The sequence below is a fragment of the Bradyrhizobium sp. UFLA05-125 genome, assembly GCF_059803515.1.
Genome location: NZ_JBANBJ010000027.1, coordinates 1 through 103721, shown reverse-complemented (window position 1 = coordinate 103721; position 103721 = coordinate 1). Strand labels below are relative to the sequence as shown.

85 protein-coding genes, 3 pseudogenes and 1 riboswitch are annotated in these 103721 nt (G+C 57.8%); of the genes and pseudogenes, 52 read left to right on the top strand and 36 right to left on the bottom strand.

Annotated elements, in window-relative coordinates; genetic code table 11:
* Positions 1 to 93: 93 nt before the first annotated feature.
* Positions 94 to 1254: a phosphonopyruvate decarboxylase gene (gene aepY, locus SO156_RS23415; RefSeq protein WP_498536400.1), complete on the bottom strand. Its 1161-nt coding sequence runs from the start codon at positions 1252 to 1254 to the stop codon at positions 94 to 96.
* A 52-nt stretch (positions 1255 to 1306) separates the two neighbouring features.
* Positions 1307 to 2383 (bottom strand): methyltransferase, encoded by a 1077-nt coding sequence (locus tag SO156_RS23410; protein ID WP_498536399.1) that lies wholly within the window; start codon positions 2381 to 2383, stop codon positions 1307 to 1309.
* 351 nt (positions 2384 to 2734) lie between these two features.
* On the opposite strand from SO156_RS23410, the gene SO156_RS23405 reads away from it, so the two are divergent.
* Both SO156_RS23405 and SO156_RS23400 read left to right on the top strand, forming a co-directional pair.
* On the top strand, positions 2735 to 4375 hold the full coding sequence (locus tag SO156_RS23405) for a flavin-containing monooxygenase (RefSeq protein ID WP_498536398.1): 1641 nt from the start codon (positions 2735 to 2737) through the stop codon (positions 4373 to 4375).
* Between the two features lie 82 nt (positions 4376 to 4457).
* Complete coding sequence (locus tag SO156_RS23400) at positions 4458 to 6875, top strand: CaiB/BaiF CoA-transferase family protein (RefSeq protein ID WP_498536397.1); 2418 nt, start codon at positions 4458 to 4460, stop codon at positions 6873 to 6875.
* Between the two features lie 564 nt (positions 6876 to 7439).
* Here the strand turns inward: SO156_RS23400 and SO156_RS23395 are convergent.
* Positions 7440 to 7904, bottom strand: a complete 465-nt coding sequence (locus SO156_RS23395; protein WP_498536396.1) for a hypothetical protein — start codon at positions 7902 to 7904, stop codon at positions 7440 to 7442.
* Between the two features lie 687 nt (positions 7905 to 8591).
* On the opposite strand from SO156_RS23395, the gene SO156_RS23390 reads away from it, so the two are divergent.
* From SO156_RS23390 to SO156_RS23375, 4 genes are all read left to right on the top strand, one after another.
* Positions 8592 to 9374: an outer membrane protein gene (locus tag SO156_RS23390; RefSeq protein WP_498536395.1), complete on the top strand. Its 783-nt coding sequence runs from the start codon at positions 8592 to 8594 to the stop codon at positions 9372 to 9374.
* Positions 9375 to 9686: 312 nt separating this feature from the next.
* Positions 9687 to 10628, top strand: a complete 942-nt coding sequence (locus SO156_RS23385; RefSeq protein ID WP_498536394.1) for a 3-hydroxyacyl-CoA dehydrogenase — start codon at positions 9687 to 9689, stop codon at positions 10626 to 10628.
* Between the two features lie 105 nt (positions 10629 to 10733).
* A complete protein-coding gene (locus tag SO156_RS23380; protein ID WP_498536393.1) occupies positions 10734 to 11627 on the top strand; it encodes a beta-keto acid cleavage family enzyme in 894 nt (297 codons plus the stop codon).
* Between the two features lie 66 nt (positions 11628 to 11693).
* On the top strand, positions 11694 to 13076 hold the full coding sequence (locus SO156_RS23375; protein WP_498536392.1) for an MFS transporter: 1383 nt from the start codon (positions 11694 to 11696) through the stop codon (positions 13074 to 13076).
* 1336 nt (positions 13077 to 14412) lie between these two features.
* Here SO156_RS23375 and SO156_RS23370 read toward each other — a convergent pair.
* On the bottom strand, positions 14413 to 14601 hold the full coding sequence (locus SO156_RS23370; protein WP_498536391.1) for a hypothetical protein: 189 nt from the start codon (positions 14599 to 14601) through the stop codon (positions 14413 to 14415).
* A gap of 450 nt (positions 14602 to 15051) precedes the next feature.
* On the opposite strand from SO156_RS23370, the gene SO156_RS23365 reads away from it, so the two are divergent.
* From SO156_RS23365 to SO156_RS23355, 3 genes are all read left to right on the top strand, one after another.
* Positions 15052 to 16776: an outer membrane beta-barrel protein gene (locus tag SO156_RS23365; protein WP_498536390.1), complete on the top strand. Its 1725-nt coding sequence runs from the start codon at positions 15052 to 15054 to the stop codon at positions 16774 to 16776.
* Between the two features lie 1058 nt (positions 16777 to 17834).
* A complete protein-coding gene (locus SO156_RS23360; RefSeq protein ID WP_498536389.1) occupies positions 17835 to 19127 on the top strand; it encodes a M16 family metallopeptidase in 1293 nt (430 codons plus the stop codon).
* The gene (locus SO156_RS23355; protein ID WP_498536388.1) at positions 19124 to 20497 is read left to right on the top strand and encodes a M16 family metallopeptidase; all 1374 of its coding nucleotides are present in this window, start codon (positions 19124 to 19126) and stop codon (positions 20495 to 20497) included. Before SO156_RS23360 ends, SO156_RS23355 begins: the two co-directional genes overlap by 4 nt.
* 370 nt (positions 20498 to 20867) lie before the next feature.
* Here SO156_RS23355 and SO156_RS23350 read toward each other — a convergent pair whose 3' ends face one another.
* The gene (locus SO156_RS23350; RefSeq protein WP_498536387.1) at positions 20868 to 21374 is read right to left on the bottom strand and encodes an avidin/streptavidin family protein; all 507 of its coding nucleotides are present in this window, start codon (positions 21372 to 21374) and stop codon (positions 20868 to 20870) included.
* Positions 21375 to 21747: 373 nt separating this feature from the next.
* On the opposite strand from SO156_RS23350, the gene SO156_RS23345 reads away from it, so the two are divergent.
* A complete protein-coding gene (locus tag SO156_RS23345) occupies positions 21748 to 22044 on the top strand; it encodes a hypothetical protein (RefSeq protein WP_498536386.1) in 297 nt (98 codons plus the stop codon).
* Positions 22045 to 22328: 284 nt separating this feature from the next.
* On the opposite strand, the gene metE is transcribed toward SO156_RS23345, so the two are convergent.
* Positions 22329 to 24662 carry a 5-methyltetrahydropteroyltriglutamate--homocysteine S-methyltransferase gene (metE, locus tag SO156_RS23340; protein ID WP_498536403.1) on the bottom strand — a complete coding sequence of 778 codons (2334 nt, stop codon included), beginning with the start codon at positions 24660 to 24662 and terminating at the stop codon, positions 22329 to 22331.
* A 106-nt stretch (positions 24663 to 24768) separates the two neighbouring features.
* A riboswitch (cobalamin riboswitch) is annotated at positions 24769 to 24992 on the bottom strand.
* Between the two features lie 601 nt (positions 24993 to 25593).
* Here metE and SO156_RS23335 point away from each other — a divergent pair.
* From SO156_RS23335 to SO156_RS23315, 5 genes are all read left to right on the top strand, one after another.
* Positions 25594 to 26517 carry a TauD/TfdA dioxygenase family protein gene (locus SO156_RS23335; protein ID WP_498536385.1) on the top strand — a complete coding sequence of 308 codons (924 nt, stop codon included), beginning with the start codon at positions 25594 to 25596 and terminating at the stop codon, positions 26515 to 26517.
* Between the two features lie 31 nt (positions 26518 to 26548).
* Positions 26549 to 26737 (top strand): hypothetical protein, encoded by a 189-nt coding sequence (locus tag SO156_RS23330; RefSeq protein WP_498536384.1) that lies wholly within the window; start codon positions 26549 to 26551, stop codon positions 26735 to 26737.
* Positions 26738 to 27247: 510 nt separating this feature from the next.
* Positions 27248 to 28831 (top strand): carbohydrate porin, encoded by a 1584-nt coding sequence (locus SO156_RS23325; RefSeq protein WP_498536383.1) that lies wholly within the window; start codon positions 27248 to 27250, stop codon positions 28829 to 28831.
* Between the two features lie 64 nt (positions 28832 to 28895).
* On the top strand, positions 28896 to 29639 hold the full coding sequence (locus SO156_RS23320; protein WP_498536382.1) for a lyase family protein: 744 nt from the start codon (positions 28896 to 28898) through the stop codon (positions 29637 to 29639).
* A gap of 2 nt (positions 29640 to 29641) precedes the next feature.
* A complete protein-coding gene (locus SO156_RS23315) occupies positions 29642 to 29977 on the top strand; it encodes a hypothetical protein (RefSeq protein WP_498536402.1) in 336 nt (111 codons plus the stop codon).
* On the opposite strand, the pseudogene SO156_RS23310 reads toward SO156_RS23315, so the two are convergent.
* Positions 29940 to 30099 (bottom strand): annotated as a pseudogene (locus SO156_RS23310) (IS5/IS1182 family transposase); the annotation flags it as partial. The gene SO156_RS23315 and the pseudogene SO156_RS23310 sit on opposite strands and share 38 nt — an antisense overlap.
* 362 nt (positions 30100 to 30461) lie before the next feature.
* Here SO156_RS23310 and SO156_RS23305 point away from each other — a divergent pair.
* The 12 genes from SO156_RS23305 to SO156_RS23250 all read left to right on the top strand — a co-directional run bounded on the left by SO156_RS23305 (position 30462) and on the right by SO156_RS23250 (position 43561).
* Positions 30462 to 31433, top strand: coding sequence for an ABC transporter substrate-binding protein (locus SO156_RS23305; protein WP_498536381.1), 972 nt, complete (start codon positions 30462 to 30464; stop codon positions 31431 to 31433).
* Between the two features lie 300 nt (positions 31434 to 31733).
* A complete protein-coding gene (locus tag SO156_RS23300; protein ID WP_498536380.1) occupies positions 31734 to 31961 on the top strand; it encodes a hypothetical protein in 228 nt (75 codons plus the stop codon).
* A 126-nt stretch (positions 31962 to 32087) separates the two neighbouring features.
* Complete coding sequence (locus tag SO156_RS23295) at positions 32088 to 33677, top strand: amidophosphoribosyltransferase (protein ID WP_498536379.1); 1590 nt, start codon at positions 32088 to 32090, stop codon at positions 33675 to 33677.
* 9 nt (positions 33678 to 33686) lie between these two features.
* On the top strand, positions 33687 to 34391 hold the full coding sequence (locus SO156_RS23290) for an HAD family hydrolase (protein ID WP_498536378.1): 705 nt from the start codon (positions 33687 to 33689) through the stop codon (positions 34389 to 34391).
* Between the two features lie 446 nt (positions 34392 to 34837).
* Entirely contained in the window at positions 34838 to 36223 is a 1386-nt protein-coding gene (locus SO156_RS23285) for an ABC transporter substrate-binding protein (protein WP_498536377.1), read from the top strand.
* A 60-nt stretch (positions 36224 to 36283) separates the two neighbouring features.
* Positions 36284 to 37246, top strand: a complete 963-nt coding sequence (locus SO156_RS23280; RefSeq protein ID WP_498536376.1) for a carbohydrate ABC transporter permease — start codon at positions 36284 to 36286, stop codon at positions 37244 to 37246.
* Between the two features lie 11 nt (positions 37247 to 37257).
* Positions 37258 to 38118, top strand: coding sequence for a carbohydrate ABC transporter permease (locus tag SO156_RS23275; protein ID WP_498536375.1), 861 nt, complete (start codon positions 37258 to 37260; stop codon positions 38116 to 38118).
* On the top strand, positions 38115 to 39056 hold the full coding sequence (locus SO156_RS23270) for a ribokinase (RefSeq protein ID WP_498536374.1): 942 nt from the start codon (positions 38115 to 38117) through the stop codon (positions 39054 to 39056). The genes SO156_RS23275 and SO156_RS23270 overlap by 4 nt, the downstream gene beginning before the upstream one ends.
* Positions 39053 to 39823 (top strand): SDR family NAD(P)-dependent oxidoreductase, encoded by a 771-nt coding sequence (locus tag SO156_RS23265; RefSeq protein WP_449379864.1) that lies wholly within the window; start codon positions 39053 to 39055, stop codon positions 39821 to 39823. Before SO156_RS23270 ends, SO156_RS23265 begins: the two co-directional genes overlap by 4 nt.
* A complete protein-coding gene (locus SO156_RS23260) occupies positions 39816 to 40637 on the top strand; it encodes an HAD-IIA family hydrolase (RefSeq protein ID WP_498536373.1) in 822 nt (273 codons plus the stop codon). Before SO156_RS23265 ends, SO156_RS23260 begins: the two co-directional genes overlap by 8 nt.
* Positions 40637 to 41749 carry an ABC transporter ATP-binding protein gene (locus tag SO156_RS23255; protein ID WP_498536372.1) on the top strand — a complete coding sequence of 371 codons (1113 nt, stop codon included), beginning with the start codon at positions 40637 to 40639 and terminating at the stop codon, positions 41747 to 41749. Before SO156_RS23260 ends, SO156_RS23255 begins: the two co-directional genes overlap by 1 nt.
* A gap of 36 nt (positions 41750 to 41785) precedes the next feature.
* Positions 41786 to 43561: a phosphoenolpyruvate hydrolase family protein gene (locus SO156_RS23250; RefSeq protein WP_498536371.1), complete on the top strand. Its 1776-nt coding sequence runs from the start codon at positions 41786 to 41788 to the stop codon at positions 43559 to 43561.
* A gap of 11 nt (positions 43562 to 43572) precedes the next feature.
* Here the strand turns inward: SO156_RS23250 and SO156_RS23245 are convergent, their stop codons facing one another.
* The 5 genes from SO156_RS23245 to araD1 form a co-directional block, all read right to left on the bottom strand.
* Positions 43573 to 44184: a hypothetical protein gene (locus SO156_RS23245; RefSeq protein WP_498536370.1), complete on the bottom strand. Its 612-nt coding sequence runs from the start codon at positions 44182 to 44184 to the stop codon at positions 43573 to 43575.
* An 809-nt stretch (positions 44185 to 44993) separates the two neighbouring features.
* A complete protein-coding gene (locus SO156_RS23240) occupies positions 44994 to 45776 on the bottom strand; it encodes an enoyl-CoA hydratase-related protein (protein WP_498536369.1) in 783 nt (260 codons plus the stop codon).
* 213 nt (positions 45777 to 45989) lie between these two features.
* The gene (locus tag SO156_RS23235; protein ID WP_498536368.1) at positions 45990 to 47192 is read right to left on the bottom strand and encodes a CaiB/BaiF CoA transferase family protein; all 1203 of its coding nucleotides are present in this window, start codon (positions 47190 to 47192) and stop codon (positions 45990 to 45992) included.
* Positions 47193 to 47998: 806 nt separating this feature from the next.
* Positions 47999 to 49354 (bottom strand): aminotransferase-like domain-containing protein, encoded by a 1356-nt coding sequence (locus SO156_RS23230; protein ID WP_498536367.1) that lies wholly within the window; start codon positions 49352 to 49354, stop codon positions 47999 to 48001.
* Between the two features lie 65 nt (positions 49355 to 49419).
* Positions 49420 to 50427: an AraD1 family protein gene (gene araD1, locus SO156_RS23225; protein WP_498536366.1), complete on the bottom strand. Its 1008-nt coding sequence runs from the start codon at positions 50425 to 50427 to the stop codon at positions 49420 to 49422.
* Positions 50428 to 50712: 285 nt separating this feature from the next.
* On the opposite strand from araD1, the gene SO156_RS23220 reads away from it, so the two are divergent.
* The gene (locus SO156_RS23220) at positions 50713 to 51186 is read left to right on the top strand and encodes a hypothetical protein (RefSeq protein WP_498536365.1); all 474 of its coding nucleotides are present in this window, start codon (positions 50713 to 50715) and stop codon (positions 51184 to 51186) included.
* Positions 51187 to 51240: 54 nt separating this feature from the next.
* On the top strand, positions 51241 to 52566 hold the full coding sequence (locus tag SO156_RS23215; RefSeq protein WP_498536364.1) for an MFS transporter: 1326 nt from the start codon (positions 51241 to 51243) through the stop codon (positions 52564 to 52566).
* Positions 52567 to 52730: 164 nt separating this feature from the next.
* Here the strand turns inward: SO156_RS23215 and SO156_RS23210 are convergent, their stop codons facing one another.
* From SO156_RS23210 to SO156_RS23195, 4 genes and pseudogenes are all read right to left on the bottom strand, one after another.
* On the bottom strand, positions 52731 to 52970 hold the full coding sequence (locus SO156_RS23210) for a hypothetical protein (RefSeq protein ID WP_498536363.1): 240 nt from the start codon (positions 52968 to 52970) through the stop codon (positions 52731 to 52733).
* A 132-nt stretch (positions 52971 to 53102) separates the two neighbouring features.
* Positions 53103 to 54305, bottom strand: a complete 1203-nt coding sequence (locus tag SO156_RS23205; RefSeq protein WP_498536362.1) for a hypothetical protein — start codon at positions 54303 to 54305, stop codon at positions 53103 to 53105.
* 139 nt (positions 54306 to 54444) lie between these two features.
* On the bottom strand, positions 54445 to 54846 hold the full coding sequence (locus SO156_RS23200) for a hypothetical protein (RefSeq protein ID WP_498536361.1): 402 nt from the start codon (positions 54844 to 54846) through the stop codon (positions 54445 to 54447).
* A 177-nt stretch (positions 54847 to 55023) separates the two neighbouring features.
* Positions 55024 to 55204: pseudogene (locus SO156_RS23195) on the bottom strand (IS110 family transposase); the annotation flags it as partial.
* 154 nt (positions 55205 to 55358) lie between these two features.
* On the opposite strand from SO156_RS23195, the gene SO156_RS23190 reads away from it, so the two are divergent.
* The gene (locus tag SO156_RS23190) at positions 55359 to 56135 is read left to right on the top strand and encodes a bestrophin-like domain (RefSeq protein WP_498536360.1); all 777 of its coding nucleotides are present in this window, start codon (positions 55359 to 55361) and stop codon (positions 56133 to 56135) included.
* Positions 56136 to 56416: 281 nt separating this feature from the next.
* Here SO156_RS23190 and SO156_RS23185 read toward each other — a convergent pair whose 3' ends face one another.
* The 6 genes from SO156_RS23185 to SO156_RS23160 form a co-directional block, all read right to left on the bottom strand.
* Complete coding sequence (locus tag SO156_RS23185; RefSeq protein ID WP_498536359.1) at positions 56417 to 57652, bottom strand: NAD(P)/FAD-dependent oxidoreductase; 1236 nt, start codon at positions 57650 to 57652, stop codon at positions 56417 to 56419.
* Positions 57649 to 58524, bottom strand: coding sequence for a sugar phosphate isomerase/epimerase family protein (locus SO156_RS23180; protein ID WP_498536401.1), 876 nt, complete (start codon positions 58522 to 58524; stop codon positions 57649 to 57651). The genes SO156_RS23185 and SO156_RS23180 overlap by 4 nt, the downstream gene beginning before the upstream one ends.
* Positions 58525 to 58540: 16 nt before the next feature.
* The gene (locus tag SO156_RS23175) at positions 58541 to 58861 is read right to left on the bottom strand and encodes a MocE family 2Fe-2S type ferredoxin (protein ID WP_498536358.1); all 321 of its coding nucleotides are present in this window, start codon (positions 58859 to 58861) and stop codon (positions 58541 to 58543) included.
* Between the two features lie 168 nt (positions 58862 to 59029).
* The gene (locus SO156_RS23170; protein ID WP_498536357.1) at positions 59030 to 60025 is read right to left on the bottom strand and encodes a sterol desaturase family protein; all 996 of its coding nucleotides are present in this window, start codon (positions 60023 to 60025) and stop codon (positions 59030 to 59032) included.
* 120 nt (positions 60026 to 60145) lie between these two features.
* The gene (locus SO156_RS23165) at positions 60146 to 60931 is read right to left on the bottom strand and encodes a 3-methyl-2-oxobutanoate hydroxymethyltransferase (protein ID WP_498536356.1); all 786 of its coding nucleotides are present in this window, start codon (positions 60929 to 60931) and stop codon (positions 60146 to 60148) included.
* A gap of 379 nt (positions 60932 to 61310) precedes the next feature.
* Complete coding sequence (locus tag SO156_RS23160; protein ID WP_498536355.1) at positions 61311 to 62246, bottom strand: ribokinase; 936 nt, start codon at positions 62244 to 62246, stop codon at positions 61311 to 61313.
* 246 nt (positions 62247 to 62492) lie between these two features.
* On the opposite strand from SO156_RS23160, the gene SO156_RS23155 reads away from it, so the two are divergent.
* The 11 genes from SO156_RS23155 to SO156_RS23105 all read left to right on the top strand — a co-directional run bounded on the left by SO156_RS23155 (position 62493) and on the right by SO156_RS23105 (position 78856).
* Positions 62493 to 63380: a helix-turn-helix domain-containing protein gene (locus tag SO156_RS23155; protein WP_498536354.1), complete on the top strand. Its 888-nt coding sequence runs from the start codon at positions 62493 to 62495 to the stop codon at positions 63378 to 63380.
* A gap of 434 nt (positions 63381 to 63814) precedes the next feature.
* A complete protein-coding gene (locus SO156_RS23150; protein WP_498536353.1) occupies positions 63815 to 64513 on the top strand; it encodes a hypothetical protein in 699 nt (232 codons plus the stop codon).
* Between the two features lie 382 nt (positions 64514 to 64895).
* On the top strand, positions 64896 to 66140 hold the full coding sequence (locus tag SO156_RS23145; RefSeq protein ID WP_498536352.1) for a Tm-1-like ATP-binding domain-containing protein: 1245 nt from the start codon (positions 64896 to 64898) through the stop codon (positions 66138 to 66140).
* Positions 66127 to 66957 carry a phosphoenolpyruvate hydrolase family protein gene (locus SO156_RS23140; protein ID WP_498536351.1) on the top strand — a complete coding sequence of 277 codons (831 nt, stop codon included), beginning with the start codon at positions 66127 to 66129 and terminating at the stop codon, positions 66955 to 66957. Before SO156_RS23145 ends, SO156_RS23140 begins: the two co-directional genes overlap by 14 nt.
* Positions 66958 to 66989: 32 nt before the next feature.
* On the top strand, positions 66990 to 68768 hold the full coding sequence (locus tag SO156_RS23135; protein WP_498536350.1) for an FAD-dependent oxidoreductase: 1779 nt from the start codon (positions 66990 to 66992) through the stop codon (positions 68766 to 68768).
* A 1063-nt stretch (positions 68769 to 69831) separates the two neighbouring features.
* Entirely contained in the window at positions 69832 to 71184 is a 1353-nt protein-coding gene (locus tag SO156_RS23130) for a coproporphyrinogen-III oxidase family protein (protein WP_498536349.1), read from the top strand.
* A gap of 8 nt (positions 71185 to 71192) precedes the next feature.
* Complete coding sequence (locus tag SO156_RS23125; protein WP_498536348.1) at positions 71193 to 72137, top strand: class I SAM-dependent methyltransferase; 945 nt, start codon at positions 71193 to 71195, stop codon at positions 72135 to 72137.
* A 742-nt stretch (positions 72138 to 72879) separates the two neighbouring features.
* Positions 72880 to 73728: a xanthine dehydrogenase gene (locus SO156_RS23120; protein WP_498536347.1), complete on the top strand. Its 849-nt coding sequence runs from the start codon at positions 72880 to 72882 to the stop codon at positions 73726 to 73728.
* Positions 73729 to 73913: 185 nt separating this feature from the next.
* Positions 73914 to 74639, top strand: a complete 726-nt coding sequence (locus tag SO156_RS23115; RefSeq protein WP_498536346.1) for a sulfite exporter TauE/SafE family protein — start codon at positions 73914 to 73916, stop codon at positions 74637 to 74639.
* A 1021-nt stretch (positions 74640 to 75660) separates the two neighbouring features.
* Positions 75661 to 77502 (top strand): di-heme-cytochrome C peroxidase, encoded by a 1842-nt coding sequence (locus tag SO156_RS23110; RefSeq protein ID WP_498536345.1) that lies wholly within the window; start codon positions 75661 to 75663, stop codon positions 77500 to 77502.
* Between the two features lie 121 nt (positions 77503 to 77623).
* Complete coding sequence (locus SO156_RS23105) at positions 77624 to 78856, top strand: cytochrome P450 (RefSeq protein WP_498536344.1); 1233 nt, start codon at positions 77624 to 77626, stop codon at positions 78854 to 78856.
* A 112-nt stretch (positions 78857 to 78968) separates the two neighbouring features.
* On the opposite strand, the gene SO156_RS23100 is transcribed toward SO156_RS23105, so the two are convergent.
* On the bottom strand, positions 78969 to 79523 hold the full coding sequence (locus SO156_RS23100) for a peroxiredoxin (protein WP_498536343.1): 555 nt from the start codon (positions 79521 to 79523) through the stop codon (positions 78969 to 78971).
* A 1037-nt stretch (positions 79524 to 80560) separates the two neighbouring features.
* On the opposite strand from SO156_RS23100, the gene SO156_RS23095 reads away from it, so the two are divergent.
* From SO156_RS23095 to SO156_RS23080, 4 genes and pseudogenes are all read left to right on the top strand, one after another.
* Positions 80561 to 81163 carry a DJ-1/PfpI family protein gene (locus SO156_RS23095; protein WP_498536342.1) on the top strand — a complete coding sequence of 201 codons (603 nt, stop codon included), beginning with the start codon at positions 80561 to 80563 and terminating at the stop codon, positions 81161 to 81163.
* A gap of 106 nt (positions 81164 to 81269) precedes the next feature.
* The gene (locus tag SO156_RS23090) at positions 81270 to 81668 is read left to right on the top strand and encodes a ribbon-helix-helix domain-containing protein (RefSeq protein WP_498536341.1); all 399 of its coding nucleotides are present in this window, start codon (positions 81270 to 81272) and stop codon (positions 81666 to 81668) included.
* 238 nt (positions 81669 to 81906) lie between these two features.
* Positions 81907 to 82437 (top strand): annotated as a pseudogene (locus SO156_RS23085) (IS21 family transposase); the annotation flags it as partial.
* A gap of 718 nt (positions 82438 to 83155) precedes the next feature.
* Complete coding sequence (locus SO156_RS23080; RefSeq protein WP_498536340.1) at positions 83156 to 83437, top strand: hypothetical protein; 282 nt, start codon at positions 83156 to 83158, stop codon at positions 83435 to 83437.
* A 325-nt stretch (positions 83438 to 83762) separates the two neighbouring features.
* Here SO156_RS23080 and SO156_RS23075 read toward each other — a convergent pair whose 3' ends face one another.
* Together SO156_RS23075 and SO156_RS23070 are read right to left on the bottom strand one after the other, a co-directional pair.
* Complete coding sequence (locus tag SO156_RS23075) at positions 83763 to 83930, bottom strand: hypothetical protein (protein ID WP_498536339.1); 168 nt, start codon at positions 83928 to 83930, stop codon at positions 83763 to 83765.
* Between the two features lie 338 nt (positions 83931 to 84268).
* Entirely contained in the window at positions 84269 to 84481 is a 213-nt protein-coding gene (locus SO156_RS23070) for a hypothetical protein (RefSeq protein ID WP_498536338.1), read from the bottom strand.
* 688 nt (positions 84482 to 85169) lie between these two features.
* Here SO156_RS23070 and SO156_RS23065 point away from each other — a divergent pair.
* On the top strand, positions 85170 to 85616 hold the full coding sequence (locus tag SO156_RS23065; RefSeq protein ID WP_498536337.1) for a hypothetical protein: 447 nt from the start codon (positions 85170 to 85172) through the stop codon (positions 85614 to 85616).
* 271 nt (positions 85617 to 85887) lie between these two features.
* Positions 85888 to 86367, top strand: a complete 480-nt coding sequence (locus tag SO156_RS23060; RefSeq protein WP_498536336.1) for a GNAT family N-acetyltransferase — start codon at positions 85888 to 85890, stop codon at positions 86365 to 86367.
* A 90-nt stretch (positions 86368 to 86457) separates the two neighbouring features.
* Here the strand turns inward: SO156_RS23060 and SO156_RS23055 are convergent, their stop codons facing one another.
* Positions 86458 to 86838, bottom strand: coding sequence for a hypothetical protein (locus SO156_RS23055; protein ID WP_498536335.1), 381 nt, complete (start codon positions 86836 to 86838; stop codon positions 86458 to 86460).
* Between the two features lie 896 nt (positions 86839 to 87734).
* On the opposite strand from SO156_RS23055, the gene SO156_RS23050 reads away from it, so the two are divergent.
* On the top strand, positions 87735 to 87857 hold the full coding sequence (locus tag SO156_RS23050) for a hypothetical protein (RefSeq protein WP_498536334.1): 123 nt from the start codon (positions 87735 to 87737) through the stop codon (positions 87855 to 87857).
* A gap of 677 nt (positions 87858 to 88534) precedes the next feature.
* Here the strand turns inward: SO156_RS23050 and SO156_RS23045 are convergent.
* Positions 88535 to 89308: a LuxR family transcriptional regulator gene (locus tag SO156_RS23045; RefSeq protein ID WP_498536333.1), complete on the bottom strand. Its 774-nt coding sequence runs from the start codon at positions 89306 to 89308 to the stop codon at positions 88535 to 88537.
* Between the two features lie 90 nt (positions 89309 to 89398).
* Between SO156_RS23045 and SO156_RS23040 the strand changes: the two genes are divergently transcribed.
* Both SO156_RS23040 and SO156_RS23035 read left to right on the top strand, forming a co-directional pair.
* Positions 89399 to 90046: an acyl-homoserine-lactone synthase gene (locus SO156_RS23040; RefSeq protein ID WP_498536332.1), complete on the top strand. Its 648-nt coding sequence runs from the start codon at positions 89399 to 89401 to the stop codon at positions 90044 to 90046.
* A complete protein-coding gene (locus SO156_RS23035) occupies positions 90006 to 91295 on the top strand; it encodes a cytochrome P450 (RefSeq protein ID WP_498536331.1) in 1290 nt (429 codons plus the stop codon). The genes SO156_RS23040 and SO156_RS23035 overlap by 41 nt, the downstream gene beginning before the upstream one ends.
* A gap of 42 nt (positions 91296 to 91337) precedes the next feature.
* Here SO156_RS23035 and SO156_RS23030 read toward each other — a convergent pair whose 3' ends face one another.
* From SO156_RS23030 to SO156_RS23015, 4 genes are all read right to left on the bottom strand, one after another.
* On the bottom strand, positions 91338 to 91652 hold the full coding sequence (locus SO156_RS23030) for a hypothetical protein (RefSeq protein WP_498536330.1): 315 nt from the start codon (positions 91650 to 91652) through the stop codon (positions 91338 to 91340).
* A gap of 253 nt (positions 91653 to 91905) precedes the next feature.
* On the bottom strand, positions 91906 to 92538 hold the full coding sequence (locus tag SO156_RS23025; RefSeq protein WP_498536329.1) for an acyl-homoserine-lactone synthase: 633 nt from the start codon (positions 92536 to 92538) through the stop codon (positions 91906 to 91908).
* 86 nt (positions 92539 to 92624) lie between these two features.
* Positions 92625 to 93350 carry a LuxR family transcriptional regulator gene (locus SO156_RS23020; RefSeq protein ID WP_498536328.1) on the bottom strand — a complete coding sequence of 242 codons (726 nt, stop codon included), beginning with the start codon at positions 93348 to 93350 and terminating at the stop codon, positions 92625 to 92627.
* Between the two features lie 869 nt (positions 93351 to 94219).
* Entirely contained in the window at positions 94220 to 94363 is a 144-nt protein-coding gene (locus tag SO156_RS23015) for a LuxR C-terminal-related transcriptional regulator (protein ID WP_498536327.1), read from the bottom strand.
* A 541-nt stretch (positions 94364 to 94904) separates the two neighbouring features.
* Between SO156_RS23015 and SO156_RS23010 the strand changes: the two genes are divergently transcribed.
* Positions 94905 to 95639: a hypothetical protein gene (locus SO156_RS23010; protein WP_498536326.1), complete on the top strand. Its 735-nt coding sequence runs from the start codon at positions 94905 to 94907 to the stop codon at positions 95637 to 95639.
* 412 nt (positions 95640 to 96051) lie between these two features.
* Entirely contained in the window at positions 96052 to 96681 is a 630-nt protein-coding gene (locus tag SO156_RS23005) for an FMN-binding negative transcriptional regulator (RefSeq protein WP_498536325.1), read from the top strand.
* 227 nt (positions 96682 to 96908) lie between these two features.
* Here the strand turns inward: SO156_RS23005 and SO156_RS23000 are convergent, their stop codons facing one another.
* The 5 genes from SO156_RS23000 to SO156_RS22980 form a co-directional block, all read right to left on the bottom strand.
* On the bottom strand, positions 96909 to 98612 hold the full coding sequence (locus SO156_RS23000; protein WP_498536324.1) for a carbon-nitrogen hydrolase family protein: 1704 nt from the start codon (positions 98610 to 98612) through the stop codon (positions 96909 to 96911).
* Between the two features lie 541 nt (positions 98613 to 99153).
* A complete protein-coding gene (gene hemN / locus SO156_RS22995; RefSeq protein WP_498536323.1) occupies positions 99154 to 100488 on the bottom strand; it encodes an oxygen-independent coproporphyrinogen III oxidase in 1335 nt (444 codons plus the stop codon).
* Between the two features lie 1111 nt (positions 100489 to 101599).
* Entirely contained in the window at positions 101600 to 101809 is a 210-nt protein-coding gene (locus SO156_RS22990; protein WP_498536322.1) for a helix-turn-helix domain-containing protein, read from the bottom strand.
* Positions 101810 to 101812: 3 nt separating this feature from the next.
* Complete coding sequence (locus SO156_RS22985) at positions 101813 to 102268, bottom strand: AAA-type ATPase lid domain-containing protein (protein ID WP_498536321.1); 456 nt, start codon at positions 102266 to 102268, stop codon at positions 101813 to 101815.
* Entirely contained in the window at positions 102237 to 103313 is a 1077-nt protein-coding gene (locus SO156_RS22980) for a sigma 54-interacting transcriptional regulator (RefSeq protein ID WP_498536320.1), read from the bottom strand. Before SO156_RS22980 ends, SO156_RS22985 begins: the two co-directional genes overlap by 32 nt.
* Positions 103314 to 103721 lie beyond the last annotated feature (408 nt).

Here is a 103721-nt window from a genome sequence, read left to right as displayed (position 1 = left end):
CGTTCCTTCGAAGCGGACTGTCGATCCGAAAGGGCCAGGCGGCCGCCTCTCTGATGACAACCCGATTCATCCTATGCAGTGAAAATCGGGCGTCTATGACGCCAGTCCCCGTTTTCCGGCTATTGCGGGCTCGTCACCGCGAATGCCGACGCATCGCTGAAACATGGTCTTGTTCTGTAGCGGAGAATATCGACTCGTGACGCGAGGAAGCTGACAGGGATGCAGGCGGTTGACCTTGCAAACCACGAAGTGAGGGCCGCTACGCTGGGAGCATTGCCGTATGGCGATCGTGATATGCTCGGCCCGCTCACAGCGGGTAGCCGTTCGATACCCGCAGGCGGACGCGACAGCTTCGAGCGATGTCGTTCGTGACGTTGAGAGCTGACCGCCCGTAGAAACGTATCCTTCGTTGTCCAACACCACGTGGATGAGATTTTCGGGGCTGGCATAGCCAATTGTTGATAGGATCCCCATGTGCATCAGCGCGCCGCCGTCTCCATCCAATGCCAGAACCGGCCGGTTAGGCGAGGCCAGCGCAAGCCCTGCCGCAACCGCGCTGCAATGCCCTAGGGAGCCCTGCATGTAGAAATTCAGAGGACGATCTTGGACACGGAACAGCTCACGAGAGATGAATCCGGTCGTAGAGACAATGAGAGTGTCAGTCTTGAGCTGGTCGCAAACCAGCTCAATGGCGTGCCCGACACTGACCCCGTAATGGATTGCATCAGCCTGTCTCTTGGCCGCGCCACAGACGGATAGCTGGCCTTGCCGAAAGAGCAACGCAAATGGCGCGGCGCGATGAAACGCATCGTTACCGCGCTCGAGCGCGCGATCCAAGCCTGACTCGGTCCCATCGAAGTCACACCATTCAACAGAGAGCTCGTTCAGAAGAACTTTCGTCTTAGCACCCATGATCGCGTGTTGTGGCTCGTCGGCAGATTCTTCGGGGTGGCCGCGAACGGATAAGAGAAGCAGGAGCGGAATTTTGTTGACCATCAATAGAGATGTCAGCGGATTGATGATATTGCCGAGCCCTGAATTTTGAAGCGCAACGACTCCTCGGCGACCTGAGAGCACCGCGCCGGCAGCTAGCGCAACTGCGCTACCTTCATTGGCGGCAGGAAAGGTCAGGAATTCAGAAGCTTCAGCCACTTGATCAAATAAATCGCCAAAGTTGGAACAAGGCACGCCAGCAAAAACACTGTATCCCGCCGCGCGCATCTTCGACAACAGAACGCGGGTTGGAATAGACATCTCGTGCTCACGCGATTCATGACCGGTGGAATAGGTCGTTTCCCCAAAGCGGTCAGGCGTTCTTTTTCGCGACGATGAGACTGCGGTTGCAGATGGATTTGTGGTAGTCGATCTCTTGGAAGCCGGCGTTCTCGAGCATGGTCCGCATGTCCTCAAAGGTGTAACAGCAGCCCTCGTAGCCTGTCGTAAGCAGCACGGAGTATTCTGCTTCGGCAGCGGGGGACGGGCGCCCCCCGCGATCGTCAGGGTGACAGCTGTAAATTGCGATGCGACCACCGGAGGCAATACTGTCAAAAGATTTAGTCAGGAGCAGATGGACCTTGTCTGGTCCCCAATTGTGAAGGACATGCGAATAGAGGTGGAGGCTAGCATCCCGGGGCAGTGGATCGACGAACATGTCGCCAGCTATGACATGGGCCCGACCCGGGTATAAATTGCGGTCTGTGAGACATGTCCTTGCAAGCTGATCAACGGGCGGACGCTCAAAGATCGTTGCCGAGAGTGAAGAATAGCGCATCAACAAGTGCGCGGAATAGATGCCAGATCCTCCAGCTATATCGAGTACATTAGTATCATTCGTACAATCGAGCAGCTTCGCGAGGTGCGGAGCAAAGATCCGTCCGCGCTCCTCCATCCCGCGCGTGTTCAGATCGGCAAACTCGTCGGTCTGCATTAGCGCGTCCCAGGTCTTGGTTTCGCCGCACTCGACGTGCCAGGTGTCAGAACCATCCTGTCGTAAGATCTCATAAAGTTCCCGAACGGAAGGCTTATACTTCATGGTTGCAATATACGAGGCGACGTTGTCCGCGGAATTGCCGCTCAGATACTGAACGGCTGTGGCCGTTGCGTGCAGCCGGCCGGATTCGTTGGAGATGAGGCCCCACGATTCGAAGAGTCGAACCATGGTGCGCGTTGGCCGCTCGCGGAGAGAGAAATGAAGTCGTAGTTCCTCCTCCGTTACCGGATGACCATCCAGATAAGTAAAGAGATCAAGCCATGAGACTGCGGCGATATAGAGATCAGCGGCATAGGAGCTGTCGCGCCACTTGATGATTTGTGCAATATCGGGAAAATAGACAGGGGCGGCTTCAGCGATATCGCCGCGTGACGTCAGTGCAGACGATTGCATTGCCGCAAGTCCTTCTCAGAACGATTTGTATCAATGGATGAGCTATTGCTGAAGCTCGGCGAGCTCTGGTGCGATGTTCAGCCAGCAATCAGTGACACATGCCTGTCATCTAGATCAATTGCTAGTGTTGGTAGTTGACCGGTTCCAAATGTTGCATGCCGCACGATGTTGTAGGAGTGGCGGCCCCGACAATCCCATGCCGTGCGATTATTCGTGAGAGGCGTTGCCCAAGACGCGGCAATGCGGAGCACTTCTTCACATGCTTAGCGCTGATACGAGCGCGACGCTTACTCTCTGGTACGATACTTGCTGTTCTCCTCGCTGGGGCCTCAACGGCACGCAGGAGGAGAAATGACCCAGCCCACGATCAGGCCCAATGGTGGTAAGGGCGCGCCTGCGACAGCGAAATTCGACGCTGTTGTCATCGGAGCAGGCATTGCCGGCCTTTATCAACTCTACCGTCTGCGAGAGCTCGGGCTGAGCGTCAGGGCGATCGACGCGGCCTCCGGTGTCGGCGGCACCTGGTATTGGAACCGATATCCTGGTGCGCGCGTCGATTCAGAAGGCTACATCTATCAATACCTTTTCTCGGAAAATCTCTATCAAGGATGGAGCTGGAGCGAAAGGTTTCCGAGCCAACCGGAAATCGAACGCTGGCTGAATTACGTAGCGGACGAGCTTGATCTGCGCCGAGACATTCAGTTCAACACGACGGTCAAGAGCGCTCATTTCAATGAAACGGCGGAACGATGGGTGGTCACGACCGACAAAGGTGATGTGATAGACGCCCAGTTTCTCATCACTTGTTGTGGCATGCTCTCGGCGCCCCATGTATCCTTCCCGGGGCAGGAGACCTTCAAGGGCCAGGTGTTTCATACGGCGCGATGGCCGCATCAGCTGGTCGACCTCGCTGGCAAGTGTGTGGGCGTGGTTGGTATCGGAGCGACGGGGATCCAAGTCATTCCGACGATCGCGGAACAGGTTGGCCATCTCAAGGTGTTCGTCCGCACGCCGCAATACATCATCCCTATGAAGAACCCCAAGTACGCGGCCGCGGACGTCGATGCCTACAAGTCAAAGTTCAAAGTCCTTGCCGAGCGGCTGCCGCGTACCTTCACGGGCTTCGAGTATGACTTTGAATACGCCTGGGCGGATCTACCGCCTCAACAGCGCCGCAAGGTGATGGAGGATTGCTGGAACGATGGTTCTGTAAAGTTGTGGATTTCATCCTTCGTTGAGCTGTTCTTCGATGAAACGATCAACGGGGAGATCTCCGAATTCGTGCGCGCGAAAATGCGCGAGCGCCTTAGGGATCCTAAGCTGTGCGACCTACTGATCCCAAGCGAATACGGATTCGGCACCCATCGGGTACCTTTGGAGCAGAATTTCCTCGAGGCGTTCCATCGACCCAATGTGGAGATTGTCAGTGTCAAGACTAACGCAATCGAGCGCATGACGGCCGAAGGCATCCAGACGGCGGACGGCACGCTTCACCCGCTTGACGTTATCATCCTGGCGACCGGATTCGACGCGGGAACGGGCGCTTTGACCCGTATCGACATCCGCGGTCGCGACGGACGTTCACTGAAGGAAGAATGGGGCAGAGACATTCGGACCACTATGGGGTTGCAGGTGCACGGCTATCCCAATCTCTTCACGACCGCGGTGCCGCTTGCTCCCTCGGCAGCGCTTTGCAACATGACCACCTGCCTGCAGCAGCAGGTCGAGTGGATAACCGGATGCATCAGCTATCTCCGTGGCAAGAACCTGAACGTAATCGAGCCCACCAAAGAGGTGGAAGAAAAGTGGGTGGCGCATCATGATGAGACTGCCAATGAGATGTTACTCGCCAAGACCAATTCTTGGTACTTGGGATCGAACGTCGAAGGGAAACCGCGCCGGGTGCTCTCCTACACCGGCGGGGTAGGCAGCTATCGACAAAAATGCGACGAGGTCGCCGCAAGCGGCTATCAGGGCTTTGCTATGCACTAGCTCCATACTTAAGACGAATCGGATGCGAGCAACTGCGAGAGTTCCCGATTGATGGCCTCTTATCTGGGAAAATGGAGCCGTGATGGGAGTGCTGTCAGATCTTCGGGTCGTCGAGATTGGCAGTTCGGCGGCAACTAGCTATTGCGCGCGATTGTTGGCCGACTTCGGCGCGGATGTTCAGAAGGTCGAACCGCCGGCGGGCGATCCACTTCGCGACTGTGCGCCGCTCACTCCGATGGGGCAGAGCGCTTGGTTCGCGTTCCTGAACTTCAACAAGTCAAGCACGATCATCGACCCCGCTGCCCCGAATGCGATCGCCCGGCTGACAGCGATGACCGAAAACTGCGATATACTCATTGACGGCAGGGACGTTGATGCAGCGGATTGCCCACCCATTGACATCGCCGCGATCCGCCAGCGGCGATCCAGATTGATCTGCCTCGAAGCGAGCTGGTTCGGCAGCGAGGGTCCTTATGCAGGATTTGCCGCAACCGATGCCACGATCCGCGCGCTCGCCGGCCTCGTCAAGCTGGTCGGACCGGTCGAGGGCCCGCCGTTGCACGCACCGGATTTCCAGACCGGTATCCTCGGCGGTTTGTGGGGGTTCATCGCCGCGGCTTCTTCGGCGGTTGCGCGAACGAAGGGTGAAGCAGGGGCGTCGTGGTCGGTCAGTATCTTCGAATCGAGCCTGGCTCTTAGCGAATATCTCATGTTCGAGGCATCGGCGCGCGGCGAGGTCATGCGCCGGATTGGCGTTAATCGCTTCTGGCCGGTTTTTCCGGGCGGCATTTACGAGACCAGGAAAGGATGGCTCGGTGTGACGACGTTCACACCGGCACAATGGCGCGCATTCTGCGATATGCTTGGGCTGTCCGAACTGCGCGACAATCCGGCTCTGGTCCTCGGCGAAGAGCGCTTGAAGCACATTGAGAGGATCGAACAACAGTTCGTGCCGAGGCTGAAAGCGCGGACAGCGCAGGAGTGGTTTGCGGAGGGACGCAAGCGGAAGATCCCGATCGTGCCAGTACCCGATATGTCCGATCTGCTGCGCGATACCGAAAAAAAGGTGCGCGGCGCAATCGTGCCCGTCGTCCTTGGCCAAGAAGAAGGCATGACCGCTGGATCGATGCAGCGGCTGACCATGACGCCGCCGCGACGAGGCGGCAAGGTTCCGGAACCGGGCGAGCAGCAAACTTTTGCGGACATCCAAAAGCAGCGATCCTTGGCTATGTCGCAGACGTCCAGGTGCGTTGATGCCGGACGGCAGCCCTTGCGTGGGATCCGCGTCATTGACTTCACGATGGGCTGGGCAGGTCCCTTGTGCACGCGCACTCTGGCTGATCTTGGTGCTGACGTCATCAAGATCGAGTCCACCAAGTACCCCGATTGGTGGCGCGGTGTTGACCGACGGCCTGCTTATGTCGACGCTCACATGTACGAAAAGACGGCAGCCTTCTGCGTTATGAACCGCAACAAGCGAGGCATCACGCTCGATCTCACGCAGCCCCAAGGTCTCGCTCTTGCCAAGCGCCTTCTGGCGGGAGCCGACGTCGTCGTAGACAATTATTCGGTTGACGTGCTGCCAAAGCTCGGGCTTGGCTACGAGGTGCTTCGAACGCTCAATCCTCGGCTTGTCATGTTGTCGATGTCAGCTTTTGGAGCAAACAGCCTCAATCGCGATTGTCGGGCCTACGGCTCGACCCTCGAGCAGGGCTCTGGGCTGCCGATCGTAGTCGGAAATCCGGACGGCCCCCCCGTGATGAGCCACGTTGCCTTTGGGGATGCCGTCGGTGGGTTAAACGGCTGCGCAGCGGTTCTGGTCGCGCTGGTTCACGCCCGCAATACCGGGCTAGGACAGTTCATTGACCTTGCGCAAATTGAATGCATGATGCCGTTTGCGGCGCCTTGGATCACCGTTCAATCGATCGGCGGCGTGCCGCCACCTAGGTATGGTACTCGACATCCGCAGTTCGTGCCGCATGGCTGCTTCCGGTGCGCAGGTGAGGACAGCTGGGTCATGGTAGCGGTGAGCGACCAGACCATGTGGCAGAGGCTTGCCATTATCATTGGACGGGCAGACTGGGCGAAAGACGCATCGCTGCAATCTGGGGAAGCTCGCCGCGGCATCGAGGATGAGATAGAGAAGGTCATCGAGGCCTGGACGCTCACCCGCGATGCCGAGCAGGCGATGTCGATGTTGCAGGCGGAGGGAATTGCGGCTGGCGTCGCCCGGCAGCCAACTGACCTGCTTACGGACCCGCACCTCGGGTCGCGTCCATTTCTGCAGAAGGTGGAACGTGCGTTCACCGGCGTGCATCTACAGCCGTCAATGCCGATTCGGGCTGGTTCTCGGCCTCTTGCGATCCGCATGGCAGCGCCAACTCTCGGAGAGCACAACAGCGAGATCCTAACAGGACTTCTAGGGCTCTCCGGCACCGAGATCGCGCAATTGGCGTCGAAGGGCATCATCGGGACGTCGATGGTCGCCGTGCGGAGCTAGCAAAAAAGCTAACAAGCGTCCTGAACATAACAGTCGACCGCAACGACGCACATTGCCAACGTCCGCTTTTTTCGTTCGAGGTGGAGGTGCCGATCGGTGAGGGTTACCCGCCGGCCTTCTCTAGCTCGCGGAGGACGAGTCGTCCGGTGTCAGATCCGCGACAATTTCGACATTGAGCTCTTCCTAGCGTCGAAGGTCTTGGTCTTCGGCCTTGGAGTTCTTGGTCATTTGCAACTCCCCGTTCGATGTGCCGCAAGCGGCAGGACCGGCCAGGAGACAAGATAGTTGGATTTCGGTCGTTGCCGACATGCGATTGGTCCGAAGAATATCAGCGCAGAGAGCGCCCGGAATGCGACCACGGGGCTTTGGCTTACCCGGTAATGCGCACTCGCCCCGTTTGTCGGACGGTTATAGCCGAGCCGAACGGATGCTGATGGCCTTTCTTGCGTTGGAGGAAGGAAAAATCGGCACGCACAATATCTGCCAACGTCACGGCCAGCCGTACGCTGCTTCGAGCGAAGAAGCTCTCCATCCCCATGGCCTATTGGTAGGGAAATCCAATCTTCATCGTTCCGGTCGAGCTCCTTCAATCCGCAAGGTGGGCAGCTGCCAGGAACCACAATGAAAGTTAATGCCAGCGCCCGCTGGCAAGTTGAGCGTCGTCAAGAGAGGGAAGAGGACGGCCGGCTTGAACAGCTCAGAGCCGACGAAGAGTGGAAGTTCAATATTCGCGAGAAGTTTTGCGGTTTCAATGGAATAGATCACGTCCTGCGAGGCCCGCTGCGTGGCGCCTTTCATCCAGACCTGAAGAAAACGGATCTGATCGGTTGCGGAGTTCGTGGAAGTGACTTTCCCGAAGAGCTCCATCGCCTGTGTTGATTCGGTTTGAATTCGTTCCTGCCAATGACAATAGATATCGAAAGCTCTTTTCGAGAACTCCGTCTGCGTCTCGATGGCTCGCTTGGCAAAGTCCTGAAATGCGCCTGTAGCAATGCCTATGTCATCGTTGAGTCCACCTTCCTTCGTCATCACCATCTCCTGTTGTTGTGATTGCTAGCGCCGGCGCTCGAATCGTCCAGGATGAGAAAGGGCCACGCCGCGCGGTGCGCTCTCAGGCGCGCGGCAACATGGCGGGAGAACTGGACGTGCCGCCTCGTTCAGCTTGGCGTCGCGCCAAGCACTGCTGCCGATATGACAGAGGACGGCACCAGCATGGCTTTCGTTGATCAATTGGGCTGGCCTCATCTGGACACTTGGGAAGACTGTAGGAGCGCTCGGCGCCATCAACTCTAATCCATCGCAGCAATCGCTGTGCCACTAGCGAGGTTGCGCGCGACCCTCTGTGAAGAAAAAACCACCTGTTTTGGAGCCAGCGCTGCTGGAGACCCTCGTCAGGCTGGACATCCGTGTCTTCAACCGGACAGAGGTGACGATCCTAAATGACGCGACCTCCTGGACCGTGATATTCGTACCGATGGGGTACTGCCCAGCTCCCGTCCTTTCGGTTCTGCGAACGCCCTTGTGCGGGCGCCTGTCTAGGGCAGAACGTCACCCCGGGCTTATCGACCTACTCATGAAGTTGCGGGGCCGTTGCGGCAGACTGATATTGCTCGCGATGCAGTCAACTACCAATCTTGTCGATTGATGGAGAGGACGAACACATGGCTATCGTGACCGATAGACGATCAAGCGAATCACGGAACGGAGCCAAAAAGAATGAAAGAAATGCTGCTGGGCATAGTTGCCCTGATCGCGATGGCCGCTTCAGTCTCCGCCGCTGATCTGACGGTGCGGCCCCACGTCAAGGCGCTCGCAACGGTCACTCGGATCTACGATTGGACCGGCTTCTACACCGGCATTGATGGAGGTGGAGGCTCCGCGCATCAGTGCTGGGACGTCGTCAATGCTGGCGGCTTGGTCGTCGCTCCGCCGCTCATCATGGGATGCCATAGTGCAACAGGAGGCAGCGCCGGCGGTCAAATCGGCTATCGATGGCAGGCGGCGAACTGGGTGTTCGGCCTTGAGGCGCAGGGCAACTGGGCCGATTTCAAGGGCTCCAACGCCAACCTCGCCTTCGCAGGTGTCAAAGATGAATCAAAAATTAATGCATTTGGCCTGTTCACGGGTCAGGTCGGCTATGCCTGGAATAACGTGCTGCTCTATATGAAGGGTGGCGCTGCAGCCGTCCGCGACAAATACCGGGTCTTCGATCTTGCGACCGAGCTGACAATCGATAGTGGCAGCGAAACTCGTTGGGGTGGTGCGGTTGGCGCGGGCGTTGAATTCGGCTTCGCTCCGAATTGGTCCATCGGCGTTGAGTACGACCACTTGTTCATGGGCCGTCGGGATGTGGACTTCTTTTTCTCAAGCGGTTTCACAGGCGCTCCAGTGGGCGCTCGTGCAGGGTCCGCCCGTATCGGTCAAGACGTTGACATCGGGTTGGTTCGCGTGAACTACCGCTGGAGTGACGGGGCCCGCAATTTTGACCTTCGCAAGTAAGGACGCCTCCATCGCGCAGCAGCGCCAATGCCACGTGGCGTGTCGTGGGAGCAGTCAAACGACCATCTGCCGCAAGAATGGTTTGGTGGTTGCTCGACCCTTGCTCCACTGCTTACCGTGCAGATCTGCCTGATTTGTCCGCAGTAGAGTGCGTGCACGCGAGATGCTTCGGCGTATCCACACTAATTATCGAGAGCGCGTACCCTATCCGTTGCCAGCACAAGTCAGATTCGGATCGGCAATCGCTGTTGCGGCTTGGAAGGCGATCATAAGCCAAGCATATGCGACACCTCAGCCGTGAGGGAGAATACCATGACCGACGCTAATGCGGTCAAATCGCAACTCTCGTCCGACCGGCCGATCGCAGGTCGTCGGATATTCTTTCTCGAGGTGAGCACCAACCGTATTCAAGCCATGAATCCAGATGGTTCCGATCGAAAAGTTATTGTTACGGATTGTCAGCTTCCTGACGGAATCGCCATCGATGTCGGCGCGGGTCACATCTATTGGACCAATATGGGCTCCGGTGTTGCCGTGAACGATGGCTCCATCGAGCGCGCCGATATCGATGGAAGTGCTCGCAAAGTCGTCGTTCCGCGCGGCGCCACATTCACGCCGAAGCAGATTCAGCTCGATCAAAGAGGTGGCAAGCTGTACTGGTCTGACCGCGAAGGGATGCGGGTTATGCGGTGCAATCTCGATGGCTCTGCAATAGAGACGCTCATCGAGGCGGGCCGCGGTGACGTGGACCGGCGCGATCCGACCAGATGGTGCATTGGCGTCACCATCGACACCGAGCGTCGCCAGATTTACTGGACGCAAAAGGGTCCGGACAATGGCGGCCTGGGCCGAATCTTCCGCGCCAACATCGACATACCGGAGGGTGAGAGCCCAGCAAACCGCTCCGATATCGAGCTATTGTTCGATGGCTTGCCGGAACCAATTCACCTCGAATTCGATCTCGCGCACCGCGTCCTCTACTGGACGGACCGCGGCGACCCTCCGCGTGGCAACACAGCCAATCGCGCAAGTGTCGACACGAAGACGGAGCCGGAAATTCTGATCACTCATCTGATGGAGGGTATAGGCATCGCACTCGACGTTCCCGGCAACGAGATGTTCATCACCGACCTCGCCGGCTCGATCTATTCCGCCGATCTTGATGGAGGGAATAAACGCAATGTCCTTTGGTCCCAGGGCAATTTCACGGGCATCGCGTATGCCGAAATCGAACCCAATAGGGAAACGGATTGACCGGAACAATGCCGATTTCGGCAAAACGCCGTGGTTGCCGCTCACCTATCGACGCGAGCTGGACGGCACCCACCTATGACTTAAGCCCTCGAAAGGAGACGCAGTATGATATTTGAGAGCAAGGTCATCGTCACGATCGCCCCGACGGGAGGTGTGGTGAAAAAATCGCAAAACCCACACCTGCCGACGCAGCCTAACGAAATCGTCGAGGATGTGTACCGGTGCTACGATGCGGGTGCATCTATCGTGGCGCTGCATGCGCGCAGGCCGGACGATGGCGCGACCTGTAATCCGGAAATATACCAGGACATCAACTCCCGGATCATCGCAAAGTGCGGCATCATCATCAACAACAGCACGGGCGGGGGCATTGATGGAGACATGGTGCGATCCATAGAGCCCGGTCTCGATGAGGTTATATTCGAACAGCGTCTAAAAGGCCTCGAGGCCGGTGCTGACATGGCGACATTTGACGCCCACACCGTTCTAGCCTGCTTTGGCGACCGCGAGATTGTCGTTAACACCTCGCCGAGGCGCTGCGACATCATGGCAAAACGATTCCAAAAGAAGGGCATCAAACCTGAATGGGAATGTTTCTCGCTTTCCCATCTTCTCCAAGATCCGATACGCCTGATCAATAAGGGCTTCGACAAACCTCCCTATTGGATCAACTTCGTTCTTGGTGCCGATCGCGGAATTCAGGGCGGATTGCCGTACACGCCGCAGATCCTCAATATGCTCATCGGGAATCTTCCCAAAGGAGCTATGTTTTGCGTTAGCGGCGTCGGTCGAGCACAGGTGCACGCAACAACTCACGCGGTGCTCGCAGGCGGCCACGTTCGTGTCGGCCTAGAGGACAATCTTTATCTCGAACAAGGCATACTTGCCACGAACGTGCGGCTGGTCGAGAAGACGGTTAGGATTATCCGAGAACTTGGCTACGAGCCCGCCACCGCAGTGGAAGCTCGGGCAATGCTTGGGCTGGCGCCACGCAAATAGCGCGGATAGCTAATCCGATGCTCTCGCTTACGGCATTGATTCCCAAAGTTTCGGGCTGATTTCGCGGTGCAGCTCAAGCACCTGAGCAAAAATCGGCGTCTGGTCCGTGACCAATTGCAGGAGCAGAACGAATTGTTGGAGGCCGCTGCCCCCCAGTGTCATGACGAGGTGAGGTCTGGTTTGGTCGCGAGCGCTGTCAGCAAGAACACGCGGCGGCTCGTACCACTTTTGGGCCTGGGTTATTTTGTCAACGACCTCGACCGGACCAGCGTCGGCATCGCTGCGCTGCAGATGAACGAAGCCATCGGCTTAAGTGCCGCCCAGTTCGGTTGGGGCGCCGGGGTGCTCTTCGTTAGTTACTGCCTGCTGGAAGTTCCCAGCAACATGATGATGTACCGCTTCGGTGCGCGCCGTTGGCTCGCCCGCATCATGATGACCTGGGGTCTTGCGGCCGCGGCGACGGCATTCGCCGTCGGACCATACAGCTTCTACGGGATCCGCTTCCTTCTAGGGGTTTTCGAGTCAGGCTTTTTCCCCGGTGTCATCTGGTACATTTCCATCTGGTTTCCAGCGCGATCGCGGACAGGCGTCCTCGCCTGGTTCATGGCAGCAACACCGCTGTCTTCGTTGATCGGCAATCCACTATCGGCTTCGCTATTGGGAATGGATGGAGTGTGGGGATTGGCCGGCTGGCAGTGGATGTTCCTGATCGAAGGTCTTCCGGCCTGTCTACTCGGAGTCCTATGTCTCGTTCTGCTAGCCGACACGCCTGACAGGGCCTCGTGGCTGACGCCCCGAGAGCGGGACGCGCTGCTGGATGAACTCGCTAGGGAGAAGTACGATAAGGTCAAAAAGGATCTGTTGGCGGCGATGAAGGACGTCCGCGTGCTGATGTTGACGGGCATTACCTTCGCTTTCACGATCGGCACTTATGGGATCGGTATGTGGCTCCCTCTGATCCTAAAGAGCCGCAACTTGACCAATATGCAGGTCGGTTGGCTCTCGGCAGTGCCCTATTTATTTGTGACAATAGGCATGTTGTTCTGGGCGCGCCTTGTCGATCGCAAGGGGCAAAAAATCTATAATCTGATCGCCGCATTAATGCTTGGCGCCACCGGACTCGTCTTTTCGGTCGTGCTCACCTCGCTCGTGCCGGCGCTCATATGCATGACGCTCGCTCTGATCGGAACGATCTCGGCACGGACAATCCTCTACACGATCCCGCAGAGTTTCCTTACTGGCGCCGCTGCCGCCGGAGGCATCGCATTCATCAATTCCATTGGTGCTTTTGGCGCCTTCGTTGGCCCATACATGGTCGGCTTCCTTAAGGATAGGACGGGATCCTTTGACATTGGCTTGGTCGCAATGGCAATCGTACTAATTGTTGCAACGGGCATCGCCGGCAGCCTTAGACTGGTGGTCCGGTACCATAATGACGTTGCTCGCTGAGCCGAGCGCCTAAGTAGAGAAAAACGTGCATCGAAATGCGGTGTCTGCGGTGAATGACCCGTTGAATGAGATCGCACGCGAATCCTGGATCGCCCACGTTGATGGGAGTGGCAAACTGATCGAGGACATATCGGTGGCAAGGAATGGCGTGCCGGCAACGAGCCACTAGTCACATGAAATCACTCTATTTGGTGGAGCGCTCTTGCTATGACCGTCTTGGCGTGACCGGTTTTTGGACTGAGCGTCCTCTGATGCAACTCGATCCTGGCGACTCGCGAATTTGAAGGCGATCTCGATGCCCGCTCTCGATGCAAGCGAACGTACTGCAATCGCGAAACTTTAGATTGGGACGGAAATTCAGAATGCGGGCAGCTCCTGCGTCTTGCTAATTGGCGGCCGTTTGAGCTGCAACAAGTGATCCATTTCTCACAGACTAATGCTCGTTCTACGCAACTTGCGATAATACGCCAGCTTGCTTCCGCAATTCGACAATATTTTTGAGTTGTGCATTGGAAAATGAATAACTTGCGCGCCCCTGCCCAAATTCGAGCGCCGCGGGAGCGCTACAGCACACCAGCGAGCACGACGATGTTGCGGATTGCTTTTCGAATGTTTCGAGGCGAACCGTGGAAACGCGCCTAGCGTGATCTAACTGATGCTTCGGCGGCAAGCTCGCTTTGTTTAATCAGGGGCATCGCGTGTCTCCGTCGCCATCCCCGACCGTTTGGTTCTCCGGCCAACTTGGCCCGCTTATGTGGAGAGGGCTCTCACTCTATTTGGGCTCGGCGCTCCGAAAGCAAATACGAGCGCGCGCAGCGCCAAATTGATCAGGCGGCGCGGGGAATCTAGGCAGGCAGTCCCATCGCGCCGCGGCTCCATCCGGCGAGCATTTGATCAGGGCCGGCAAGCAAACTGATCAGACGACGCGCGCTCCGCGTACAAGTCTCTCAGCTCTTACAGTCGAGCTCTGCGTCGTCGAGGTCGCGAACTTTCCTTTGCGCTGTCCTTCGAGCTTACGAACTTCATATTTATGATCACAGCCGCCTCGTCGAGTTCGATCTCGTCGACAAGCCCGACGTCGTTCGCCATCGCTACGCTCTCCATAAAATCTCGGCGAGAGTATGCACACGGTTCTTCGCGATGAAATACCTCTGTCGGTGGTGTCGACGCCGTTTTTGGTCACCATCCATTGTGACCCAGTCCAAAGTGCCGTCATGGAAATCGCTCTGCCGTCAGGGGAGGGCTGGACCGTCGAACGGATTGTAGCGGCCCATATCCCACACAAGCGGCGGGCGCGTACGGAATGGTGCGAGTATGGCTCGTGGTGGTTGTCGGCTTATATGTTGATGACGGTGGCTAGACTGTACGTGCTGGGATGCTCGGACCAATCGACGTAGAGATTGCCCTTGTGATCGTGAAGCGCGAGAACGTTCCTCAATCCCTTCTCGAGCAAGCGATCGCGCACTTCCTCGAGGCGCCAGCCTTCTTCGTCGGATCGATTAGTGGTAATTTTCACCTCAGCCATATGCCCTCGCAGCTCAGCGGGAAAGAGCGGGGAGTTTCTATCTCTCAGGGCGCAGGTTCAAGTCCTCGCCTCGGCATGCTGATCTTCATAATTGACGTAACGCGCTTAAAAAGGACCGTGCCACACGCACGCTGCGAGTAGTCGGCGGATCTCGGTTATCTACGCCGTGAATCATCGCCCGTGTCGAGGAGCGCGCCGGAAATTCGGCTCCAGCACTGGATGCCGAGCGTGAAGCGTGCGCGTTATGACCGACATCAGACGCGGACTTGTTTCAAAGTTCATCGGTCTTGTTGCGAAGGCGACATCACTGACGAGCAACTGCAGGGAATGCGCGCCGCCTCCGATGGCCTAGATCCTGCACACATACGCCCCGTGGAAGCAGCGCGACAACGTCGGTCATTCGGCCTTCGTTGCAAGATGGCGCGCGCGTTGTGTTGTTCGTGAGGTGATATGAGATCTGAACTTTTGTTTTGGGGGACGGCAACAGCTGCGCTCGTTGCAAATGGGGTTGTCAATTCCGCAGATTTTAAGCCGGCAGTAAAAGTCCCGCCTGCAGTATGGAGCTGGACCGGAGGATATTTTGGTGGGCACGTCGGCGGGGGTTACGGCCGGACATCATTTAGTGATCCCTACGGTCGCTCGATCTATGGCGACGTGGTCGATACCCCAGTATTCCTGGCAGGAGCGCAGATCGGCTTCAATTGGCAGAGGGATCGCTGGGTTTTTGGCCTTGAATTGAATGCCAGCGGCGCCATCGCGGACGGTGCAAACACCTGTCTTGCCGCTTCCGGTGCTGTCGTGAGCGCAAACTGCAACGCAGGTCCGAACGTCTTCGTCACCGGGACCGGCAGGCTTGGTTATACGTTCGGCCCTCAGGGCCACACGCTTGCCTATCTCAAAGCAGGTGTGGCTTGGCAACACAACGAAGGCGATGTAGCCAACGGCAACGAATTTCGTAGCGTGACCTACCCCTCTGGATGGGCGCCACAGAATGCCACCCATTTTGACTATGCTCGTGTCGGGGGCATCATCGGCGCAGGTGTCGAGCACGCGCTCACGCCGACGTGGTCGGTCAATATCGGATATGATTATCTGAGGTTCGGGGGACCAAGTGTGGCAACCCCTCCGACGCTGCGGTATCCGCCCTTGGCGATGGTCCCAGCTAACGGAACTAACCTGTCCAGCGGCTATCACATCGGCAAGGTCGCTGTGAACTACCATTTTAACGCCGACCCAGGGACGACGGGATGGTCCGATACGCAGCTCTACGCGATAGAGCCGGCCTTTAGCGCACCTGCCATTCCCTCCACTGCAGGCTGGTCGCTAGAAAGCGGCACACGGCTCTGGCTGGGCCGAGGAAGATTTCAATGGGAAAATGGTTCGCCCGATCTTTTGGTGTCGAGGTTGACCTATCGCAAGCTGGACGGGATTTCCGGTGAGTTGTTCGAACGACTTGACAGCCCCTGGGGAATCTTCCTGAAGGGAAATATCGGTTTGGGGCGCTTTAGTAGCGGGAATATGAATGATGAGGATTGGGGCTTAGGCGGCGACTCCGGCAATCCCATGGCCTATACCAACACTATATCGGGTCAGGCGAACGGAAGGTTCATGTACTACACGGCCGATGCCGGTTATGATTTTCTGCGGGGCAGCACGTACAAGATCGGTGGATTCGCCGGCTGGACCTATTACGGCCAAAAGTCTGACTCGACAGGATGCGTTCGGATCGCTTCGCTTCAATGTCTCGCGCCGGGCGATAAAAGGACGATTGGCAGCCAAGACACCAACTGGAATGCAGTGCGTATCGGCCTTAGCGCTGAGACCATGTTGCCCGATCGTTGGCGCTTGAGCGCCGATGTCGCATACCTGCCCTGGACGGAGTTCCAAGGGCGCGATAACCATCTGCTGCGCGACTTCACGACCTTCATCGATCAACGCGGGCGCGGCGGCCATGGGGTACAAATAGAAGGCGTTCTGTCGTACCTCATCACCAGCAATTTCAGCGTCGGTGTCGGCGGCCGTTACTGGGCGATGTGGAGTCCGAGAGATAGTGAGCTATTCGCCACCCTAGCCGAGCAGGCGCGCAGCAATCCTGTGACCTCTGGGCCTATTCCTGCAAGCTTTCACATGGAACGATGGGGCACGTTCCTGCAGGTCTCCTACAAGTTTCATTAAAACTCGCTCGCTCGTCGCGCGAAGCTTCGGAAGGCGCCGGCTACAGGGCGACCATCAAAGGCGAAAGCTCAAGTTCCGTGCCTCGAGTCGGCCGGACGCCGCAAACTGTAAGCTTTTAGGCCTTCAAAGCTCAAAAGCTTGCATCGTTATGGCGGGAGGCCGGCGCTGAAAAGATGTGCTTTGGCCGATAGTTCCGCCATTACGCTCCGCCACATCCTAAATACGTTATTGACGAAGATGGCATTCGCTCACGGTCAGCTGCGGCAACTGCAAATCGCGCAACGATGTCTCTACTGCAAGCTCAGATCGTTCTGCACTCGCGCGACAGCTGCCATTTCTACGCTCGCGCAAGTTTAACCGAAACTCCGATCACAGCTTTCTGCAGCCTTAATCGCTGAGCTGACCACGAGCCGAACAGCGGCATGGGTGCGGGGACCTTGCACAAGTTCTAGAACTGGCGCTGATCGCGACCACCCATGCACTTGCTCATGTCATTTCGGAGGACACGTATGGGCAGTGCCAGCAACGCGCCGGGCGGGTCCAACTGTGCTTCGCAAGAAGGAGTCTCTCGATAGCCGCACCTGTTCCAACGCGCGCACCGTGTCCGATGTATGACGATATGTGAAGAGTCTGACAGGCTGCTTAGGGGGCTACGTTGTAGTTCAAAGGGTTTCTCCTTTGGCACGACTAATGCTTTGGGTTTCGTCAGCGACGCGCCTGACCGACGATATCCCCTGCAGCAAGGCGATCTGTCGATTGGTTAGCCAAAAGGATAGAGCATCCGACAGATGACTTCGATCATGACCACATTCCTCGTCCAGAACCAATCGCAATGGAGCTCGCAAAAAGCCGTGCCGATCCAGCAGTTGACGAACCATTTTGCAAACAATGCCGCGCCCCATCGACGGCGCGATCGGGCTTTCGTTACGAAAGCTCTACTCCGACTGCTGTCAAGGCTTCCGACGTCCTCATCTAGGTCCGTCATTTGCCTCCTAGCGCGGGTCCTGACCTGCGCCTTCGTAATAATTGGCGTATCAGACGAGAGTCTTGCGAGCTCCATGCCACTCACCAGCTTTGCACTTGGTAACGGCCTGCAAGTGGTCGTGATCCCGGACCATCGCGCACCGGTGGTGACGCAGATGATCTGGTACAAAGTGGGCTCCGCAGATGAGGCGCCGGGCAAATCCGGACTTGCCCATTTTCTCGAACATCTCATGTTCAAAGGCACGGAGGAGCACGCGATCGGTGATCTTTTGCAGATCGTGCATCGCGTTGGTGGAAACCAAAACGCCTTCACGTCCACCGATTTCACTGCCTATTTTCAGCACGTCCCGCGCGAACAACTGTCGACCATGATGGACCTCGAGGCCGACCGGATGACCGGCCTGGTTTTGAAGGACGAGAACGTGCGAGCCGAGCGTGACGTCGTGCTCGAAGAGCACAACATGCGGGTTGCCAACAGCCCCGATGCGCGGCTTTACGAGCAGATGGAGGGAGCGCTCTACCTCAATCACCCCTATGGACGGCCGATCATCGGTTGGCGACAAGAGATCGAAAAGTTGGATCGCGAGGACGCGCTCGCCTTCTATCGCCGCTTTTATGCACCGAACAATGCGATTCTGGTGATCGCTGGCGACGTCGAAGCCGCCGACGTCCGCCAGTTGGTCGAGCACAATTTCGGCTCGATCCCGGCACGGCCCGCGATTCCTTCACAACGCATCCGTCCCCAGGAGCCGGAGCCCGTCGGCCCGCGCACCGTCACGCTGTCCGATCCGCGCGTCGAGCAGCCGAGCGTGCACCGCATCTATCTCGTGCCCTCAGCCGCGACCGCGGCGCCCGGCGAGAGCGCGGCACTCGAGGTGCTCGCGCAATTGATGGGCGGCGGCAACAACTCCTATCTTTACCGCGCGCTGGTCGTTGACAAGCCGCTCGCAGTCTCGGCCAGTGCCAGCTATTCAACGACCTCGCTCGACCCGAGCCAGTTCTCAATTTCGGCCTCGCCCAAGCAGGGTGTCAGCTTCGCGGAGGTCGAGCAGGTCATCGACAACATTATCGCCGACATCGCGCGGAACCCGATTGCTGCCGAGGATCTCGAACGAGTTAAGAGCGGGCTCATCGCGAGAGTGATCTACGCCCAGGACGATCAGGCGGTGCTCGCGCAATGGTATGGTGGCGGGTTGACCACGGGCCTGTCCATCGAGGACATCCGCAGCTGGCCCGATCGCATCCGCGCCGTGACCGCTGAACAGGTGCGCGCCGCCGCACAAAAATGGCTCGAAAAGAAGCGTTCCGTCACCGGCTATCTGATCAAGGACACCACCACGGCGAAGCGCGAGGAGAAGCGTTCGTGACCCATTCCTTTCTTTGCACACGACGCGCTGCGCTCTCCCTTGCAGGCGGGCTCGTAATCTCGCTCGCGGCGCCGGCGCCGTCGTATGCCGCTGCCAAGATTGAGCATTTGGTCTCGCCCGGCGGCATCGAAGCCTGGTTCGTGCAGGATGCGACCGTACCGCTGATCGCGATTGAGTGTTCCTTTGCCGGCGGCGCATCGCAGGATCCCAAGGACAAGCCGGGCGTCGCCAACCTCGTCGGCGCCCTCCTCGACGAAGGCTCCGGCGAACTCGACTCCAAGACCTTCCACGAGCGGCTCGAGCGCCGAGCCATCGAGCTCTCTTTCAACGCCAGCCGCGACACCTTCCACGGCACCCTGCGGACGCTGCGCGATAACAAGGAAGAAGCGTTCGACCTGTTACGGATGGCGTTGACCTCGCCGCATTTCGACACTGCCGACGTCGAGCGTATCCGATCACAAGTCATCTCCGGGCTGCGCGAGCGCACCACAAATCCGACGGCACTCGCCAGCCGCAAGTTTCTGGAGATCGCCTTCGGTGACCATCCTTACGGACGTCAGGCCAGCGGCACGCTGGACAGCGTGCCCACGATAACGGTTGCCGACCTGAAGGACTATGCCGGCCGCGTGATGGCTAAGGACACGCTGAAGGTCGCTGTCGTCGGCGATGTCGATCCGGACACGCTCGGCAAGCTGCTCGACAAGACCTTTGGCAGCCTGCCGGCCAAGGCGAACCTCACGCCGGTCCCCGACGTCGAGCCAGCCTCGCCACCGCAGCGCGCTTTCGTGCCGCTCGATGTGCCACAGACGGTGATCTTCTTCGGAGGGCCGGGGGTGAAGCGCAGCGATCCGCACTTCATGGCCGCCTACGTCGTCAACCACATCTTGGGCGACGCCGGACTGTCCTCCCGGCTCTATCGCGAGGTGCGCGAGAAGCGCGGACTCGCCTATTCGGTGTCTGAATCGCTATTGTGGATGGAGCACTCGGCCGTCTTCATCGGGAGCACCGGTACGCGCGCCGACCGCGCCAGCGACACCATCGATGCGATCGAGAAGGAGGTGCGCCGCATCGCCGAGGAGGGACCGACGCAGAAGGAGCTCGACGAGGCGAAGTCCTACCTCAAGGGCTCACAGATGCTGGCGCTCGACACCTCCTCCAAGCTCGCTCAGGCGCTGCTGCAATATCAGCAGGACAAGCTGCCGATCAATTATATCGAGAAGCACAATGCCATCGTCGATGCCGTGACACTGGAGGACGCGAGGCAAGCCGCAAAGCGACTCTGGAGGCAGGGCTTGTTGACCGTCGCGGTCGGCCGCGCCCCGCAAGCCGCGGCGCAGCCGGTTGCCGCCCCCCCGACGAACCCGGATTGAACTGCCTTATGGCTAGTCGCGCTGCAAAAATCGAACTCGCCACGCAGGCAATGGCGCCTGGTCCATCGCTAAAGAGGCGACCTGCGACTATGTTGGTTTCGGGCAGCAGGTTCCGAAGGAAGACCAAGCTCTCCGCCTGGTCTGGTGGTCTAGTTAGGTGTTCGCACATTGGATCTACGATACGCTCAGTCGGCGCGTATCTCCAATGAATCAAGCCGAGCCTAAACAGTTCAGGCATTCAGGCCCGGCAAGACTTCGATCTCGAGATCCATACCAAATGTGTGGTTGAGCCAGAGCGAGCGTCGGCGCAGAGGAGGGCGGGAAAGATCAGGGTTGTGGCATTCCTTCCTTCGCCACGTGGCAGATCAGGTTATTTGTGATTCTTTGTATTCGAGAGCTTCTCGCCTGAACCGCTCTTGGCCGCCTCTCCGACGGCGGACAGCAATTTCGATTTGTCGCCGCTTGCGAAGGTGAAAGTGTCCGCGCCGGCGCTGATGCCATTCCAGATCACCGGTTCGGCGAGTGAAAGTAGCCAGAGCCCCTGAAATCCCGATGCAGTGTTCAGCTGTCCCGTCCATACGGTTGTCGACCCGCAGCCTGCAAAATTCACCGAAAAGCTGATCGCCGTGCCACTATTAGACCGCGCAAGCCAGCCCGTCATCGCCTGAGGGGCACCTTCATCGCAGCTATTGCTCGCATTGTTGGTGTAAGTGCCGGAAATCGCACCTGTGTTGGCATTATAATTGTCAACCGCCAGAGTCGAGCCGTATTGGTTGGTCCAGGTCCAGATCGGCTGCGCCGCTGCAGGCGTGGCCAGGAACAGGCCTAGGCAGGCCGCGCCCATCCAGTTCGTCAATTTCCACTTTGCTTGAGACATTTCCGACTCCATATCGCTCCATTAGCGGAGCGGCTCAATTATAAAACTTTACCTAGGCAATTTAAACGGGTAATAGATTGTGATAGCGCTAGCAGGTTGAATTGTGATCAACGTCTGAACTTTAGTTCTGTGAGGCAGAATGGTGGTTGCGAGCGGCTGACGCGTGACCGGCCGGCTTTGGTTGGGCTGTCTGCAGCTCTGGGCCATAATGTACGGCAACGAGGCGGGTCGGCTCACTCTCAGTCGCCCACTAACAATCCCTAGCGCAGGCCCTTTGGGCGGGCGTTGTGGCCACAGCGGGAGTGGGAGCTCGTCCAAGCGCGGCTCGATGGGCTTTGATGCGTGAGGTGGAACTGAAAGTCGAGGCGCTTCGATGTACATGGTCATTCGCAAGTACCTCAAAGTTCGTTCGGTTGCGGATGCTGCTCGCCGCGCCAAAAGCGGCATCGGTCAGATCCTAAGGGAAGCGCATGGTTTCAGATCGTACTACGTGTTGGATGCAGGCGAAGGTATCTGTGTCGCTGTTATGATCTTCGAGGATCGCGAAAGCGCCATTGCAGCCAATCACAACGTGTTGGAGTTTGTTCAAGCGAGCCTGCATGACCTTGAGCTTGGAGACCCCGAAATCGTGGCAGGCGACGTTTTAGTGAATATACAATCTGATCTTTGATTGTTTATGCTAGCCGAGTGGCCACTAACCTCAATTGAGCGCCTAGCAAGAAAAGGCCCGCCTTCGCCGATGTCCATGGAAGTATTCAGCCTTACCCGTCGAGACAGTAAGAGCTAGGCGAGGGCAACGTGATCATCCGCTGCGAGCAACCCGGACGATGGTGAACGAGGCGCGTTCGGCGCTTGAGCGCGAGTGTGTCGCGCTCTATTCGGTCGATTGGACGGCCGTAAATCCACCGGAGAAGCTGCTGCAGCAGCTGTTGCGGGCGCAAGATCACGCTCGCGTCAGCCGGCCTTGCGTAGTTCGCGGGCCGCTGCAACCATGTTGATGAGCGCCGGACGGACTTCCTCCCATTGACGAGTCTTCAGACCGCAATCCGGATTGATCCAGAGCTGTGAGTCCGACAGCCGTTGGCGGGCCAGCGCGATGAGATCCTTCATCTCAGTGGCTTCGGGCACGCGCGGCGAGTGGATGTCATAGACGCCGGGGCCGATGTCGTTCGGGTATTTGAAGGCTGTGAATGCATCGAGCAGTTCCATCTTAGAACGGGAGGTTTCGATCGAGATGACATCAGCGTCCATCGCGGCGATTCCATCAATGATGGCATTGAACTCCGAATAGCACATATGGGTATGGATCTGCGTTGCGTCGGCAACACCAGAGGAGCAGATGCGGAAGCTCTCCACGGCCCAGTCGAGATAGGCCTTCCAGTCGGATCGACGGAGCGGCAAACCTTCGCGTAGCGCTGCCTCATCGATTTGGATCATGGTCGCGCCCGCCTTTTCGAGGTCGGCGACCTCGTCCCGGATCGCGAGCGCGATCTGACGGCAGGCCTCGCTGCGTGGAATGTCGTCACGGACGAACGACCAAGTCAGGATCGTCACCGGCCCCGTAAGCATGGCCTTCATAGGCTTCCTGGTCAGCGATTGCGCGTAGCTCCACCATCCGACGGTCATCGCCTTCGGCCGGGAGACATCGCCGAATAAGATCGGAGGGCGAACGTAACGGGAGCCATAAGATTGCACCCAGCCGTGCTTAGTAAATAGGAACCCGGAGAGCTGCTCAGCGAAATACTGGACCATATCGTTGCGCTCGAACTCGCCGTGTACGAGCACGTCGAGCCCGATGTCTTCCTGCCATCGGACGGCGCGAGCCGTTTCATCCTTCAGGAATTGCTCATATTGCGCGTCTGTTAACTTTCCCTTGGCACGTGCGGCGCGAGCAGTGCGGACTTCTGCCGTCTGCGGGAACGACCCGATCGTGGTCGTGGGGAAAAGCGGCAGGCCGAAACGCTTGCGCTGAACCTCGGCACGGCTCTCAAAAGCGCTATTGCGGCGGCGCATAACCGCGTCAATCGTCGCCGTACGCTGGGCAACGGCCGTGTCATGGATCTTTGGCGAAGCTCGGCGGGCCGTCGCCGCAAAGTCCGATTCGGCAAACGCGGCGGCAACGACCTTTCCGTCGAGCGCGAGCGCTTTTGCCAAGGTCGCGAGCTCGCCAATCTTCTGAACCGAGAAGGCAAGCCAGCTCTTTACGTCAGAATCGAGATCGGTCTCTAGCTCAAGATCAATTGGGACATGCAGGAGTGAGCAGGAAGGCGCCAGCTGCACGCGATCCTTGCCGAACGTTGCAATGACGGGCTTGAACCGCTCCACGAGTGCCGACAGATCGGAACGCCACACGTTGCGGCCATCGATGATACCGAGCGAAATCACGAGGTCCGTGCGGGCGCCGAGTTCAATCTGGCTCAATTGTTGGGGAGCGCGGACAAGATCGACGTGCAATCCGGCGACTGGCAGCCCCAGAGCAGTCGCTAGATTGTCGCCAACTGCACCGAAATAAGTGGCAAGCATGATCTTGATGCCGGGCACCTCCTTGGCGAAACGCCGATAGACACGCTGCAGCGCGCTTCGTGTGGTCTCGTCCAGATCGAGCACCAAGCAGGGCTCGTCAAGCTGGACCCACTCGGCTCCACGTTTCGCCAGTTCTTGGAGGACCTCGACATAGACCGGAACGAGGCTATCGAGCAGCGAAATTGGATCAAACGCCAAGTCGGCGCTCTTGCCAAGCTTAAGGAAGGTGACTGGTCCGATCAGGACAGGCCGTGTTTGATAGCCAAGGGCTTTCGCCTCCTCGTATTCCTCGATCGGCTTGCGGGAGGAAAGCCTGAAGGTCTGACCTTTATGGAATTCGGGCACCATGTAGTGGTAATTGGTATCGAACCACTTGGTCATTTCCTGCGCAGCGGCGCCATGGCCATGACGGGCTTGACCGTAGCTCGCGTCGGGCTCCTGGTCTTGCGAGCCCCGTGCCATGGCGAAATAGGTCTTCAGCGAGACCGGACCGCCCTCCCAGCCGTGCGCTTTAGGAATCGCGCCAACCATGGCGCTCGTGTCGAGAACCTGGTCATAGAGTGAGAAGTCATTCGATGGGATGACGGTAACGCCAAGCGAATTCTGCCGTGCCCAGTTAGCGACACGAAGACCGGCCGCAGCTTCAAGAAGCTGCCGGTCGCTGATCTTGCCTTCCCAGTAGCCTTCGAGCGCCAGTTTGAGTTCGCGGCGTGGCCCGATACGCGGCATGCCGAGGGTTGCAACAGGAAGTGAGGGAAGAGACATAGCTTTAACCCCATTGTGGCTGGAGCAAAGGCTATGGCGGAGACGCAGGCAGGAGGGCCGCGAAAGCGCCCTGCTGCTTGGCGTACCACCGGACACCCCGCCCGTGGTCGATTATGTTGTCGGGGCAGGTCTCCTGGCTCGCGAGTCATCGCCTGCATCCGGCCTTCCCGAAGCGCCTGCTTCAGTGACACGTGTGGATGCGGCTCGCCGCTTACAGTTGCGGGGGCAGCGCCGGCATTGATTCAATCCTGAACGGATCGAGGACGCACCGGCTTCCCTCTTAGCTCCAGATCAAGAGAGATCTGGAGAACCTCGACAACTTCGATTATCTGCACAAGAGGGGTAACGTCAACCTCTGCGGATTACCTTTGCTGCGGCATCTGGCCGGGCGGGTCTGTCTAAATGAAGAAAGTATCGAGCCCTTCGCATCTGTCCGGAGCAATCGTCGTGCAAAGCTCCACGCGGCAGGATCTGCTCGACGAGCTCGGGCCTAACAGGAGCGATTGCGCCGTAAAGTGCGTCATATACCTTCATGGCGCCGACCTCCGCCGCCGTCAAGATCGCCACAATCGATCGAACATACGAAGGAATCAAAATTGATCTCGGCCAACAAGACCTTGAGGAGGGGCGTTGTCGACTCCAACGCTGACGCCTTTCTTGTTCGTCGGCGCCGAACTGCAACATCTGCATCAATGTCCCAGCGAAGTGCAAGGCATTTTGGATCGGTCAACTACCAATACTAGGAATTGATCGAACTGACAGACCCGGTCAATTTTACGAGGTCGCCTCAAGAGCGCAAGAAGAGCTCGTCGCTGTTGTCACGCATTGTGGCGGATTTCCGCTATGCGGTCCGCAATTTAGCGTTCGTCGACTCCTGTCGCAGTTGAATAGCTTGGTCTGGCGGACAACCTGCAAATTGGAGAGTGTCACCATGGATGCAGCCGTATCGTCGGATAGCATCATTCCTCGTTCCGACATCGTCAAACGCGCAGCGCGCATCGGCGCAGAGATCCGAAACGTCAAGCTGTCGGGAGACTTGCCAGACCAGACGATCGCCGCGATCAATGAGCTGCTGCTGGAGCACAAGGTTATTTTCTTCCGCGACCAGGGTCATCTCGACGATGCCGAGCAGGAGCGCTTTGCACTTCGTTTTGGAAGTCTGGCGCCTCATCCAACGCTCGGTGCCATAAAGGGAACGACGTCGATCATCGAGCTTGATTCTGCCCGCGCCGGTAGCCGGGCCGACTTGTGGCACACCGATGGAACCTTCGTCGATGCCTACCCCAAGATTGCGGTGCTAAGAGGCGTTGTAATACCAGCCTTCGGTGGCGATACAGTCTGGTCGAACACCGTTGCGGCCTACCTCGACCTAGCACCGCCGTTGCAGCGGCTTGCAGACAAGCTTTGGGCCGTTCACAGCAACTCCTTTGACTACGCTATACTGGACCGTGTCAGCGAGCTCGACAAAAAACACTTGGACGAAGTCTTTACTAGAACGATCTATCAGACTGACCATCCTGTGGTGCGCGTGCACCCCGAGACCGGCGAACGCACGCTGGTGCTCGGCGCTCTGGTACAAAATTTCGTTGGTATCCCAAAATACGACGGCCAGAAGCTGTTTGATGTCTTTCAGTCTCATATCACGGCTCTCGAAAATACCGTCCGCTGGAGCTGGAGGGAAGGCGATATAGCGATCTGGGACAATCGGGCTACGCAGCATTACGCGGTGAACGATTACGGCGACCAGCATCGCCTCGTTCGTCGCGCCACCGTCGCCGGTGAAGTACCCGTCAGCATCGATGGTGAGAGCAGCGTAACACGCATCAAGGCAGCCAAGGAACCGAAGGTTGCCTAGCGCCTTCACAAGGTTGGCCGCGATCCGGTCGATGCACACCCTACCTTTGTTCGCCAATTTGCTGCATGCAGCATTCGGCTTGCTCCGATATGGCATTTCAACGATGTCTTCGAGCGGCGCGCGCTTTCAAATCAAAAGCAGCGCCGGTTCTTATGAGGCCATATCGGCTTTGTCGCAAGATGCCGTCGTTCCCATCAGCAATGGCGGCTTGCCGCTTTGAAAGTGCCGCCCGGCAATCGCTCTGACCTTGAGAAGCGTGGGCGAGCGCGGTCGTTATACCCGTCCAGCAGTTGGTCCGCTCCAGTCTTTTTGACCTCGTGGCGACGGTGTCGAGACGGGCTTTGCGCGTGTCTTTGTCGGTAGACGAACCCACGCCCTAAATTAGCTCTTTATCCATCGTGCGGCGCGCGAGATCTCAGGCGAAACGATTAACGATTGATCGCGGCGACGGCTTCAAGCGTTGAGGAGCCGAATCGCGAAGCAATGCCTGCCGGTGTCACCTACCAACCTTAGCAATTGATGCAAACGTCGGACACATGGCAATCGTGGCTCAGCAACAAGTCGTTCTTCACGCGTTAAGGAAGTCGGGATGCAATATAGATCTGGCTGCGCCGTCGGGCCTGAGGGATCTACTATCTCGTCATCTGCATCTAGAAGGTCTACTCCCAATGCGATCTCCGCCGTCTCGTGTATTCAGGCTCCAAAGATCTCAAGGCTTCGGGCCGGTCAATTGCGTCGTCTTGCGGCTAGCGCGCTACAAACGACGCTTCATGAAGCCAATGCGCAGAGATGTCTTGCTGTCGCGCTGTCCCTCGCGGCGAGTCCCTTCGGCGGCTTGGCGCCGGCGCACGCTGCCGACGTGCCTAACCCCAAAAGCGGCACTTCGAATCAGATTGCTCAGGGAGGACTTCAAAAGAAGGACTATCGTGCTATCAAGCCCCGAGGCTACCGGTCCGAAGGAGTGGTGCATCCCGTCGGTAGCTCTGCACGCGTACAGAAAGTGATCGCTCTTGCGTCAAAGTCTGACAGCGCGGTTGTCCTTACAAAGAACGCAACAACTCAATTGAGAGCCGATCCATTTGCAAGGTTCGAGAACCTGCGCGAAAAAGGCATGTGGCTCAACATTCCTGGCCCTGCCGATACGATCGACCAGGACTACGGCGGCGTCAGATCTGCGTTGGCAGACGTCGGGATCGGTTATGTCGGCGGGACGGTAAACACATTCGTGGCCAATCACCTGCCGAATGCGGCCAGGAGCACCATCCGCGATCAGCTATATATTGGCCAGAATCCGACATTTAATACCCTAAACTTCATGATCGTGACCTATGATCTCAGCCGCTTTGGGATTCCCGATGGTCAGATCATCGTGGGCGCCCAGCAGCAATATTGGACATGGAAGCCTGGGGGGCCAGACAGATTTGGGATTAATACGCTTGCTTACTATCAGACGTTTTTCGACGGCAAGTTTGAACTCAAAATGGGTTATCTCCGAAACATAAATGAGTTCGTGGGAACTGTGGTCGGAGGAAACGCAGCAGTAAATGTTTTTGGGGCCTCATCGAATATCTTATACCAAGCAGGCATAAGCAACAATGCCGCGCCAACGCCAGCTGTCAATCTGAAGTACAATTTTGGTGATCGCTTCTACAATAAGATCTCGTTGCAGCGTTCACTCAGTCCAGACGGCCAATCTGCCCAGATTGCCGAAAATCCGACCGGCCTAAATTGGGACACGACCAACGCGGGCGTTCTTCTGCTTGACGAAGCCGGCTACAAGAACCGAGCCGCACCGGGTTCGCCCGAGACTTGGTTGCGGGCAGGTGCCGGTTTCAACAATAGCAGCTACAAAGACTTGCAGTATCCGACGCAACCGAGAGCTAACGCAAATAGCGTTTATTACGTCGCAGCCGACAGGCAGCTCTGGCAGTCTGATGCCCAAGGCTCAGCGGCTCGTGGCATCTATGGCGGATTTTCTGTGATGTACGCGCCGCCTGACTTAAACAGGGTCAGTCAGTACTACGAGCTCCGTCTTTATGCGAAGGGAGTGTTTGACAGCCGGCCACACGATCAGATTGCTGTGGTTGCCACAAACACCGCGTGGAGCAACTTTGCAGTGGATGCAGCCTTGGCCAAGGGGCACCTTGTGCATCGCGACAGTACGGCGATTTCCGGAACATATACAGCGCATTTGGCGCCCGGCATATATTCAAGCATAGGACTGACCTATATCAATAACCCGACAAGCATCACATACACCCCCCGAACGGGACATGCGTTGAATCTGTTGGTCTCCACGTCGATATTCTTCTAACCGCGAAGAGGGCGTCAACCTATGAAGAACCATCGCAAATTTGCGGAGTCCGCTTTTCGCAAACGTGGCCGCGCGGCTGAGCGGAAAACCGCCTGGCAACTACGCCTTCATCCATCCAAATGATCACGTCAATCTCGGTCAATCCACCAACGACGTGCTTCCGACGGCCATAAGGCTCGCGATCTTTCGTGTGTCGCAAGGTGCTTCGCTTGCCTTGATGAAAGTGGCCGCTGCCTTCTCGGAAAAGAAGAAGGAGCATTCCGAAACCTTGCGCCTTGGCCGCACATGTTTGCAGGATGCTGTTCCGATGTTGTTCGGTCAGACATTCGGGGCATATGAGGCGGTCCTACAGCGTCATGCGAAGCAAGTGGAGGAGTTGCGGCGCCAACTCCTGGTCCTTCCACTCGGTGGTACCGCAGTTGGTACCGGACTTAACTCTAAACCTGGCTACAAACAGGCGGTGTTCCGACACTTGTCGACCTTGATTGGTGACGAAATCAAGCCAGCTGCCGATACATTCGATGCGATGCAGAATTTAGTCGCGTGTGCGCGGTTATCGGCCGAACTTCGAAATTCAGCGAATTCCCTCTGGAAGATTGCCAATGACCTCATTGTGCTCTCGTCGGGTCCCGGCGGCGCTATCGGAGAAATTGCCTTGCCTGCGATTCAGGCTGGATCTTCGGTTATGCCCGGCAAGGTAAACCCAGTTATTCCTATAGCGGTTTGCCAAGCAGCATTTGCGATCTTGGGGAACGATGCTGCCATCGCGATGGCCTGCCAGCACGGCCTGCTGGAGATCAATTGCTAGACATGCTAGTTTGCGATCGCCTGATCGAGTCCATCATCCTCCTTCAACGTTCGGCGACGATCTTCCTCGAGCGGTGTGTGTGCTCGCTTACGGTTAATGAAGAGCGGTCCCGACAGAATTTGCTGGCGTCCAGTGCGCTAGCGACAGCACTGGTACCTGAGTTCGGGTACGCCAGTGTCGCCGCGGCTGTAAGAGCGGCGCTCAATGAACATCGACCTTTTCTCGAGATCGCCATCGAACGTGGACTAGTGAGGCGCGAAGACGTGGAGTCGCTCATGTACTGCGCTGCGATTGAAGCGACTAAGACGATGACGCATGAAGGCGCAGCCATAGCCTGATCGACGCGAGTTGAACGAAGGCAACGTAGTTGGCGGCAAGTCTGTCGTAGCGCGTCGCGACCCGCCGATATTGTTTGATCCTGTTGTAGAACCACTCGACCTGGTTGCGAAGCTCGGTAGAGATAAGGGCTGAAGCAGATCGGGTTGCTGCGATTGATTTTCGGCGGGATTTTAGCCCATGCTCCCTTCTTCATGGCGAGTTCTCTGATCCAGTCAGCGTCATAGCCACGGTCGGCAGGCAAAAGTGAGACGGAGTTTAGACCACAGAAGCAGTTTGGGAGTCTGAATCACGGGAGGCTTGCCGAAAGCAACGTTCGTGGCCCGTCCTGATGCGACGCCTACGGGCAAAAGCAGACATCTACCCACCGACAATCCTCCAGGAGCCATCAAAAATGACCCAAGGCGGTCCTTCAAGGCACCTCACAGCCCCACGACAAAGTGCTAGGCTCCTCTTCCCACAAGCGGTGTCCTTACGGGGGAGCACATGCGACGCCGGGATTTCATCGCCAGGACGGTGGCCGCCGCACTGCTGAAACTACTTTCGCCCAGATGCGCGGAAGCCGGGGAACGGATTTGGCGCTTGGGTGTACTCACGCTTGTGGATGTCAGCCTTATCCGTACCGTCATACTGCCCTACTTAGCGTCACGCGGCTTCGTCGAAGGCCGCAACCTTGTCGTTGACATACGCGTTGGCGCGGCGGAGCAAATGCCGGAGCTGGCACAAGCGCTGGTTGGCAACAAGCCCGACGCCATCATCGCCGCATCCGATTGGGCAATTCATGCAGCCCGCGCGACGACGAGTACAATTCCGATTGTCGCCGCGCCAATGGGTGCGGACCCGGTCCGCGCGGGCGTCGCCGAGAGTTGGGCGCATCCGGGCGGCAACGTCACGGGCGTTTCTCTGATCGCCCCGGAACTCGAAATCAAGCGTCTCTCGCTGTTGCATGAAATCGTGCCTTCGGTGCATCGGATCGCCGTCCTGTCCAATCATCGCACCGTCGTCGAAGCGGGCTTGTTGCCCTTGCGCAAGGCTGCTGCCGAGGTCGGACTTGAGCTGGTGGAAATCTGGATCGAGAGCGCGAACGAGTATGAAACCGCGTTTTCTGACTTGCGCGGGTCCGGCGCGGAAGCCCTGGTGATCGCGCCGACGCCAGAACTATCTCGCGATACCGCACAGCTCGGCGCACTTGCCGCGAAAAACCGATTACCCACAGTTGGTGGCTTCCGCGAGAGTGCCCAGGCAGGCTTGCTAATTGGCTATGGTCCCAGTCTCAGAGAACTTGACCGGCAGGTAGCAAGTTATGTGGAGCGCATCTTCAACGGCGCGCAAGCAGGCGAGTTGCCGTTTCAGGGCCCCACGCGGCTCGATTTCGCCATCAACATGAGGACCGCCAAAGCGCTTGGTCTCACGATCCCGCCGTCTTTCCAGGTGGCCGCCGACGAGGTGATCGAATGAGCTTGCGGATGTCGGCTCGTGGCCCATCGCGACATATTGCGCTGCGCACGACTTGGTCGCTACAGAGGCAAAGCAGACATAACCTTCGTCGCGTCATCGGCCGGTTTATCGGTACACGGCCTAGCATAGGGAAGTAAGGCAGATCGTTTGAGGTAACGAGCCGCGAACTCTTCGTGGATGTCGAAGAGCAAGCGTTGAGGAGTTCATTGTTATCGGTACTTACAAGGTCTACTGTTCACTAATATTTGCGCCGCAAAGCCGATGGTATTCCACCGCATGATGCCGTGAGAATATCCGTTCTTGATCTTCGTGTCTTTCACTGAGCAATATTTCTTCGCGGTCGAACCTGATGTGCGCGCAGATCGTTTGGCCATCGGCGCCCCGGCACGAGATGCACTGACCTCCAATGCTTGGCGGCTTTCGAACGAACGCGTCGCTCTCCAGACACTCGTGCCGCGATTCCGACGAGCCGAGATCATCGCCGCTAGTCAGATTGACGATGTTTATCGATCTTATCTGATCGGATAGCCCGAACAGAGCCTGTTAAGCGCTGGTACGAGGCTTGCTTAAAGAAGTCAAAACCATGTCCCCATATGGCGTTGGCGCAATACTCACGCTTCCCGAGGACATGGAGTGTTTAGCAAGAGTGTTCGTATGTCCGGTGTTGCTGCCGCTTTTCTCCCGCCTTTAAGCAGTTCACAGGTCACGGTTTACGATCGTCTCAAGGATATGGTTCCGAAGCTTGCACTTCGCGGACAAGCGGGTTTCGGTGTTGCAGCTTTCATGCACGAGAAAGGTCTTCGATTTGCAAGATCCTTTCAATCAACCGCCAAATTGGCGCCGACTGAGTGCAATGAGCGGGATCAGAATTTTAGACCCCATGTTGCAATCGCGCATATTCGTAGTCTCCGCCGCAGCGGCAACGGTGATGGCGACTTTCAGCCTGTTCACAAGGATGGCCCCAGCGCCCGTCACCTGACGATTTCTTTGGACGGTGCGTTGGTCAATGCCCGTGAACTTAGGAAAGAGTTGCTTGCGGAGGGGCATACCTCAGGCATCACCACAGATGCTGAGCTCTTGCTCAAATTGATAGAACGATCCTGCGAGCGCAACTATTGGCGGCACGATCTGCCGGTCGACTACGAAAACATCTTTCGTGAGATTGATGAGCGCGTTGATGGCGCCATCAGTGCGCTATGTCTGGACGGAGGGGGCAATCTCATTGCCTTCCGTAACCGATGTGGTGTGCGACCTTTGGAGACTATGCAAACGGATGACGGGTTCTTGCTCTTTGCGTCTGAAAATTGCGCCTTTGCCGGGCTGCAAGGCAAGGCGGATGAAGTGTTGCCAGGCCACATCAAGTATGTGGATGGGAAGATGGGGCGTTGTTTTGATCGGTTAGTGAGCACTAGGCGGCATAATGCCAAGCTCTGCGCTTACGAAACGTTGTACTTGGGAAATCCGAACACGTCGATCGAGGGCCGATCTCATTTCGAAACTCGTTACAATATCGGGGGCGCCCTCGGTGGACTTATTGCGGAGCGTGTCTCAACAGGACCAGGCTCCGCGCCAATCATCGTGTCCTCCATGCCAAATACCGGGGGGCCATACGCTGATGGTCTGTTTGCAGCTCTCGCCGCGCGAGGTGTCGTCGCCCAGCGTCGGGAGGTCATCGAAACTCAGTTTTCTCAGCGAACTCTGATCGGCGTGCTTAGCGAGCGGAAGTCTAGTATTGCCCGAAAGTACCGCGCTTCGGCAAAGGACCTGGCCGAAAGCACGGTAATAATTGCCGATGAAGCCCTCATTCGCGGTGACACTAGTCGGACTGTCACGAATTTGCTCCTTGCCGCTGGCGCGAGACGTGTGCATTGGGCGATCGGCTCGCCGCCGATAGTGGCTCCAAATTACTACGGCATGGGCATCGAGACTCTAGATGAATTGGCATTCTGGCAGATATGGAAGGGATTATCGCCCGAACAGAAGAAGAAAAGCCTTAAGTTTCACAACATCGAGCCGCAAGTTCTCAAAGCCATCGAGAGCAAAATTGCGGTATCGATCAACGCAACGGATATAACCTATCTGCCCTTCTCACTTCTCGTATCCTTGTTACCGTGCGGGCATGACGGCATCGATCTGTCACCTTTTACGTTCGAGATGCCAACGCCAGCTGGGCAGAAGCGCGCAAATAGAAACTTGCGCAATTTGATAGCCGATCTCCCCTATTCGGAATCAATCCCTGCTTGAGGTCAGATCATGAAACCGGCTCTCGTCTTTGACTGGAATGGCACCCTGCTCGACGATGCCGACGCGTTATTGCAGACGACTAATGCCATATTAAGACGCTTTGGTCGTGCAAAGATCGATATGAACACATTTCGCGAGCATTGCGACGTTCCGCTTTCGATTTTTTATCGAAATCTGGGAATGTCGGAATCAGAGGTTGCTGCCACGGATCGCGACGGGAGTGCTTTTTTTCACGACGCCTACGAACCGCTTGCTGGTAACGCCAATTTGCGCGAGGGCGCGCGCAGAATGTTGGAAATAGCTCGCGAGCAAGCGGCTTCGTCTATCATAGTGAGCAACCATATCGTCGACCCGCTTCGTGCGCAGTTGCAAAGGCTTGGTATCAATGACTACTTTGACGAGGTGCTCGCCTTTGAAAACCGCGACACGCAGTACAAATCGATGAGCAAAGGGGAGCGACTGCGTCTGTACATGCAGGCGAACGACCTGAAACCGCCGGCAACCTTCATCATTGGCGATATGCCCGTCGAAGCGAATATTGCACGTGATCTTGGGCTCATAAGCATAGCCATTACCGGCGGATTTGTTTCCGAGTCGCGCTTGCGGGCAGCGGAGCCGGACTACATCGTTCACAACCATCACGAGCTGTTGCCGATCTTGCAGGGGCATGGGTTTTTTCAGGATGTACCAATCAAGGCCGCCGAAGACCAATGACGAGCCAATCCCTAGAGTGGAGCGAGGGAAAGGCTGCCTCTCGAAGCTGGACGCCTATGGATCGGTGTCGCTATCAAGCTCCGGAGCCTCCGGTTTATTGATAGCGGCCACGAATGGGTAACGATTTGGCCGGTCAAACTCTGCCGGCCGAACGGCGGAGGGAGTTAAGTTCGCCTCCTTAGTCCATTCGGGCCGAAGACAATCCCTCTGCTCTAGCGCAGGCCTTTCGCTACGGACACGGTTCGACATCGAGTCCGCTTCGGCTTCCCAACCGGGTTGGGAAGGCGTAATTCGCCAGCCGCTCCCAGATTACCCAACCTTACCCAACCTCCGTTTTGAAAACCCGCTTGCGGCGAAAGAATGGTGGCTAGCTTTCGCGATGCTGCGGCCTTTCGGAAGAGGAGGGGCGCGTGGTTTGCGGGCCAAAGAGTCCATCGGAGGGAAACATGCCAAGGAAGCTTGCCGCTTTGCGCGGCCGTTCGGCCAATTTTGTCAAGAAAGCGCTCATCTGCACCACGCTCTTGGCCGGAGCGGCCATTGCGTCGACCCAAGCCAAGGCAGACGACATCAACTGGCGCCAGTTCGAAGGTACGTCGATCGTCTGGGCGTACGACATCCATCCGTATGCCGACGCGGTCGCAGCCCAGTTGCCGGAATTCGAGAAGCTCACGGGCATCAAAGTGACGCCGGAGCTTTATCCGGACGATGCCTATTGGAATAAGCTGACGATCCAACTCAGCACAAAATCGCCAAGCTGGGACGTCGTGGGTACCGGGATTCAACCCGCCTGGGATCTCGCGCCGGGCCAGTTGCTCGAGCCGCTCGATCGTTATCTGAACGATCCGAAACTCACCGCGGCAACCTATGACTACAATGATTTCTTCCCTGCGCTGCGGGATGCGCTGACCTGGACAGTGAAGGAAGGTCAGATCGAGCCGGGAAGCGGCCAGGTGTGGGCCATCCCGCACGGCTTTGAGAATATTCAGCTGTTCTACCGTAAGGACATCCTCGACAAGTACGGCATCAAGATTCCGACGACTCCGCCACAGATGTCCGCCGCTTGCGAGAAGCTGAAGGCTGCGGACCCCGCGATTATACCTTTAGGCGTTCGTGGTGTGCGGTTTTGGAGCAGTATCCATACGGCGGCCATCTCGATTGCCAGGTCCTACGGCGTTCATGATTTCACGGTCAAGGACGGCAAGCTGGACACCGGCCTAGACTCGCCCGAGTCGGTCGCGTTCCACAAGGACTACGTGGACATGATCAAGAAGTGCGCTGCTCCGTCCTTTGCCAACGACAACTGGTACCAGGTGGTTGATGGGATCAATTCCGGACGAACGGCGATGGCGATCGATTCCAATATGTTCGGCTTCTGGAACGACGTGGCCGGCAAACCCGCCTCGGGCAAAATCGCATTCGCGCCCCCGTTGTATGCTCCGAACAGCAAGAACTTCGAATCCAACATCTGGATCTGGTCTCTTGCAATGAACGCCGCTTCCCAGAAGAAGGGTGCAGCCTGGCTGTTCATCCAGTGGGCAACGTCAAAACAGGTCGAGCTGAACGGCGCTGTTGCCGGCAAGCTCGTCAACTCTCCGCGCGCTTCCACCTGGACCGATAAGGCCTGGCTCGAATATGCGGCAAAGCCTGAGTTCAACAACTTCGTCGACACGTTCAAGAGCGTGCAAGACAGGGCGCAACTCGCCTTTACAGCCCGCGTCGGCTTTGCCGAAGCAATGAATGCTTGGGCTGTGGCCATGCAGAAAATGGTCAACGGAGCTGACGTGAAGGCAACGCTGGCCGACCTTGCTTCCGAGATCCGTTCGTCCATGTGAAGGCGCCAAAGCGGGCGGCAGGCGCAATTGCCGCCCCTTTACATCTTAGAGATTCGTGAAATGGACCTTCGAGGATTCGACGGAATCGTGACGTTGCAGTCTTCGGCCAGTCAACTTGCCTCGCCAAAGGACAAGCAGGTCAAGAGTGCCGAGGAGCCGCGTGTTGATTGGTGGAGCATTGCCGCAATTGCTCCAGCCATCATTATACTTCTCGGCTTTTTGTTCCTGTTCTTCTACGGGGTCTTTCAGTCGCTAACGGACCTTAAGTTCGGTCGGCCGCTGGTCCACTTCGTCGGGCTCAGCAACTACGCAGCGTTGATCAAGACGGAGGATTTCTGGAACAGTGTTCGTACGACACTTGTTTACGCCGGATCGGCGGTACTTATGGAGGCGGCTTTCGGTCTCGCACTTGCCAAGCTGTTCGCAACTGAAGTCGTCCTTGCGCGAGTCATGCGGCCCGTCATCCTACTTCCGCTTGTCCTGCCGCCGATGAGCGTAGCGCTCATGTGGACGACAATGATGGACCCGCAAAACGGGATCATGAACTATTTGCTGTCGCTTGTCGGCATTGGCCGGTTTGCATGGATTTCAGATCCCGGCACAGCGATGTCCTCCCTGGTCCTGATCGACGTATGGACTTATACGCCGTTCTTCGCGTTGATCATCTTCGCTGGCCTTCAAGGGATCAACGAGGAGGTGAGGGAGGCTGCTCGCGTCAATGGTGCGAAGGGTTGGGCAACCTTCCTGCATATCGAGCTGCCGCTGATTGCTCCATACATGCTGATTGCGGCAGTGTTTCGGCTGATCGAGTCCCTCAATCAGTTCGACATCATCTTCGGGACAACCCAAGGCGGGCCCGGCAACAGCACCTCCGTACTTTCGGTGCGCGCCTACATTACCGCATTCCAAAATCTCGCCTTTGGACGTGGTGCCGCCCTTATGGTCGTTAACTGGATGATCGTTCTGTTCGGAACTTTCGCCATGGTCAAGCTGTGGCGCTTTGTCCGGCAGCGCGTAAGCTGAGGAAGCAGCGCATGCGGTTCAATCGCTCGACGCCCACAAACCTGGTCTTGAACATCCTCGTCGGCATTTGCGCATTGATCCTAGCCTTTCCACTTATTTGGATCGTAATGATGTCGTTGAAGCAGCAGGCCGAGGTCATGACCTGGCCGCCAAGCTTCCTGTTCTCGCCGACATTGGAAAACTTTCGCGTCCTATTTGATGTCGCGCAGGCAGGAGCGACCAGCTACGGCACTATCAAGGTCGATTTCCTCACGCCGATTACCAACAGCGTCATCATTGCGCTTGGCTCCGTCTTCATCTCGCTGCTCGTGGGAGTGCCTGCCGGCTACGTCCTGGCGAGGCGGGACATACCGCTCAAGGAAGACATTGCGTTCTTCATTCTCGGATTCCGCTTCGCCCCTGTCCTCCTGGTCGTCATCCCTCTCTTCAGCGTCTTCCAGACGATCGGATTGTATGACACCTATATCGGTATGATCTGGGTCTATCAGGTCGTCACATTACCAATGATCGTGTGGCTGAGCCGCTCCTATATCGAAGACATCCCAAAGGACATCGAGGAAGCGGCTGCGATGGATGGTGCCAAGCCCTTCCGGATCGTGCTGCACATCGTGCTGCCGCTCTTAAAACCGGGCCTGATCGGTGCCTCGCTGCTCATTTTCCTACTCGCCTGGCACAACTTTGCCCTTGGTCTGATCCTCTCCTCGTCGAAGGCGCCGGTGACGGTGGCTCTTCTCAAACTGCTCAATCCGGGCGTGCAATTCTACCCAGTTATGGCGGCAGGCCTGGTCGTGACGATGATCATTCCCGTCATTCTGATCGTGATCGGCCAACGCCACCTCGAACGTGGCCTTACCTTCGGTGCTGTAAAATGAGTGCCAGGCCATTGATGTTCTTCGGAACGACCAATCTGGATCTCAGCTTCAACGTCGAGCGCCTTCCAACGCCGGGCGAAAGCCTGATGGGTACGCTCACCCGCAACCCCGGAGGGAAAGGCGCCAACCAGGCTGTCGCTGCCGCTCGACTTGGCCTTCGGCCACATTTCTACACACGTCTCGGTGATGATGATGCCGGTCATTCCCTCTTGCAGTCATTGAGTGAGGCTGGCGTTCGCCCAGACGCAATCAAGATCTGTCCTGGAGAAGTCTCCGGTTCGGCCCTCGTTCTGGTCGGTGACGATGGCTCCAACATGATCGTCATAGATCCTGGCGCCAATCTGAACGTGGGGCCGGAGATGGTGGAGAGCGCGGCCGAATTAATCGAGCGCGATGCGATCGTTGTTGCCGAAATGGGTATGCCGATCGCGGCGCTCAACCGGCTCTTCGAGCTGAAGCGCGATAAAGGCTTCGAGCTCATCTTTAACCCGGCGCCAGTGAGGCCAGGGCTTGCATCGGCGGCGTGGAGAAGCGTCGATTTCGTCACACCGAACCAGACGGAGGCTTTTGAACTGACGGGCATCGAGGTCGACGACTTCGACAGTGCAGCATACGCGGCTTTGCGGCTTCTTGATCTCGGGCCAAGTGCCGCGCTGATCACTCTGGGGGCGCAGGGCGCCTATTATGCCGACGCAACGCGCTCTTTTGCTCTGCAGGCTTTTCCCGTCAAGGTCGTCGACACCACGGCGGCCGGAGACGCCTTTAACGGAGCATTCGCCGCATCACTGGCCCAGCGGTTGCCTCTAAGGGAAGCCGTAAGGAAGGCGCTGGCTGTCGCCGCCCTGTGTGTGACACGGCGCGGCGCTCAAAACTCCATGCCCAATGCAGAGGCGGTTGACGAGTTTCTGAAATCCCAAACGATCTTGGAGTTGGAATGACCACACGGTTCTCAGTTTCCGATAGAACGGTCCTCGTCACCGGGGCCGGGGGCGGCATCGGCTCGGCCATTGTGAATGCATTTAGGGCAGGAGGGGCGAACGTCCTTGCCGCCGATGCTAACCTGGACAATCTCGAAGACATTTTGGCAAGCTTGCCCTATGGCAACGGCGCATTGCCGATGGCCATGGATGTTTCGCGTGAGGACGATATCGCCAGGGTTCTGGATGAGGTTGCCAGACGCTTTGGCCGACTCGATGTGCTGGTGAACAATGCCGGTATCAAATCTGCCCAGCCGCTCCTGAACGGAAATGCAGAGAAAATTGAGCGGACTATCCAGGTCAACTCGGTCGCTGTTTTGCGCTGCTCAAAACTGGCGATCGACCGCTTCATGAAAGCCAGGGGCGGCCGCATCATCAACGTCGGCTCCTCACTGTCCTCGCAGGGTGCAGTATTCAACTACCAGGCCGGCGGCGCAGATTATTGCTTGTCGAAGGCGATCGTCCACGACGTCACCAAACTACTCGCCTATGAATGCGCGCCCCTTAAAATCAATGTGAACGCAATTGCGCCGGGAATTATCGATACGCCAATGCATGGGCGTCCGCGAGAGGAAACCGAAGCGCGCCACAGTGGCCGGATCCCCTTGGGACGGCTGGGGGTCCCGGAGGATATTGCTGGACTTGCCGTCTTCCTTGCGAGTCCGGCGGCCTCCTACATGACCGGGCAGATCGTTCACGTGAACGGCGGGATGCTGATGAATGGCTAGCAGTAGCTCTAAGATCGACTGGCCGCCAGTCGAAGGCATCATTTCGGATCTCGATGGGGTCGTTTATCGCGGGAACGCTGCGATATCCGATGCTATCCAGGCATTTGGAAGATGGCAGGCGGCCGGATTGCCATTCTGTTTCGTGACAAACAATTCGACGCACACGCCCGAAGATGTCGTCCGCAAATTGGAGAACTTCGGACTCCAGATGGCGCCGAAAGACGTTGTCACGAGCGCCATCACCGCCGCCGAGCTCGTCCGCGCGAAATATCCTCAAACCACACGTGTCTTTGTCATCGGCGCGCCATCCCTGGTGAAGGCTATCACGGAGGTGGGGCTCGAGGTGACAGACCGAAAGCCCGAAGCTGTGGTCATGGGGCTCGATCGCCAGATTACGCATGAGAAGCTGCGGATTGCGGTCGAGGCGATCTTGAACGGCGCAGTGTTCATCGGAACCAACCCCGATCTCCTCTTGCCGACTGCCGGCGGATTCGAGCCTGGGGCAGGAGCAACGATCACCGCTGTGGCTGCTGCTACGAAAGTTGAGCCTCTCATTATTGGTAAGCCCGAGCCCCATATGATCGAAACCGCACTTTTGCGTCTTGGGACGGCGCGTAGCGCCACACTGATGATCGGTGACCAGATTCCGACCGATATTCAGGCAGGCAGGCGCGCGGGCCTTCCGACCGTGCTGGTCACGACCGGGGTGCCGCCCCGGGAGGATCCGACCCTGGCCCCGCCAGATTTCATCGTATCCAACCTGACGGAGATCGGGGTCGCGAGAGCGCTGGCTGCGGAACAGAGGAGAACGTGATGGCCGATGTCCGTTTGGAAGGCGTCAATAAGGCTTATGGGACTATCCAGATCCTGCGCAATATAGACTTGACCATCGATCATGGCGAATTCGTCGTGTTCGTCGGACCATCGGGGTCGGGCAAGTCGACGCTGCTGCGAATGATCGGAGGGCTGGAGCGCATCAGTGGCGGGCGGCTCTTGATTGACAACGAGGTTGTCAACGACGTTGATGCGGCCGACCGTAACCTCGGCATGGTGTTTCAGAGCTATGCGCTTTATCCGCACATGACCGTGCGTGAGAATCTGGCCTTCCCTCTGCGTATGGCCAAAGTGGCGAGAGCCGGGATCAATAGCAGGGTCGCTGAGACGGCATCGCTGCTGCAAATCGATCATCTGTTGGATCGCAAGCCTCGGCAGCTCTCTGGCGGACAGCGGCAGCGCGTGGCGATTGGGCGCGCCATTGTGCGCGAACCCAAAGTGTTCCTGTTCGATGAACCTCTTTCAAACCTGGATACGGAATTGCGAGTGCAGATGCGGGTCCAGATCGCCAAGCTCCACAAGCAGCTTGGAAACACCATGATCTATGTGACGCACGACCAGGTCGAGGCCATGACCATGGCTGACAAGATCGTGGTGCTCAAGGATGGCAATATCGAGCAAGTAGGCACCCCGCACGATGTTTATCACAACCCGGCATCCCGGTTTGTGGCCGGATTTATTGGCTCGCCCAAGATGAATTTTCTCGACGGCCACATCGAGGCCGCTCACGAGGCAGGCATGGACGTCAAGCTCGATGCAGGCGCCACGGTCTCCGTCCCCGTCCAACCGGATCAGTTGCTCGTCGGAAAGCCGATCACGCTCGGAATTCGGCCGGACGATTTCTCTCCATTCGCGGCGGAGAAGAGGGAAGTCGCGATAGAGCTCGACGTCGATCTCGTAGAGCATCTTGGAAGCGTCACCTACATCTACGGAAGTGCTGGCAAGGCAGCTGTCGTTGCAAAGGCGCCGAAGCCCGAGCCGCCGAATGGGGTTGGCAAGGTTCGTCTTGCGGCTTCGCCAGCGGACTGCCATCTCTTCATGACGAACGGAAAAGCACTCCGACGCTTGCATGCGCCGGCAAATTGGAGCTAGTTTTCGAAAGCCTGCCGTGCAGGAGGCGAGGCCGGTATGCACATGCGGGCGGACCACGTAAAGGGCGGCGGGATCAGGCGGTTCTTCCGGAACTCCCGTTCGTTTGTGCTTGGAGCGGGAATCGGATCGGGCATGACTGCACGAGCTGCCGAACGCGCGGGCGCCGATTTCGTGCTTGCTCTTAATGCCGGCCGTTTTCGCGCTATGGGTGGCTCTTCGCCTGCATCAATTCTTCCAATCCGCGATACCAACGAATTCGTGGCTGGCTTCGGCCGTACCGAAATCCTGCCCTCGACGAAATTGCCGGTCTTTTTCGGGGCCTGTACCTTCAACCCGCAGCTCGATATCGACCGCTTTCTCGATCGCATCATCAGGTGGGGCTTTTCCGGAGTCACCAACTTCCCTTCCATCATCCACATTGATGACTACAGAAGGTCACTGCTTGAAATGTCCGGTCTTGGCTATGCGCGAGAAATCGCGTTCCTGGCGAAGGCCGCAAAACGCGGGCTGATGACGATTGGCTATACGCGGACCCAATCCGAAGTAAAACGCATGGTTGACGCGGGCACTGGAGCTATCTGCATCAACTTCAATCTCAACCGCGGCGTGGAAAGCGGGTCCGAGCCCCTGATCAGTCTGTCGGAGCTTGCCGCACGAACGAGCGCGGTTGCGCGTGCGGCTCAGTCCATCGACAGAAACGTGATTTGCCTGCTTGGCGGTGGGCCAATAACCAAGCCCGACGAACTTTTGGATATCTGCCGCGAAACGGGCGTCCAAGGCTTCATCGGCGGCTCGTCGCTCGACCGCGTCCCGCTTGAAATGTCGGTCCTTGAGGTGACGTCGGGCTTTAAGACCATTCACCTACTACGGGAGAAGGTCGATCTCCTTGAGCGCCAGCTTCAATTGAGCGGATTCAGGCACGGCGTCATCGCGCACTCCTCAATCATGAAACGCGTGCTCGAGACTGCAAGGCGCTTGGCCAGCAATCCCAATCCCGTGCTCGTTTGGGGCGAGGCGGGGTCAGGTAAACGACGAATAGCCAGCCTCGTTCATGCCTTTAGCGATCGCAAACACACGAAGCCGGCGCTGTTTCATTGCCGCCCCGGTCTAGCCATCGATATGGTCGGCACGCTCTTCGGCGCCGAGGGCGATGAGAACAGGAGACGCCAACTATCGCTCCTGGAAGCCGCAAGCGATTCTTCGCTCTTGCTGATGCATATCGATCAGCTGTCGAGGGATGGCCAAGAGCGGCTCGCCGACTATCTCGAGACGGGGAGCTTCACGCCGCTGAACGGCGTATCCGCTGCAAGGTCAAACGCCCGGATCATCGCAACCGCCACAGTGGCTCGGGCAGCAGGTTTGGAAAGTGTTCTATGTCCCCGCCTCCTTGCCTTCTTTGTTGGGCTCGATATCGAGCTACCCACTTTGCCAAACCGGCTGGAGGACCTTCCGCAACTCATTCAGCATTTTACGGTCGAGGCCAAGGGAGACTCGAACGCGCAAACGCTGGCGATAGAAAAATCTGCATTTCTGGCGCTGGCGGCTCATCACTGGCCCGGAAATTTGAGGGAATTGCGCCAGATCGTCAACCAACTTGTCGCTCTGAAAGACACGCATATAAGCGCCGAAGTGCTCAAACCCTTATTGAACGCAGCGTTACCTGCTAAGCCCACATCGGCATTCTCTGAGCGCGAATGGATCATCGAAGGGTTGAAACGAAACAAGCTTCACCGCGGAAAGACAGCCAGGTCTCTCGGGCTTTCAAGAAAAACCCTGTACAATAAGATGAAGAAGCTGCGGATCCTGGAATAACCTCGTGGCGCTTAGGTTTTTTGCACTTTGCGCTTCGAGCTCGGTCTGTCGACGAGCGCGAACGTCGGGACTGTCGATTTCCGCGGCCTAAGGCTTGCCAGCTCCATCTCTTCGTCAATCGTCAGGTTGAGAGCTTCCTCCGGTAAATAGATGATGCCGTCGAGATGCGAGCCAAGTCGCCTCTCTGCCGTTGTGATCTGAGGATCGTTGCCGGCGGCGAACAAGATCTTGAACCCCAGGCTCGCAAACCATTCCATTCGCCGAAGTTCGAGCTCCTGTCCGGTGTCAACCGGCACGCCGTCGGTCGACCGCTCAAGAAGGGATGCAGGTGGGAAGTTTATCACCCCCGTCATCCCGGCTTCGTTCAACAACTCGGCAACATCCTCCCAGCACGCGAAGGGATCGATCATGACCATGGCCGCATAGACAGGAGCGCATGTCCTCCGCAGTGCGCGCAAGTCTCGAAAAAGGCAGTCGTTCCAGTCAATGACGGGCAAGGTGGCCATGACTAGCATGGAGCCTTGCGGAAGACTTCGCAAAGACGGTGCATAGATTTCCACGGCCGCGCCTTTTGGTGCGGCCGACAGGCGGGTCGCAACTTTGCCAATAAGGGGCGCTTTCACGGCTTCTACCCAATATTAGCCGTTTGGACATTGTACCAATCTTATACGCGGTTTCAGCCCGGTCTAGATCACCTGGTATTCAGAGCGTTCTGCGGAGGAGGATTCTATTGACCGGGTGCACTGGGGCAGAGGTCCAGGATAAGAAGCTTGTTGAAGCCATATAACTTTGAACTAGCTCAATTCTGTATTGCGAAGCCACTGAGCGCTCGGGACTAAGCATGTTTCAGTCCGACAGCTCGTGACAGGCAAGCCGCCAGGACGAAGCTTTTTTCACTCATGTGCCCCGGGCCGAGATACCGCATTCCGGCGCTGTTCTGGGAAGAGCCCAACGTAGACAAAACGGGTCAAAAGCCTCCCGCGCGCTTCGCAGCGCCAAACGCACCCGCTGGCAGACCGGTTGTCTGCCTCCTCCCTTAACTTGAGCCGCTGTTGGAGAAGCTCCGGCAGCGGCATCTTTTTAGCCGTCCGGGAGCCTCGTTGGCAGCGCGACCGCGCGCGAGCATTACAAGGACGTCGTAGGCATCTTAGGCCGTGCGCTTGTGACTTTCGCCGTGCATCCCTCCTCAGACGCCCGCAGTCGATCGCCGGGGACGCTCAAGGTTTCTTAAGCGGGCAGGGCGCGATTATATGGCTGGCAATTGCCCGGAAGACTCGGACTTGGAGCGGTCGCCGCGGCACGAGGGAGCAACGACGACCCAGTCTAATCTATCGCAGCTTGTCGAAACTCGGCACCCACAAGGAACGAGGTACTCTCCGCGCGGCTCGCTTCTGGTCCTGTTCGTCGCAAGGCCGCAATCACGCAAAGGATCTTATCTGCCTTGGTACTTTGGTGGCCGCTTCTCAAAGAAGGCGTTCATTCCCTCCTGCTGATCAGAGGTGGTGAAAGCGACCCGGATCGCCTGACGTTCAAATTCCACGCCGGCATCGAGGGGCATTTGATAGGCGGCTAAAACTGCAGCCTTGGCAAGCTCCGCCGAACGAGGCGGCTTGTGAGCGATCATGTCCGCGATTTCGAGGGCTCGCGCCTGTGCATGACCGGTTTCGACGACTTCGGCGATTAACCCCGCCTGCAACGCTGTACGAGCCGAAATAGACTGACCGCTAAGGATCATCAGCATCGCCAGGGACTTGCCCGCCACGCGCGTCAACCGTTGGGTCCCCCCGTCACCGGGCAGAACTCCGATGTTGATTTCAGGTTGCCCAAAGAGCGCGCCTTCGCCTGCGACGACGATATCGGCGAGCATCGCAAGTTCGTGACCACCTCCAAAGCACACCCCTTCTACGGCAGCAACAATCGGCTTCGGACAGTTCGTGATGTCGCGCCAATCGTTGCGCCGGACTGGATTGTTAATGGCCTCGAAGCCGCGCAGCTGCATTTCCTTGATATCCGCGCCGGCAGAAAAGAACGCCTCGGTCCCGCAAAGGACGATGCAGCGGACGTCCTCATCTGAAATGGCATCCCGCAAGGCCGACGCAAGCGCCGCAATAAGCTCATTGCTCAGTGCGTTTCGCTTCGCCGGCCTGTTCATGGCCAAGAGACGGACGTGCGGGAGCGGGGAGGTGCACAGTATAAGTTCGGATTTTGGAATCACGAAAGAAATCTCCAGAATAGCTGGGAGAAAACCCAGAACTTGACCTTAGCTTGGATAGCGTGACTTGCCCCCAGCCCCGGGGACCCAGAGCGTCGTATAAATCAAAGTCGCCTCTCGATTTCATCCATCCTTCCGAGCAATCAGGATGAGGCCGGGCGTATCCTCTCGACAACGGACGACGTAGGTGGGCATCAATCGAAGTTTTTGGCCGACCTACCCGAAAGCCTTTCTGCTTCTTGCCTCCTGGATCGCGTGCTCCGAGAAGCCGAAGGACGACAGAACCTCGTTAGTGGCCGCGCCAATGGTCGCCGGATGAATGCGCACGCCCGGAGGGGTTCGGGAGAGTCGGACCGGCAGTCCGGCGAGCGGCACCGGTCCGCGCCCGGGCACTTCGACCTGCCACATGATCCCGTTCTGACTTGCCTGAGGATGGCTGATCGCCTCCGGAATTTCATTCACAGGTGAGCAAAGCAGGTCCACGGCCGCCAAGCGAGCGAGCACTTCCTCAGTCGTCAAGTGCGCAAAGGCGGGCTCACAATGATGTTGGATCGTGGCCAGATTTTCGATCTGCTTTTCGCGCGTGGCGAGTTCGGGTCGCGCACTTATGTCCGGTAGGTTGAGCGCCTGGCATAGCAAACCAAGTGGATTGTCGCGAAATAGCATCACGACGGCAACCCAGCCGTCAGCAGTCCTGACGAGCATCGCCTGGCGTATCCAGTTGGTTTTCACGCCATAGATGCTCTCACTGGCGATCTCGCACAGCTGCATCGCAAGTGAAACGTCGAACAAAGACGTCGACACCATTTGTCCGCGGCCTGATTTCTGCCGCTCGATCACGGCCGCGAGGATGCCTTGGACGAGCGACATGGCCGCGCCATAATCGACAATAGGAGAGTTGGTCAGCTGCGGAGGCTGGCGCTCTTGAAGTCCGCCCCGTGCCAGGCCGCTAAACGCCTGCGCTAGCATGTCCTGACCTGGCCGATCTGCAAGAGGACCAGCTTCTCCGAAACCGAAGCCCGCGGCATAGATAAGACGAGGATTGCGCGCGCTGAGATCGCCATAACCAAGACCCAGCCGTTCCATGACGCCGGGCCTGAAATTATGCATCAACACATCGGCCCGACCGACCAGCGTCAGGAGGATCTCCAACGCGGCGGGGTTCTTCAAATCCAGGGCGAGGGTTCTCTTGTTCCTGCCCATCGCCGCGTAATAGGCACTCATCCCGCCGAGGCGGGTGGCTTCAAAATCAAGGCCGCGTGTGATGTCACCCTGCGGTCGCTCGATCTTGATGACGTCTGCGCCGAGATCTCCCAATACCTGTCCGGCAAGCGGCACCTGCATGACCATGCCGACTTCCAGGACTACCAGGCCGCGAAGGGCGCCCCCGCTGTCGGAGGCAGTAGATTCATCGATCACGTCAGGCCTTTCTCAATCTCAAGGAGCGCCTCGCTACCATTTGACTTGGCCCAAACGCTATCTCGGCCCTTAGCTTGCGTCAACATTATACTATCTCAATGCTAGATTGATATATCCCAATAGCGACCGAGAGGCGGAGGCGGCTTGATCATTGAGGTTTGGAGCGGCGATATGCGGCATGTGAGCAGCTAAGCGGAAGTTAGCTGTGGCAGCCGCAGAGGGCCGGGGGCGTGTAACTGATCAGAGCGGGACGGCGCTCAGTCGTTGGGCGAAACATTTTCGAGAGCCAGTTGAGCAGGATCTGAACCACATCCGCCTGGCTCGGAGGAGGGGCTAGGCTCTTGGCCGGGGAAATATCGCATTCACCGTCGCCATTGGTCGTTGTGAATCCTCTGAGACCCTTTTCGGCTTCACGGGTCTGCGGCTTTCACATAAGCGAGGAGGCGAGGAAACGAAGTCGACTAGCTGGTGACCTTCAGGGTATGCGCGCGTGGTGACGTTGAGTCTGCTCTTCGCCGCCTTTCCGATGCCGCTGACCAAGCGCTACGATGCCGCGCCTTGCTTCGCGTTCCGCTCAATCATCTTTGTCCAGGTCCACCGGCAATTATCCTGATCGAAATTTGAGGATTGATGTCGAGGCCGTGCCATTCGAACAAGGTTCGATTGACCGACGTAGCGAACATTGAATTGAGCGGCATGCGTTTAGACGTGATCCAGAGACTCTTCGGATCTGGATCGAAAAAGCGGTGCACCCGCCCTCAGTGGCATCTCGTTGAGAGCGCGCGAGGTAAGTCCCTTCGCACAACTCAGATGATTGACATACTTGCTTCGTTCCCGACCTCTAATGCGGCCGCGACCTGACGGAGCGCCCATTCGAGATCTTCGATGTTTTCGGGAACGCCGATCGAGATCCTCAGCCCGGAGATTAAGGAGGGCTCAACCAGGAGAGCCGAAGGAGGCGTTGTAATAACGCCGCGCTGCAATGAACGGGCTGCCACCTGCTGTGCAGTGTCGCTTGGCAGGTCCAGCCAGACATGAAAGCTTGCCGGGTGATCTGGACGTATGTGCGGCCTGAGTATTTGGGAGGCGAGCTTCACGCGCTTCTTCGCCTCCTGGACCAGAGACTGCTTCACACGGGCGGCCGTTCCGGACCGGATCCATTCCGACACAATGAAGGACGAGATTGGCGATGCCATCCAGCAGGTTGCGCGCATCGCTTGATGAATCTGCGCCAGGTACGGCTCGGGTACGACGAGCATTCCGATACGCAATCCTGGGGCCAAGCACTTCGATAGGGTGTTGACATAGAAGGTTCGCTCCGGCGCCAACGAAGCGAGTGGCTCGCTCGCCTCGTCAAGAAACCCATAGGCGTCATCTTCGATGATCAGGATGTCGCGCTTCCGGGCGATCCGCACGATCTCGCGACGGCGCGCCGCACTCATGATCCTCGCCGTCGGGCTCTGTATGGTGGGAATGGCGAAAAGCACCCGCGCTGTCCCGCTAGCGGCCGCTTTGTCGAAAGGCCCGGGAAGCAATCCTTCACCGTCCATCGGCAGTCCAATAAGCTCGAGCTTGGCGAAATGCGCGAACGACTTCATACCATGATAGGTGCCGGCTTCGACAAAGACTTTGTCCCCAGGCTGGCAGATCGAACTGAGTGTCAGCGATATCCCGTGCTGCGCTCCGTTGGTAATGACAAGGTTGTTCGGATTGGCATCGAACCCTGTTTCGCGAAATAGGTTGGCGAGTTGCTCCCGGTGTTCTGAAACACCTGAGTGGGACAGGTATCCCACGTAATCGGAAATATCGGCCGTCGGGAACGTTGATGAGCTCTCGGCGAGCACCTTGGGCAGTAATGATGGGCCCGGAATGTTGAGGCTTAGATCGACGACCTTCCCCCCAGCCGCAGAGCTTTGGCGCTGTGATGCGACAAACGTCCCCCGACCAACGTGTCCGACAAGCAGCCCTCGCCGCTGACCCTCCGCATAGGCCTTGATCACCGTGCCGACACTGAGGCCAATATCTTCAGCCAAATCACGCTGGGTCGGTAGCCTCGTTCCGGCGGCAAGAACTCCTGCCGCGATGTCCCGCTCGACAGCTTCGAGTAGCCGGAGAAAGAGGGGAGCGTTGCCTGCCCGCAGGTGAGGGTGCCATTTTTGCATTTCAATTGCTTATCTCAAAATGCCCCTAGATCGCTATGCCAATCTTTGACGTAGCTGATTCCAACTTACAATGGCAGCACCCTGACGATTTCCTGTTGCGCATCCGCAGCGAGGGGGTTGCGCAGCGGCCGCCCGAAGGTCGGAGACTCGATTTCGAACGTGTCGCCGCCCTGTAGCCGGACGCCGGCCGAAAAGCTTAAATTGCTTGCTCCGAAAAAATAGATGTGGATGTCCCCGGGACGCCGAAAAGCGCGGTACTTGAAGTGATGGTGCTCGAGGTTGGCGATGGAGTGAGACATGTTGCTCTCGCCGGAAATAAAATTCCCGGACCAAATAGGCGAGCTGGCCCTCAGCACGCGGATCGTTCCAAAGACTTCGTCCGGAAGATCGCCCATGAGCAGCTCAGGGCCGTAGGAGCACTGCCGCAGCTTTGAATGAGCGAGGTACAAGTAATTCCTCTGCTCCATCACGTGATCTGAATACTCATTGCCAAGGCTGAAGCCCACCCGTAGGACCTCACCTTGTTCGCCGATCACATAGAGTCCGACAACTTCGGCTTCGTCGCCGCCATCTTCAGCGTAGGAAGGTAATGTGAGCGGTTGTTCGGGGGCGACCGCCCAGGAGCCGTCGCCTTTATAGGCCCATTCCGGCTGTACACCGAGCGCTCCGGGCGGCGGCTTTCCGCCGTCGACACCGAGCTTGAACATCCGCATCGAATCCGACAGGTCGGCTGCGGCCAACTTCGCATGCATGGCGTCTCGCGACTCGGCGCTACCGAGATGCGTAAGGCCCGTGACGGCGATCATGCACCGGGAGGGGTCCGGGTGATCGAGAGGCAGCAGCAGCCGCTTCTCGCTGACGATCGCATCGTAGTCGACCTGCTCCCCGAAACCATGGGTCTCGATGCACTCGGCGAGCGAAAGTCGCAGGCGTGCGGCCTCTAACGCCAAGTCGCGCACGCTAGCAGCGTTCTTCACTAAAACGGGGTCCGAATTGCCGGCTGCGAGAGCTGCAACATGGCGGCAACCGTCGGCAGATACAAATTGGATCAGTCGCACGGGGTTCAATTCCATTTCAGAGCGAGCCGCCAATTGCGGCAAGTCAGATTGTCATCCCAAATGGGATAGGTCAATCTGTGGCCAGATGCAGGTCAATTCGCTAAAAATCTCCAGACTGTGTAAGGGTTTAGAGCTATGGCTCCGCTGAGCTTGCTTTCACATTAGACAATGTTAGCGAACATTGAGATAGCCTAATATACAAATGAAATGCGTCATTATTGACATTGCGGCAGCGCTATGTTGATCTTCGTAGATAATTGAGATGCTGCGCAAAGATGCAGCCCATGTTCCGGGGGTGAAATGGATCGCCGCAAGGTTCTTGCTGGATTCGCCACTGAGGTTGGCGCCCTCGTGGCGCCTGCAGTACGCGTCAGCGCTCCCGTCGTGACGTGCCGTCTCCAATCAAATTTCCCGCGCTCGCTCGGCTCGCCTTGGTCTGTCGTGAAGACCCTCGCGGCCTACAAGATGACGCTGAGTGCCAGCAAATTTCGCATTCAATCCCTCTATCCGGTCGACTCGACGGTCGCAGCGATGGTATCGGCGCCCGCGATTGCGCAACGGAGCAGAGGGATTCGATCGAACGGGCTTCGACGTCAGCTCGCATGCGAGAACCGCCACTTGAAATATCTTGATGAAGAAAGGCGGAGCTGCCGCCTGCGGTCGCTTAGGCATCCGTTCGCACCGGTGCCGCCCGAAATCTCCCTGGGCTTGCTCAACATCGCGGGTCTTCTGAATTCACACGTATTGCTCTGGGCTCGCTACGGCCAAGAGTGACTCTCGCGCGCCCCGGAATCCTAAACAATTTGCAGCAACGAGCGGAAGCAGCACATGCAAACAACTGCACAACCCTCCATCGCACTCGTTCACCCCGACAAGCAAGTTACATCGAGGTCAATGACAATTGGCCTCGGCGGAGGCGTCGCCCTGGAGTGGTACGACTGGCAAGTCTACGGTTTCATGGCGGCGTTTCTTTCGCCGCACTTCTTCCCCTCCAATGACCCAATCGTCTCTCTGCTCGGTGGACTGGCGGTGTTCGGAGCGGGTTTTGTGGCGCGGCCCTTGGGAGCGGCTTTGCTCGGTCCAATTGCAGATCGCATCAGCCACAAGCGCGTCATGATGATCGCGGTTACGGTAATGGCGTTGTCCTCGCTGCTGATCTCGGTCTTGCCGGCTCACAAGGACGTCGGAACCCTGGCCACCGTCGTGCTGGTTCTTCTTCGGCTCGCGCAAGGTCTTGCTACGGGCGCTGAGGCGGGGGTCGCTAACGCGATCGCGATCGAGTTGGCACCGCCAGGACAGCAGGGCCGGTACCTTGGTTTGATCAATGGTACATTCGTCATGTTGGGCTCAATCGGAGCCAGTCTGGTCGCATTTTTGGTGAGTGCCTCCGTTGCTCCTGAGGTCATGCGCGAGTGGGCCTGGCGTGTGCCGTTTGCAGTTGGTGGCGTGCTTGGTTTGCTTATCATCTTTCTTCGCCAAGCCATCCCGGAAACCTTGATCGCTCGCGCGATGCACCGCGCGGACGAGATGTCGCGCATTCAGGAAACGACAGGCGGCGTGTGGAAGACGCTCTGGAGCGTTCGATTGTCGCTTCTCGCTGCTATTTTGGTGGTCGGTTCCGTGCAACTTGCGAACTACACGTATAATTTCGGTCTGCCCAACATCGCCAATGGGGTGTTTAAGGAGAATAGCACCTGGGTGTACGGCATCCTGACCCTTATGGGTTTTTCCTGGATGGTGTTCTCACCGTCCATAGGCGCCTTTGCAGACAAGGTGCGGCCATCGCGCGCATTCATAATGATACGTCTGCTACTCATCCCATCTTTTTTCCTGACATTGCTCTATTCGCAACAGAGCCTTTTGACCTACTCCATTGTTATGCTGCTCGGGGGAGCCATGGTGGGCTGCAACATGGCGCTGTACAACTTCATAGCCACAACATTAATGCCGCGCACCGTGCGAACTACCGGCGTCGCGCTCGGCTATGCAATCGGAGCCACGTTGTTCGGCGGTACCACTCCGTATCTCCTCGTATGGTTGCAGCGCGAGAATCTGACTTGGATGTTCCCTATCTACGGATCGTTCATCGCGCTCTTGAGTGTGGTCGTCTATCAGATCGCCAAGAAGAGAGGCTGCGTCTACATAGGCGAATAGCTCAGTCTGCCCGCTGAACTCCCAGGGATGCCTGCCGTGTCAGTGCCGCCCACTCCGTTCTGGGGAGGGCGGCGCACCGCGCCGTTGAGACATCCGCAACGAATCCAATGGTTCGGAATCGTCCTCACTCCAGGTTCTGGCGCCTTGCATAACGACATCTAATGTTAATACGCCGAAATAGATCCTCCTCCTTTTTGTTCGCGATGATTCGAGCCAAACCAGCCAAGCTCGATGCCTGCTCGTCGAATCCCGTCAAAATAGACCGCGACAACTCGACTTTTGGCGGCAATACCGGTTGCCAGACCGAGGACCGCGATCATTACGGCCGACGATCTGAAAGCGCTGAGACTCTCCGATTTGTCGCAGCCGCGCGGGTCGCCGCCGCATATTTCCACCGCCGACATCTATCCGGCGGTGTAAAATGGCACCATCGCCACGGTCGATGAGTCCATACGATGACAGAGCTTTGCCTCTATAGCGTCGCGCTCACGCCGCACTCAATAAATTGCGATCTCCGGCCCGCGGCGAGTGCTATTCTAGATGTCCGGAGGCGGCAATCTGCCACTAAGCAAATGGAGCGCCTCGAATAAATAGTAGCTACCGAAAATGAGTTCCGCATTGCTGACGTAGTCCGCGGCTCGAGAATCCTTGCGCTTGTTGAAACATCCTTCGACCAGCATGCCAGGCAAACGTCTATCGTTCTTGTCGACCGGAGTGAGATAACGTTCGACGAGCGCCAAAGCGGTCCGTTCTCCGGCTTGCCGATATAGTTGCCGCTTGCTTTCAGACGGCGCAATCGAACTCAACTTTAGAAAAGCCGAGGCCATGAAGGCGGTAGCGGCAGTGTCTCGCTCAACGTTGGGGGCTTGCGGATCGTCAAAATCCCAGTATGACACGCGGTCAGCTGGCACATGGGCGATCCACCAGTCGGCCCCCTTCATGGCGGCCTGAAGCCACCGCTCTTCTGGGCCGCCGGACAAGTAACTAATCGTCGAGCAAACGACCCCCCACGCCTGTGCTCTCGCCCAGACGCTGCTCTCGCTGTAGCCTTTGTGCGTGTAGCGCCGTAAGATTTCTCCAGTCGCGGGATCAAGCGATGAGGACTGGACGAATGAGCCGTCCTCGCGCTGATGAAGTCCCAGCACCTTGTCGGTATGATTGGCGGCCACCTCACGCATTTCTCGGTCATTGGCGGTTCGAGCCGCCCAAAACAGCAACAGTGAGACGACCAAGCTGTCGACACTGCTTGCAGTCGCTCCTACGTCCGAGCCCTCTTCTGCATTCGCGCCGAGGGGCACCAGACCTAGCTTCGGATTATACCGCTGCTTGAGGTCTCGCGCCGCTGCGAGGCCGAGCGCCCGGGCGTGCTCGCTGCCGGCGAGCAGCGAGCCGAGTCCAGCCCCATAATAGAAGGTTGCGGCCTTGAACGCGGTGTCGGCCGTGACGCGCGGCTCAAGGCGCGTGCAACCCTGCTCCGCGAGAATCCTGAAGCGCTCGCCGCCATTCCCGCGAGAGGCAAGCCAAAGCATCCCCAACCAATACCCGCCGGTCCAATCCCCGTTCGCAGTTGTAGTCCAAGTGCCGCTTTCCGGGTTCGCCCAATGTGGATAGGCGTCCCCTACCTGCCGAGCCGTATCTTCGATACGCCCTACCATACGTGCGATCGGTTCTTCCCAGTCAGTCCTCATCAATACTCCCCATGAAAATTCAGAATCCAGCTGCTCGAAGCTGGCGCTCAAGACAGAGTTTCATGAAGATTGATATATAGCAATAGAAATTGAGCTAGTGCATTGGTTAGAGCAATCTCGTATTTGGTCCATTCTCCGCTAAAGGTGACCAAAGGCCTCAAGTCTGGACTTTGTCATCCATGGGAAGAAGTTATCGAGAATCCTCGCTCGTGATCTCGAAGAGCCGCAAACACACAGTCGTCATCGTGGATTTACGAGATTGAAGGCCTCGATCCACGGCTTCAGGCCTTCGCCGAAGGAGGATCGAGAAACCCACATCCTTGATCATGGACTTCACAGGAAGCCATTTGCTTGCCGATCGAAACAGGCAAGTGGCATCACTGCCGGCGAGGGATGGAGTTCGCTGCGGACCGTATCGAGTCACGACCGAGCTCGATCGGCGCTTCTCAAAGAGCGTGTTGAGGATGAGCAGGCGAGCACTTGGATCTGCGCGGTTTGACCGCAGGCCTTCGTCGTCGACGTCGCGGACCCGGTCGGTCGGCACCACGTCGAGATCGTAGCGTCCGCCGCCGTCAGGGAACTGGATCAGCACAAAGCGGGCGGCACCCAGCGATCGTCGTCTTGGTCCTGAAGAGACAGCAGCAACTCGGCTGTGCTCGCCAAGCCGGCGTTCGCCACCATTCCCAATTCGGCCGTGCGCACGCGCGCGGCATTGGCAGGCTGCTACGCTGCCTCATCAACATTTCCCGCGTCCGCAAATCATGCCGGCGGCTTGTTGTTCGGCAGATTTCGCCGGCAGGAACCGCATTGTAGGCCGGGTGACGGATCCACAAATCGCTTCTGCATCCGCGGCATCCGATTTGTTCAGCTGACATAAGGCTTCACGCAGCTGGCATCATGCGGACCAGGTGCCCAGCGAGGTGATGCCCAGAGCCGGCCGTGCAAAAGCCATGGAAAACATTCCGCCAGAATCAACGAATCCGTCCCTGAACCATTCTGCCGTGGCTAGCGTTGTGCTTCCGCTAGCAATACATTATTTGGGGACTCAATGCTCATATGTTCTAGTCGGGTTCGCCGCCTTGTAACAGGGGGTCGGCTAACCCAATGATCAAAGCTTGGCTAGACTTTCCAATATTTGAATTGTTCGCAGTCCTCTTCGCTCTTTACGCGACGACTGGCGCTGTCATCGTGATCGCGAGCTTCAGCCCTGTAATGATCCTGCCGGTGCGCCGCATAGAAGGCGTGGTCGCTCCGTTTTTCGGAACGGTCGGAGTTTTGTTTGCGTTCCTGACCGGATTTCTGGCCAACGATATAACCGATCGCAACCGCCAGGCGACCCGCGCGGTACAGTCAGAGGCGGCGGAACTGCGCAACATCTATACTGTCAGTATCGCATCCACCTCGGACATGGGCAGCCTCCGCTCAGTACTCGCGAAATACGTCGCCGCCCTCGTGGACGACGAGTGGCCGGCGATGGCGCAGGACCAGGAGGCCAATTCGGTTAAGTCCGCCTATGACGCCTTGCTGCGAGAGGTGAGCGATCCGCGGATCGCGCAAACAGCGGGCGGGGCGGTGCAGACTGCCTTGTTAAATGCCGCAGTCAGAGCGGGCAGCGCACGCTCCGAACGGCTAGCGTTGGCCTCAGACCGCACGATCGATGCCAAATGGATTCTCGTCCTGATCCTTGGCGTGGTGACACAGATATCCATCGGGTTGGTGCACCTGAAGAAGGCCGGTGCGCAAATTACGGCGCTAAGCGTGTTCTCAATCGCCGTCGTGATGGCGCTTGGACTCATTGGTCTCCAAGAGCGTCCTTTTTCTGGTGATATCCGAATAGAACCGGGGCCTCTGGCAGAGGTCGCCAAGATCCCAGCGGAATGATGATGCATAATACAAAATCTTTCCCGTGTGTACGTAGCTGGGAGAATCTCTTGTCCCCGCTCTGGGCGCTTGAGCGCAGCAATCATAATTGTTCAGGGGAGCGCCGCGCTCGGCCCTCGGCACCAGGGCGCCGGCGACTACGATGACGTCGAAGGCAGGGCGCGCTTTGCCGGACGGCACAGGTCCCACCGCGAGGTGAGTTCGATGTACAGATCGGACATGACCCGAAGGCGCATAGTGCTACTCCTCGGTCCGGCGGGAGGTCCGCAATGCTGAATTGACTAAACCAGTAGCTGTTTCATGTTCATCGCGGGGTCTGCGAGCGCCTCTGCCTTGGGTCTAAGTCCGCGGCTTATCATCATCTCGGCAAAACGCACTTCCCTCGCTACGGTGCCCAGGCTCCCGAATCCGCATGCGGCCACCAGACGGCCGTCGGCGGCGAGGTAAAACAGGAGCTGTCCCCTCGTGCCAAGGTTCCTAACTACGGGGATTTCTCCGTCCGGGCACAGTCCGACGATTTGCAGTGTCTCGTCGTATTGATCCGACCAAAACCAGGGAACGTCGTCGAAAGGACGGTTTTCGCCCAGCATGTTCGCTGCCGCCACCGCACCTTGCCGCTGTGCGTTGCGCCAGGCCTCCAGCCTGACCCGCTTTTGATAGAGGCGATGCGGAAACGAACAGCAGTCCCCCGCCGCGAAAATGTGCGGATCCGAAGTCGCCAGCGTCTCGTCCAGAACGATGCCGTTGTCGACAACCAGTCCTGCCGCTTGCGCAAGTTCGACATTCGGCGTCGCACCGACCCCAACGATCACCAGGTCGGCCCCGTGTGAGCGACCACCGGTTAGCACCACGTTGGAGCGCCCTTCACTGAAGTCGACCCGCTCAACGATTGCGCCTGTCTCAATGCGCACCCCGGAACGTTCGTGCTTGGCCCTGATTAGTTTTTCCATAGGAGGTGGTACTGCCCGCATAAGTAACCGCGATCCTGCCTCGAGTACGACCACCGAAGCCCCTCTTAAGACCGCGCTCGCGGCAACCTCGAGCCCGATAAAGCCGCCGCCGATCACAACGACCTTGCGTCCTTGGCCAATAGCGTTGCGGATGCGAGTGGCGTCCTCATACGCCCGCAGGGTCGCGACCCTCGTTCCTTCAGCGAGCGGAACACTCAGTCTCCGAGGTCGGGCTCCCGTGGCTAGGAGGAGTCGGTGATAGGCCATCCTTGATCCGTTTGAGAGCGTGACCACATTGGCCGCGCGATCAATCGCAATCACTTCGTTTGCCTGGAGATAATCGATCTCCAACGCGGCGAGACGTTCTGCCGTCACAATCGGCTTGGGTCCCGGCCTCATCTCGTCGGTCAGGATCGCCTTGGATAGAGGCGGGCGCTCATACGGCAGCATAGCTTCGTTGCCGATTAAGGCCACGATGCCTCCCCAACCGCCTTCGCGCAGGGCGACGGCAGCGGCCGTACCGGCTTCGCCCGCCCCAACGATCACCATTGTGGATTGGTCGCTCAAGCAGCTGAACCATTTCCGAGCGCAGGCTGTGCATCGTTTGCCGCGCTCTCGAACAGGCCGCGCACCAAGGATTTGAGTAAGAGAGCCTCCTCCCAGCGATCTGTGGTGTCGTTGCCCTGGCGATCGCTAATGGCATAGGGTTGCGGGCCAAGTTCGCAAGTAAAAGTGAGACGGGCACCCTCGCCGGCGCGCCTTCGCCAACTGTCGAAGCCGTATTTCCACCAACCAAGAAACAGATCCAGCCAGATTTTATGCTGGGGGAAAGTGATCTCAACCTGAATTTGCTCGCGAGACGCCACACGGCCGTGAAAAGCCCAGGTACGATCGAGCACCTGCCGCACCAGTGCTTCGTCTTCATCCGAGATCGGATACCAGAATTCGCGGCCCAGCAAGATGTGCGAGAGATCGGCAAGCATGCGCATCCCGGGAACCTGGTCCATCAGGTCGAGTGTGAAGAGGAGATCCGTCGTCATCCTGTTGCGATGCGTCTCGAAGTAGATCGGCATGCCCGCCTCTTGCGCGACCCGGATCCAGCCCTCCAGCAGGGGGATACAGTCGATGACATGGCGCGGGCGGATGTCAGGCTGGACGTTGAGATGCAGGGCGTCGAGGTGATGAGCAAGGTCAATGGCCGCTTTCAAGTGATCGGTCGTCTGCGGGAAGCACATACCCTCGACTGCCAGTCCTGACCCGGCCAAAGCGCGCGCAATCAGGGCAACACGTGCAGGATCAGCGCAGGAGGTGCTGATGCCGTCGAAGCCCGCTTCCCGGATCATCGCTATGTTATGATCGACAGAACGCTCGACCCCATCGGGTTGGCGTCGTTCCATCGCCCACAGGGACTGTAGTATGAGCAAGCTCTGCTTCGACATCATCGTGCTTTTGACTTCAGAGCTTGATGAAGACGGTACCGTTCTCGACTTTCACCTCGTAACTGCGCAGGTCAACACATGCAGGCAATGCGCGCGACTCGCCGGTGCGGTAATCGAACGTCCCGAAGTGCTTCGGGCACTCAATGATCCCCCCATCGACAATGCCGTCCGCAAGATGGACTTTCTCGTGAGAGCAGTGGCCGTCAATCGCGAAGTAGTCTCCCTCCGGAGAGCGAACAATTGCAAACGTACGGCCGCCGTGATCGAGGCGAATGATCTCTTCGGGCATCAATGCGTCAGTGGCGCAAGCCGCTACCCATTCATCCTGACCAGTCATTTACATCTCCTCTGAGTCAAACTCGCAGCAACTGCGCCGATGCCGTGGCAAGATCCGCGGGCCGGCGGCGCCAATGTTGCTGGTGGGTGGAAGGGAAGTTGCCGTATGTAGCCATCGTCCATCAGAAAAGTCGGAAAGACCGTCCGACCTGGCTTACCAATTCCAGGACTAATTGCCGCGCGCCCACTTCTTGGCCTTTATGCGCTTGTACATCCTCTCGTCGGCTTCGGAAGAACCGTCGTGAGCTGTGCCGAACCACTCGTCGAGCGGGATGCGCCGCTCTCCATAGTTCACTTCAAAATACTTGTGATGCAGGTAGTGATAAAAGTTGTCTGTGCTGATGGCTTTTGCATCGTCCATGACCACCCGGTCGAAACCGGTGTGAGACTTCGCAGGCGACAACCCCGCGTGCATGAGCTGAAACATTGCATGCACCGGATGGGAGGGCAGGACGAAATGGATCAGCACGCCGGAAAAATAGCAGATGTGCTCGAGTGTAGATGCTGACAGGCCGGACCAAGGTCCCGGGTTAACGTTCTTGTGGTGTATCTTGTGTACGATGTGGTACAGCGGTCCCATATGAATGAGCCGGTGAATGAGATAGAAGTGCAACTCGCGCCAGGCCGGCGTCACCAACACAAGGGCAGCGCAGTACGCGGGGTGAGTTCCGAAATCGACGTAAGGCAAATAGCCGTTAGCGTACATCCACCAGGTAAGAGCCTCGTATGCGGTCCATACCGGCACGCCGCTACACATAGTCCAAAATACGTTCTCAGCTGTCTGGCTTCCGAACAGGAAGGTAGTGTTGTCGGTGTCGGGCCACTTTGCGTTATATTTGAAGTTTGTTTGTTGACGTCTTTGGACATAAAGGATGAAGTGGAAGGTGCCATAGACAAGGACCGTTAGCCCGGCATTGCGCAGAAGGATGAGCGAAAGCCATTCAGTGTGGAATTCCCGCATTGTATCAGGCGCGGGTGTCAGATAGATCCACGATACAAGCGAGATCGCGAAATAGAGGGTATTCCAAGGCAAGAGATACCCCGGCAACCAACGAAGAATTTTCTTCGGCTGCGCCGGCCATACGAAAATCGGCGCGCGTTCCGGCCTCTTGTTCGGCGTCCAATTACCGCGTTTGTCGCGTGTACCGTATAAGATGTCATCCATATTTGCCTCCGCTCCGCCGGACTTTTGGACGTGAGATGCTTGCCTACCTGAGCGAAATTCGTCAGGTACCGAGAAATCGTAATTTCGTCTGATGTCGCTCCCCCAGCGTGCCAGCGAGGATCAAAAACCTCCTTGCTCCAGCGCTGACAAGAACGCTGCGAATTCATCGTCGTCGATCTGCGAGGATTCCTGCGGTCCCGGAAACGCGTTCGCATTGACGTCGGCGCGGAATGCACTGAGAGCTTTCACACGCTCTTGTTTGAGGCGTTCTTGTATGGCCTGCAGGTTTCCATAGGTCCGAGCGTGCCGGGGACGCCGGCCTTCCTCGCCACATATGTCTGCGGTGAAGAGAAAGATCACTTCTGCATCAGGTCCGGAGCCAAGCGAAATCGTGACCAGCCCGCTTCGCCGGCGGATCTCTGCCATGACTCTGGCCGGAATGACCTCGCATTCGACGGCAAACGCGCCGGCCTCTTCTAGACGGCGGAAGCGATGGAACAACTCCAAAGCTTCATCTGCTTTCTTGCCGAACGCACGAAGCTTTCCAACCCAGGTCGATTTCCTCGGAACTAGCCCAAGATGACCAACGACCGGAATATCTTCGGCCGCGAGCATAGCGACGGTCGCCATGCCGCGCGCTGTGATCACCGCATCGGCGCCGTCGGTCAACGCCTTTAATGCGGTGCGTAGGATATCGTCCTGGGTTGCGGCATCGGCAAAGCCGAGCGCCGCCGTGACGAAAAGCTGCTTCGAGCCCTTCCGAACGGCCTCCACGTTGCGGGCGCGGGTGACCAGCATCTCGATACCAGATTGTTCCGCAGCTGCTGCCTCGTCCGCCGTCTCAGCGGTGACTTGAGTGTAGCGCTTGCCGGAGTCTCTGGCGCCGCGCAGGCCGGCCACCGTCACCGTGCGCTGAGCTTCGCGTGCGCCCCAATCGTAAATTCGTGGCATCTTGCAGTTCAGCTCTCTAGCGTCCTACCAAAGGTCCAACGCTCCGTCTCCGCGCTGGTCAAAGAATTCCGGACGGAAGAACTGCTACCGGGCAGGGGCGTATCGTCCTTCGGCCGAGTGCCCAAAAGAGTCGCCGAGCCGCCGGTGGCGACCCCGCACGTGGTGCGACGTGCGGGATGCCCTGCAGCGATGGCAAGATCAGGGGAATAGGAGCGCGGCAGGTTTGGGCATTCTGGCTTACAGACGATCCTCACCTCGCTGCGATCCCTCTTAACGAAGGCCCAGGCAACTCGACATCCGGAAGCTTTGTGGTTCAGGTCCATCCTGTTTTCCTTCAACTCAAGGCGGAGAATGTACGATACATTTCGTCGGCTGCTCTGCGCGTTGCCATGCCAGGAATAACCCCGAGCTTGGTGCAGACCAGGGCACCGCAGCAAACCCCGAAGCGCGCGGCCTCGATCACATCGCGGCCTTCGGCCAGAGCCACGGCGAAACCGGAATTGAATGCGTCGCCTGCGCCCGTCGTGTCTACTACGTTGACCTCGGCAGCCGGGATGGCCGCGTCGATCGCATCGGTAACGACGAGCACGCCGCGGTCGCCAAGGGTTACAATCACATTGGCGGCGCCGCGTTTGCGCAGTATCTCCACGAGCTCGCGCGAGGGCCGCGGATCGTCCGGCCGCAGACCGAGCAGAATACGAAGTTCACTTTCGTTCGGCGTCAGGTAATCGACCAACGGGAAGATCTCATTCGGAAGCGGCGCGGCGGGGGCCGGATTGAGGATAGTCGTTTTGTCGTGCTTGCGGCCTAGCTCCATGGCTCGCATTGCTACCTCGACAGGAGGTTCGAGGACCGCCATGACGACGTCGCTTTCCCGAATGCGGCCTTCGGCGCGATCCACAAAAGCTGCATCCATGGCGTTGGTGGCGCCATAGTCCATGATGATAAAGTTCTCACCACGCTCGTTGAGAATGATGAAGCCCACCGCTGTCGGACTTTCGGCGATTTGGTTGACATGGGTGGTGCCAACGCCTTCGGCCTTGTAGAGGTCGGTCGCGATATCGGCGAACTTGTCTTTGCCGATGATGGCTACGAGCGACGAATCCGCGCCTAGTCGCGCAGTCGCAACCGCTTGATTCGAACCCTTGCCCCCAGGCCCCATATCGAAACTGCTGCCCAGCATTGTGACGCCGAAGACCGGGATGTTCGGAGCGCGAATGGTAAGTCCCACTGCGAAGCTGCCGACCACGGTGATTCTCGGTTTGCTCATCAATTCCTCCCCTGAATGTGCTCGAGACCAGCGCGATGGTGCCTTCACGATATCGGCAGCGGAAGAGAAGAACATCCTTGCTCGGCGTGTTGGCGCAGTTCGCGGGCGGTGAGTATCGGCACCGGCTCCCCCCTGAATCCTCGCAGCAATTACTCAGGAATACAAAACGTGCATCCTGTATGCTGATCGGCGAGTTTGATTGTTAGTCGTTATATGCGAGCGTAGGCGTGGAATTCGCGGGTGGAAATGGACAAAGCACGCTTCGGTTTATATAAAACACGCATGGCATTATTACCGCAGCGCACAGTGTTTCCGGAAAGCCATCAGTACGTCCTTCCTGACGCCGCCTGGACTCGCTGCGCCTTTACGGTGCTTAGGGCTGGCAAAGCCATCACTGCGCGGGACCACCACATCGCGCGAGACAACTATCCGGGTCAGGACATTCTGTACTGCACAGCGGGACGTGGCTTCGTATCCAGCGAGGGCAGGACATCCATCGTCGGGCGCAATCAGTTGATTTGGATTGCCAACGAGACGCCACATGCGCACTGGCCGGACGAGAGCGATCCCTGGACCGTTCTATGGGTAAGGATCGACGGACCGAATACGCCGGCTATTCGCCAAAAAGTGTTCGGCACCGGCGTAACCCTTGCAACGATATCGGCACCGAAAGACCTCGAACGGTGGTTCGGAAACCTGTTTGATGTCTTGCGCGCCAGAGATGATAACGTTGATTTGGCCCTCAATCGCCTCGTGGCGGAACTGCTGCACCTCATCGCAGCACCTTCGTCTAAGCAAGGTGATTCCCGTCTCCCCGCTCCATTGCGAGCCATCGTCTCAAAGATGCGGCAGGCACCGGAGCGATCTTGGCATGCCGACGAACTGGTCGCGGTCACGGGCCTGAGTGCCGCACAGACGCGGCGGCTATTCCAAAAGCATCTGCAGATCAGCCCAAGGCGCTGGCTGATCCGAGAGCGCATCATGATGGCGCAGAAGCTGCTCTTGGAAAGCGACGCCGGGCTCGGTACCATCGCTGAACGCTGCGGTTTCTGCGACGTCTATCACTTCGGTCGTGAGTTTAAACGTAGCACCGGCACCAGCCCTCGAACTTGGCGGCGCGCCGAAGGAAGTTGAACTGGCGTGCGCACAGTTTTCAACGAAAATATTATATATTCGCGTCTTTGTCGTTTCGTGATCAAGCGCTTTGACGGTGTTGTCGTCTTTCTCTGCTGTGAATGCGTCTAAGCCTGCTCGTTGTCGCGATCTCGTGCTCAATCCGGTCGCAACTTTGACGATCAACAGAGGAGATCGTTAGGCCCAACTTCAATGTGCCTCCAATCGCATCCCGATGAAACGGTTCGTCTGCCGTTGACAGTTCGGCGACGCGCTAAAAAATCGAACGCGGTTGGGCGTTTGTATGCCGACTTGTCAGAATCACGACACTCGGTCGAACCGGCGACAGAGGCTTAATAAGAATACGCAAAAGAAATCATCACTTACGGTTTGGCACGCGCTTTGAAATGCCGTCCACTATCTCTGGGTCTCTTCCAAGAACAGGTGATGTTGGAATGAACGTGCCGAATTTGACGAAGCGAGCAAATACCCTAGGAACCGACAAGGGAGACGAGGTTGGCGACGCACATGGCTACACCAGCTTCTACTCTTTTCTATTCGAGGAATTCCGCGACGAACCTTTCACGATGGTCGAGATTGGATTGCAGCATGGGTACGGCTCTCTCGATCCCGGTGCGTTGCTCGCTCGCAAGGTCTACGACATTCCGTCCATCAAGATGTGGCTGGAGTTCTTTCCCAAAGCCAACATTGTCGGCTGCGACATCTCCGATTTCAGCGCCTTTGAATTGGACCGATTCCGTTTCGAGCGCCTTGACATGGGAGACGCGCTAGCCCTGGAACGACTTGCGAACTCACTACCTCCCGTAAGGATCATCATCGAAGATGCTTCGCACGCAGCTTACCACCAGCAGCTTGCTCTCGGAAAGCTGTTCCCCATCGTTGAGCCAGGGGGCTTTTACTTTATCGAGGATCTGCATGCCACGCACGCGATTGCCGCAAGGCTACCGGTCTGCGATCCGACTGAGGCCGTGGTTGAGAAGTTCAAGCAAACGCGTCAGTTCGACATTCCGTTTCTGAGTGGAATCGAGCGCAGAAATCTTGAAACCTCGATCCGGAAAATGTTCATCCACCGCAACGATAAGGGGGGCGTCAGCGACTGGACCATGAAAATGGTTGGGTTTGAAAAGTATTAGAGATCGAATTGCGACCTTACGTGATTCAAGGTGATTCCCTGTCATTGATCGCCGGCGGAAGCAATCTCGTTTGCGCCGGCATCTTTCAAGAACCGAGCCAAGATCGTCCGCGAAACTTTAGTCATGACAATCGTGTAGGCGCATTCTGCTTGCGGATGCTACGCAAGCTCGGCAGTCGTAGACTACACTGAAGACGAGCATGGGGCTTCAGTGGGGCTGCGAAGATGGTGCATGCAGACCAGCGACACGTCGTTGGCAGGAGCTGCGCAGCACCTTCGCTGCCTCTACCCAACCTTACCCAACTGCGCGCTTCACCAACCTTATAACCGGCCTCCGCCCGGTCTAAGAGCGGCTGGTTTAAAAATGATCCGGGAGGAAGATCGTGGCTCACCATTGCACGGACGACCAGAGGTCAGTCCGGGATGGTAACCCGTCCACGCTGCGCGCGGTCGCGATCGTGGCAACGCTGGATACCAAGAGCCGCGAAGCTTCCTATATCAAAGATATCGTCGAGGCATGCGGCCGCAAAGTCGTCCTGATCGACATCGGCACCTCCGGGTCGGCTGCGAGGACGAAACAACCCCATCGTAATGCCACTCGTGTCGCCTCGCCGGCCGAGCTCCTGAAGGAGATAGCCGCAACAACGAGCGAAAGGGTCCGTGTCCTCCTGGCAACGGGCGCCATCGGCGCGATTGTCGGAATTGCCGGTGGCAAGGGGAGCGCAGTTTTCGGCGAGATCGTGGCTGATTTGCCTTATGGCTTTCCCAAGCTGCTTGTGAGCAGTGCAAGGCCAGCGCTGCTCGCTGAATTGGCCGTCCATAGCGACATTATCCTCTATCCAACGCTCGTCGATCTTTTCGGGATCAACACCTTTACCGAACGGGTATTGGAGAATGCGGGGAGGGCCATTGCGGCCATGAACTATGCGCCCACGAAGTATGGGCGGAAAAGGAAGGTCGTTGCTATCACGGCTTTTGGCGTGACGACGCCTGCGGCAAATCACTGCGTGGCGCGCCTTGCCGAGGCTGGCCTCGATGCGGTTGTCTTTCCTGCCAACGGGGCCGGCGGTCGCAAAATGGAGCAGTTGATCGCGGCCGGCGAATTCGACGCTGTGATCGATCTGACCACAACGGAGCTGGCCGACGAGATTGTTGGAGGCGCCGCCAGCGCCGGTCCGGATCGACTCAAAGCAGCGTCGCACATCCCGCAAGTGATCGCGCCTGGTGCGGTCGACATGGTGAATTTTGGTCCGCCATCAAGCGTTCCTGATCAATTTCGCGGTCGCCAGCTGTACTCCCATACACCCTATACGACCCTTATGCGTACGACTCCTTCCGAAAACGCGAGCATCGGCCGGCTCACGGCCGAGCGGCTATCGCAGGCAAAGGGGCCTGTAATTGTGCTTTGGCCGGCGGAAGGTGTTTCCGATTATGACCGCGAGGGCGGCATTTTTTGCAATCCCGACGCTGACAGGGCTTGGCTCGAGGCGGTCAAGGCTGGTCTCGCGCCGAACATTAGGGTTCGCGAACTGAACTGCCACATCAACGATCCCGAATTTTCCGAGAACGCCACGACGTGGATCCTCGAGCAGTTGGGGCAAGGGGCTCATTGCGATGCGCATGTTTGAGCGAGCCGAAATCCTTTCCAGGATCGGCCAACAGGTCGATCAAGGAAAAGCGGTTCTTGCCGCCGGGAGTAGCTGCGGCCTGGTTGCAAAATGCGCAGTCCTGGGAGGCGCCGATATGCTGGTGGTCTACAGCACCGGGCTGTCCCGTCTCATGGGACTTCCCACGAGCCGGATCGGTGATTCGAATGCGCGTACCCTCGATCTCGCAGCAGAAATCCGCAACGTCGTTTCTTCCGTACCTGTCATCGGCGGCGTCGAAGCGTGGGATCCTCTTCGCCTCGACCTTGATGCCCTTCTGGACAAGTTTTGGGCGGCCGGCTTCTCCGGAGTGATTAACTATCCGACCATCTCCACCATGGGCGAAAAATGGCGTGACCGCCGCGGCCGGGTCGGGCTTGGCTTTGAACGTGAGCTCGAAATGATCGCGACTGCCCGCAAAAAGAACCTCTTCTCGCTGGCCTATGTCGCAAGCCCGGAAGACGCCAAGGCCATGGCCAGCGCAGGAGCCGACTGCATCGTCCCGCATGTTGGCGCGACCCGTGGCGGGCTCGCCGGGCATGAAGAAGGCCAGTCAATACAAGAGGCGATCAGGCGCATCAATAACATCAATATCGCAGCGAGAAGAGTGCGCTCGGACGTTGTCCTGCTTTGCCATGGCGGGGCAATCGCAGAGCCGCAGGATACGGTCGAGGTCTATCGGTCGACGAAGTGTGTCGGCTTCGTTGGCGCATCCTCCATTGAAAGAATCCCAATTGAGCGGGCAGTGAAGACGGCGACAGAGCAATTCAAAGCTGTCTCGCTTCCACGAAATCACTGACGCTCATGGGCAAAGTTTGGAGCGAGGCCGGAATGAACGAGCCGACCCATCAATCAATCAGGCATAAGACGGTGGCATTCCCGCAACGAGGTAAGCCCGATCATGATTGGGAGACAGATGTCCTCGTAGTCGGTAGCGGTGCAGCCGGACTGTCAGCGGCGCTCTATGCGGCAAAGGCTGGACTGCGCGTTACAGTTTGTGAGAAATCGCCGCGGCTTGGCGGGACGACGGCGCTATCGAACGGCATGATTTGGGTTCCTTGTTCGCCCCAGGCGCAGTCCGCTAAGGTTGAGGACTCGCTTGCGAAAGCGCGCACGTACCTGCAGCATGAACTTGGCAACTACTATCGGGCAGACTTCGCAGAGCCTTATCTAGAGGACGGTCCAACCGCGCTCTCAACACTTGAGAGCGGGACAGAGGTCAAATTTACCCTTGCGTCTGCCCCCGATTATCACTCGAACCAGGTCGGCGGAGTTGACAAGGGCCGGGCACTGAGCCCCGCACCCTATGATGGAAGGCGTCTCGGCAGCGATTTCGACCTGATAGGCGACCCGATTCGTGTTGTGCTTGGGGGAATGATGATCTCCTCCGCAGAGGTGAGAAGCTTTTTGAACCCGTTTCAATCTTTCGCTTCGCTGAAGCATGTTGTGCGTCGGGTCAGCCGCTACGCGCTGGATCGGCTGAGTTACAGACGTGGCACTGAGCTCAGTGGGGGTAATGCCTTGATCGCGCGGTTGCTCGTGAGCCTGCGCAAGTATGGCGTAGAAATCTGGCCAGAGTCTCCTCTCATAGAACTCATCAAGGATGAGGGGCGCGTCACTGGAGCTGTCGTCAAGCTAATCGATTCTGAAATTCAAGTGCGCGCCTCGCATGGTGTCATCCTAGCAACGGGCGGCTTTGCCCGTAACGCGCGTTTAAGAGCGGAGCTTAGCGGTGCGCATCAGCACAACAACACGCTGGCCCATCCCGATGTCACCGGTGACGGCATTGCCCTTGCGTCCAGGCTAGGTGCCGCGATTGACAGTGATGTCGCCTCTGCCGGTTTCTGGACCCCAGTGTCGATCCTGAACAGCGGCAGCCGCTCGCAAGTCGTCCCGTACGGCTGGCTAGACCGCGGTCGCCCCGGTGTCCTCGCGGTAGGGCCAAGTGCCAGACGCTTCGTCAACGAATCCAATTCGTATCACGATATCTGCCTGGCAATGTTCAAGAACGGATATCCGGCAGACAAGCGCTTCTACTTCATCTGCGACCAGGACTTCGTCCGCCTCAGAGGCATGGGACATTTGCTACCATGGCCCTGGACGTTAAGCATCGGGAAATATGAGCGGCTAGGCTACATCAAGGTAGGCCAGACGATTCGAGAACTCGCGAAGCAGATAGGACTAGACGCCGCAGAGCTTCAAAGGACGATCGAGGAACACAACGCACACGCTGCCGCGGGACGCGATCCGCTCTTCAACCGCGGTGAATCGGCTTTTAATCGCACGCTGGGCGATCCGGTCGTGGGAACGAAAAATCCAAATCTTGGACCGATCAAAAATGGCCCGTTTGTCGCGCTGCCGATCGTTCCCGCAACGCTCGGCACGGCGACTGGATTGGCAACCGATACTTACGGAAACGTCTTGGACGAAACGGGCAGGCAGATTCCAGGTCTGTATGCTTGCGGGAATGACATGACCTCGCCAATGCGCGGAATTTATCCCGGAGCAGGCATCACGATCGGTCCGGCCATCGTGTTCGCGTACCGCGCGGTCAACAGCATCCTGCTATCGGCTCATCATGGGCAAAAGGCTGCGGCTTCCGGAGCTTGACGGTCAAGTTCGCCGTTTCCGCTGGCAGACCGGTTCGTCTGCTTTCTCCCTAGACTTGAGCCGCTGTTGGAGAAATCTAGCAGCGGCTTTTTTTGTTGTCCGACTGCCTCATCGGATCAGCGTGGGCACGGCGAGCGGTACCAGGAACGGCGTCACAATGCATTCATGCTCCTGCCGAGCCTCGAACAGACGCCGGCGATCTCGTCCACTTGGAAGGCGCGCGCCGTACTGATGCCGTGAACGAACAACTTCTTTGGCTCCGTCCTCCATTTCCCTGTACGCGTGGCTTGGCTCCCGCCTCGGCACCCCGCCGGTTCGCACGGGTCGGGCCTGTACCCGTTTTGGTCTCATGTATCAAAAATGAATACACGCCAAAGTTTCACGACCTGTTCTGCTCTTTAGCATATGTTCAGGGGATTGATGTCAGGACGCGTGCACTTCGGCTGGCTCCCAGGGCCTCCCCAGCGTGCTGGCGTCGACGGCGATAAGCGAGTCCTTGGCTCCTTGAACTCTCGACAACTCGTCGAACTCAGATTGCTTGGGTGTCGCGGCCTTCGGCTACTCGCAGTGGCAAGGGTGCGGACCGATAAAGGTCGTTCACAAGTCGCGACGGCGGCGGACCGCTGACCAGGAGCTTCGGATGGAGAGTTTGGCGCCGGTCGCCAGGGTTGTCGCGGTTGCGCGCCGAAATAAAATTCCCTCCAATTGGCGACGGCAGGCATTGGCCGCTTTTTGGACTTGGGCGCAGTGCTACCAATAAACACGCAGGCGGGGCGCGGATGCGGATCATGGTGTTCGTCACCACCCCCCAGGTACCTTGCCCCCTTGTTGTCGGGTTTGTCGCTTCCAAGACACAGTGATGCTCGGCCGACGTGCCGTGCCCCGCTCGCAACTAAGCCATTGAATAGGATACAGAACGAGCTTCTCTGGGGCATTTCGCGCGCTTGGCACGACTCTTGAGTTTCTCTCTTTGACGCGGCGGCAGGAGCGGCCGAGCGGCACTAGTCGTTAGTTGAGGAGTTCATGACCTTCAGGTCATGCACGACGACCGAGGGGTTAAGTCATGGATCGTCTGGAATTTCTTCGGACGAAGATAGAGAAGAAGGAGCTGCCAACATACGTCTATGGCTATCCTTCGAAGCGCGCATATAGGGCTTTCCCTCAACCACTCCGCATAACCGATGTTGCTGAGCAGGTTAGTCGCTCAAAGCAAATCAACATCTATATCCATATTCCCTTCTGTCGCTACCGATGCACCTATTGCACTCTCTTTCTTACAACCCGCAATAGACGCGGGAGTGAGGAGTCTTATGTTGGTCGGTTGGTGGAGCACATTGCTCGATATGGAGAGTACTTCGGAGATCAAGAGGTCGTTAATATCTATTTCGGTGGCGGCACTCCGACGCTGCTAACGGAGCATCAATTCGGCGAGCTATTCGCCGCCCTCGATACTGCATTTCCAAAACGAAGCCGGCGATGCGAGATTACCGTCGAGGGTTCACCGGATTCTTTCGACAATAATCTTATGGATTGCTTGCAGGCACTTGGCGTTAACCGAATGAGCATGGGCATCCAAAGCATGGAACCCGGCGAGCTTGCGCACTCTGGTCGGCCATATTCGATTGAGATTGCAAGAGCGGCAATCGAGGCGCTCATCAAGCGCTTTTCCCACGTCAATCTTGATTTGATCTACGGCCTGCGTGGTCAAACCCGTGACTCTTGGCTCTTTTCGCTTGGTCGCGCGCTCGACTATGAGCCGCAGACGGTTTCTCTCTATCCCGTTGTTGTTCGTCCGATGACGAACGTCATTACCTCGAAAATGCGTAATCCTGAATTATTCTTCTCTGAAGCGGAAAAGTATGAAGTCTACGATCAGAACGTTGCTTGGATGGCGTCCAAAGGCTACCGGCAAGAATCCTTCACACGTTTCACAAGGATGACTGGCGACCATGCCTACCGGCAGGAAGTGTCGGATTTCGAGGGAACGCCCCTGCTCGGATTGGGAGCTGGTGCCAGAAGCTACTTCGGCCAATATCACTACGGCACGGATTATGCCGTAGACGGGGGCGCGGCTTCGCGCATCATCGACGCATTCTCGGATCGTCCGTTCGATCCTGAGGCGATAGCATCCCACGGAATCAAGTTGACGTCGGAAGATGTTGCGCGTCGTTACACTCTGCTCGGCCTCACATTGTCGGCTTTAAGCAGAAAGAATTACGCCGCGATATTCCGACGGGCACTAGCAGACGATTTCGGCGAAGAACTCAAGGCGCTCGAGTCTCTGCAACTCATCGATTTGACCGATGACGATGTTTGTCAGCTTACTCAAAAGGGGTTCAAATATTCGAGCATTATAGCTCGGATGTTTTACTCCGACGCGATGGTTAGACTTGAGGAACAATATCAGGCGGCGTGAGGTGAAGTATGGAAGAGGTGGCGAATTCACCTTGTTGGTGGGATTCGGGCTACGCCGACCCCAACGTTTCGTCTATGGGTGGTCCTAGCCCTGAAATCTTCGAGATCGCGCCAGCTCTCCGCGCGAAGAGCGTGGTTGTCGAGTTGGGTTGCGGCGAGGGGCGCAATGCTCTCTATTTGGCCCATTTTGATCATCAGGTGATCGCCAGTGACATCTCTGAAGCCGCGATCTACAAGCTGAATAGGCTCGCAGGCGAGCTTGGCGTAAAAATTACGAGCGGTGTGGTTTGCGTTGAAGAGTTCCAGCCGCCTGCTTACCTCGACGTCTTTATAGCGCATTCCGTACTGCATTTCACGGAACGGAGCGTCTGGAAGCCGCTCGTCATGGCCTTAATCGATCGGACACGGCCTGGAGGATTTCATTGCTTCACGAATACTCTCGATCAACCAGATCATCCGATATCGAAGGAGAGTTTGGCGTCCGGTCACAAGAAGTCCTTCTCGCGTGGAGAGCTTCAAGCCATCTATGCGGAAGCAGGCTGGGAGATTCTGCGGTCTGACCATTACATTAAATGGGACTCGCATCCTGGCATTCCGATTCATTCGCACTGCATCGAGAAAGTTGTGGCGCGTAAGCAAATTGGATCTGAAGATCTCGCGCCAGTGAGAGCTGAGCCCATCGAAGCGGCCGGAATGATTCCTTCCGAACAATTCGATAACTTGAAACTCGGCACATCACACGATGCCATAGTTGAGATGCTCGGCTCGCCACCAGCCAGCCATGGGGTGGCGACGACCCGGAAGACGGTCGGCGGCAACAATCAAGAGGCCATAGCCGACAGCTATGTGCGCGAGGATATGATCTATGGCGATCACGGCCTCCAGTTTGTTAACGGAATGCTGACTGGCAAATATCGATATTTCACGCCCCCGAAGCGCTTGAGCATTCGGTAAGCTTAAACTCGGACGAAAGTTCTGATTAGGTGGCCTGCTCGCCGAAGCACGTCTTTGGTCTGCCCACTTCCAACGTGCCATCATGGCGCCCGCCGCCCATGCACAGGACTATCCAGGCCGCCGTGGCTGAAAACGCTCCATGTCCTCTGTGGTGAGGGGCTAGACAGGCAAAAGCTTGCAGGAATGCGCGCAGTAGCTCCAGCCCAGCTTAGGCACGCTGCTTGCTTCGTCCGAGGGAGCATTGCCGAAACTCCCCCCGGTGATGCAGGGGCGACCTGGCGCATCTCATCGAGGCGTCGGGGCGTCGGGCCGCCCCGCTGCCTCGCTCTACTTCTGACACACGTCAGTAGTAAGGTATATGAAGGTGCACGCGCGGGGAGCCGCGGCTGCGTCGGCTTACACGCTGGGCCGCGCACTTCGATCACGACACGTCATCCAAGTTCTCTGTGAAAGTGACAGGCGGTGAAGGCCGCGTCTACGACTGCAATGCACATACAGCGCCTGGCCACGCATCGTCCCGGGCAAGCGCTCGCTCTTGCTCGGTCCCCGATCGCGGTGCCGTTCCGGCGATTTGACAGAAACCGAACCCGCGATTGTCGTATCCGCGACAATCTCGAAGGACATGTTGGAACGCGCGGCTTCGCCGTAGTTAGCAGAACGAACCCATTTTGTTTGAATATATGAACCCGAATTCCCGATTGGCGCGTAGTTTGCTACGGACCCCCGGTAACGGGCCCCGCCCATGAAAGTCGCTGCTAAGATCCAGGATCAACCCGCGCCGAGGCTCTTCGCATTGGTACTCGGCACGAACGAAATCGCTTCTGCTATCGCCACGAAGCTCACCGAAGCGACGTTTGCTGTCGTAATGAGACACGATGCCTTTCCACCGGTGATCCGCCGCCGCATGGCATTTCACGACTCGCTGTTCGGCGAGCCGAGTGAAGTTGAGGGCGTCGTGGGCAAACGGGCCGATACGCTAGCGGAAATCGCAGAGATTCACACCGAACCGAGCAGCGTGGCAGTGACCGAAATGCACTTCTCCGACATCATCGCCTTGCGCTCACTATCCGTGATCGTGGATGCACGCATGCAGAAGCACCGAAGACCTCCCGACCTGCGCGGCTTCGCGCGGCTGACAGCCGGAATCGGGCCCGGCTTCGAGGTGGGCGTCAACTGCGACACCGCGATCGAGACCCATCCGATTGAGACTGGTGCAATAATCTCGCGAGGTGTCACCAAGCTGGCCGACGGCCGAGCCGGCGAGCTCGGCGGCGCTGGACGCGAGCGCTTCGTGTACTCGCCCCGCGATGGCATCTGGCGGACAGGCCTCGATATCGGCACGCTGGTGTCCAAGGGATTGCTGTTGGGTTGTCTCGGCGGCAAACCGGTCCAGGCTCCCATCGGAGGAGTGCTACGCGGTGTTGTACGGGACGGCGCGCGCGTGCGGGAGGGCGTAAAATTGCTCGAGGTTGATCCGCGCGGACGCCAATCTTGCTGGACTGGCATGGATGAACGAGGGCGAGCCATCGGATGCAGCGCCGTCGCGGCAATCGAGAAACTTATTTCGCCCCGACCGAACGATCGTCGATAATTTCGCCGATAGTTAGAGAGAGAGGTTACTTTCGGCGCGCTCTTTGGCGTGAACTGGCGGTGTAGGCACCGGACAGTTCCGTGCAGCAGGTAGCTTAGCACATCAATATTTTCCGCATCCGAAGGCATCGGGAATACGGATGCTTACCCCCTGCCGCTGCGCAGAACACTGAAGTGCAAATCGCAATGCTCACAATCTTCTTCGCTATCATTTCCCTCCTTTACGCGACGGTTGGGCAGGCGGGTGGTACCGCGTTTCTTGCCCTTATGGCCTTTGCATCGTTTCCATCAACTCAGATGCGACCGACAGCATTGTTACTTAACATCGTTGCTGCCACGTATTCGACATGGCTCTTCAATCGCGGTGGTTTTATTGATTGGAAGAGGTTGAGACCTTTTCTAACCGCCTCGGTGCCAACTGCTTTGATTGGAGGATTCACAATCCTACCCCCGCATCTCTATGATGCTATCACCGGCGTTATCCTCCTTTTTGCTGCTGCCATCTTGTTGATCGGGCGAGCCAAGAAAGCTATCCCTGACGGTGGCACGCCGTCATGGGGCGCAATTACAACAGGAGCCGGCATCGGCCTGGTCTCGGGGCTTACTGGCGTTGGTGGGGGCGTTTTCCTCGCGCCTATTCTTATTGCGATGCGGTGGGCTTCGCCCAAAGAGACAGCAGCTTTGTCCGCCCCCTTCATATGGGTGAACTCCGCAGTTGGATTGGTCGGCGCGATTTACGCCGGACAGTTGCCTTCACCTCAGACATGGCTATACGCCCTGGGGGCTGTCGCAGGGGCGATGGTAGGGACCACGATTGGTCTTCGTTGGCTGTCGGAGACCACAACGCGCTATGTACTTGCTGCCGTACTTGGCGCCGCAGGGATGCAGCTTATGATCTTTGCAACGAGATAACACGATCAGATCGGTTCTTGGATCCTTCCGGGACGTCGACTGCCCACGAGGATGTCTCTTCGTGGTCGAGTTTTGACGAGACGCATCCAGTTTACTGAACGCGCGCACCGCGCACGAAGCTCTCGGTTCGCGTGATTGGCGCAAGCGAGCACCCAAAGTACTTTTGTGCCTTCCTTCGTTGCGCTCCGTACCGCACGATCGAACCTCTAGGTTACCGTCAATTCAGCGAGGTCCACGCACCATGCTAGCGCCAATCCACAAATGGTCGGTGGCGGTGATCATCCCGAACATCATGCTTGGGCGATGTCTAAGCGGAACGGCCGCTATAAGCTCGTCGTGCAATTGGATGTGACGGCGAAGAAAAAGGAAGGAGCCTGGAACGGTATCGCCAGCCGAAGTGCTCGCGGTTAGAAAGCGGTACGTCCAGCTGGCGCCCCGCAGAGCCTGGGGTGAAACTCCGGGACGTCACCAGCGGTTCTCTGACCAGCTAATGGTTTCGTGGTTAGTTTAGCCTGAATGAAAACTGTCGGCTTTTGATTTTCGCATCTACTGACCAGCCGTATCAAAATCCTCTCACCTCGTGGAGTGAATTCAATCCAATCGAGAATAGTGATGCGCGCATCATCTTTTGGTTGCATCGACTCAAGTTTAGTGAGACCTTCGCGTCTCGAACCTAATCAACCTTTGCCTCCTGAGCTTAATGAGCGGGTAAGCGCGAGCAGCCAAGCAGATACTCGGGCATTCCAGCGCCTAGCATTGTGTTCATCAAGTACGAGGACGGCGTATTTCGCTCGTAAGGGCGTACAGTTGGAAAACAATTAATTTTCGGGAAGCCTTTCGCTGACACCCGTGGGGAGCCATGTCGACAGTTGCCGGTGCAGTTTACCGCCTTTGGTGGAGACGCTTTCTTATTCTTCTAGCCATCACCGCAGTCGTTGTTGTGATCGCTGTCCTGACTAGTCCGCAGGTTGGCGCGATAATCGAAGCTCTGGAGCCGCCAGGACTCCCTGAACCGGTTTCCGTGAGCGAGCAGGTTTCGCTTGATCAGGGCTGGGCCCCCAAAGACTCCGACCGATTCCATCACGAATCCCAGGGCACGCACACCTTGCCGATTCCGCTGCCATGGTTTCTCGCGCTGGAAGCGCCGCTGGACTCGACCTTCGCCGTTCCCTTTTTCAAACGCGAACGGTTTGCGGATAACCGCTATTTGCTCCGGTTCGGATTCATCAGCTCAGCCAAAAGCAAGAACAATGAATACGGTTTGCCCATCGGCTTTGCATATTCGCCATTTCAGTCGATCAAGGGACTTTCCCGCAAGGAGACTGCCGTCGGATTGACCTGTGCCGCGTGCCATACCGGCCAACTGGTCTTCAAAGAGAAGCGCTATGTCATCGAAGGCGGGCCCGCGGTGACCGATCTCGGTCAACTGACCTATGCACTCCGCGCCGCGCTCGGACAGACCGCTTTATCGGCAAAGCTGCCCTTCTTCGACGGTCGCTTCAGGCGGTTTGCGAGGGCCGTCCTAGGAACCGAGTACAACGATTTGACGCGCGTCCAGTTGTCGAAGGAACTCGATGGAATACTTGGTGCGCTGGTCGATCAGCCTGCCGGGATCGACGTCACGGAAGGATTTTCTCGCCTCGATGCGCTTAATCGGATCGGCAACCAGGTGTTCGCGCTCGACCCCGAACGCTACGGCAATTATGTCAACATCAACGCTCCTGTCACCTACCCGCACATCTGGACTTCGTCATGGTTCGATTGGGTGCAGTACGACGGCTCGATCATGCAGCCGCTGGTGCGCAACGCCGGCGAGGCGATGGGGGTTTCGGCGGAGCTCAACTTAACCGCCTCGCCGAAGGAGGGGCGCTTTGCGAGCTCCATACCCTTCGATAATCTGAACTGGATCGAACAACAGCTCGCCGGGAAGGATCAGCCGCTGGTGGCGAAGGCCTTCACTGGCCTGAACGCGCCGACCTGGCCCGAAAGCTTTCCTGCGATTGACAAAGCCAAGGCCGCGGTGGGAGCCCAGCTCTACGAGAAGCACTGCAGCAGCGGCTGCCATCTTCCGGCGCTGACGCCGGACATCGTACACGGCAAAGCGCCGGACGCGGAGTTCTGGAAGCACTTTGGCCCTATCCGCTGGCGCGGCCGGGATGGGCAGGAGAGGCAGACGACGGAATCAGTACTCAACGTCAATATCATCGAGCAGAGCCATATCGGCACCGATCCGACCCAGGGCAACGTGCTGCACAATCGCACCGTGGACACCGCCGGCCGCGAACTGGCCCGCGCCGGTCAGACCAGCCCCGGACTCGGGCTCGACATCGATGTCTGTCAACGGAAGGCTGATAACACGCTGGATACGATCCACGTTTCGGACCACGCGATGCAACTCTACGCGCTTGCGCTCGGCGCCGTGGTTCAACTGGACATCGACGAATGGCTTCGCTCGACCGGGACGGACCACGCGAAAATCGAAGGCGATCGGCCGAACTGTCTCGCGGCAGGTTTCGGCTACAAGGCGCGTCCGCTGAACGGCGTATGGGCGACCGCGCCGTTCCTGCACAACGGCTCGGTGCCGACGATCTACGATCTGCTCAGCCCGGTTGCGGAGCGCCCTAAAGCCTTCCTGCTCGGCGATCCCAGCTTCGATCCGGTGCGCGTCGGTATCGTGACGCGGACCGTCGATCCCAAAGGCAGGACCTACGACAGCCAGGGCTACTTCATCCTCGATACGTCCAGGCCCGCAAATCATAACACCGGTCACGAGTTCTCCAACGACAAGCATGAGGGCGTTATCGGCCCTGCGCTGTCTCCTGAGGAGCGCAACGCAATCATCGAGTTCCTCAAGTCGATCTGAAATCAATAGGATCAGCTTCAAGTGGAATAGTATCGAAGACAGCCTCCTGCAGGACAGGGCTGGACGGAGTGCTCGGACCGATTGATCCAGGCGAAACTTTTCTCGAGCAAGGGGTCCGGCAATGGCGGAGCAAAAGCAGGGTCTGGTGGCGAAATTCCTGAAATGGATGATCGCTAAACATCCGGATACATTGTTCGCGATAATCCGGCATGTCAGGCCCAACTTGGCGTTGGGCTCCGAAGGGCCGGTGTTCATCACCCGGTTCCCGGACGTGCAGGAAGCGCTCCGCCGGCCTGACATCTTCAACGTCACCTATGCGCCGATGATGGACCCCTCGGTAGGCCCCTACATGCTCGGCCGCGACTGCACGGAGATAAACCAGCGCGACAAGGGCATCATGCGTGCCTTCATGCGCATGGAGGATCTGCCGGCCATTCGCCAGAGAGTGCGCGGTCTCGCCAATGCGTCCGTCGAAAAACAACTCTACACCCAGAACCAGATCGAGGTGGTCAGCACGCTGTCGCGCCTAGTGCCGGTACAGTTGACCGGAGAATATTTCGGCTTTCCCGGGCCCGACCTGGCGTCGATGTTCCGCTGGTCGCGCGCCACGCAATACGACATGTTCCACAACCTGGACAATGATCCGAAGGTGCACCAGGATAACATCGACGCCGGGCGGGAGATGCGCGCCTACCTGACACAACTGCTTCCGCAACGGCGAGAGCAGTTGAAGAATGGCCTCCCACTCGACGACGTGCTCAGCCGCCTGCTGAAAAGCCATTTTGACGATTCGATCGGCTTCGGCGACGAGCGCATCATTACCAACATGATGGGTACGCTGGTCGGCGGTATCAAGACCACTTCGGCGGCCATCGTGCAGCTGCTCGACCAGCTGTTCAAGCGTCCGAAGATTTTGAAGGAGGCGATCGACGTTGCCAGCCGCAACGATGATCATCTGATGTATCGCTATTGCTGGGAAGCGCTGCGCTTCAATCCGATCAATCCGTTCGTGGTGCGCCACTGCCGGTCCGATTACCGGATCGCCAAGGGCTCACTGCGCGCGGCGACGATCAAGGCCGGCAGCACCGTGCTGATCTCGACCCGGTCGGCGATGCGCGACGGTTTGCAACTGCCGGCGCCCTCCAGTTTCGCCATCGACCGGCCGGAGTCGATCTACATGCATCTGGGCTACGGGATGCACACTTGCCTCGGCGACCAGATCAGCCGCATCCAGGTTCCGGAAATCGTTCGCCGCATCCTGCAAATTCCGGGCGTGCGTCCGGCCGCGGACATTGACTACGCCGGAGGGCCATTTCCAGAGCGTTATCTCATCACCTTTGATAGGCCGGCCTGAAGGACGGACTTCCCAATCGCTTCAGCGTCTCATCGGTCATCGCCGCGCCAGAGTCTGTCGTCCTTGGCACAATCCGGAATCTGATCCTCAACTGCTCAATTGACCTGTTGCCTCAGGCGACTTTCAGCGTCTCGCCGCCGATTTCGCGATTGCAGGGGCAGAGCTCATAGGTCTGCAGCGCGTCCAGGACCCTTAGCGTGTCCCTCGGGCTTCGGCCGACATTCAGGTTGGTCGCATAGACATGCTGGATCGTATTCTCCGGATCGACGATGAACGTGTAGCGATGAGCGACGCCCTCAGGCGAGCGCACGCCAAGGCCATCGACAAGGTTGCCTTTGGAGTCAGCAAACTGCCAGATGGGAAGGTGATGCAGATCCTTGCGCTCGCGGCGCCAAGCGAGCTTGCAGAATTCGTTGTCGGTTGAGCCGCCGAGCACGATTGCATCGCGATCGGCGAAGTCCTTGGATAGCCGGGCAAACTCGGTGATTTCGGTCGGGCAGACGAAGGTGAAATCCTTGGGGTAGAAGAAGATAATTTTCCATTTTTCGGGAAAGCTCTCTTGAGTCAACGTCTCGAACGCGCTCTGCCCCTTCTCTTCCTGCAGGTGAAATCCTGGCTTCACGCCCGTGACTTCGAACGACGGCAACTTACTTCCAATTCCAAGCATGTGTGTCCTCTCAGGGTTGCTTCGCGTGGAAGCGGTGCTCCGGCTTCATCGAAGCAATCGGCATGCCACTCGATCTTGCGGTTTAGACTGGCGGAAATGCAACACAGGTTCTGATTTGTTTGAGAGTTCCGGAGAATCGATCGGGGAGGGACCAGCATTTCGATGCTGTGGGGCGAGCCGCGTTGGCCGCCTGACGAAAACCTGCACATTCGAACGTCAACATCATCTGGTGAATGGAAGGCAGAGGCCACCGCGAAGCGCCGTTGCATTCCCATTCGGACGCTTGATGGGTAAGGATTTGGAGGCCATGGCCTGCGGCATGTGCTGTCTCCTCATCCTCTTTCGCTCTGGCAAAACCGCTTGCTGCGATCTCGATGTGCTTGGACTTAGTCGAAACGACTTGCTCGGGGCCGCCTAGCGATCCGCGAGAAAGAAACGCTCCGCGAGGCTGTCCTCGGCGTCGGTGATCAAATCGTCGCAGATCGGTGAAGCTCGCGAGCGGACTTCAAGCGCGGCTGCAGGAGTGTGGCACAGAGTTGTACCCCACCAAAACAAGGAGGCGACAACATGCTGCTTTGTGTAGCAAGATGTTTTTCGAGCGCTCGGAACGAACTCGGCTCGGAGCGAACTCGAAACGAAAGAGTGTCCCACACCGCTCGTGATTCCGAGCAGTTGGATGATCACGCCGGTTCGACGGAACTGGAGTCCCAAGGTATTGTTCAAATGCTTTGACGCCGGCGATGTTTGCCGCCGAACCGTCTGTTGTGCGCGCGTTGGGACAAGTTGTAGCCGGATTTGTATACGGAATATGACGCGAGGCATTTGAAAGAAGAACTGTCCATTCGTAGCTTGATCGTTACCGACGAAGCTGAGGCATTCTTTGACGCCTGGGCTCTTTGCGCGCACACTGCCGACGGCAACGTGCGCGTGCCGCTCGCTCGACTGCGTTAACTGGTTAACACCACGTCTCGTCCGCCGGCTATATCCTTAGGGCGCGCAAGGAGCGAGCGCTGAAACCCAATCAGGGAGGATAACGCGTGAACGGCAAGCGCATTCTAATGATCGTCGGGGATTTTGGTGAGGACTACGAAACAATGGTCCCGTTCCAGGCCCTGCTCGCCGTCGGCCACACGGTTCATGCCGTCTGTCCCGGCAAGGCCGCAGGCGACACAATCGCAACGTCGATCCATGATTTCGAGGGCCAGCAGACCTACAGCGAAAAGCGCGGCCACAATTTCACGATCAATACCACGTTCACCGAAATCGATTGCTCAACTTACGACGCGCTCGTGATCCCGGGGGGCCGAGCTCCCGAATACCTTCGCACCGATGAACGGGTGATCGAGCTGGTCAGATACTTTTTCGATGCCGAGAAGCCCGTCGCCGCAATCTGTCATGCGGCGCAACTCCTTGCGGGCGCCGGCGTGCTGAAGGGGCGCACCTGTTCGGCCTATCCGGCCTGCCGCGTCGAGGTCGAACTTGCCGGCGGCGTCTATGCCGATATCCCAATTGATGGCGCTGTGACAGATCGCAATCTGGTCAGCGCGCCGGCTTGGCCGGCTCACCCGTCGTGGCTGTCGCAATTTCTTGCCGTTCTGGGGACGACGATCAGCCATTCCGGCCTGCGCCGCGCCGCATGATCGTCCGGCCGGACGACGCCTGCCGGTGGGAATGAGCGTAGGTACAGGCGCAGGGCAGGGTGATAGGCTGTGACCCGGCTGGTTCTGTTGCCCGAGGAGGTCGCCCATGTGCAGGCTCTTTGTCAATGCGGATGCGGAGCTTTGGCAGGCCCGGCTGAAGTCCGTGCGAATGCGCGGTTTCTCCACCAGCATCCGCTTGGAGAACCTTTACTGGCGAATTCTCGAGGAGATCGCGCAGCGCGACGGCATGACACTCTCGCAGCTCCTGGACCGGCTGCATGAAGAATTGCTGGAGGACCGGGCGAACGTGGAGAATTTTTCCTCGTTCCTCCGCGTCTGCTGCGGCCGGTATCTGATGCTGCAGCTCTCTGGCGACATCCCGCGCGATTTCGCCACGCCGATCAGATCGCTAGACGCCAACCGCATCCTCGAGCGCGAGGCACGACGCTTTGCTGCGGACACCGGGAGCACGAATAACAAATCGAGGGTTTCAGTCGCTGGTTAGGCGGAATGGCGTCAGTCGATGGCTGTTGCCGTAACTCGTCTGGCACAACAAGCTACTTTCAAATGGCGCTCCTGACACGATTTGAACGTGTAACCTTCGGAACGCTATCCAGCCGGGCGATGGGCGCATGCTTACACGCGCTTCTTGCAAGTTGTTACGCATCACACATCGGCATCGAAGATAAGCTGACGCGGGCCCAGTCCGCACGGCCAAGAGACTGATGCAACCGTAAGTTCGCATCGCGAACGTCTTGAAGCCGCATCTGCAAAGCACCGTATTTACGTTCTTGAGCGTCAGACGAGCCAACGAGAGATCCAGCGGCTGACGGAGACCGACCGCAAGACGATCCGGCGCTACCAGGCGATTTTTCGTATACCAGCGAGCGCGGAGGCAAATATCCCCGGGGTGACCGCCGGCTCTGAGGCTACCGAAGGCCAAACTCCCCCATCTCCGCGAGCCCCGGCTATCGGAATGACGGTGGCCGTCAAGACGTTTGATTTCGCCTGCTCAGCCTGTGAACCGCAACGAGAATGGATCGAGCTGCAGGCCCGCCTGAGGCGCAACGCGCAGGCGATCTATCAGGATCTGGTTGATTAGTTTCACTGCCAGCTACGAGAGCGTCAAGCGCTTCGTGCGTGCCTTGCGCCACATCGATCCCGAACAGTTTGACCGTATCGAGTTTGCCCCCGGCGAGGAAGCCCAGGATTATGGCGAGGGCGCTCTGACCGATGACCCGAAGAGCGGTCATCACCGCCGGCCGGGCCTGTTCGCCCCGGTTTGCTTTCATGATATCATGAGATATGAGCATCAACTCGTGATATCACGAAATCAGCAAAGAAGTCCGAAGCCGGCGAGGCGGTGCTGGTGTGGCTTCAGCCAGAACTGGCAAAGCCGCTGGATGATTGGCGCCGAGCTCAGGACGACCTTGCCGGACGGCCAGAGGCGATCCGGCGGCTCGTCGATATCGGACTGAAGGCGAAATAAGCTTTGGGGAGGACCATGAAGCCGCTGATCGGACTTGTCGCGCTACTGCTTACGACCAGCGCGCTCGCTCAAACCGCTCCGCCGAGAGCCGCTAAAAGGCCGCCAGTTCAGGCAAAGCAGCAAGCCCCGATGGGTTGCAAGTTGGTTGGCACGGTCAGGGGCACTAAACTATGGGCGGGCGCCTGTACTGCTGCGCCGGAAGCTCCGCTGCCCGCATCGCCGGCTGAACCGCCCAGCGACGCCCCCGCAGAGAAGCAATGATCGGCATCGTGCTCGCTGGTGCAACCCATTGTGGTGGGGATACCCATAGATGGTTTCTCGGTTGCCATTTTTTCCCGATATGGTTTGCGCTCAGATAGGCGCTCTAAGAGCGGGCGGCTCCAGCGTCGCCAGCACCGCCGTCTGCTTTGCACGCGCTGTTAACGTGGCTGGCGGCGAGGACCGTCAATGGATTTGCCAGAACGCCTCTTGATTGGTCTGGCTACTGTAGCCGGATTGTTTCTATGCGCAGTCGTTTCCGCGCTTTGGATGGTTGGCTTGGAGGTAACGCGCCGATGTCCGATCGAGAAATCGACCATGAAACCGCCCTGAAGCAACTGCTAAGGAAGGCAGCCAGGCGAAGGCGTCCAAGTCAGCTCTACTCCATCGTCCCGCACGGCCAAGAGACTGATGCAAACCGTGAGTTCGCATCGCATCGCGATCCGAACGCCCTCGTATGGTTTTTCTTATTCTTGCCAGCGTTTGTGATTGCCTACGCAATTTGCGTGAAGATGGGCGCGATTTAGAATGACCATCCCGCTCGAGCGAAATTCATTATTCGGACCACAGCCGTCGTGTTCGAGGACTGCAAAGCAGGTCCATCCTCAATTGCGCCTTGTCGGCGCTCATCCCGGGTTACGGGTTCGTTTATTTCGTCGTGGGGAAGGCAAGACCTCCGCGGATTAACGAAACGGCATAAGCCGGCCCTAGGCGTAACTTCCGCGCAATTGATGGCAGCCTGCGGCGATCAAGGCGGGCCGCGGGGGGTGGGGAATGACAGAGTTGGAAGTGTGGCACTGAACCTGCGTGTCAACGTTGCACGGGCGGCCTCCGTTAGGGCATGTGGCGCTTTCACCTGAAGCGCTTACGGTTTTGATGCTGAATATCCAGAAGCGCCACGTCATCGGACATAATCTTGGCGTTGCGGATGCAGCTTCCGGCGGAACGAATGCGCTGGCGCAAGAGCTTGCTTTTGCGGCTGCCGGGATTGACCAACAGCCACGGTCGGTACCACGGCATCTACCACCGCCGGTACAAACGGCGGATCGTCGGCCATCGGCGTCGGCAATTGACGTGCTTTCCGGCGCCAGGTGACCGTGTCGCCGGGTCTATCTCGAAAGCGACCGCGCCTGGTAACAGCGTCTCTTCGACGCTCCGGCCTTGTTGTCCTTCGAGAACGTCTCCGTGATCGCTTCCAGCGCCGTCACGTCCGCTTAAGAGTATGGTCAAGCATAGGCACAAGCCGATCCCTTCAAAGAGACTTTCAGCTTGGTGTCGGGCCCGGTGCACCAGCGTACCCGATCCGTCTAACGAATAGCGCTCGCGCCCGGCTTGCCGTTCTGGTAGCGCCGCGCGATCTACGCCAGCAACTCCCGCTGACGCGCGTCTCGCTGCGCTTTGAAGGCAGCGATGAAGACCTCAAGGCCGGAGGAGGTTAAACCGTTCTCGGCGACGAGACCCATCCGCATGAGGTTGACCGTCTCGATCAGGCTGTCGCCATGCGTGGAGCCTCCGCCGAACAGCTTAATAATTCTCTGCTCCCTGCGAGTTAGCTTGTTCCAGATCGTCAAGTTGGGCATCCCAATGCCTCACGCGAATCGCTGCATGACAATGATGAATTAGCGGATCGCCCAGGCGAAATCATGGCGCCGGCCTCAATGCTGCGAGTAGAGGCAGATGGTTTCGGTATCGTGCGGCGGAACGCAAGTGATTTTCACCTCCAGCGCGCAATAGGTCTCGTATAGCCCTCAAGAATGGTCATGGCGTCTCCGGATCAGACAGATGCAAGTGGCCGCCCCGTCAGCTTCTCGTCAGGTGGATGCGGCATACCCGACAAGCTGATGCTCGTTGAAGAGGCGGCCCGTTTCGGCAAGCGGGTTGCCCGCGCACTGGTACGAGCTTCGGCGGCACGCGGTGCGTGTTCCAAGATGCACCGCGTGCCGATTTTTCCACCATTGTGGCGGCACGACCTCTCGAATTGCAGGGTAGCTTGAGAATATTCCGGCTTGTGAGATCTATGTCCGTCGCCGGCGGAATTTGGCAAACGGTACCGAACACGTCTTTTTCCAATCCGCCAAGCAGCGCATAAGCGATTCTCAAAGCTTCGGACGATGACATGATGATGAAGAGCTTGGGCGCTTGGTTTGGGAGATAAATGGTTTTGTTGCACTGATACAGCCGTTTTGAGAGTTCTTGGGCAATCGGCAGCCAACCTCGGGACGCTCCTCGCCCGCAGCCACAAACGCTGCGCGGGTCAGCTTGAGCACCACTGCATGTTCTAGAACGGTTACGGTTGCTGCGCGTGGCAGCGACGGCTCCAATTGCCGCCATCTCTCCGATATGTTGCTCGGCCGATCGGAGGGCAACCTGCGCGCCGTTCACTATGACGGCGACCGTCCCAGTCACCAGCAGATAGATGTCGTTATCGACAGCATGTTGGACATGATGTTTTCGCCCGGTCTGAACTCGATAACCTCTCCCACGTCGGCCAGGGCGTTTGCAATCTCCAGCTTGCCTCCCCAAGATCCCGACGGCGCAGGGACGCAAAGAGCTGAGGGTGGTTTTGCTCTCCTTCAAATCGCTCTTTCATCGTCACCTCAAAACTTCGAATTGGATAACCTGGTGCGGGCGGCCCGACTCGAACCGGCACAGGCCTTGCGGCCCCATGGATTTGCGTACCACTTCGGCTTTCGCCGCCGCCATTAGGCGTTCGTGGTCTGGACTATCCCTTCACCCTGGCGATGTCGCTGTAGGTGCTGCCCGTCTAGTCTTTACATCTTCCCCTGGCGGAGGCTTGGCTCGTGATTGCCGGTGAAGGTTTCCCGGACTTTGAGCAGTTCTGCCCCAGGGTTTCCCCTAGGGCACTCGATGGCTTAAGTCCGATGCATCTAGCAGTTCCGCCACGCTCGCATCGGTGCTAGTGGTTGTTATACTTTGGGAGATTCATTGAAAGTAGTTTTGCATGCCGTGGCGAGCGATGGAGCCCGACCATCTTCCTGGAGTTCGTGGCATCGCAGATCGCGTCCATCTGAACTACCCCGAGGATGCGGCCGTTTTCTCGGAGCGGCTTGAGTTGTACCGTGAGGGATGTTTCGTGCTAGAGCGCAGGCGGGACGGCCTGGCCGGCTACATCGTCAGCCATCCCTGGCATTTCAAGAAGCCTCCCGCACTAAATGTCCTTTTGGGCGCCGTCGCCGAGCCCGCGTCAACCTACTATATTCATGACATCGCGTTGCTGCCGGAGGCGCGCAGCGGTGGTGCGGCTTCCGAGGTCGTGCTCAAGCTGGTCAGGCACGCGAAAAAAGCCCGGTTTCCCAACCTCTCGCTGGTGGCGGTGAACAATTCAGCCAAGTTCTGGGAGAGACATGGTTTCCGAACGCTGGATGACGCAGATCTGAACCAGAAGCTCGCAAGCTATGATGCGCGGGCAAAGTATATGGTTCTTGAGTTGACGTGATACGCAGGCGGTTAGATGGCCATCGCGCAAGGCTCAAGCGGGTGAGTGTTGCGGCTTGTGCCGAACGTAGTTCGTGCGCGGCTGTAGTTTTCACTTGGTGGGGGCGGGCTTGGTCGGCTGGGATTGACCGTCCTCCGCAGCTGCCTTGTCTTCGACCTTCGGCAACCGTTGATATTGATTGCCGCCGCGCTCAGCTGGTTCTTGATGTGCGAAGCGTAGAATTTCTCGATCATCTCCACGCTCGTGCGCAGTATGGGACGTCGCGACAACCAACATGGAGGCGGCGCTTCTCGCAGATTTCATCGCAACCGAGATGAAGGCTCGCGGGAGGAACACCAGGAGCTCTTCAGGCAGGCGGCTGACGATACGCTCAAACAGGAGCAGCAGCGCGGGCAGGACCTCGAGATTGTTGCCTGGCGCGAGCGGCACAAGGCCTGTTACCGAGAGTGATCCAGGGGCCAGCCCCGCCACGGCTGTGTCCCCCGTACTATCGGCAAACCAACCCGGTGAAGGCTTGAGGAGCTCGGATAACCACCCCCTTCGCGTTCATTCCTAACGGAACGAGCCGAGGGGACGCGCTTATTGTCTTTTGTGGTAGTCCGAAAAGTCAAACCAAATCGCGCTGCAGTGCAAAACGTTCCCAATCGGTACGTGGTCCAGCACACGATCGTATCGCGAAGCATGATGCATTCTCATGCCGGCGTGTGCGGCCGATGCTAAGGACGGGCTGATCGAGGTGCGGGGCATCGATTTCGTTTCGCAGTACGCCGTCTCTTGGGGCTTTCATTTCTCGGGCGCCTCTGTGGTTTCATATGGGAGTTCGTTCTGCGCTAACACTCCAATGTCCCATCGCGACATCGATCGGAGAAATAAGCGCAACGCCTGGTAACCTTTCGCATTCCAAAAGTTTCCGAATGCGCATTGCGAAATCGTGCTGCTAGTGATGTCCGACATCATGGCACTGGACGACCAGCCCAAAGCAGATCGTAGCGATGCGGACCGAATTGCGCCGCCGGCTTCAGCCAGGCGCCGGGAGTTCGGTGATCGAGCAGTTGATCGTGAGGCGCGAGTCTCGATCAGACGATTGCAGTCTGGCAGCCCCATGCCGACATACTTTGACGCGTGAGGATGCGCGGGAGATCGTTCACAACGTCACTGACTTCTTTCGGATCTTGAGGGAGTGGGCTGAGCAAGAGCGAAGCGCTGCCGGATCAGTAGAGTCGGAAGCGCCACAAATCCACGATGCTGAGTCCGATTCGGGGTCTGAGAAAGCGGCGCCAATACGTACAACAAGTACGGAATAGAAATATCATTGCACGGTGACGGCTTCCTGATTCAATTACCAAAACGTTGTAGTCAGGAGGCTCATGAAGAAGAACAATCGAACAATCGGCGCTTTGACCGCGAAGAAGGTGGTCGCCTATGCGTCGCGTCGACGCGATGCGTTCATTGAATTCAGCGCATCCAGCATGAATTTCTTCTTGGTGTAATTTTCTTGAGCATTATTTCGCCAATTCTTCCGCGAATTGCGCCGATATTCTGCATCGGTTTCATGGGAGATTTAAGAGCAGGCGCGGCATGTTGAGGCTGGACCATGGCGATTTTTCGTCCATGATTTTCAGCGCAGGAGCCGCGCCGTCGATAGGCTGTCAGTTACCTGCCGGAAAGAGTCACTTACCTGCGCTTGGCAACAAGCTGACTGATTCGGTTCGCGTCGTCGTCTGTTTCAATACCCTGCCAAGGACCGTTTGGCTCTACGGCATTGGCAGATTTGTTAGAGACTATTTCAGAACGCGATTGAGACCCACCTTAAGCTCATGAGTTGGGATCGGCGAAAGCAAAACGCGTCCGGCTCGATCATCGATATCGAGCAACTCTGGTGAGCGCCGACAGGCACATGGCACGCGATTGCGTTCTCCTTGATGTCTCGGACAGGGAGCGCACCTTCGGATAGACCAGTCGCCGGGGGTCATCAAGGCGCGGTAGTTCTTTTTGCTGCTGTCGACCATGGGGGTGGTCTACCGCCGATGCGAGTTGGTCCGGCTGGACGGCTCTGAAATCGGCGTCGAGTTCATGACGAGCCGGCCCCTCCGCGCACGCAAGGCTCCTCAGAAACTCGACGGCCTCTGCCGCTGAGTAGCTCAATGGCCGTAGCAGTTTTGGCCGTTCAAATGTCAATCAAACCGCGGTAGACCGCCTGCACCGTAGCCTGTGTCTTGTTGGTGGCTCCGAGCTTGATCATCGCACTCTTAACGTGAGCTTCCACAGTTTTGCGGCTCACGCTCAATATGACGGCTGTCTCGTCCGAAGTCTTTCCCATTCCAGCCCACTTGAGCACCTCTTTCTCCCGGTCGGTCAAAACGCAGACCAGAGCTCCGCAAAAATGACCGGTCCTCGTCGAGGTTTTGATCTCGATCGCGTGCAGATCCACGATTTTCTGAGCGAGATAGAGCAGAATCACGTGGAGCTGGATACCGTTGTGCTTGAGGTTCGCGAAGAACCCCTTGAGGGGATCCTTCCAAAACAACGCACAGACACTGGAATAACGACGGCCAAGCGGGTCGTTGTAATGAACCGGTATGGTCAGCCCCTCATTGACACCGAAATCGCGCGCGGCCTCCATGGTCTTGACCGCTCCCGGCTTGCGCTTGCCCGTCACGGGCGGCAGCCGCACGCTTCCCCAATGAAAGGGCAGATTTGTCCGGCGGGCCATGGCCAGGCAAGGATCGGTATTGATGAAGTGTTCTGACCGATAGGTGTCGATCCAGGCGGGCGCGTGGGTGGAGACGAGCAGCGGCTCGTCTTCCCATGGATGCGATGCGTCCATGAATCCGAAGGTACTAAAGCCGTAATCTTCAATAATGCGCTGAAAAACTGCGCGAATCTCCGCGGTCGAGGCGCAAACCTCCAACGCGTTCAAATCCTGTTCCAGAGCGCCCATCCTCAAACCTTGGGAAAATTCCTAATTTCAAAATCAAGGGCGATCCCATCATCTTCCCGAAGCTGATGCAAGGCCATGGGGAGCCGGGAAGTGCAGCAACCGCGATACAGGGCAGCGTTCTTCTCCGCCGCGACACGTCCAGACCTCGCCGAGACTCTGTTTCGACTGCGCCACCGGCTCTTCGTGCGCGAGTTGGGTTGGTCGTTACCGGCGGATGGGAACCGTGAACGGGATCAGTTTGACACAGACGACGCCGTCTACTGCGGCTTGTCCTTGGAAGGACAAATGATCGGTTGCTTTCGCGCCATCAGTTGCGATCGGCCATATCTAGCGCAAACGATATTTTCGCATATGGCCACGCACAGGCCTTTCCCGACAGGTGCTGGTTACGTCGAGATCAGCCGGTTCGGCGTTGTGGCCGACAACCGTCAAGCAGGCACTGTGCTTTACAGCCTCCTGATGCGATTTGCGTTGGCCCGCAATGCGGTCGCTCTGGTTGCGTTGGCAGAGCTCGCGCACGAAAGGCTGCTCAATCGGATCGGCCTTTCCACGTCGCGCTACGGCAGTGCCCAAATTGTCGGTTTTCGCGACGATGGCGCATGGATTCTCGCTGTCGCCGGAGAGATCCCCATTCCTCGAGAGCTTTCGCCTGCTTTCCGTGCGCTCCTTGCACTCACGCAATTTGTGGAGATTTGCGATGAAGCATCTATTTTCGGATGTGAACGCCTTTCGGCGTGATCCATTGGCCTTATTCAGGGAACGCAGTGCCGCGGGAGCCGCACCTCTTGTTCGGCTCAACCTCGGTCCTTCGCCGGTTTACCTTGTCACCGACGCGGCGGTGGCCAAAGCCGTACTGCGAGCGGACGAAACGTTGATCGACAAGGGGCGATTGGTCCACAAACTCCGGACCGTCATCGGCACCAGTTCGATCACGCTGAGCGGTGCTGAGCATCAGCGACGTCGGGCGATCATTCATCAGCATTTGGCACGCGGCATCATGAACGATTTCGTACCGCAGATCACGGGCTTGATCCGGCGACAGGCATCGCTTCTGGTTCGTGAGTCCTGTTTCGATGCCCATGAGGTCACCGCGCCGCTGGCCCTTCGAATGATTGTCGCCCTGCTGTTCGGCCACGGCGCTCTGACATCAGCGGATGAATCCGCCTTGATGGAAGCGGTGCATGTGGCGGAAGAGGAAATGGCCGATAGCCTTTTTCGCGTCTTGCCGCGAACGCCGTGGCGTAGCTTCTTGAAGCGACGACAATCGCGAAGGAGCCGGGCCATCATGGGAGAGGTCGTGGACCGAGTGCGCAACAGAGCCGGTGATGGCACCTTGGTTCAGGCCTTGCAAGGGCTCATGCTATCTCCTGACGATATGCGCGATGAAATCCTGTTGCTGTTGCTTGCCGGGCATCACACCACGGGAAATGCGGCTGCCTGGTTGCTCTACTATCTCGCAACGGAGCCGTGTCTCGCAGAGCGCCTTGCCAATGAAGCGCAAGCGATGATGGACGATTCCGGAGAGATCGATCCACGGAGATTGCCGAAAGCTGAGATCAGCCTTCGCGTCGCGCGCGAGGTGCTCCGTCTCTATCCACCATTTTATTGGTTTTCGCGGGAGGTACGGGTACCGCAGGATCTCGGCGGACTGCATTTGAAGCGCGGAACGTCTCTCATTATTAGCCCGTGGCAATTGCAGCGCGATGAGCGTTATTGGGGCGATCCAGCTGGGTTCCGGCTTGACCGTGCCTATAACACGCCCGCCTTCATGCCGTTCGGATTGGGGCCGCGCGCCTGTGTTGGCATCGGCCTCGGGTTACTCGAACTCCAATTGCTGGCGCTCGAGCTATCGGCCTCGAGCAGACTGGAGATCTTGTCCGAAGTTCCGGCGGGGAAGCCAACGCCACAAATTACCTTGTTGCCACCGCGTATCGAACTGCGATTGCGGCCTCGGGCTGAGGCAAGGATGCGACAGCATGTTGCATAGGCAAGCGAAAATCGGCCTGAACAAATCCTCCGGGCGCTGCGATCAGCGTTCTGAAAACTGCTCGACTAGCTCGATTACTTCGCGGCGCTGCGCGGGAGAAAGATTGATGAACATTCTCAGCAATCGCAGGCTCTCGATGGTCTCGCGCGATACATTTCGTCCCTCCTGGGACCGAAGGAATTCGGCAAGGCGGGAATCGGTCATTCTGGCTCCTTCAAAACGGAAAATACGATGAAACAGCAAGCGAACATTGAGCAGCTTTGCAGAAGACTTGACGAGGCTATCACCTGCGCAGAACAGGCCGGCCTGAGCTTCGTCGTCATGATCCTTGACATGGCTCGCCTTGAGGTTGATCAATCGGCCGGAAGCAACGTGACAACTATGCCAACTTCCAGGCCGCTCGGCAAGCGGCCCTAGTCGCCGTCTCGATCCGAATTCTCGTCCAGCCGAGACCCGGTCCGCGGAAACGGCGGTTACCTGAATGACGTTCAGTCAGTCGCCGCTGAGAAAAAACTGGCCGCAGTCTTGATCTTCGTCGTGTCATGTTTGCCGGCGAATGCTGGAATACGCAGGGCGGTCGCTTCAAGAAGATTCCTGTCAAGCTGGAGCCTCAGGCCGCGGCCGACATCACTGGCGTCCAAAGGACTGGCCCGGACAGAGTACCGGCGCTGCGCATCGCCAAAAGAACTTCACTTGAAATTCCAAGATAGCCTGCGATAGCCGAGGTAGGGCCGATCCTGCAGGGGCTTCCAATTCGCCTCAACGCCCAACCCGCCCGTCGGAGGATCCGTTCCATCCGACTGTCCGTGACGGTAACAATGTCGGTGAGCTTTCGCGATAGCCCGAATTCGATCATGCCTGCAAACAGCTCATACGTAGCGCGAGCTATTCCATGGTCGCCTATTGGGTCCTCAAGCGAAATATCAATGGCAAACCTGCTGCTTTCCCAGACGAGCGGATTCGATGGAGCTGGGTTGCCTGCGAGAAGTATTGGAAACGTGTCCCGTAGCATCGTTGGACCGAGGGTCGGTAGCAATCGCACCGAGCCCCGTACCTGACCCGCATGAGAGAGCTGCACGAGGTAGGCTGGACCCAGTGCATCGAATTCGTCGATTTCCATGCCGCCGCTCGTCTGAACGTCCCAATCCAAGCGGCTCTTGAATGTGCGATAGCGCAACTGATACATGCCTGAGAGCGTGCTCGAAAGCTCTTCATACGATGCCCGAGTTATGAGTTGGATCATGTTCCCTCCGAGGGCAGATGTGTCTAGCCCTTTGGAGCGGAATCAGGAGACCAACGCACCACCTGCAACCACAGGAGGAGTAGGTCTTATTTTCGCTCTTTTTTTCCAGCAGCCGTAAAGCGGACTGCCGATTGAATCACGGTACGGACGCCGAGCTTTTTCTTCGCATTGTTTAGGTAAGAGGCGACCGTGTGATGGGAAATTCCAAGAATTCGACCAATCTCCCATGTCGTTTTCCCCTGAGCAGCCCACTCAACACATTCATACTCGCGGGCAGACAATTTTATCCCATTGATCTCGCGCGTGCGCATCAACTTCCGGCGCACGTGAGCATCAAACGATATCGCGAGGAACTGAAGGAGGTGCTCTTGAGAGTTGATGCAGGCCTCGAACTTGGCGTGTCTCGCGTCAGTCGCGAACGTCAATGCGGCAACTGGACCATGATTATCGTGAATGGGAATAGTAAATCCGTATCGAATGCCAAATGCCGCTGCCTCCTCAAACAGTTGTTGCTGCGTCAAGGAGAACCTCGATGATAAGCCGACACCCCAACGGAAGGGATCGTCCGTTCGAAGCGCCTTTTCGATGACCGGATCTATGGATTGATAGTTGTTGCGGAGATAGTGCGATGTCCATTTGGATGGGTAGGTGGAGATGAGGCAGGGCCTTTCTTGTGGTCGCCGTGGCAGTGCAAGATAGGCAAAGCATGAGAGATCCAGCGCTGCGGCTGGGCCGGACATGGCGCTGCAAAAATCCTGAGAATCTTCGGCCAGAGCTATGAGATCGGTAAATTCCTGAAAGACACGATGCATTGCATGACCTTAGCGGTGCTATCTTGTTCAGACTGGTCGCGCTGTTCGCGGTCGACCACCCGTGTGGAGCTGCGTTCCGTTACCGGCTATCTTGGTCGCGTTCCTTAGAGGCTGCCGCCAATCCTTTGGTCGGCAAACCCAAAATCAAAACGTCATTACGCTTCCGATAGAGTCGCCGACTTTCGTTAGATCGAATTTCTGGCGCCAAAAAAACATCTGCGGTTGATTGGGTCCATCCTCCCTGTCCCCATCGGCCAGCAACCCGGCTCTCTGGGCTCCGAGCAAAACAGTTTCTGATACTAGAGATAATCTTACCGAAGCCATAGCCTTTTGCTATGGCTGTCGGCCCCTGCTCAGGAAGCGCAGATCGTCTTCAGCGCCTCGATGATCCCCGCGGCCGCGGACTTTAGCCCGCCGCCCTCAGTGTTCGGAAGCGTTTTCGATACCATCGTAGTCGTGGCGTCGGCAGCACGGTGAGTAAACGGCGTCAAAGCCTATTCGAGTATGCCTTTGTGCAGGCAGATGATGGCAAAACGAGAGGGGAGGCGAGCCCGATGCACCCCGGCGTCGCATGCGGCAGGTTGCGCGAGCCTAGGTCATGGTTGATCCGATCCGGCGGGCGGGGGAGGCTCCCTGCGGCACAGACCACAATCTGGTCGTAAGTCAGTGTCTGCGTCTCGAAGTCCTGCCGATCCTCAGGCGAGGGCATCTTGGCCAATACGAAATTGAGCTCGGCCCTGCCGCGCACGAAGATCGGGCCCTGGAGAATGTTACATAGAACGTCGCCGCATACTTTCGCGGGCGCTTTCGATCTGGCTTGAAAGTGAGCTACGTTTGATCGGACGAGGCTTCGACGTACTGTCGCGACATCAGTACTGATTGTCCGCGAGCCTCGCGACCTCTACGGGTGACCGAAGCTCAAGCTTTCTCATCATCCGCGCACGATTGACCTTCACCGTCACCTCGCTGACATTTAGCCTGAAGCAGAGCGCGAGGAGTTCGACAGCGGTCATTCGCCCTCGGTCCATTCATCACAGCAAGTCTGACTGGCAAAGCCAAATAACGGTTTTGCAGCAAGACCGAGAATTCCACGATGATCGCGCCGAAAAAATGCAATCTCTGCGGATAACGGCAGGAATAGTGCGCCGAATCCGCATGATATTCCCTGGTCATCAAATGGCGGGGCCCAGCACATTGAAGATCTATGCCGGCATATTCGGCCGTGGGTGGTCAAGCGGATTGGCGCGGCCGCGACTATCCGATCCTCGGTGATTGGATGCAATTAGTCTAGGCCGGTCATGCCAAGTCGCACAAATCCACCTGCAGAATACGAGGGTACGCATCGAGGTGCCTCATACTCACTTAGCCGAGAGGCAACTGGATATTGGCGTTATTCGTTTGCTCTCGGAGGCAGGCTCAGATCCGGAAAGATCCAGGCGCGCCTGGGTCTGCTTGCCGTTCGGCGGGTTCAAATGCGCATCAACCGAGCTCTTAAGGAGAAGCAGGCGGATCATTCGCGCGAGTCGATAGAAGTCATTGCTGGAAAGGCAGCTAATGCAGGGACGTTTGGCGCGTTATCGGAAAGCGCGTGAGTCTGTGGAAAGCTTCGAGAGGCGTCTGCACGAGCTTGCGCCGGCTCGCATCACAAGCGTGAGCTGCGTACGTAATGGTTACAAGAGCTCCATCTGCGGCAAAAACGCTGAAGTAACGGTCGCCGTTGAAGCAAAGTTGCCGGGCAACGTAAGCGAGCTAATGCAGATTAAAGAAATACTGTTTCATGAACGGGAAGCACACTACGTTTTTTTGCTATTGGTCTCATACATTCAGAAGTGCCATCCAACCGTTTTGCCGGTAAGATTTGATGTCCTATTTGATCGTCGCCACTACGCTAAGAAGCATTTGGAGAAAGCACTTGAAAGGGTCGAGTTACCCGTAGAAGCTCCTGAAAAATACCCTGGGAAAAGGCGCTCCGATGAGGGGCTTCCCGAGTTTTTTCGAAGGGTTTGGGGGCCGTTCTTACGTGCAGGGCTTTCGATGCCGCACCTAAAGCAATTGGATAAGTCGCTCTATCTTGCAATCTATAATTTTCGTCGATCCAATTGTTGGCCTGACGATCTCGCGCTTCCAAACCGGGAAACTGCGTTGAAGGAAACCGTCCGAATTTTCCAGGAACAGGGTGGTCAGGCGATCTCACCCGATCAGCACATTTCTGTTGCTCATTTCCTCAAGCGCCAGACGAAGTATTCATCAGCGTCTCGCCCGCGGCGAGGACCTCCCCGAAAGGCTTGAGCCGTAACGTAAAAAGGTTTCTTTGAGCAGCCACGTTGGGTTGAGCAAAGCCTCGGAAAGATTCGAAATTTTCTGGAATGTTTGGAGGTGTGCTCGCCGTTACGCGAGCACCGTACCCGGTAAGCAATTTCTCGGGTTCTTGCGGCGGTGATGCTGATCGCCTGCTTCGTGCTGGAGAATCAGTGCCGCTTGCCCCAACCGGCTCGGCGAGCACCCTTGCCGGATTGGTTCACCGTCCGGCAGCAGGTTGCCAATCACGTTGAGACCGAGACGCCAATTTTTCGGTACTTGAAGTAATGGCGAGGCTTCATTCCCTGCGATAGTCGAAAGGGCCGCAACTCGACCATCATAGCTGGCAGTTCCAAGCGAACCAGATTGGGGCTATCTCCGGATCGAAGAACGGAGAACCACCATGTATGTGCCGCCCGCTTTCAGGAATGATGAGATCGAAAACATCCGGGCGACCGTCCGCTCCGCTCGTTTGGCCAGCCTCGTCACGGCCACAGCCGAAGGACCAATCGCAACACCACTGCCGTTCTTGCTCGATGAGACGGCAGGGGAGTACGGGGTGCTGTACGGGCATTTGGCAAAGGCCAATCCACAGTGGCGCGCGGCTCCAATCGGAGAGGCTTTAGCGATTTTCATGGGCCCGGAAGCCTATGTGACGCCCTCATGGTACGCCACCAAGTCAGAAACCGAAAAGGTGGTGCCGACATGGAACTACGTCGCCGTCCACGCCTACGGCCCGGTTGAGTTTTTCGAGGAGCCGGAACGGCTCCGCGAGGTGGTGACGCGGCTCACCGACCTTCATGAGACGTCGCGCGCGAACCCTTGGGCAGTCAGCGACGCCCCCGCAGATTTCATTGCCGCAGAGTTGCGCGGCATCGTCGGGGTGCGCATCCTCGTGACCAGGTTCGAGGGCAAGCACAAGATGAGCCAGAACTGCTCCGTAGCCGACCGCATAGGCGTCGCCGCCGGCCTTGCCGCGAGCGAACAGCCGCGGGATCGGGAAGTGGCTTGTCTTATTCCGGTTCAGGGCTAAGACAAGCCGCGCAACGCGACGATAGGTGAGCGAGCTTGGCTTCGAAAAGTCGGAAGCCGCATGCGAGTGGCAGGCATCAGTCTCGCTTTGGCGAAGCGGCCTGCCAGCTGATAATCGAAGGGAAACGCTCTCCGGTTCGATTGAATGGTTGACGGAGGCTGGCCCGCCATTGGTGCGACAGTGACGGCGCGGCCCCGTGACCGGCCGCCATCTTGCGCTGCGCTCGCCTATTTCACGGCGGTGTTCTTAACGCCATGTGGCTCGACGAGTGCGCCGTAGGTCCAGGGTTGACGCTTGGCGAACATATGAACATTCGCCATCATATGCTTCTGGCGCGCATTGGCGATCTCGATGACCTCCAGGACCACCTTGTGCATGTCCGGATAGTACGGAATCGCGACATCGACGTCCCACACTGGAAACTGGGCGGGCAACGCCACCATGCTGCCACCGCCGAATGGCGCGTCGACACGGTTGGCGAGGATGACAGCACATCGGTTATCCACTGCGCGTGGCACGGCCAGCAAGGTCCGCTCCTTGCGATCTTGCAAGCGAGATGGCCACAGGATTACGTCGGCGCCGTTGGTTCCGAGGCAACGGGCGGCTTCGGGAAACATCCCGTCATATCCCATCATGACGCCGATGCGCCCGAACGGCGTTTCGGTGACAGGGTAGTCCGAACCAGCCGTCGCCCATGCACGTTCATCCGCAAAGAGATGGACCTTTCGGTAGGACATCAGCACATTGCCGTCCGGTCCGATCAGGAAGGACGTCGAATAGAGCTTTCCAGCCGCCTCTTCGACATTCGGCACGAGGACTGCGCATTCTTCCGACTTGCAGAGCGCGCCAAACGTGTTCAGAAGCTTGCCATTCATCGCGGCCAGCCGTTTCGCCTCGGCGAGATCGATCCTCCAGTTTGGCGATGCGAAATATTCCGGTAGCACCATGAGTTGGACACCGAACCTTGCCGCATGCCCAACTTGCTCCACTACGCGATCGAGGGTCGTGGGTGGAGATTCCGATACATGGCTCTGGATCGCAGCGATGTTGAACGTCATTTTGCCCGGAACGATTGGCCGATTGCTGGTTTCGGCGACTTTCGTGTCCGCATAGGCAGCCGTCAGAATCTCATAGGTGTCGGGCCGGCGGTCGGCGAACTTGTCCGCACCGAGAGTCATGGCTTTGTTGTCAGCGAGCGTCGGGTCGATATCGCTGATGGCCATGCCGTGTGTGTCCCAAGCGACCTTGGCACGCAGATTGCCGCTGGGGTCGACGATCATGCTTCCGCCCGGATAGTAGATCGATCGCTCCTGTCCTGCCTTCGTAGCGGCGCATATCCAGACGCCATTCTCGAAAGCGCGGGCAGGACGCCACATGTCAGCCTGATCGATCAGGAAGAAGTTGGCCATGTCAATGATGACCTGTGCTCCACCTAAGGCCGTGCAGCGCGGAATTTCAGGGATGCGGCCATCGAAGCAGATCATGAGCCCGACCCTGCCGAGCTCGGTCTCAACCACCGGGAAACCGCGCTCGCCGAACGCGAACCAGTTCTGGTCGTGCGTCGTCAGGAATTGCTTGTGATAGTGGACCACAAGCTCTCCTTTTCTGTCGAGCAATATCCCGGTGTTGAACACCTTCTCCGCTTTCGGATCCCATTCCGTCATGCCGCTGGCGACGAACATATCGTTCTCGCGCGCGAGTTTCGCAAGGCTGCTGACAAAGCGCCCGTTGATTGGCTCCGCGACCTTTCGAGCGTGCGAAATTGAATCGTAAAGATATCCGGCGTTCATGCACTCCGGAAAGACCATAAGACGTACGTCCTGAAGGGCAGCCTGTTTCACATAGTGCTCGCAGATTCTAAGATTCGCCTCGACGTTCCCGACCTCGGCGAGCGTCTGCACTGCGGCAGCGCGATATAGATAGGACTTCATGGGATGCTCCGTTAGCCTCGATAGTGACAGTTGATAAGGCGGCGATGTGCGATTTGCTGATCGATACCGCTGCTTCTAAAGAGCAGTGTGCGTGCCGAAATTCGCCTCGTGCCCCCGGTGCGGGTTCATTTTGGCGAGATCTGAAGGCGACAACGGGCGGATCGGCCGAGCGAGCAGGGTGCGTCCGCCCCGGGCGGACCGGGCTCTAGAGCATGATCCGGAAAAGTGTGAAGCGGTTCTCCGAAAAGATCACGCTCAAACCACAACCTAAAGCGCGATGACGATTCATGCCAAGCTCATCGCGCTTTAGGCTGCGCCCCGAGTCGCCACGGAAGTGGCGTCTCGGCCCTTCGGGTAACGATCCCGTCGCGCAAGTAAGGAACTGCTGCGGCACTCGCGGGAGAGCTCGCCTTCGGCTATCGCTATTACGGTCTTCTCACGTCGTGGCCGCTATTAAACCGGTCTCGTCGCTGCACTCGTCCCGGTGTGCCGGCTTTGCCGTCGCTATGCTCACGTTGACCCCTTGCGCTGCTTGGATGTGCTAACAGGGCGAGCGGTATGGATAAGCGTCGAATGCTGCGGCAACAGAGCGAATTAGAAAACGGTGCTCCCGCCTCACACGGATCAACCCATTTTCAATGTCCACTATCCCGTCGTCGGCGAGTCTCGCCAAGCGTTCAGCTGAATCAAGAAAAGAAGCCGGATCGGATCCGTAAGCAAAGCAGATTGCCGGCACGTCGACCTCTAGATCGCACATCAGCCGCTCGATGATCGCGCCTCGGACCCGGTCATCGTGGGTGAGATGGTAGCCCTTTGATGTCGCCAGGCGGCCAGCTCGGATGTGCCGGCTGTAGGAACCCGCTGCGACTTCGTTCTGGACGTAACCCTCCGCCAAGCGGCCGATGGCCGACGCACCGAAGCCAATCAGGGTTTTACAGGTGTCTGCCGAGTACCCCAGAGAGTTACGCCGCAAGCAACCGGCTTTCTGCGCCAGCGCGAGATCATCCTCAGGCAAGGCAAAATGGTCGAGTCCGATTTGGCGATAACCGGCAGCGACCAGCGTATCGGCCACGGCCGCCGCCTGTTCGGCACGGGCAACGCTATCGGGTAGCGCTGCCTCGTTGATGAGGGTTTGATTTTTCCTGAAGGCAGGAATATGCGCGTAACTGAAAACCGCGAGCCGGTCGGGGCGCATGGCCACGGCTGCTGTCGCGGTGCGTACGCATGACTGCACCGTCTGCCTTGGAAGTCCGTAAATCAGGTCGAAGTTGATGCGGCTTATTCCACGCTGGCGTAGATTTTCGACGGCGGCCGCCGTCTGCGCCTCAGTCTGAACCCGGTTGATCGCTTTTTGAACGGTGGGATCAAAGCTCTGCACGCCGAGACTCGCGCGGTTCACGCCGGCTGTTTCTAAAGCTTCGGCCATCTCGGCCGTGAATGTGCGCGGATCGATCTCGATGGCAATGCTTGCCGATCTCCTGAATGCAAAATGAAGGCGCAAGTGTTCCATCAAGTCCAAGAACTCCCTTGGCTTGATGAGAGTGGGCGAGCCCCCGCCGAAGTGTATGTCGCTCACGACTAACCCTTGCGGCACTAGCTCCGCGACCAAGCGGATTTCCTCACGCAGCACCGCCGAATAATCCTGGATCGGCGCATCCCGGTCGGTCATCGTCGTTGGAAAGCCACAATACCAGCAAATCGAGCGGCAGAACGGAACGTGGAGATAGAGCGATACTGGCTCGGCAGCGGGCAGGCTCCTCAGCCATGTCTCACAAGCCTTGGCACCGACCGCATCGGAAAACTGCGGTACGGTTGGATAGATCGTGTACCAAGGCAGGCGGGCATCAAAATACTTGTTTAAGGTTGAGGTATCCAACGGCCACTGTCCCTTGCCTATATCTGCATCACCCTGCTCTCAGTCGCGATGAGCGGTAGGCGGTGCGCGATCAATCCTGAGATGAAAGCGCGCTCACATATGGCCGGCGCGAAACGCATCTGAGTTCGAGTGCTGCGGGGGGCTTCCGGATAGCGGGACGAGGCCACCGCAGCTCTTCCTAGCGGCGGTATTGAAACGGCCGTCCTTAGGTCGCGAGGTGGCGAATACCCAGTCTTGATCGCGCTGTTGCCCACCGCCTCCTCAGGTGTCCGGATGAGGATGTCAACGGCATCGTAATCCGATCTGCTGGAGTCGTCGTAGTAGCGAACCTGCGTCCTTACTTCCAGTCGATCACGTCCGCTGAGTGTCAACCTTGCCCGTCTCACCGAAGACCCCGAGTTCCAATTAACTTCCAGGCTTCCATAGTCGAACTTGGATTGCTGCGTCTGCGCGATGCCCCAATAGCACTCGGTCGGTTGACATCTGCTCCATGCATGAACGAGGGCTTTGTCGAACTGCTGGTCGATCAATATATGTGTGATAATACCCCTGCTCGGATTCTCATTAGACCACTTCCCGGAAAAGTCGGCGATTGTCACGCGCCCGAGAGCGTGCGCCACCGGCGAGTTAGTGTGCTTGGCACATGCCGGGTGGAGAAGCAGGACTATGAGCAATGTGACCGCGGATAATCGCAACATCTTCTTTGTCCTGTTAGTTTGACATTAGAAGTTGGCAACAACCGTGCCAGCCAGCTGGACCCGCGAAATGGGGCGCTTGGAGCAGATCTCGCCTGCGCAGCTCAGCGAGGTCTCGTCGTAAGCCTGACAATCCAGCGCATCAACAGAACGCGCGTGTTGGATTCCTTACCTAACGTCTTTGGATTCGACTGCGAGGCTAATGCTTGTGCTGGGGCCCCCCGATGGCACGCCCCGTGCGATGACCCGTCGAAACCGCGCACCAGTTCGCCCACCCGAGTTATCGCCTCGCGCAGCGTGCTGCAGGCCCGGTTCTTCGGTCAGACCGCCGATTCGTAAAAGCGAAGCGCCATCATCGGATGCCAACCAGAAAGCCCTTTCCACTCATGCGAGTGGAACGATGTTTCGCTATGGTCTTAGGCCAAGGCGGCGAAGTCGATAGTCGAGTTGCTGATCTTCAAAAGGCGCGCGGCGGCCGACACGTTACCGTTTGCCTGGGCCAGCGCGGAGCGATAAGCGGCGACCTCCATCTCTGCAAACGACTTGTCCGGAGACGATGCGCCACCGTTGACAGAGGCGGTGCTCTTGTCTTTCGCTGACGGTGGATCCACTTCAAGTAGCGGCATGCGTCACAGTCGCCCTTCACTTGTGAGTTGGACTGAGAATGGTGGCAGCAGCTCTGAGCCGCTGAAGAGATGACCAATATCTATGATGCCGCCGTCGTCAGCATAGACGACGCCGCGCTCGATCAGGTTCTGCAGTTCGCGGATGTTACCGGGATAATCGTATTTGAACAGCGCGTCGGTGGCGCGCCGGCTGAAGCCCATCAGGTGCCGGCCGTGCCGCGCGCAATAGATGCCGAGGAAATGCGCCATTAAGAGTGGGATGTCGTCGCGCCGCTCTCGCAGCGGCGGGATCGCAATCGGGAATACGCAGAGCCGGAAATAGAGATCCTGCCTAAAACGTCCGGCCGCCACTTCGGCAGTCAGATCGACGTTGGATGCCGCCACGACGCGGACGTTGAGCGAGATGGTCTTCGTGCCTCCGACGCGTTCAATCTTGCGTTCCTGTAGCGCCCGCAGCACTTTGCCCCTGCGCCGAATAAGTCAGTGACGCGATCTCGTCGAGAAACAACGTGCCGCCGCAGGCGCGTTCGAAATAGCCGGCGCGCGAGGCGATGGCGCCGGTATAGGCGCCTTTCTCCACGCCGAACAGTTCGGATTCGACAAGCTGCTCGGGGATCGCGGCACAGTTAATCGCGACGAAAGGACCGGTGCTGCGCCGGCTCATGGCGTGCAACTGACTGGAGAACAGCTCCTTGCCGACGCCGGATTCGCCGACGAACAGCACGGTGGCGTCGGTCGCCGCGACGCGCTCGAGCTGGCGGCGGGTGCGAACGAATGCAGCGGAGACGCCGACCGCGACTGTGTCGCCGTCGTCTGCGGGGGGCGGGCTTTCGGTCGTCATGATCGGGCCCTTGCCGACCGCATGCACAGAGCGGCTCCTCAATTCCAGCCCGAAATAGTTGCGCTCAGGCGCGTCATCACCCCATGCATCTGCGTGCTGGCCGACCACCACGCAACGCGTAGCCAGCCTGTAGCCAGCCTGTAGCCAGCAGACCGGCTCGCTAGCGAGGCCATAACTCGCGAGGTGCTCTGCCGCTTCCGAGGAGTCCTCCCAGAGGAATTCGCCGAAATAGGTGCACTTGTCGCGGTCGAATTTGAAATGCCGTGTGGTCACCTTGACGAAGCCTTCCAGCGTATGCACGCGCGGGCTGGCCGCGAGCGCGTGCGTGAGGTCTTCATTCGGGAAGCGCTTCTGGATCAACTCGGCATCGCGCATGCCCTGCATGTAACCGACACGCATGAACAGCGCTCTCGCAGATTCGACTCCGAACGCGTCGATGATCTCGCTGCGCAGGCGCCCGAGCACCTGCGACTGCATCAGCACCATCCGCTGGTCGTTGAGCCAGATGCGGCCGTCGCCGAGCGCGAAATGCAGTGACTCAGCGAGATCGTTGAAGGTCGGCGCGGCGCCGGTTTCGAGTTCGCTGCTGGCACCACGCTTGACCATCCGGGCTGCGCGGCGGGACGCCTCCGCCAGTGAAATCCGGGAGCCACGCTCCGCCATCTGGGCCTCACTCTTTCATTAAATGGTGAAATGTCTTCCGGAGGGGACTTCATTATTTCAGGAAAATCGGACGATGGAAGCCCCATGGCGTTGAACCTCCCCATGTTGGCTCAGTTCACGTAAGTATTTGGTATCTCGTAATAATTTCGATAATTGAGTGGCCGTTAAGGGCAATTGGCACCAGCCTTGCTAACTGCTGAGCCGCTCGCGGGAGGAAGCGAAGCAAGAGGACCGGGCCACGGTCTCGACCGGAGTACGGCACGTGACGATTGCCACGCGGCGTCCAGCAAACGGTCTTGCGCTTCTTTCTCCTCAGCACGGCAAGCCGCGGTCGCAATTGTGCATGTTCATTAATTCGGTGATCGAATCCAGCCCGGCAGGGAGGGTTCGATGCGCGACAATAGCTTC

Coding starts and splice junctions, on each gene's coding strand:
- aepY (WP_498536400.1), bottom strand. CDS start 1,254: ATGTCTATTCCAACCCGCGTTCTGTTGTCGAAGATGCGCGCGGCGGGA.
- SO156_RS23410 (WP_498536399.1), bottom strand. CDS start 2,383: ATGCAATCGTCTGCACTGACGTCACGCGGCGATATCGCTGAAGCCGCC.
- SO156_RS23405 (WP_498536398.1), top strand. CDS start 2,735: ATGACCCAGCCCACGATCAGGCCCAATGGTGGTAAGGGCGCGCCTGCG.
- SO156_RS23400 (WP_498536397.1), top strand. CDS start 4,458: ATGGGAGTGCTGTCAGATCTTCGGGTCGTCGAGATTGGCAGTTCGGCG.
- SO156_RS23395 (WP_498536396.1), bottom strand. CDS start 7,904: ATGACGAAGGAAGGTGGACTCAACGATGACATAGGCATTGCTACAGGC.
- SO156_RS23390 (WP_498536395.1), top strand. CDS start 8,592: ATGAAAGAAATGCTGCTGGGCATAGTTGCCCTGATCGCGATGGCCGCT.
- SO156_RS23385 (WP_498536394.1), top strand. CDS start 9,687: ATGACCGACGCTAATGCGGTCAAATCGCAACTCTCGTCCGACCGGCCG.
- SO156_RS23380 (WP_498536393.1), top strand. CDS start 10,734: ATGATATTTGAGAGCAAGGTCATCGTCACGATCGCCCCGACGGGAGGT.
- SO156_RS23370 (WP_498536391.1), bottom strand. CDS start 14,601: ATGGCTGAGGTGAAAATTACCACTAATCGATCCGACGAAGAAGGCTGG.
- SO156_RS23365 (WP_498536390.1), top strand. CDS start 15,052: ATGAGATCTGAACTTTTGTTTTGGGGGACGGCAACAGCTGCGCTCGTT.
- SO156_RS23360 (WP_498536389.1), top strand. CDS start 17,835: ATGCCACTCACCAGCTTTGCACTTGGTAACGGCCTGCAAGTGGTCGTG.
- SO156_RS23350 (WP_498536387.1), bottom strand. CDS start 21,374: ATGTCTCAAGCAAAGTGGAAATTGACGAACTGGATGGGCGCGGCCTGC.
- SO156_RS23345 (WP_498536386.1), top strand. CDS start 21,748: ATGTACATGGTCATTCGCAAGTACCTCAAAGTTCGTTCGGTTGCGGAT.
- metE (WP_498536403.1), bottom strand. CDS start 24,662: ATGTCTCTTCCCTCACTTCCTGTTGCAACCCTCGGCATGCCGCGTATC.
- SO156_RS23335 (WP_498536385.1), top strand. CDS start 25,594: ATGGATGCAGCCGTATCGTCGGATAGCATCATTCCTCGTTCCGACATC.
- SO156_RS23330 (WP_498536384.1), top strand. CDS start 26,549: ATGCACACCCTACCTTTGTTCGCCAATTTGCTGCATGCAGCATTCGGC.
- SO156_RS23315 (WP_498536402.1), top strand. CDS start 29,642: ATGCTAGTTTGCGATCGCCTGATCGAGTCCATCATCCTCCTTCAACGT.
- SO156_RS23305 (WP_498536381.1), top strand. CDS start 30,462: ATGCGACGCCGGGATTTCATCGCCAGGACGGTGGCCGCCGCACTGCTG.
- SO156_RS23295 (WP_498536379.1), top strand. CDS start 32,088: ATGTCCGGTGTTGCTGCCGCTTTTCTCCCGCCTTTAAGCAGTTCACAG.
- SO156_RS23290 (WP_498536378.1), top strand. CDS start 33,687: ATGAAACCGGCTCTCGTCTTTGACTGGAATGGCACCCTGCTCGACGAT.
- SO156_RS23285 (WP_498536377.1), top strand. CDS start 34,838: ATGCCAAGGAAGCTTGCCGCTTTGCGCGGCCGTTCGGCCAATTTTGTC.
- SO156_RS23280 (WP_498536376.1), top strand. CDS start 36,284: ATGGACCTTCGAGGATTCGACGGAATCGTGACGTTGCAGTCTTCGGCC.
- SO156_RS23275 (WP_498536375.1), top strand. CDS start 37,258: ATGCGGTTCAATCGCTCGACGCCCACAAACCTGGTCTTGAACATCCTC.
- SO156_RS23270 (WP_498536374.1), top strand. CDS start 38,115: ATGAGTGCCAGGCCATTGATGTTCTTCGGAACGACCAATCTGGATCTC.
- SO156_RS23265 (WP_449379864.1), top strand. CDS start 39,053: ATGACCACACGGTTCTCAGTTTCCGATAGAACGGTCCTCGTCACCGGG.
- SO156_RS23260 (WP_498536373.1), top strand. CDS start 39,816: ATGGCTAGCAGTAGCTCTAAGATCGACTGGCCGCCAGTCGAAGGCATC.
- SO156_RS23255 (WP_498536372.1), top strand. CDS start 40,637: ATGGCCGATGTCCGTTTGGAAGGCGTCAATAAGGCTTATGGGACTATC.
- SO156_RS23250 (WP_498536371.1), top strand. CDS start 41,786: ATGCACATGCGGGCGGACCACGTAAAGGGCGGCGGGATCAGGCGGTTC.
- SO156_RS23230 (WP_498536367.1), bottom strand. CDS start 49,354: ATGCAAAAATGGCACCCTCACCTGCGGGCAGGCAACGCTCCCCTCTTT.
- araD1 (WP_498536366.1), bottom strand. CDS start 50,427: ATGGAATTGAACCCCGTGCGACTGATCCAATTTGTATCTGCCGACGGT.
- SO156_RS23220 (WP_498536365.1), top strand. CDS start 50,713: ATGGATCGCCGCAAGGTTCTTGCTGGATTCGCCACTGAGGTTGGCGCC.
- SO156_RS23215 (WP_498536364.1), top strand. CDS start 51,241: ATGCAAACAACTGCACAACCCTCCATCGCACTCGTTCACCCCGACAAG.
- SO156_RS23210 (WP_498536363.1), bottom strand. CDS start 52,970: ATGTCGGCGGTGGAAATATGCGGCGGCGACCCGCGCGGCTGCGACAAA.
- SO156_RS23190 (WP_498536360.1), top strand. CDS start 55,359: ATGATCAAAGCTTGGCTAGACTTTCCAATATTTGAATTGTTCGCAGTC.
- SO156_RS23180 (WP_498536401.1), bottom strand. CDS start 58,524: ATGTCGAAGCAGAGCTTGCTCATACTACAGTCCCTGTGGGCGATGGAA.
- SO156_RS23175 (WP_498536358.1), bottom strand. CDS start 58,861: ATGACTGGTCAGGATGAATGGGTAGCGGCTTGCGCCACTGACGCATTG.
- SO156_RS23170 (WP_498536357.1), bottom strand. CDS start 60,025: ATGGATGACATCTTATACGGTACACGCGACAAACGCGGTAATTGGACG.
- SO156_RS23160 (WP_498536355.1), bottom strand. CDS start 62,246: ATGAGCAAACCGAGAATCACCGTGGTCGGCAGCTTCGCAGTGGGACTT.
- SO156_RS23155 (WP_498536354.1), top strand. CDS start 62,493: ATGGACAAAGCACGCTTCGGTTTATATAAAACACGCATGGCATTATTA.
- SO156_RS23150 (WP_498536353.1), top strand. CDS start 63,815: ATGAACGTGCCGAATTTGACGAAGCGAGCAAATACCCTAGGAACCGAC.
- SO156_RS23140 (WP_498536351.1), top strand. CDS start 66,127: ATGCGCATGTTTGAGCGAGCCGAAATCCTTTCCAGGATCGGCCAACAG.
- SO156_RS23135 (WP_498536350.1), top strand. CDS start 66,990: ATGAACGAGCCGACCCATCAATCAATCAGGCATAAGACGGTGGCATTC.
- SO156_RS23130 (WP_498536349.1), top strand. CDS start 69,832: ATGGATCGTCTGGAATTTCTTCGGACGAAGATAGAGAAGAAGGAGCTG.
- SO156_RS23125 (WP_498536348.1), top strand. CDS start 71,193: ATGGAAGAGGTGGCGAATTCACCTTGTTGGTGGGATTCGGGCTACGCC.
- SO156_RS23120 (WP_498536347.1), top strand. CDS start 72,880: ATGAAAGTCGCTGCTAAGATCCAGGATCAACCCGCGCCGAGGCTCTTC.
- SO156_RS23115 (WP_498536346.1), top strand. CDS start 73,914: ATGCTCACAATCTTCTTCGCTATCATTTCCCTCCTTTACGCGACGGTT.
- SO156_RS23105 (WP_498536344.1), top strand. CDS start 77,624: ATGGCGGAGCAAAAGCAGGGTCTGGTGGCGAAATTCCTGAAATGGATG.
- SO156_RS23100 (WP_498536343.1), bottom strand. CDS start 79,523: ATGCTTGGAATTGGAAGTAAGTTGCCGTCGTTCGAAGTCACGGGCGTG.
- SO156_RS23090 (WP_498536341.1), top strand. CDS start 81,270: ATGTGCAGGCTCTTTGTCAATGCGGATGCGGAGCTTTGGCAGGCCCGG.
- SO156_RS23080 (WP_498536340.1), top strand. CDS start 83,156: ATGCGCAGTCGTTTCCGCGCTTTGGATGGTTGGCTTGGAGGTAACGCG.
- SO156_RS23075 (WP_498536339.1), bottom strand. CDS start 83,930: ATGCCGTGGTACCGACCGTGGCTGTTGGTCAATCCCGGCAGCCGCAAA.
- SO156_RS23060 (WP_498536336.1), top strand. CDS start 85,888: ATGGAGCCCGACCATCTTCCTGGAGTTCGTGGCATCGCAGATCGCGTC.
- SO156_RS23050 (WP_498536334.1), top strand. CDS start 87,735: ATGAAGAAGAACAATCGAACAATCGGCGCTTTGACCGCGAAGAAGGTG.
- SO156_RS23045 (WP_498536333.1), bottom strand. CDS start 89,308: ATGGGCGCTCTGGAACAGGATTTGAACGCGTTGGAGGTTTGCGCCTCG.
- SO156_RS23035 (WP_498536331.1), top strand. CDS start 90,006: ATGAAGCATCTATTTTCGGATGTGAACGCCTTTCGGCGTGATCCATTG.
- SO156_RS23025 (WP_498536329.1), bottom strand. CDS start 92,538: ATGATCCAACTCATAACTCGGGCATCGTATGAAGAGCTTTCGAGCACG.
- SO156_RS23020 (WP_498536328.1), bottom strand. CDS start 93,350: ATGCATCGTGTCTTTCAGGAATTTACCGATCTCATAGCTCTGGCCGAA.
- SO156_RS23015 (WP_498536327.1), bottom strand. CDS start 94,363: ATGACCGCTGTCGAACTCCTCGCGCTCTGCTTCAGGCTAAATGTCAGC.
- SO156_RS23010 (WP_498536326.1), top strand. CDS start 94,905: ATGCAGGGACGTTTGGCGCGTTATCGGAAAGCGCGTGAGTCTGTGGAA.
- SO156_RS23005 (WP_498536325.1), top strand. CDS start 96,052: ATGTATGTGCCGCCCGCTTTCAGGAATGATGAGATCGAAAACATCCGG.
- SO156_RS23000 (WP_498536324.1), bottom strand. CDS start 98,612: ATGAAGTCCTATCTATATCGCGCTGCCGCAGTGCAGACGCTCGCCGAG.
- SO156_RS22990 (WP_498536322.1), bottom strand. CDS start 101,809: ATGCCGCTACTTGAAGTGGATCCACCGTCAGCGAAAGACAAGAGCACC.
- SO156_RS22980 (WP_498536320.1), bottom strand. CDS start 103,313: ATGGCGGAGCGTGGCTCCCGGATTTCACTGGCGGAGGCGTCCCGCCGC.